Source organism: Pseudomonas taeanensis MS-3, assembly GCF_000498575.2.
In the GTDB taxonomy this organism is placed as follows: Bacteria; Pseudomonadota; Gammaproteobacteria; order Pseudomonadales; family Pseudomonadaceae; genus Aquipseudomonas; species Aquipseudomonas taeanensis.
The window spans coordinates 227,966-341,136 of the sequence record NZ_AWSQ01000009.1 but is presented as its reverse complement, the minus strand read 5'-3'; the positions used below and the strand labels follow the sequence as shown (position 1 = coordinate 341,136).

The 113,171-nt window shown below is 59.8% G+C and carries 108 protein-coding genes, 1 tRNA gene and 1 pseudogene (2 of these 110 running past the window's edge); 38 read left to right on the top strand and 72 right to left on the bottom strand.

Annotated elements, in window-relative coordinates:
* The 5 genes from fabG to TMS3_RS21790 form a co-directional block, all read right to left on the bottom strand.
* Positions 1-344, bottom strand: the 5' portion of a protein-coding gene (gene fabG / locus TMS3_RS21810; protein ID WP_025167423.1) for a 3-oxoacyl-ACP reductase FabG. Its footprint begins 400 nt before the window's first position; only the first 344 of its 744 coding nucleotides appear in the window; it begins with the start codon at positions 342-344; its stop codon lies off the left edge, out of view.
* A 15-nt stretch (positions 345-359) separates the two neighbouring features.
* A complete protein-coding gene (gene fabD / locus TMS3_RS21805) occupies positions 360-1,298 on the bottom strand; it encodes an ACP S-malonyltransferase (protein ID WP_025167422.1) in 939 nt (312 codons plus the stop codon).
* Between the two features lie 105 nt (positions 1,299-1,403).
* Complete coding sequence (gene plsX / locus TMS3_RS21800; protein WP_083491819.1) at positions 1,404-2,414, bottom strand: phosphate acyltransferase PlsX; 1,011 nt, start codon at positions 2,412-2,414, stop codon at positions 1,404-1,406.
* 3 nt (positions 2,415-2,417) lie between these two features.
* Positions 2,418-2,600 (bottom strand): 50S ribosomal protein L32, encoded by a 183-nt coding sequence (gene rpmF, locus TMS3_RS21795; RefSeq protein ID WP_025167420.1) that lies wholly within the window; start codon positions 2,598-2,600, stop codon positions 2,418-2,420.
* A gap of 13 nt (positions 2,601-2,613) precedes the next feature.
* A complete protein-coding gene (locus TMS3_RS21790; RefSeq protein WP_025167419.1) occupies positions 2,614-3,141 on the bottom strand; it encodes a YceD family protein in 528 nt (175 codons plus the stop codon).
* 105 nt (positions 3,142-3,246) lie between these two features.
* Here TMS3_RS21790 and TMS3_RS21785 point away from each other — a divergent pair, with 105 nt between their 5' ends.
* A complete protein-coding gene (locus TMS3_RS21785; RefSeq protein WP_025167418.1) occupies positions 3,247-3,825 on the top strand; it encodes a Maf family protein in 579 nt (192 codons plus the stop codon).
* Positions 3,826-3,897: 72 nt separating this feature from the next.
* Here the strand turns inward: TMS3_RS21785 and TMS3_RS21780 are convergent, their stop codons facing one another.
* The 3 genes from TMS3_RS21780 to rluC are packed head-to-tail and all read right to left on the bottom strand — an operon-like array spanning position 3,898 to position 6,509.
* Positions 3,898-4,878, bottom strand: coding sequence for a S49 family peptidase (locus tag TMS3_RS21780; RefSeq protein ID WP_025167417.1), 981 nt, complete (start codon positions 4,876-4,878; stop codon positions 3,898-3,900).
* Positions 4,868-5,563 carry an HAD-IA family hydrolase gene (locus TMS3_RS21775; RefSeq protein WP_025167416.1) on the bottom strand — a complete coding sequence of 232 codons (696 nt, stop codon included), beginning with the start codon at positions 5,561-5,563 and terminating at the stop codon, positions 4,868-4,870. Before TMS3_RS21775 ends, TMS3_RS21780 begins: the two co-directional genes overlap by 11 nt.
* Positions 5,556-6,509 carry a 23S rRNA pseudouridine(955/2504/2580) synthase RluC gene (gene rluC, locus TMS3_RS21770; protein WP_025167415.1) on the bottom strand — a complete coding sequence of 318 codons (954 nt, stop codon included), beginning with the start codon at positions 6,507-6,509 and terminating at the stop codon, positions 5,556-5,558. The genes TMS3_RS21775 and rluC overlap by 8 nt, the downstream gene beginning before the upstream one ends.
* A gap of 580 nt (positions 6,510-7,089) precedes the next feature.
* Between rluC and rne the strand changes: the two genes are divergently transcribed.
* Positions 7,090-10,176, top strand: coding sequence for a ribonuclease E (rne, locus tag TMS3_RS21765; RefSeq protein WP_025167414.1), 3,087 nt, complete (start codon positions 7,090-7,092; stop codon positions 10,174-10,176).
* A gap of 114 nt (positions 10,177-10,290) precedes the next feature.
* Positions 10,291-11,513, top strand: a protein-coding gene (locus TMS3_RS21755) for an IS3 family transposase (RefSeq protein WP_200929743.1) whose coding sequence is annotated in 2 segments (ribosomal slippage) — positions 10,291-10,642 and positions 10,642-11,513 — 1,224 coding nt in all. Because the reading frame shifts where the segments join, the coding sequence is not laid out codon by codon here.
* Positions 11,514-11,591: 78 nt separating this feature from the next.
* Here the strand turns inward: TMS3_RS21755 and murB are convergent.
* The 8 genes from murB to TMS3_RS21715 all read right to left on the bottom strand — a co-directional run bounded on the left by murB (position 11,592) and on the right by TMS3_RS21715 (position 18,461).
* Positions 11,592-12,611 (bottom strand): UDP-N-acetylmuramate dehydrogenase, encoded by a 1,020-nt coding sequence (murB, locus tag TMS3_RS21750; RefSeq protein ID WP_025167411.1) that lies wholly within the window; start codon positions 12,609-12,611, stop codon positions 11,592-11,594.
* Positions 12,608-13,072, bottom strand: a complete 465-nt coding sequence (locus TMS3_RS21745; RefSeq protein ID WP_025167410.1) for a low molecular weight protein-tyrosine-phosphatase — start codon at positions 13,070-13,072, stop codon at positions 12,608-12,610. The genes murB and TMS3_RS21745 overlap by 4 nt, the downstream gene beginning before the upstream one ends.
* Positions 13,072-13,836, bottom strand: coding sequence for a 3-deoxy-manno-octulosonate cytidylyltransferase (gene kdsB, locus TMS3_RS21740; RefSeq protein WP_025167409.1), 765 nt, complete (start codon positions 13,834-13,836; stop codon positions 13,072-13,074). The genes TMS3_RS21745 and kdsB overlap by 1 nt, the downstream gene beginning before the upstream one ends.
* Positions 13,837-14,022, bottom strand: coding sequence for a Trm112 family protein (locus TMS3_RS21735; protein ID WP_025167408.1), 186 nt, complete (start codon positions 14,020-14,022; stop codon positions 13,837-13,839).
* 62 nt (positions 14,023-14,084) lie between these two features.
* The gene (gene lpxK, locus TMS3_RS21730; protein WP_025167407.1) at positions 14,085-15,092 is read right to left on the bottom strand and encodes a tetraacyldisaccharide 4'-kinase; all 1,008 of its coding nucleotides are present in this window, start codon (positions 15,090-15,092) and stop codon (positions 14,085-14,087) included.
* A gap of 13 nt (positions 15,093-15,105) precedes the next feature.
* Positions 15,106-15,534: an ExbD/TolR family protein gene (locus tag TMS3_RS21725; RefSeq protein ID WP_025167406.1), complete on the bottom strand. Its 429-nt coding sequence runs from the start codon at positions 15,532-15,534 to the stop codon at positions 15,106-15,108.
* On the bottom strand, positions 15,531-16,163 hold the full coding sequence (locus TMS3_RS21720; RefSeq protein ID WP_025167405.1) for a MotA/TolQ/ExbB proton channel family protein: 633 nt from the start codon (positions 16,161-16,163) through the stop codon (positions 15,531-15,533). Before TMS3_RS21720 ends, TMS3_RS21725 begins: the two co-directional genes overlap by 4 nt.
* Before the next feature lie 72 nt (positions 16,164-16,235).
* On the bottom strand, positions 16,236-18,461 hold the full coding sequence (locus TMS3_RS21715) for a DNA internalization-related competence protein ComEC/Rec2 (RefSeq protein ID WP_029866556.1): 2,226 nt from the start codon (positions 18,459-18,461) through the stop codon (positions 16,236-16,238).
* Between the two features lie 137 nt (positions 18,462-18,598).
* On the opposite strand from TMS3_RS21715, the gene TMS3_RS21710 reads away from it, so the two are divergent.
* Entirely contained in the window at positions 18,599-19,132 is a 534-nt protein-coding gene (locus TMS3_RS21710; protein ID WP_025167403.1) for a DUF2062 domain-containing protein, read from the top strand.
* A 50-nt stretch (positions 19,133-19,182) separates the two neighbouring features.
* Here the strand turns inward: TMS3_RS21710 and TMS3_RS21705 are convergent, their stop codons facing one another.
* From TMS3_RS21705 to TMS3_RS21695, 3 genes are read right to left on the bottom strand one after another with little or no spacing between them, the layout of a single operon-like run.
* The gene (locus tag TMS3_RS21705) at positions 19,183-20,427 is read right to left on the bottom strand and encodes a lipoprotein-releasing ABC transporter permease subunit (protein ID WP_025167402.1); all 1,245 of its coding nucleotides are present in this window, start codon (positions 20,425-20,427) and stop codon (positions 19,183-19,185) included.
* The gene (gene lolD, locus TMS3_RS21700; RefSeq protein ID WP_025167401.1) at positions 20,427-21,125 is read right to left on the bottom strand and encodes a lipoprotein-releasing ABC transporter ATP-binding protein LolD; all 699 of its coding nucleotides are present in this window, start codon (positions 21,123-21,125) and stop codon (positions 20,427-20,429) included. The genes TMS3_RS21705 and lolD overlap by 1 nt, the downstream gene beginning before the upstream one ends.
* A gap of 7 nt (positions 21,126-21,132) precedes the next feature.
* Positions 21,133-22,383: a lipoprotein-releasing ABC transporter permease subunit gene (locus TMS3_RS21695; protein WP_025167400.1), complete on the bottom strand. Its 1,251-nt coding sequence runs from the start codon at positions 22,381-22,383 to the stop codon at positions 21,133-21,135.
* Between the two features lie 95 nt (positions 22,384-22,478).
* Between TMS3_RS21695 and TMS3_RS21690 the strand changes: the two genes are divergently transcribed.
* From TMS3_RS21690 to TMS3_RS21680, 3 genes are read left to right on the top strand one after another with little or no spacing between them, the layout of a single operon-like run.
* Positions 22,479-23,060 (top strand): PilZ domain-containing protein, encoded by a 582-nt coding sequence (locus TMS3_RS21690; RefSeq protein WP_025167399.1) that lies wholly within the window; start codon positions 22,479-22,481, stop codon positions 23,058-23,060.
* An 11-nt stretch (positions 23,061-23,071) separates the two neighbouring features.
* The gene (locus TMS3_RS21685) at positions 23,072-23,377 is read left to right on the top strand and encodes a hypothetical protein (protein ID WP_025167398.1); all 306 of its coding nucleotides are present in this window, start codon (positions 23,072-23,074) and stop codon (positions 23,375-23,377) included.
* On the top strand, positions 23,374-24,093 hold the full coding sequence (locus tag TMS3_RS21680; protein WP_025167397.1) for a glycerophosphodiester phosphodiesterase: 720 nt from the start codon (positions 23,374-23,376) through the stop codon (positions 24,091-24,093). Before TMS3_RS21685 ends, TMS3_RS21680 begins: the two co-directional genes overlap by 4 nt.
* Before the next feature lie 159 nt (positions 24,094-24,252).
* Here the strand turns inward: TMS3_RS21680 and sthA are convergent, their stop codons facing one another.
* From sthA to TMS3_RS21630, 10 genes are all read right to left on the bottom strand, one after another.
* A complete protein-coding gene (sthA, locus tag TMS3_RS21675; protein ID WP_025167396.1) occupies positions 24,253-25,647 on the bottom strand; it encodes a Si-specific NAD(P)(+) transhydrogenase in 1,395 nt (464 codons plus the stop codon).
* A 127-nt stretch (positions 25,648-25,774) separates the two neighbouring features.
* Complete coding sequence (nqrM, locus tag TMS3_RS21670) at positions 25,775-26,008, bottom strand: (Na+)-NQR maturation NqrM (RefSeq protein WP_025167395.1); 234 nt, start codon at positions 26,006-26,008, stop codon at positions 25,775-25,777.
* Positions 26,005-26,928, bottom strand: a complete 924-nt coding sequence (locus tag TMS3_RS21665) for an FAD:protein FMN transferase (protein ID WP_025167394.1) — start codon at positions 26,926-26,928, stop codon at positions 26,005-26,007. The genes nqrM and TMS3_RS21665 overlap by 4 nt, the downstream gene beginning before the upstream one ends.
* Positions 26,929-27,032: 104 nt before the next feature.
* Positions 27,033-28,259 (bottom strand): NADH:ubiquinone reductase (Na(+)-transporting) subunit F, encoded by a 1,227-nt coding sequence (gene nqrF / locus TMS3_RS21660; protein ID WP_025167393.1) that lies wholly within the window; start codon positions 28,257-28,259, stop codon positions 27,033-27,035.
* Between the two features lie 15 nt (positions 28,260-28,274).
* Positions 28,275-28,883 carry an NADH:ubiquinone reductase (Na(+)-transporting) subunit E gene (gene nqrE / locus TMS3_RS21655; protein ID WP_025167392.1) on the bottom strand — a complete coding sequence of 203 codons (609 nt, stop codon included), beginning with the start codon at positions 28,881-28,883 and terminating at the stop codon, positions 28,275-28,277.
* Positions 28,883-29,557 carry an NADH:ubiquinone reductase (Na(+)-transporting) subunit D gene (locus TMS3_RS21650; protein ID WP_200929739.1) on the bottom strand — a complete coding sequence of 225 codons (675 nt, stop codon included), beginning with the start codon at positions 29,555-29,557 and terminating at the stop codon, positions 28,883-28,885. The genes nqrE and TMS3_RS21650 overlap by 1 nt, the downstream gene beginning before the upstream one ends.
* Positions 29,554-30,342, bottom strand: a complete 789-nt coding sequence (locus tag TMS3_RS21645) for a Na(+)-translocating NADH-quinone reductase subunit C (RefSeq protein ID WP_025167390.1) — start codon at positions 30,340-30,342, stop codon at positions 29,554-29,556. Before TMS3_RS21645 ends, TMS3_RS21650 begins: the two co-directional genes overlap by 4 nt.
* The gene (locus tag TMS3_RS21640; protein ID WP_025167389.1) at positions 30,335-31,546 is read right to left on the bottom strand and encodes an NADH:ubiquinone reductase (Na(+)-transporting) subunit B; all 1,212 of its coding nucleotides are present in this window, start codon (positions 31,544-31,546) and stop codon (positions 30,335-30,337) included. The genes TMS3_RS21645 and TMS3_RS21640 overlap by 8 nt, the downstream gene beginning before the upstream one ends.
* A 2-nt stretch (positions 31,547-31,548) precedes the next feature.
* A complete protein-coding gene (locus tag TMS3_RS21635) occupies positions 31,549-32,886 on the bottom strand; it encodes a Na(+)-translocating NADH-quinone reductase subunit A (protein WP_025167388.1) in 1,338 nt (445 codons plus the stop codon).
* Positions 32,887-33,386: 500 nt separating this feature from the next.
* Positions 33,387-34,853, bottom strand: coding sequence for a glyceraldehyde-3-phosphate dehydrogenase (locus tag TMS3_RS21630; RefSeq protein WP_025167387.1), 1,467 nt, complete (start codon positions 34,851-34,853; stop codon positions 33,387-33,389).
* Between the two features lie 131 nt (positions 34,854-34,984).
* Between TMS3_RS21630 and mfd the strand changes: the two genes are divergently transcribed.
* Positions 34,985-38,422 carry a transcription-repair coupling factor gene (gene mfd / locus TMS3_RS21625; protein WP_025167386.1) on the top strand — a complete coding sequence of 1,146 codons (3,438 nt, stop codon included), beginning with the start codon at positions 34,985-34,987 and terminating at the stop codon, positions 38,420-38,422.
* An 11-nt stretch (positions 38,423-38,433) separates the two neighbouring features.
* Complete coding sequence (locus TMS3_RS21620; protein ID WP_025167385.1) at positions 38,434-38,973, top strand: CsiV family protein; 540 nt, start codon at positions 38,434-38,436, stop codon at positions 38,971-38,973.
* A gap of 59 nt (positions 38,974-39,032) precedes the next feature.
* Here the strand turns inward: TMS3_RS21620 and TMS3_RS21615 are convergent, their stop codons facing one another.
* The 4 genes from TMS3_RS21615 to TMS3_RS21600 form a co-directional block, all read right to left on the bottom strand.
* Positions 39,033-39,770 (bottom strand): S-methyl-5'-thioinosine phosphorylase, encoded by a 738-nt coding sequence (locus TMS3_RS21615; RefSeq protein WP_025167384.1) that lies wholly within the window; start codon positions 39,768-39,770, stop codon positions 39,033-39,035.
* A gap of 10 nt (positions 39,771-39,780) precedes the next feature.
* On the bottom strand, positions 39,781-40,779 hold the full coding sequence (gene nagZ, locus TMS3_RS21610) for a beta-N-acetylhexosaminidase (RefSeq protein WP_200929750.1): 999 nt from the start codon (positions 40,777-40,779) through the stop codon (positions 39,781-39,783).
* Positions 40,780-40,800: 21 nt separating this feature from the next.
* Entirely contained in the window at positions 40,801-41,325 is a 525-nt protein-coding gene (locus tag TMS3_RS21605) for a L,D-transpeptidase (protein WP_025167382.1), read from the bottom strand.
* Positions 41,326-41,453: 128 nt separating this feature from the next.
* Complete coding sequence (locus TMS3_RS21600; protein WP_025167381.1) at positions 41,454-42,161, bottom strand: TetR/AcrR family transcriptional regulator; 708 nt, start codon at positions 42,159-42,161, stop codon at positions 41,454-41,456.
* Between the two features lie 256 nt (positions 42,162-42,417).
* On the opposite strand from TMS3_RS21600, the gene lexA reads away from it, so the two are divergent.
* Together lexA and sulA are read left to right on the top strand one after the other, a co-directional pair.
* Positions 42,418-43,026: a transcriptional repressor LexA gene (gene lexA / locus TMS3_RS21595; protein WP_025167380.1), complete on the top strand. Its 609-nt coding sequence runs from the start codon at positions 42,418-42,420 to the stop codon at positions 43,024-43,026.
* A gap of 10 nt (positions 43,027-43,036) precedes the next feature.
* Entirely contained in the window at positions 43,037-43,510 is a 474-nt protein-coding gene (gene sulA / locus TMS3_RS21590; RefSeq protein WP_025167379.1) for an SOS-induced cell division inhibitor SulA, read from the top strand.
* Between the two features lie 119 nt (positions 43,511-43,629).
* On the opposite strand, the gene TMS3_RS21585 is transcribed toward sulA, so the two are convergent.
* From TMS3_RS21585 to fadB, 6 genes are all read right to left on the bottom strand, one after another.
* Entirely contained in the window at positions 43,630-43,863 is a 234-nt protein-coding gene (locus tag TMS3_RS21585) for a hypothetical protein (protein ID WP_025167378.1), read from the bottom strand.
* A 77-nt stretch (positions 43,864-43,940) separates the two neighbouring features.
* A complete protein-coding gene (locus TMS3_RS21580) occupies positions 43,941-44,459 on the bottom strand; it encodes a DUF6586 family protein (RefSeq protein ID WP_025167377.1) in 519 nt (172 codons plus the stop codon).
* Positions 44,460-44,530: 71 nt separating this feature from the next.
* Complete coding sequence (gene topA, locus TMS3_RS21575; RefSeq protein ID WP_025167376.1) at positions 44,531-47,140, bottom strand: type I DNA topoisomerase; 2,610 nt, start codon at positions 47,138-47,140, stop codon at positions 44,531-44,533.
* A 115-nt stretch (positions 47,141-47,255) separates the two neighbouring features.
* The gene (locus TMS3_RS21570) at positions 47,256-47,492 is read right to left on the bottom strand and encodes a DUF1653 domain-containing protein (protein WP_025167375.1); all 237 of its coding nucleotides are present in this window, start codon (positions 47,490-47,492) and stop codon (positions 47,256-47,258) included.
* 82 nt (positions 47,493-47,574) lie between these two features.
* Positions 47,575-48,750, bottom strand: a complete 1,176-nt coding sequence (fadA, locus tag TMS3_RS21565; RefSeq protein WP_025167374.1) for an acetyl-CoA C-acyltransferase FadA — start codon at positions 48,748-48,750, stop codon at positions 47,575-47,577.
* A 30-nt stretch (positions 48,751-48,780) separates the two neighbouring features.
* Entirely contained in the window at positions 48,781-50,928 is a 2,148-nt protein-coding gene (gene fadB, locus TMS3_RS21560) for a fatty acid oxidation complex subunit alpha FadB (RefSeq protein ID WP_025167373.1), read from the bottom strand.
* Positions 50,929-51,400: 472 nt separating this feature from the next.
* On the opposite strand from fadB, the gene TMS3_RS21555 reads away from it, so the two are divergent.
* Positions 51,401-52,219 carry a hypothetical protein gene (locus TMS3_RS21555; protein ID WP_025167372.1) on the top strand — a complete coding sequence of 273 codons (819 nt, stop codon included), beginning with the start codon at positions 51,401-51,403 and terminating at the stop codon, positions 52,217-52,219.
* A gap of 107 nt (positions 52,220-52,326) precedes the next feature.
* Here TMS3_RS21555 and TMS3_RS21550 read toward each other — a convergent pair whose 3' ends face one another.
* Entirely contained in the window at positions 52,327-52,764 is a 438-nt protein-coding gene (locus tag TMS3_RS21550) for a hypothetical protein (RefSeq protein WP_025167371.1), read from the bottom strand.
* Between the two features lie 86 nt (positions 52,765-52,850).
* Between TMS3_RS21550 and TMS3_RS21545 the strand changes: the two genes are divergently transcribed.
* Positions 52,851-53,291, top strand: a complete 441-nt coding sequence (locus tag TMS3_RS21545) for a universal stress protein (protein ID WP_025167370.1) — start codon at positions 52,851-52,853, stop codon at positions 53,289-53,291.
* A 47-nt stretch (positions 53,292-53,338) separates the two neighbouring features.
* On the opposite strand, the gene TMS3_RS21540 is transcribed toward TMS3_RS21545, so the two are convergent.
* On the bottom strand, positions 53,339-54,025 hold the full coding sequence (locus tag TMS3_RS21540; RefSeq protein WP_025167369.1) for a DUF6901 family protein: 687 nt from the start codon (positions 54,023-54,025) through the stop codon (positions 53,339-53,341).
* 63 nt (positions 54,026-54,088) lie between these two features.
* Entirely contained in the window at positions 54,089-56,008 is a 1,920-nt protein-coding gene (locus TMS3_RS21535) for an ATP-binding cassette domain-containing protein (protein ID WP_025167368.1), read from the bottom strand.
* A gap of 273 nt (positions 56,009-56,281) precedes the next feature.
* Between TMS3_RS21535 and TMS3_RS21530 the strand changes: the two genes are divergently transcribed.
* Positions 56,282-58,210, top strand: coding sequence for a transglycosylase SLT domain-containing protein (locus tag TMS3_RS21530; protein ID WP_025167367.1), 1,929 nt, complete (start codon positions 56,282-56,284; stop codon positions 58,208-58,210).
* Positions 58,211-58,253: 43 nt separating this feature from the next.
* Here TMS3_RS21530 and TMS3_RS21525 read toward each other — a convergent pair whose 3' ends face one another.
* Positions 58,254-59,060, bottom strand: coding sequence for an MOSC domain-containing protein (locus TMS3_RS21525; protein ID WP_025167366.1), 807 nt, complete (start codon positions 59,058-59,060; stop codon positions 58,254-58,256).
* Here TMS3_RS21525 and TMS3_RS21520 point away from each other — a divergent pair.
* Positions 59,059-59,541, top strand: a complete 483-nt coding sequence (locus TMS3_RS21520; protein ID WP_025167365.1) for a DUF1499 domain-containing protein — start codon at positions 59,059-59,061, stop codon at positions 59,539-59,541. The two genes, TMS3_RS21525 and TMS3_RS21520, sit on opposite strands and share 2 nt — an antisense overlap.
* Before the next feature lie 160 nt (positions 59,542-59,701).
* On the opposite strand, the gene TMS3_RS21515 is transcribed toward TMS3_RS21520, so the two are convergent.
* Positions 59,702-60,637 (bottom strand): chemotaxis protein CheV, encoded by a 936-nt coding sequence (locus TMS3_RS21515; protein ID WP_025167364.1) that lies wholly within the window; start codon positions 60,635-60,637, stop codon positions 59,702-59,704.
* A 159-nt stretch (positions 60,638-60,796) separates the two neighbouring features.
* Positions 60,797-61,693 carry a lipid kinase YegS gene (gene yegS / locus TMS3_RS21510; protein ID WP_025167363.1) on the bottom strand — a complete coding sequence of 299 codons (897 nt, stop codon included), beginning with the start codon at positions 61,691-61,693 and terminating at the stop codon, positions 60,797-60,799.
* Positions 61,694-61,960: 267 nt separating this feature from the next.
* Between yegS and TMS3_RS21505 the strand changes: the two genes are divergently transcribed.
* Positions 61,961-62,659: a pirin family protein gene (locus TMS3_RS21505; protein ID WP_025167362.1), complete on the top strand. Its 699-nt coding sequence runs from the start codon at positions 61,961-61,963 to the stop codon at positions 62,657-62,659.
* A gap of 19 nt (positions 62,660-62,678) precedes the next feature.
* Here TMS3_RS21505 and TMS3_RS21500 read toward each other — a convergent pair whose 3' ends face one another.
* From TMS3_RS21500 to TMS3_RS21490, 3 genes are read right to left on the bottom strand one after another with little or no spacing between them, the layout of a single operon-like run.
* The gene (locus tag TMS3_RS21500) at positions 62,679-64,238 is read right to left on the bottom strand and encodes an FGGY-family carbohydrate kinase (RefSeq protein WP_025167361.1); all 1,560 of its coding nucleotides are present in this window, start codon (positions 64,236-64,238) and stop codon (positions 62,679-62,681) included.
* A 36-nt stretch (positions 64,239-64,274) separates the two neighbouring features.
* Positions 64,275-65,855 (bottom strand): glycerol-3-phosphate dehydrogenase/oxidase, encoded by a 1,581-nt coding sequence (locus TMS3_RS21495; RefSeq protein ID WP_025167360.1) that lies wholly within the window; start codon positions 65,853-65,855, stop codon positions 64,275-64,277.
* A gap of 2 nt (positions 65,856-65,857) precedes the next feature.
* Positions 65,858-67,453 carry an FAD-binding oxidoreductase gene (locus tag TMS3_RS21490; RefSeq protein WP_025167359.1) on the bottom strand — a complete coding sequence of 532 codons (1,596 nt, stop codon included), beginning with the start codon at positions 67,451-67,453 and terminating at the stop codon, positions 65,858-65,860.
* Positions 67,454-67,579: 126 nt separating this feature from the next.
* On the opposite strand from TMS3_RS21490, the gene gliR reads away from it, so the two are divergent.
* Complete coding sequence (gene gliR, locus TMS3_RS21485) at positions 67,580-68,617, top strand: AraC family transcriptional regulator GliR (RefSeq protein ID WP_025167358.1); 1,038 nt, start codon at positions 67,580-67,582, stop codon at positions 68,615-68,617.
* Between the two features lie 36 nt (positions 68,618-68,653).
* On the opposite strand, the gene TMS3_RS21480 is transcribed toward gliR, so the two are convergent.
* Together TMS3_RS21480 and moaB are read right to left on the bottom strand one after the other, a co-directional pair.
* On the bottom strand, positions 68,654-69,868 hold the full coding sequence (locus TMS3_RS21480) for a molybdopterin molybdotransferase MoeA (RefSeq protein WP_025167357.1): 1,215 nt from the start codon (positions 69,866-69,868) through the stop codon (positions 68,654-68,656).
* Entirely contained in the window at positions 69,865-70,404 is a 540-nt protein-coding gene (moaB, locus tag TMS3_RS21475; RefSeq protein WP_025167356.1) for a molybdenum cofactor biosynthesis protein B, read from the bottom strand. Before moaB ends, TMS3_RS21480 begins: the two co-directional genes overlap by 4 nt.
* 68 nt (positions 70,405-70,472) lie before the next feature.
* On the opposite strand from moaB, the gene mobA reads away from it, so the two are divergent.
* The 4 genes and pseudogenes from mobA to TMS3_RS24810 form a co-directional block, all read left to right on the top strand.
* The gene (gene mobA, locus TMS3_RS21470) at positions 70,473-71,057 is read left to right on the top strand and encodes a molybdenum cofactor guanylyltransferase MobA (protein ID WP_025167355.1); all 585 of its coding nucleotides are present in this window, start codon (positions 70,473-70,475) and stop codon (positions 71,055-71,057) included.
* An 88-nt stretch (positions 71,058-71,145) separates the two neighbouring features.
* The gene (locus tag TMS3_RS21465; protein ID WP_025167354.1) at positions 71,146-71,367 is read left to right on the top strand and encodes a YgdI/YgdR family lipoprotein; all 222 of its coding nucleotides are present in this window, start codon (positions 71,146-71,148) and stop codon (positions 71,365-71,367) included.
* A 155-nt stretch (positions 71,368-71,522) separates the two neighbouring features.
* A tRNA-Pro gene (locus TMS3_RS21460) sits at positions 71,523-71,599 on the top strand.
* Between the two features lie 167 nt (positions 71,600-71,766).
* Positions 71,767-72,141: pseudogene (locus TMS3_RS24810) on the top strand (integrase arm-type DNA-binding domain-containing protein); the annotation flags it as partial.
* A 355-nt stretch (positions 72,142-72,496) separates the two neighbouring features.
* On the opposite strand, the gene TMS3_RS21450 reads toward TMS3_RS24810, so the two are convergent.
* The 3 genes from TMS3_RS21450 to TMS3_RS21440 form a co-directional block, all read right to left on the bottom strand.
* Positions 72,497-73,381 carry a chemotaxis protein CheV gene (locus tag TMS3_RS21450; protein ID WP_025167352.1) on the bottom strand — a complete coding sequence of 295 codons (885 nt, stop codon included), beginning with the start codon at positions 73,379-73,381 and terminating at the stop codon, positions 72,497-72,499.
* Positions 73,382-73,488: 107 nt separating this feature from the next.
* Entirely contained in the window at positions 73,489-73,725 is a 237-nt protein-coding gene (locus TMS3_RS21445; protein WP_025167351.1) for a glutaredoxin family protein, read from the bottom strand.
* A gap of 45 nt (positions 73,726-73,770) precedes the next feature.
* Positions 73,771-74,925 (bottom strand): DUF5610 domain-containing protein, encoded by a 1,155-nt coding sequence (locus TMS3_RS21440; RefSeq protein WP_025167350.1) that lies wholly within the window; start codon positions 74,923-74,925, stop codon positions 73,771-73,773.
* A gap of 314 nt (positions 74,926-75,239) precedes the next feature.
* Between TMS3_RS21440 and TMS3_RS21435 the strand changes: the two genes are divergently transcribed.
* The gene (locus tag TMS3_RS21435) at positions 75,240-76,508 is read left to right on the top strand and encodes an OprD family porin (protein WP_025167349.1); all 1,269 of its coding nucleotides are present in this window, start codon (positions 75,240-75,242) and stop codon (positions 76,506-76,508) included.
* A 302-nt stretch (positions 76,509-76,810) separates the two neighbouring features.
* On the opposite strand, the gene TMS3_RS21430 is transcribed toward TMS3_RS21435, so the two are convergent.
* Both TMS3_RS21430 and TMS3_RS21425 read right to left on the bottom strand, forming a co-directional pair.
* Positions 76,811-77,782: an IS110 family RNA-guided transposase gene (locus tag TMS3_RS21430; protein ID WP_025167348.1), complete on the bottom strand. Its 972-nt coding sequence runs from the start codon at positions 77,780-77,782 to the stop codon at positions 76,811-76,813.
* 106 nt (positions 77,783-77,888) lie between these two features.
* Positions 77,889-79,097, bottom strand: coding sequence for an ammonium transporter (locus TMS3_RS21425; protein ID WP_025167347.1), 1,209 nt, complete (start codon positions 79,095-79,097; stop codon positions 77,889-77,891).
* Positions 79,098-79,479: 382 nt separating this feature from the next.
* On the opposite strand from TMS3_RS21425, the gene TMS3_RS21420 reads away from it, so the two are divergent.
* The 4 genes from TMS3_RS21420 (at position 79,480) to TMS3_RS21405 (ending at position 81,987) form a co-directional block, all read left to right on the top strand.
* Complete coding sequence (locus TMS3_RS21420) at positions 79,480-79,797, top strand: DUF883 family protein (RefSeq protein WP_025167346.1); 318 nt, start codon at positions 79,480-79,482, stop codon at positions 79,795-79,797.
* Positions 79,798-79,808: 11 nt separating this feature from the next.
* Entirely contained in the window at positions 79,809-80,192 is a 384-nt protein-coding gene (locus TMS3_RS21415) for a phage holin family protein (protein ID WP_025167345.1), read from the top strand.
* Positions 80,189-80,527 (top strand): hypothetical protein, encoded by a 339-nt coding sequence (locus tag TMS3_RS21410; protein WP_025167344.1) that lies wholly within the window; start codon positions 80,189-80,191, stop codon positions 80,525-80,527. Before TMS3_RS21415 ends, TMS3_RS21410 begins: the two co-directional genes overlap by 4 nt.
* A 539-nt stretch (positions 80,528-81,066) precedes the next feature.
* The gene (locus TMS3_RS21405; RefSeq protein ID WP_083491818.1) at positions 81,067-81,987 is read left to right on the top strand and encodes a c-type cytochrome domain-containing protein; all 921 of its coding nucleotides are present in this window, start codon (positions 81,067-81,069) and stop codon (positions 81,985-81,987) included.
* A 313-nt stretch (positions 81,988-82,300) separates the two neighbouring features.
* On the opposite strand, the gene ihfB is transcribed toward TMS3_RS21405, so the two are convergent.
* The 9 genes from ihfB to mtnA form a co-directional block, all read right to left on the bottom strand.
* On the bottom strand, positions 82,301-82,585 hold the full coding sequence (gene ihfB / locus TMS3_RS21400; RefSeq protein ID WP_025167342.1) for an integration host factor subunit beta: 285 nt from the start codon (positions 82,583-82,585) through the stop codon (positions 82,301-82,303).
* A gap of 338 nt (positions 82,586-82,923) precedes the next feature.
* Positions 82,924-84,609 carry a 30S ribosomal protein S1 gene (gene rpsA / locus TMS3_RS21395; RefSeq protein ID WP_025167341.1) on the bottom strand — a complete coding sequence of 562 codons (1,686 nt, stop codon included), beginning with the start codon at positions 84,607-84,609 and terminating at the stop codon, positions 82,924-82,926.
* 147 nt (positions 84,610-84,756) lie between these two features.
* On the bottom strand, positions 84,757-85,446 hold the full coding sequence (gene cmk, locus TMS3_RS21390) for a (d)CMP kinase (RefSeq protein WP_025167340.1): 690 nt from the start codon (positions 85,444-85,446) through the stop codon (positions 84,757-84,759).
* Complete coding sequence (locus TMS3_RS21385) at positions 85,443-87,650, bottom strand: bifunctional prephenate dehydrogenase/3-phosphoshikimate 1-carboxyvinyltransferase (RefSeq protein ID WP_025167339.1); 2,208 nt, start codon at positions 87,648-87,650, stop codon at positions 85,443-85,445. The genes cmk and TMS3_RS21385 overlap by 4 nt, the downstream gene beginning before the upstream one ends.
* 47 nt (positions 87,651-87,697) lie before the next feature.
* Positions 87,698-88,807: a histidinol-phosphate transaminase gene (gene hisC / locus TMS3_RS21380; protein ID WP_025167338.1), complete on the bottom strand. Its 1,110-nt coding sequence runs from the start codon at positions 88,805-88,807 to the stop codon at positions 87,698-87,700.
* 91 nt (positions 88,808-88,898) lie between these two features.
* On the bottom strand, positions 88,899-90,005 hold the full coding sequence (gene pheA, locus TMS3_RS21375) for a prephenate dehydratase (protein WP_200929737.1): 1,107 nt from the start codon (positions 90,003-90,005) through the stop codon (positions 88,899-88,901).
* Positions 90,005-91,090, bottom strand: coding sequence for a 3-phosphoserine/phosphohydroxythreonine transaminase (gene serC, locus TMS3_RS21370; protein WP_025167336.1), 1,086 nt, complete (start codon positions 91,088-91,090; stop codon positions 90,005-90,007). The genes pheA and serC overlap by 1 nt, the downstream gene beginning before the upstream one ends.
* Before the next feature lie 101 nt (positions 91,091-91,191).
* The gene (gyrA, locus tag TMS3_RS21365) at positions 91,192-93,828 is read right to left on the bottom strand and encodes a DNA gyrase subunit A (protein ID WP_029866553.1); all 2,637 of its coding nucleotides are present in this window, start codon (positions 93,826-93,828) and stop codon (positions 91,192-91,194) included.
* A gap of 247 nt (positions 93,829-94,075) precedes the next feature.
* Complete coding sequence (gene mtnA, locus TMS3_RS21360; protein ID WP_025167335.1) at positions 94,076-95,152, bottom strand: S-methyl-5-thioribose-1-phosphate isomerase; 1,077 nt, start codon at positions 95,150-95,152, stop codon at positions 94,076-94,078.
* Positions 95,153-95,417: 265 nt separating this feature from the next.
* On the opposite strand from mtnA, the gene TMS3_RS21355 reads away from it, so the two are divergent.
* From TMS3_RS21355 to TMS3_RS21335, 5 genes are all read left to right on the top strand, one after another.
* Complete coding sequence (locus tag TMS3_RS21355) at positions 95,418-96,737, top strand: TRZ/ATZ family hydrolase (protein WP_025167334.1); 1,320 nt, start codon at positions 95,418-95,420, stop codon at positions 96,735-96,737.
* 203 nt (positions 96,738-96,940) lie between these two features.
* Positions 96,941-97,639, top strand: a complete 699-nt coding sequence (gene ubiG, locus TMS3_RS21350) for a bifunctional 2-polyprenyl-6-hydroxyphenol methylase/3-demethylubiquinol 3-O-methyltransferase UbiG (RefSeq protein ID WP_025167333.1) — start codon at positions 96,941-96,943, stop codon at positions 97,637-97,639.
* On the top strand, positions 97,639-98,310 hold the full coding sequence (mupP, locus tag TMS3_RS21345; RefSeq protein WP_025167332.1) for an N-acetylmuramic acid 6-phosphate phosphatase MupP: 672 nt from the start codon (positions 97,639-97,641) through the stop codon (positions 98,308-98,310). Before ubiG ends, mupP begins: the two co-directional genes overlap by 1 nt.
* Before the next feature lie 126 nt (positions 98,311-98,436).
* Positions 98,437-99,177: a YciK family oxidoreductase gene (locus TMS3_RS21340; protein WP_025167331.1), complete on the top strand. Its 741-nt coding sequence runs from the start codon at positions 98,437-98,439 to the stop codon at positions 99,175-99,177.
* Positions 99,178-99,416: 239 nt separating this feature from the next.
* Positions 99,417-100,343, top strand: a complete 927-nt coding sequence (locus TMS3_RS21335; RefSeq protein ID WP_025167330.1) for a GGDEF domain-containing protein — start codon at positions 99,417-99,419, stop codon at positions 100,341-100,343.
* Positions 100,344-100,433: 90 nt separating this feature from the next.
* Here the strand turns inward: TMS3_RS21335 and rluB are convergent, their stop codons facing one another.
* The 4 genes from rluB to TMS3_RS21315 all read right to left on the bottom strand — a co-directional run bounded on the left by rluB (position 100,434) and on the right by TMS3_RS21315 (position 104,724).
* Positions 100,434-101,630, bottom strand: a complete 1,197-nt coding sequence (gene rluB, locus TMS3_RS21330; RefSeq protein WP_025167329.1) for a 23S rRNA pseudouridine(2605) synthase RluB — start codon at positions 101,628-101,630, stop codon at positions 100,434-100,436.
* 244 nt (positions 101,631-101,874) lie between these two features.
* Positions 101,875-102,666, bottom strand: a complete 792-nt coding sequence (gene scpB / locus TMS3_RS21325) for an SMC-Scp complex subunit ScpB (protein ID WP_025167328.1) — start codon at positions 102,664-102,666, stop codon at positions 101,875-101,877.
* A gap of 2 nt (positions 102,667-102,668) precedes the next feature.
* Positions 102,669-103,367: a segregation and condensation protein A gene (locus tag TMS3_RS21320; RefSeq protein ID WP_200929749.1), complete on the bottom strand. Its 699-nt coding sequence runs from the start codon at positions 103,365-103,367 to the stop codon at positions 102,669-102,671.
* A 142-nt stretch (positions 103,368-103,509) separates the two neighbouring features.
* Positions 103,510-104,724: a tryptophan--tRNA ligase gene (locus TMS3_RS21315; protein ID WP_043301984.1), complete on the bottom strand. Its 1,215-nt coding sequence runs from the start codon at positions 104,722-104,724 to the stop codon at positions 103,510-103,512.
* A gap of 210 nt (positions 104,725-104,934) precedes the next feature.
* On the opposite strand from TMS3_RS21315, the gene TMS3_RS21310 reads away from it, so the two are divergent.
* Entirely contained in the window at positions 104,935-105,291 is a 357-nt protein-coding gene (locus TMS3_RS21310) for a PA2779 family protein (RefSeq protein ID WP_025167325.1), read from the top strand.
* A gap of 23 nt (positions 105,292-105,314) precedes the next feature.
* Here TMS3_RS21310 and TMS3_RS21305 read toward each other — a convergent pair whose 3' ends face one another.
* Positions 105,315-105,941, bottom strand: a complete 627-nt coding sequence (locus TMS3_RS21305) for an L-threonylcarbamoyladenylate synthase (RefSeq protein WP_025167324.1) — start codon at positions 105,939-105,941, stop codon at positions 105,315-105,317.
* 13 nt (positions 105,942-105,954) lie between these two features.
* On the bottom strand, positions 105,955-106,818 hold the full coding sequence (locus tag TMS3_RS21300; protein WP_025167323.1) for a PHP domain-containing protein: 864 nt from the start codon (positions 106,816-106,818) through the stop codon (positions 105,955-105,957).
* Positions 106,819-106,980: 162 nt separating this feature from the next.
* Here TMS3_RS21300 and TMS3_RS21295 point away from each other — a divergent pair, with 162 nt between their 5' ends.
* The 5 genes from TMS3_RS21295 to TMS3_RS21275 all read left to right on the top strand — a co-directional run bounded on the left by TMS3_RS21295 (position 106,981) and on the right by TMS3_RS21275 (position 110,532).
* Complete coding sequence (locus tag TMS3_RS21295; RefSeq protein ID WP_025167322.1) at positions 106,981-107,280, top strand: YciI family protein; 300 nt, start codon at positions 106,981-106,983, stop codon at positions 107,278-107,280.
* A 208-nt stretch (positions 107,281-107,488) separates the two neighbouring features.
* A complete protein-coding gene (locus TMS3_RS21290; RefSeq protein WP_025167321.1) occupies positions 107,489-107,893 on the top strand; it encodes a hypothetical protein in 405 nt (134 codons plus the stop codon).
* 7 nt (positions 107,894-107,900) lie between these two features.
* A complete protein-coding gene (locus tag TMS3_RS21285) occupies positions 107,901-108,578 on the top strand; it encodes a response regulator transcription factor (protein WP_025167320.1) in 678 nt (225 codons plus the stop codon).
* A 131-nt stretch (positions 108,579-108,709) separates the two neighbouring features.
* Entirely contained in the window at positions 108,710-109,132 is a 423-nt protein-coding gene (locus tag TMS3_RS21280) for a Spy/CpxP family protein refolding chaperone (protein WP_025167319.1), read from the top strand.
* Between the two features lie 74 nt (positions 109,133-109,206).
* Positions 109,207-110,532 carry a sensor histidine kinase gene (locus TMS3_RS21275; protein WP_025167318.1) on the top strand — a complete coding sequence of 442 codons (1,326 nt, stop codon included), beginning with the start codon at positions 109,207-109,209 and terminating at the stop codon, positions 110,530-110,532.
* Positions 110,533-110,579: 47 nt separating this feature from the next.
* Here TMS3_RS21275 and TMS3_RS21270 read toward each other — a convergent pair whose 3' ends face one another.
* Both TMS3_RS21270 and TMS3_RS21265 read right to left on the bottom strand, forming a co-directional pair.
* On the bottom strand, positions 110,580-111,140 hold the full coding sequence (locus TMS3_RS21270) for a nitroreductase family protein (RefSeq protein WP_025167317.1): 561 nt from the start codon (positions 111,138-111,140) through the stop codon (positions 110,580-110,582).
* A 109-nt stretch (positions 111,141-111,249) separates the two neighbouring features.
* Positions 111,250-111,621, bottom strand: coding sequence for a YkgJ family cysteine cluster protein (locus TMS3_RS21265; protein WP_025167316.1), 372 nt, complete (start codon positions 111,619-111,621; stop codon positions 111,250-111,252).
* A gap of 155 nt (positions 111,622-111,776) precedes the next feature.
* Between TMS3_RS21265 and TMS3_RS21260 the strand changes: the two genes are divergently transcribed.
* On the top strand, positions 111,777-113,171 hold the 5' portion of the coding sequence (locus TMS3_RS21260) for a TrkH family potassium uptake protein (RefSeq protein WP_025167315.1). Its footprint extends 60 nt past the window's final position; only the first 1,395 of its 1,455 coding nucleotides appear in the window; its start codon is at positions 111,777-111,779; its stop codon lies off the right edge, out of view.

The window sequence follows — 113,171 nt, the reverse complement described above, 5'->3', positions numbered from 1 at the left end:
TTCAAATTGGTATTGATGACATCAAACCACTCGTCATCTTTCATCCGCAACATCAGGTTATCGCGGGTGATCCCTGCATTATTGACCAAGATCAACGGCTGACCAAGATGCTGCTGAATGTGTTCCAAAGTGCTGGCCACCGACTCGTTACTGCTAACGTCCAGTACCAGACCAGCACCTTCGATGCCATTGGCTTTCAAGGTTTCGGCGATGCGTTCTGCACCCGAAGCCGAAGTAGCCGTACCGATGACTACAGCGCCTTGACGCCCCAACTCCAGGGCAATCGCCTGACCAATACCACGGCTCGCGCCGGTGACCAGAGCAACCTTACCTTGCAGACTCATAAACTTCTCCTTAAATCAGACCAAGGCCGCGCGCGTGGCGGCGAAAGCGCTCAGGGTATCCAGATTATGGGTATTAATACCTTTGACGCAGCGCTTATTCAGCCCCGACAACACCTTGCCTGGACCACACTCGACCAAATCGGTCACACCCTGCTCCGCCAAACAAACCATCGACTCGACCCAACGCACAGGACTGTACAGTTGCGCCAGCAAATTGCTCTTGAGGCTATCGAGATCGGCCACCACGACCGCACTGACGTTCTGCACCAGAGGAATCTGCGGCGCCTGCCAGGCAATGGCGGAAACGCTCTCAGTGAAACGCTCAGCGGCCGGACGCATCAACTCGCAATGCGATGGCACGCTAACCGGTAGCGGCATGGCACGCTTGGCACCACGCGCCTTACAGGCTTCGATAGCACGCATCACAGCGGCCGCGGCACCAGCGATCACTACCTGACCAGGCGCATTGAAATTAACTGCACTTACTACCTCACCCTGCGCAGCCTCGGCACAGGCCGCGAGCACATCCGCATCCTCCAGACCGAGAATTGCCGCCATGCCGCCCTGCCCGGAAGGCACTGCCTGCTGCATCAACCGACCGCGGTGCTCCACCAGCTTTATAGCTTCGGCAAACCCGAGACTGCCAGCAGCCACTAACGCGGAGTACTCACCTAGACTATGACCCGCAACATACGCTGGACGCGCACCGCCCTCGGCCAACCACAAACGCCACAAAGCGATGGAGGCAGCAAGGATTGCCGGCTGGGTTTTATCTGTTTGATTGAGCTGATCTTCCGGGCCTTGCTGGGTCAGGGCCCAAAGGTCATAACCAAGTGCCTCGGATGCTTCGGCAAAGGTATCGAGAACAGACTTCTGCTCTGCGCCGTGCTCGGCCAGCATCGCCAGAGACTGCGAACCTTGGCCAGGAAAGACGAATGCGAGGGATGCAGGCATGGAATCGGGCCTCTAATAATCTTAACGACGTAAAAAATGACGCCTGACACAGCCAAGCGCAACAAACTGACAGTTGGATGACAAGCTGGCAGTCGCGGTCACATCCTAGAGCAAGAGATCCTCGAGGCGACCATGCAGACGCTGCGGCAAATCCTCATGAATCTCCGTCAAAGTTCGGCGAATAGCGCTTTTAAAGCCCTCCTGCCCCGCTGCGCCATGGCTTTTCACAACGATACCTTGCAACCCAAGAAAACTCGCCCCGTTGTACTGTGCGGGCGCAAGATCAGCCCGCAGTCGGCGCAAGAATGGCAACGCCAAAGAGCCGACCACACGAGAAGCCAGGCTTTCCTTGAACAGCGACTCGGCTCGCGCGGAAATCATCGCAGCCAAGCCCTCACTGGACTTGAGCAAGACATTACCAACGAAACCATCGCACACCAGCACATCGGCCGCACCGCGATAAAGCCCATCACCTTCGACAAAGCCGATGTAATTCAAACCAACAGCCTGCTGCAACAAACTGGCAGCCAGCTTTACCTGCTGATTGCCCTTATTATCTTCACTACCCACATTGAGGAGCGCCACCCGTGGGCTGACAACCCCCAACACCTCAGCTGCCACCGACCCCATCAGCGCAAACTGATAGAGGTGCTCGGCACTACAATCGACATTGGCACCCAAATCGAGCAATTGACAACAACCACTCTGCGTCGGAATAGCCGCCATCATTGCCGGACGATCAACACCCGGCAGGGTTTTCAACACATAACGCGACAGGGCCATCAAGGCACCGGTATTGCCGGCACTGACACACGCCTGAACCCGCCCATCACGCAATAACTCCAGCGCGATACGCATCGACGAATCCGGCTTACCGCGCAACGCCTGCGCCGGTGGCTCGCCCATAGCGATCACCTCACCGGCATGCTCGACATGCAGACGCGCACGATCGACTCCAGGGCTCTGGGCAATCAAATCTTCAATTAGAGGAGCTTGGCCGACAAGGACCAGATGCAGCGAGGGGTATTCAGCCAGACAGGCAATACTGGCCGGAACAATGCAGTGGGGACCGAAGTCCCCACCCATTGCATCAATCGCGATGATCGGAGCGGACAAGGTTTACTCGTCAGCGCCCTTATCGATCACTTTGCGACCACGGTAAACACCTTCCGGCGATACGTGGTGACGCAGGTGAACTTCACCGGTGCTCTTCTCAACGGACAGAGCGTTACCCTCAAGGGCGTCGTGCGAACGACGCATGTCGCGGGCGGAACGGGATTTTTTGTTCTGCTGAACAGCCATAACTAATTAACTCCTAAACGTTTGGGTCACGCTTTAACTGTGCCAATACACTGAACGGGTTGGACCGCGTTACCTCGTCCTCACTCGACTCGGGCTCTTCGAGGCCGGCCGGTTGCTGGCAATCTTTTGGGTCATGGGCCGGAATAATGGGCAAGGCGAGCAACAGCTCCTCCTCAACCAACGCCAGCAGATCCAAGGGTTCCTCACCCAACTCCAGTACGTCATAGCCTTTCGGCACGGACTGGGTATTCGCACCCTCCTTCACCACAGCGTAATCACACGCGCTTTGGATCGGCAGAGCGACCAGCTCCAGACAACGCTGACAAACCATACTGACCTCAACCGCGAGCTCACTATGGAAAACCACAGCGTTACGCTCGTCGCGCTCGAAGAAAAACTTCGCACGCACCATACCGTGATTATCGGCAAGCGGATCGCAAAGTCGCTTTAAATCGGCAAGCGGCACCACACCCTCAAGGATGGTAGTGCGATCAGCCAATTTGCGCGGATCAACGTGAGGTGGAATCGGACCATTCGACATAGGCGCCGCATTCTAGGGATGAGACCACCCCCTGTCAAAGGAAATTCAGCCTGTCCAGCACCCAGACCAACCGCTAAAATCGCCACCCTATATAAGGAGAAGCCCATGCTACCCCTGGTGCTCGCATCCAGCTCACCCTACCGCCGCAAATTACTGTCGCGCCTGCGCATCCCTTTCACTTGGAGCGCACCCGCAATAGACGAAAGCCGCCAGCCCAATGAAGACGCTCACAACCTGGTTCGTCGACTAGCCGAAGCAAAGGCACAGGCACTCAGCGCAACACACCCGAAGCACCTGATCATCGGCTCAGATCAAGTCGCCGTGCTCGACCGACAGATCCTCGGCAAACCCCACACATTCGAGCGCGCCCTCGAACAACTACAGGCCGCCAGCGGCAACAGCGTCACCTTCCTGACGAGCCTCACCCTGCTCAACAGCGAGAGCGGGCTCCACCAGACTGACTGCATACCCTTTACCGTGCACTTCCGCGAACTGTCGGAAGCGCAAATCACTCGCTACCTGCAAGCCGAACAGCCTTACGACTGTGCAGGCAGCTTCAAAGCCGAAGGCCTGGGTGTCAGCCTGTTTCGCCACACCGAAGGCTCTGACGCCAACAGCCTGATCGGCCTACCCCTGATCCGCCTGGTGGACATGCTGCACGACGCCGGCATCGACATCCCATGACACCTTCCGATAACCCACCCTATAAATGAAGAAGCCCGACCAAGGCCGGGCTTCCACAGACTTTAGTCGAACCTAGCGCAATGCAGGCCCTTGAAAGCCCATCCAGATAGCCAGATGCTCGGCAACACTCGCACCGAGCTTTTTCGCAAACCGGTCAAAGGAAGATTCCTGCACCGTGAAATCAACCAGCTCTTTTTCGCCGATCACTTCTCGCGCTACGTAACTGGTGTTACCCAGCGCGTCAACCAAGCCGAGCTTTAATGCCTGCTCCCCCGACCACACCAACCCCGAAAACAGCTCAGGGTGCCCATCAACCTTCAACCGTTCACCACGCCCCTGCTTGACGCTGTCGATAAACTGGCGATGCGTGGTCTCCAGAACCCCCTGCCAGAAGCGCGCCTCTTCCTCCTTGGGCGGCTGGAACGGATCGAGAAAGGCCTTGTGCTCACCCGAGGTGTAAACCCGACGGTCGACACCCAACTTTTCCATCACCCCGACAAAACCAAAACCGGCAGCCGTCACCCCGATAGACCCGACCAAGCTGGCCTTGTCGGCATAAATCTGGTCTGCCGCACTGGCGATGTAATAAGCACCCGAGGCACCGAGGTCACTGATCACGGCATATAGCTTGATCGCCGGATATTCCACACGCAGCCGGCGAATTTCATCGTAGATATAGCCCGACTGCACCGGACTGCCACCCGGGCTGTTAATGCGCAGGATCACACCCTTGGTATTGGCATCTTCAAAAGCCGCACGCAGACTGCCGACAATATTGTCGGCACTGGCGGCCTCCTGATCAGCGATCATTCCGCGCACCTCAATCAGCGCAGTATGGCTGCCACTACCCGCAACACCTTTCTGCAGATTGAACAGCGGGGCAAGTAACGCAAGCCCAGCAAACAGGTACACAACGACCAGCAACTTGAAGAATATCCCCCAGCGTCGAGCTCGACGCTGCTCTTGCACACTAGCCAGCAGGGCTTTCTCCAGCAACTTCCAACTTCTATCGTCACCCTCTACCGCCGCCGATGCTTTCCATTCATCCGCCATAACCACCCACCTCAACTGGTTGCCCATCTGCGCACCGCTCAAGCCAAGCACGCAACTCCATAAAACTCTCTATCGCCAGCTTAGGCTCATGCTCACGCAAGGCCGCCAAAGACATTGCGCCGTAACCAACCGCCACTGAGTCAATCCCAGCACGCCGCGCCATAAGCAAATCGAAGGATGAATCACCCACCATCAAGGCCTGATTCGCCGCGACACCACAATGCGCCAGAATTTCTTCCAGCATAAGCGGGTCCGGCTTGCTCGCTGTCTCGTCCGCGCAGCGAGTGGTATCGAAATAATTCAACCACCCCTGCCCTGCCAGCACCCTCTGCAATCCATGCCGCCCCTTACCCGTCGCCACTGCCAAGCGGTAACCTGCAGAACGGAATGCCTCCAGCGCCTCGGCGACCCCTGGAAACAAGGCTGACGGCTCCTGCTCAAGAGCCAGATAATGCTCACTGTAGCTGTGGCGAAAGCGCTCGACGCATGCCGATTCGACAAGCTCCGGATACAGGCTATTAATCGCCTCAGGCACTCCGAGCCCGATAATGCCTTTGACTCGAGCATCGCTTCGTCGCTCAAGACCGCACGCATCGGCCGCGCAATGCATCGCCTCGACGATACGACCGATTGAATCGACCAAGGTGCCATCCCAATCGAAGATCAGCAGTCGATAATCAGACACTCAGACGCTCCAACGTGCGCGCCCACACCTCATCGACCGGCGCCTCCAACCGCAACTCACCACCATCCGGCAAGGGTACGACCAACTCATAAGCATGCAAAAACAGACGCTTGCCACCCAGCTCACGAATTTCGCGAGTAAAGCCGTCATCACCGTACTTGCTGTCACCCGCAATGCAGTGCCCAGCATGCTGAGCATGCACACGAATCTGGTGAGTACGACCGGTCACCGGCTTGGCCTCCACCAGAGTGGCGAACTCGCCAAAACGGCGCAGCACGCGAAACAGAGTCAGCGCCTCCTTACCCTCATCATTAACCTCAACCATGCGCTCCCCTGAGCGCAGATTGCTCTTCTGCAAGGGCGCATTGACTCGCTTCTTGGCGGTTGCCCAGTGGCCGCGCACCAACGCCATATAACGCTTGTCCACACCATCGCCGCGCAGGGCCTCATGCAAATGACGCAACATGCTGCGCCTTTTGGCAATCATCAGCAGTCCAGAGGTGTCGCGATCGAGACGATGCACCAACTCCAACTCCTTGGCATCTGGACGCAACTGGCGAAACGCCTCGATGACCCCATAATCCAAGCCACTGCCACCATGCACAGCAATACCGGCCGGCTTATTCAGCACAATCAGCGCCTTATCTTCATACACCACTGCCGCCTCAAGCCGCGCAAGCAGCCCGTGCGCCAACGGCGCCGGCTCGTCCCGCTCAGCCAGACGCAAAGGCGGCACGCGAACAATATCGCCGGCCTGCAACTTATACTCTGGCTTGATCCGACCTTTATTCACGCGCACTTCGCCTTTACGCAAAATGCGGTAAATCAATGTCTTGGGCACACCCTTGAGTCGAGTGCGAAGAAAGTTATCGATACGCTGGCCGGCGAGTTCCGGCGCAACCTCGAGCAGCTGAACGCCGGAGGTTGGAAGGGCAGGAGTTGTCATCCGGCGATAATAACAATTTTTATGGATTTGAAGCACTTAATCATTACTGCTATAGTCGCGAACGCCGCCAAAAGCGGCCTGGTTTGCGGATGATCGCCAAAACTGCCATCCCCAACCAACGCAACCCATTCAGGACGCGAGGCCGTCCGACGGGTTCTTCAGAGATTGAAAGGCCGCGAAGGCCCCTCGAAGAGTTCGGAAATAAAGCCTTAACACATAGATGCGCAGCCATCCCCATTGGACGGTTGCGATAAATGCCAACCCGCTACGGATTCTGCGAGCGGCACAAGATTTTCAGCGATACGTGTAGGGTGGAGATGTACAACTGCTGGTCTGCGTAGCAATTAGCTTTACCAAGACGCTTTATCTCGTCCGCTACCAGCAATTGATTCCTCCTCCTGACTTAGTGCTTTCTGTCACAACAGCGAGCAGGAGACGTCCGTCGCGGCCCAGCCCAATTGGCTGACCGTCGCTTGACACTGAAACGCTTTACGACCGTTTCTGACGCGCCTGACACCGACCCTGAGAGTCGTGTGTGCCGAACGCCGCTTCCGGAAGCACCGGAAACCGACGGTACTACATGAAAAGAATGCTGATTAACGCAACTCAACCCGAAGAGTTGCGCGTTGCTCTGGTCGACGGCCAACGCCTGTACGACCTGGACATCGAATCGGGCGCCCGCGAGCAGAAAAAGGCCAACATTTATAAAGGCCGCATCACTCGCGTCGAGCCTAGCCTCGAAGCCGCCTTCGTCGACTTCGGCTCAGAGCGCCACGGCTTCCTTCCCCTCAAAGAAATCTCCCGCGAGTACTTCAGCAAGGCTCCCGAAGGGCGCGTCAATATCAAGGACGTGCTTAAAGAGGGCCAGGAAGTCATCGTTCAGGTCGAAAAAGAAGAGCGTGGCAATAAGGGCGCAGCCCTGACCACCTTCATCAGCCTGGCCGGCCGTTACCTGGTACTGATGCCGAACAACCCGCGCGCCGGTGGCATCTCCCGCCGCATCGAAGGCGAAGAGCGTAATGAACTGCGCGAAGCGCTGAACGGCCTCAACGCCCCGGTGGACATGGGCCTGATCGTACGCACCGCCGGCCTCGGTCGCTCCAGCGAAGAGATGCAGTGGGACCTCGATTACCTGCTGCAACTATGGGGCGCCATTAAAGAGGCCTCGCTGGATCGTGCCGCGCCTTTCCTGATCTACCAGGAAAGCAATGTGATCATCCGCGCCATCCGCGACTACCTGCGTCAGGACATCGGCGAAGTGCTGGTCGACAGCGTCGAAGCACAACAGGAAGCCCTGAGTTTCATCAACCAGGTGATGCCGCAGTACGCCAGCAAGATCAAGCTGTATGAAGACAGCGTTCCGCTGTTCAACCGCTTCCAGATCGAAAGCCAGATCGAAACCGCCTTCCAGCGCGAAGTCAAACTGCCGTCCGGTGGTTCGATCTTTATCGACCCGACTGAAGCCCTGGTCTCGATCGACATCAACTCGGCCCGCGCCACCAAAGGCAGCGACATCGAGGAAACTGCCCTGCAGACCAACCTCGAAGCTGCTGAAGAGATCGCCCGCCAGTTGCGCCTGCGCGACATCGGCGGCCTGATCGTCATCGACTTCATCGACATGACCCCGGCGAAGAATCAGCGCGCCGTGGAAGAAAAAGTCCGCGAAAGCCTCGAAGCTGATCGCGCCCGTGTACAAGTTGGTCGGATCTCGCGTTTCGGCCTGCTGGAAATGTCGCGTCAGCGCCTGCGTCCCTCGCTGGGCGAAAGCAGTGGTATCGTCTGCCCTCGCTGCAACGGCCAAGGCATCATTCGCGATGTCGAGTCGCTGTCGCTGGCAATCCTGCGCCTGATCGAAGAAGAAGCCCTGAAGGATCGCACCGCCGAAGTTCGCGCCCAGGTGCCAATCCCGGTCGCCGCGTTCCTGCTCAACGAAAAGCGTAACTCGATTACTAAAATCGAACTGCGTACTCGTGCGCGCATCGTGATCCTGCCGAACGATCACCTGGAAACGCCCCACTTCGAAGTTCAACGCATCCGCGACGACAGCCCTGAAGCCCAGACCAATCAGTCCAGCTACGAAATTGCCACGACTGAAGTGGAAGAGGTCGTTGAGACCAGCGCTACCCGCACCCTGGTACGCCAGGAAGCGGCAATCAAAACCGCACCGCAGCGCACCGCTGCACCAACACCGGTCGAGCCAGCCTCCCCCGTAGCCGCTGAGCCGCAGAAAGCTGCGACCGAACCCAGCCTCTTCAAAGGCCTGGTCAAGTCACTGGTTAGCCTGTTTGCCGGCAAGGAAGAAGAAAAGCCCGCACCAGTTGTAGAGAAGAAAGCCAGCGAGCGCCCACAGCGCAATGATGAGCGCCGCAATGGTCGCCAGCAAAATCGCAGCCGCGGCGGTCGTCGCGACGAAGAGCGCAAGCCCCGTGAAGAGCGCGCGCCCCGCGAAGAGCGTCAGCCTCGTGAAGAGCGCGCGCCTCGCGCCCCGCGCGAAGAGCGTCAACCACGTGAAAACGTAGAGGTTCGTGAGCCACAGGAAGTCCGCCAGGCACGCCCACCACGTGAGCCGCGCGAAGGCCGCGATCGCAAACCACGCGAAGAGCGCCAACCACGTGAGCTGCGTGCCCCCCTCGACGCCCCTGAAACCGCTAGCGAAGAAGCTCGCGCAGAACGCCCTCAGCGTGAGCCGCGCCAGCCGCGCCCACCACGTGAAGAACGCCAGCCACGCACCGAACAGGCTCCTAAAGTAGAAGCCGAAGCAGAAGAAGCGCTGCCGAACGAGGAGCAACTACAGGACGAGGAGCAGGATAATACCGAAGGCGAACGCCCCCGCCGCCGTTCACGTGGCCAGCGTCGTCGCAGTAACCGCCGTGAGCGCCAGCGTGATGCCAATGGCAATCTGATTGAAAGCGCCGAAGAAGGCACTGAAAGCAACAGCGAAGCCTCGGTTCTGCCTGCCGCCGCGGCAACCGCTGCCGCCGTCACGCTCGCGAGCAGTGCAGACGCGACTGCTGAACCGACAGTGGCCGAGCAGACAACCGAGGAAGCAGCAGAGCCCGTACGTGAAGCAGCTGCAGCCGAGGCGGTCAGTAACGTCAGCAATGAAACCGCCGAAGTAACTGTGGACGTGAAAGAGGCCCAGGTTACCGAAGTCGAAACGCCGACTGCGACCGAAGCCCCTGCTAGTCAAGTAAACGAAACTGCAGCAGAGGTCGAGCAAGCGCCTGCAGAAATCGCCCATGAAGCGCAGGCCGAAGCGAGCGTTGACACCACCGCGGCTGAACCTGCCGAGGAGGCCGTAACTGCAGCCGAAGTGGCGCCGACCGTGGTCACCACCGGCGGACGCGCTCCAAACGACCCGCGCGAAGTGCGTCGGCGTAAGCGTGAAGCCGAGCGCCTGGCTCGCGAAGCAGCCGAAGCCCCGGTGCCGGTGCAAGCCGAAGCCAACGCTGAGGAAGCTAGCGAAGCCCAGGCTGAAGCAGTTGCCAATCCCGTAGCAGAAAGCCAGACCGCTGACGAAAACAGCGAGTCAGCCGAGCCTAAAGCTCAGGCTGCAACTGAGACGCCAGCCAACCAGGCTGCCGAATCAGACAGCACCGCTACCAGCGAAGCAGACGCTGAAACTGAACAGCAAGAGACTGAGCGCGCGGTTAAACCACACGCCTGAAGCTATTCAGCGACATGAAAAAAAGGGGATGCTTCGGCATCCCCTTTTTTATGTGTGTGTGTGTCCCGTCCTGAATAAGGTTTACACCTTCTGACCTATTTTCAGGAGGGCGCAATGGATTCGGGGAAAAGGCGCAGTCAGCGCGATTACACCTTGACTTTTAAATTGGCGGTTGTAGATCAAGTTGAAAAAGGCGAGTTGAGTTATAAAGACGCTCAAACCCGCTATGGCATCCAGGGTAGGTCGACAGTGCTGGTTTGGTTACGCAAACATGGTCGACAGGACTGGAGCCAAGGCGCATCCATTCGAGTTCAGAGAACCCGCGCCGTGCACAAGTCATCCACACCACTGACGCCTGAGCAGCGGATCAAGGAGCTTGAAGAACAGCTCACGATGAGCAACCAGAAGGCTCAATTTTTTGAAGCTGTCGTGAACGTTCTGAAAAACGACTACGGCGTTTCTATCGTAAAAAAGCGACCCAGCAAGTCCTCTCGCAAGGGCAAATCGAAGGCCTGAGCATCACTAGGGCTTGCCTGTTTATGGAAATTTCGCGCCAGGCTTATTACAAGCGAATCCGGGCATACGAGGCCCTCGCCCAACACGATCAAGGCGTGCTGGATTTTGTCTTGGAAAAGCGTCGCCGCCAGCCCCGGCTAGGAACGCGCAAGCTGCACCATTTACTGCATATTGAAGCTAGAACATCGCTGCAAGTCGGGCGAGATCGGTTGTTCACAATCCTGCGAGAGGCGCGTGAACTGGTGCCACGCAAACGTGCTTATCACAAAACCACCCACAGCCATCATCGCTTCCGACGCCATCCCAATCTGCTAAAAGACGGCCCAGCACAGGTTGTTGCTACGGGCCCTGAACAAGTTTGGGTCGCCGACATAACCTACCTGCCGACCCAGGAAAATGTAGCGTACCTAAGCCTGGTGACCGATGCCTTCTCACGCAAAATCGTAGGGCATCACGTGCATGAGACGTTGCACACGGAGTCGGTGCTCAAGGCTCTGAAGAGCGCTGTCAGCGAGAGAGAAACAGACCAACCTCTGATCCATCATTCTGACCGCGGCGCCCAGTACTGCTCAGACCTTTATCAGCAGTTGCACATCAAGCATGGCATTACCTGTTCAATGACCGACGGGTACGACTGTTACCAAAACGCGATGGCCGAGCGAGTGAACGGTATTTTGAAGATGGAATTCCTGCTGCGTCGGCCAAAAGACCTGGCAGAGGCTCGGAAGATGGTGGGCGAATCGGTGGCTATTTATAACGAAGAGCGGCCACATCTGGCCTTGAAATACAAAACGCCCGATGCGGTGCACCGGGCGTTTTGAGAGTGAAACAGGTGTAAACCTATTTCAGGACTAGACAGTGGCAAACCCTCAATGGGCCAACCATCAAGCCGATAGAGCTCAGAGCACGTTAGGCTCAATCTCCAACTCAAGCGAAAACCGCTGAACTATATCGGCCTGAATACGCTGCGCCAGCGCCAACAGCTGTAATCCCGTAGCCTGACCATAATTGACCAGCACCAAGGCTTGCAGCCGATGCACACCGGCATCACCCTCGCGAAACCCTTTCCAGCCAGCTCGCTCGATCAACCAGCCCGCAGCCAACTTCACCCGCCCATCCGCTTGCGGGTAGGCCACCAGGCCTGGGTATTCACGCCCCAGGCGCTGCGCCAGTTCGGCTGAAACCAGGGGGTTCTTGAAAAAGCTGCCGGCATTACCCAGCACGGCCGGATCTGGCAATTTCTCACTGCGAACCGCACAGATCGCCCGACTGACATCGACTGCAGTCGGCACATCGACGCCCTGCTCACTCAATCGCTGACGCACCGGACCGTAGTCCAGATGCAGAGGTGCCGTGCGACTCAAGGCAAAGCGCACCCGCAAAATCACCCAGCGCCCAGGCTCGCGCTTGAATAGGCTGTCACGATAGGCAAAGGCGCAGTCGCTCAGGGTAAACTCACGCAGCTCGCCAGTTTGGCGATCCAGCGCCGTCAGTCCGGCAAACACGTCCTTCAACTCGACGCCGTAGGCGCCGATATTCTGCATCGGCGCCGCACCAACCGTACCCGGGATCAGGCTGAGGTTTTCCAGCCCGACCAAGCCCCGTTGCAACGTCCACTGCACGAAAGGGTGCCAAGGCTCGCCGGCCTCCGACTCGACCAGCACCTGCTCGCCGTCGTCGTGCAATACACGAATACCGCGGCTGACCATGCGCAGCACCAACGCCTCGACATCAGCAGTCAACAGCAGGTTGCTGCCGCCGCCGAGCAGCAACAACGGCAACCCCTTCCCAGACGCATAGGCCAACGCCTCGCGCACCTGCTCATCGTTATGCGCCTCGGCAAATTCACGCGCCGATACCTCAACCGCGAAGCTGTTATGCGCCTTGAGCGAGACTCGCTCCTGCACAGACAAACTCATAGACGCCCCTTCAGCTCGACCAACAATGCATCACTGGCCTGCTCAATCAGATCCAATACCTGCTCGAAGCCCTGCTCGCCGCCGTAATAAGGATCGGGCACCTCGTCCAAGGCCAATTGATAACGGCGTAGGAATAGATCGAGCTCGGCAGAGCTGTTGTCGGGACGCAGGCTGTGCAGATGACTCAGATTGCTGTTGTCCATGGCCAGAATCAGATCGAACCGAGCGAAGTCGCTCGTCGAAACCTGGCGACCACGCAAGGTCGCGAGATCATAGCCGCGGTGCTGCGCTGCCAGCCGAGTGCGAACATCCGGCGCCTTGCCGACATGCCAGTCGCCCGTACCAGCAGAATCGACCTCAATACGATCGGCCAAGCCCGCCTCACGCAACTTGTGGCGCAACACGCCTTCGGCAGTGGGCGAGCGGCAGATATTGCCCAGACAGACAAACAAAACCCGCATCAAGCCCCCAGGAGTCGGCGCACGCGCTCGAGATCTTCCGCCGTATCGACACCAGCCGGCGGCGCTTGCAGCGCGTCAGCGACATGGATGCGCACGCCGTGCCACAAGGCACGCAGTTGTTCCAGGCACTCGGTATCCTCCAACCAGCAAGGCCCCCAGGCGACGAAATCATGCAAGAACTGTGTGCGATAGGCGTAGATACCGATGTGTCGGCGATAGGGCACATCCTGCGGTAGCTGATCGCGGCCGCTGGCAAACGCATCGCGGGCCCAGGGTAACGGAGCACGACTGAAGGTCAGCGCCAGGCCATTAAGGTCCGTCGCCACCTTGACCACATTCGGATTGAACAGAGCGGCGGCCTCCTCGATCGGCTCGGCCAGGGTGGCAATTGCCGCCTCTGGGTGAGCCGCCAGGTTGGCCGCCACCTGATCGATAATCGCAGGAGGGATCAGCGGCTCGTCCCCCTGCACGTTGACCACGATGGCGTCGGCGGCCAGCCTCAATGCAGTGGCCACTTCGGCGAGGCGATCGGTACCGGAATTATGCTCGGCGCGGGTTAACTGCACCTCGGCGCCAAAGGCCCGACACGCCTCGACAATCCGCGCATCGTCGGTCGCCACCACCACCCTTTGCGCACTGCTCTTGCAAGCCTGCTCCCAGACGCGCTGAATCATCGGTTTTCCGGCAATCTCCTGCAGAGGCTTGCCCGGCAGGCGACTGGAGGCGAAACGCGCAGGAATCACCACAGTAAAAGCTGTGCTCATTTACTTATCCAGGCGTTCGTCGACGTTGAGGGTACGCGCTTCACTTTCCAGCATCACCGGAATGCCGTCACGTACGGGAAAAGCTAGAGCATCGACCTTGCAGATCAGCTCGGTTTTATCGGCGGCAAGCTTCAACGGGCCCTTGCACAGTGGGCAGGCCAAGATATCGAGTAGTTTCGGGTCCATGGGAGGTCCTTGAAGGAAAGCGGCTGCATCGGCCGACACCAGGTGTCCAACGCCATGCAGAATTATTCGGTGCGCGACAGCAAACGGGCCAGTTGCGCATCGAACCAGGTGATAAAAGCCACAGAAGGCTCGGCATCCACCGCCAGGTACCACCAGTTCTCAGCAGCGAAAGCCCGGCACTTCACCGCGTCTTTTTCCGTCATCAGCACAGGATGCTCAGGACTGAAATCCAGCAGCTCAGGGCTGTACTGCGCATGGTCGGCAAAAGCATGGGGAATCGCCCGCCAGTTTAGCGCCTCCAGCGTATTGAAGAAACGCTGTGGATTGCCGATGCCGGCCACGGCATGCAGGTGTTGTTGCGGCGGAAAATGCGTCAGCGGGCGCTGCTCGCCACTGCGCAAATTGACCAGCACGCGGGGCCGCAAGCTGAAGGCATAGCCGTCTTCTGGATCGCTGACGGCGCCGTTGTAGAGCAATGCATCGACACTCTGCAGACGCTCGACCGGCTCCCGCAGCGGCCCGGCAGGCAGGCAGCGCCGATTGCCCAGACCCCGCGTCGCGTCGATCAACACCAATTCCAGGTCGCGAGCCAGACGGTAGTGCTGCAGGCCATCGTCACTGAGGATCAAGTCCAGGGATTCTGCTTCGAGCAACGCACGCACCGCGCGGCCACGATCCGGATCAATCATCAGCGGCACGCCACTGCGCTGCACGATCAGCAAAGGCTCATCACCTGCCACGCTGGCGGCCTGATCGGCCTGTACCCGCCATGGCAGCTGTGGCGGCGCAGCACCGTAACCACGACTGACCACCCCGACCTTCAGGCCATGCCTCTGGCAATGCTCGATCAACCAGAGAATCAGCGGAGTTTTCCCGGTGCCGCCGACGGTGATATTTCCCACCACCAGCAGCGGAACCGGAGCACGGTAAATATCCCCCTCTCCCGCCAGGAAGCGGGCGCGCTTGCGCCGTACAACTTGGCGGTAGAGCAGCTCCAGCGGGCGCAATAAGGTAAGCGCCGGATGACCGGCGTACCAGGCAGATAGCAGACGCTCGGACAACGAAGCCATCAACGAGAGGTCATCAAGGCGCAGCCTGCGCCTCGACCGTGGTAATACGCAGATGAGCAAAGCCCAGCTTGCCCGCCGCATCCATGGCCGTGATCACCGCCTGGTGTGGCGTCTTGGCGTCGGCACTGATGGTCAACGGCAGGCTGTTGTCGCCCTCTGATTCTTTTTGCAGCGCGGCGATCAAACTGTCCAGGCTACTTTTCAACAGCTGTCGACCGTTCAGCGAATAACTGCCATCGGCGGCGATCAGCACCTCCAACTGCTTCAGCTCGGTCTGTTCCGGCGGTGTGCCGCTAGCAGCTTCCGGCAGGTCAACCTTGAGCTGAGTCTCACGGGTGAAGGTGGTGGTGACCACGAAAAACAGCAACAGGATAAACACCACGTCGATCAGGGAAGCCAGGTTGATCTCGACATTTTCCCGCGGTTTGCGTCGAAACTTCACGCCTTGCCCTCTCCCAGGTCGACGTCACGATCACCCTGCACCACCTCCACCAGCTTGATCGCTTCCTGCTCCATGCCAACCACCAGCTCATCGACCCGACGCTGCAGGTAACGGTGGAAGAACAGCGCTGGAATCGCCACCATCAGACCGGCCGCCGTGGTAATCAAGGCCTTGGCGATGCCCGCGGCGAGTAGCGGCGCATTGGCCATTCCCGAACCCATGAAGGAACTGAAGATTTCGATCATGCCCAGCACGGTACCGAGCAAACCGAGCAGCGGTGCGATACCGGCGATAGTGCCGAGCGCATTCAGGTAGCGCTCCAGCTCGTGAATGACCCGCGCGGCGGCTTCCTCGATGCACTCCTTCATGATCTCGCGACCGTGTTTGGAGTTGGCCAGACCGGCGGCCAGAATCTGTCCGAGCGGGGAATCCGCACGTAACTCTTTAAGCTTTTGGTTATTCAGCTTTTTGTCTTTGATCCAACGCCAAACCTGACCGAGCAGGTGAGGCGGCGTGATGCGGCTCGGCCGCAGAGTCCACAAGCGCTCGGCAATGATGCCGACCGCAGCGATAGAGCACAGCATGATCGGCAGCATCATCCAGCCGCCAGCTTTGACCAGTTCCCACACGGTGGCACATCCCCTTTGGAAAAGTGGCGCCACTCTAGCATAGGGTCACCTCAGCGCCGACCGTCACCGTTCTCATTTTTCCCGCCAAAATCGCGCACGATGACGCAACCCCTGGCCCGCGGCAAAGGTGCCCAGCTGCACACGTAACGCACCCTGCTCAACCGTGTCATAGATCCGTGCGAAGACTGCATGGTAACGAGCGAGCACCGTGGGATGCGGATGACCGAAGCTGTTGTGCTGCCCACGCGATATCAGCACTGCGCGCGGAGCAACCGCCCGCACGAACGCCGGAGATGAAGAACTGCGACTGCCATGATGCGGCGCCAACAGCCAATCGGCGCGCACATCCAAGCCGCTGTCGAGCAACGCGCGCTCGGCACGGCTATCGATATCACCGGTCAGCAGCATGCGCTCGCCCGCGGCTTCAACCAACAATACACAGGAGGCCTGATTTGCATTACGCGCATCAGCCCAGCGCCAGGTGCTGAAACGCACACCATCCCACTGCCAGCTTCGACCTGCCTCGCAGGCTTGCGCCTGAAGCACAGCAGGTAGCGCCTCTGGCTCACCGCTGACCACTCGCTCGATCGCCACACCCCGCTGAATCGCGCGAGCACCGCCTGCATGGTCATTGTCGGCATGACTGATTAACAGCAGATCAAGCCGTCGCTCATCCAGGCCGCGCAAACTCGGCAATACCACTCGTTCGCCGAGATCAAAATCACCAAAACGCGGACCCGCGTCATATAACAGCGTGTGCCCATGGGTACGCAGCAACACCGACAGCCCCTGCCCGACATCCAGCACCCACACTTCGGCCTGGCCAAGTGCCGGGCGTGGTTGTGGGGTGTAAAACAGCGCAAGCAATAAAAGCCAACCCAGGCTGCGTAGTGGCACACCGGCCGGCAATAACAACAGCACAGTACCCAACGCACACAGCAACCAGGCCCACAGCGGCAACGCGCTCGGCTGCCAGGCCGGCAGCCAGTCGGCGATCTGCGACAACAGCATGAATAATAGATCGAGCAGCCCGCCAGCCACCCATAACAGCGCCTCACCCACACCAAACAACGGCAAAAGCAGGGTTCCCAGCAGCGCCAGGGGCACAACAGCCAAGCCAACCCAAGGCACCGCTAGCAAATTGGCCAGTGGTCCACTGGCACTTACGGGCAGTCCCAGAGCCATCAGCAGCGGCAACAACCCCACGGCCATCGCCCACTGTGCTCGCCCCAGTGTCTGCCACCAGGTCCAGGCACCCAGACGGCCATTAAAAATCAGAATGAGCAGCATGACCGCCCCAAAGGACAACCAGAACCCCGGCTGCAACCCCGCTAAAGGTTCCAGTAGCAAGACCACGAGTAACGCCATCAGCAGCGGCAAGCCGACGCCAAGATGACGAAAACGCCAGCGCCAAAGCAATGCCAGGCCTACCATCACGCATGCCCGTCGAACTGGAACCTCGAAGCCGGCCAGCATCCCATACCCCAGAGCGCCGGCAAAAGCTAAGGCACAAGCACACGGCAACCACGGCCAGGCGCGTGGCCACCACCCCAAGCGGGCCAGGCCTGCAATCAGGCCATACAGCAGCCCAGCCATGAGGGCGATGTGCTGACCAGAAATCACCATTAGGTGCACCGTACCGGTGTCTTGCAACACTCGCCAATCGGCCACCGAAAGCCCCGAGCCATCACCCAGCACCAAAGCCGCCAGTGCCCCCTCACGACCATGAGCCGGAACGCCTAGCAACCGTTGGCGCAAGACGTCGCGCCAGGCACCCACACCACTCGCCACGGACACCCGCTCAGCCGTTTTGACCGTGCCAGTAGCACCGATGCGCTGTGCCAGCAGCCAGGCCTCGTAATCGAAGGCATGCGGATTGACCAGCCCATGTGGACGCTTCAGCCGTACCGCCAGCCGCCAGGTTTCGCCGGCGCGCAACTCGGGCCCGCCATACCAGGCCAACCGCAACCGTTCTGGCAGTTTGGCGCGACGTGATTCAACCTGCTCCAACTGAAAACGCACAACGCCATCGCCCACTTCCGGCAAGCCAACTATCTGACCCTGCACCCACAAGGTACGGCCATCCAGCTGCGGATCCAGACGATCATCCAACGCCCATTGCGCGCAGATGCACGCCCAGCTGAAGCCAAATAGAAAAAAAGTCAGCGGATAACTGCGAAAGGGCAACAGCATCAGACCGAGCATCGGCAGCAGGCATAACAACCAGACAGGCGGCAACGTCGGTAAAAAACGCAGCAGTAAGATACCTGCTACCAGCGCCAACATCCCTATGCGCATCGCCACTCACTCCTTGTGATTACCCCCTGCAGAGTCACCAAGCACTGCATTCGCTTATCTGCTGTCACAAAGTGTGAAAGCAGACTGCCATGAATCTGTGCATAATATTGGCGCTGTTAGCCTGTCAGAGAGCCCCCATGCCGCGTCGCTTATTCAAGCGCTACATGCCCAACCCGGATCGCATCAAGGCCAACAAGTCCCTGCGGTTTCTGGGCGCTCTAATCCACGACCCCAATCTTTGGCATCTCAATCGCCACTCCGTCTCTCGCGCCATGGCCATCGGCCTGTTCTGGGCGATGATCCCCATGCCCCTGCAGATGCTCGCCGCCGCTGCCATGGCCATTCCCGCACGTGCGAATTTGCCAATTTCCATCGGCCTGGTCTGGTTGACCAACCCTATCACCATGCCGCCGGTGTTTTATTGCAGCTACAAGTTCGGCGCATGGATGACCAATACACCCACCCTGCAGATGCCCGAACACATCAGCCTGAGCTGGGTCGGCCAGGTAATGCAAAGCCATTGGCAACCGCTCTATCTGGGTTCCCTGGTGCTGGGTCTGATCTTCGCCCTGCTGGGTTACCTGGCCACCAACAGCTACTGGCACTGGTGGGTGCGGCATAACTGGCGCAAGCGCCAGGAAACACGCCGCAATCGCGCAAACAAGGGTTGAAACGAAAAAGCCGTTACTGAGTAACGGCTTTTTCTTGAAGAGAGACTAGCTCACTCGTAGCGCAAGGCCTCAGCTGGCTGGATGCGCGATGCACGCCAGGAAGGGTACAACGTGGCGAGAAAGCTCAAGACCAGGGCGGCCGTGCAGATCAGCAGTACATCCGGGGCCTGCAACTCCGACGGCAGGTTGTTGATGAAGTACACATCAGAGCTGAGCACCTGCTGACCGATCAAGCCCTCCACCCAACCGACCAGCTGACTGACATTCAATGCCGCTAGCACACCCAGCACGCCACCGATCAGCGTGCCGATTACGCCAATCACCGTGCCCTGCACCATGAAAACCCCCATGATCTGCCCTGGCGTTGCGCCCAGGGTGCGGAGGATGGCGATATCGGCGCCTTTATCGGCCACCACCATGATCAAGGTGGCAATGATGTTGAACGCCGCCACCGCCACGATCAACAACAGCAGCAAGCCGATCATGGTCTTTTCCATCTTCATCGCACTGAACAGGCTGCCCTGGGTCAGGGTCCAATCGCTGGCGTGGTAGCCCTCCCCCAGCCCAACGACCACTGCGGACGATACTTGCGGCGCCTGGTACAGGTCTTTCAGCTTCAAGCGCACGCCCTGCACCTGCCCCGGCTGCATGCGTTGAATCTGCGCGGCATCGGCGACATTAATCAGCGCCAGCGAGCTGTCCAGCTCGGCACCGACCTTGAAAATCCCGACCACATTGATCCGCTGCATGCGTGGAGTGATGCCACCGGGCACCGAGCTGACTTCCGGCACGATCAAGGCCAGCTTGTCGCCAACTTTCAACTGAAAGCGCCGCGCGGTGATCTCGCCGATCACTACACCGAACTCACCCGCCTGCAAATCGGCCAGGCGCCCCTGTACCATGTGATCGCCAATAATCGAGACCTTCGACTCCAGCTCGGGGTCGATGCCGTGCAGCTGAATCGGCTGCATCGAGCCGCGATAGGAAATCATCCCCTCCAACTCGGCAAAAGGCACTGCAGCCAGCACCTGCGGGTTTTTCCTGGCCGCAGCCGCCACCGCCGACCAGTCATCCAGCGGTTGCACCCCAGCAATAGTGGCATGCGGCACCATGCCGAGGATCCGCGCGCTCATTTCCTTCTGAAAGCCATTCATGACCGACAGCACCACGATCATCGCCAAGACACCCAAGGCGAGGCCGATCATCGAGGTCAGTGAAATAAAGGAGATGAAATGATTACGCCGCTTCGCTCGGGTATAGCGGGTACCGATAAAGATACTCAAAGGGCGGAACATCAGGCGGCCACCAACTTGCCGTCTTCCAGGCGCAGTACCCGATCCATCTGCTGTGCCAACTGCAGGTCATGGGTGACTACCAGAAAGGCGGTCTGCGACGAAATGCTCAGTTCCTTCATCAAGTCCTGAATGCCCTGTGCGGTGTGGTGATCGAGGTTGCCGGTTGGCTCATCCAACATTACCAAGCCGGGTCGATTGACCAACGCCCGGGCAATCGCCACACGCTGGCGCTCGCCGCCGGACAGTTCAGCCGGCTTGTGCGCCAGGCGATGACCAAGACCCACTCGTTCGAGCAACTGCGTGGCCCGCTGGCGCGCCTCGGCAATCGCCGTGCGGCCGATCAGCAAGGGCATGCAGACGTTCTCTAGGGCACTGAACTCTGGCAACAGGTGGTGAAACTGATAAACGAAGCCCAGGGCGCGATTGCGTAGCAACCCGCGTTGCTTTTCATTCAGCGCCGACAGTTCTTCACCGGCCAACCAAACGCTGCCCGTAGTGGGCGTATCCAGGCCGCCGAGCATGTTCAACAAGGTACTCTTGCCCGATCCCGAGCTACCAACAATCGCGATCCGCTCGCCTGGGTGCAGTTCAAGCGTCAAACCATCGAGCACCACCACCGATTGCGGGCCTTCTTCATAGCTCTTACCGAGGTTGCGACAACTCAGAACGGCCTGATCCTGTTTCACTGGGTCACCCATAACTTGATTATTCATAACGCAGTGCCTCCGCAGGCTGAGTGCGTGCTGCACGCCAAGCCGGATAAAGGGTCGCGAGAAAACTTAGAACCAATGCGGCGCCGCACACCAGCAGCACATCCTCCAGCATCAACTGGGAAGGCAGATAGTCGATGAAGTACACATCTGCATTGAGGAATTTCATGCCCAAGGCACTCTCCAGCGCGGCGATACCTGCACTGACATTCAGTGCAGCGCCAATCCCCAAGAGCGCGCCGAGCGCCGTGCCGAACACCCCAATCACGGTACCCTGCACCATAAAGATCGCCATGATCTGTCCCGGCGTCGCACCCAAGGTACGCAAAATGGCGATATCGCCTTTCTTGTCGGTAACCACCATGACCAGAGTCGAGATGATATTGAAGGCGGCAACCGCAACGATCAGCAGTAGAAGCAGGCCGATGATCGCCTTCTCCATGCGAATCGCCTGGTACAGGTTGCCATGGGTACGTGTCCAATCCCGCGCATAAAAATCGCCATCGCCGAGGCTTTTCGCCAACTCCCAGGCGGTTCTAGGTGCCTGGAACAGATCGGCGAATTTCAGCCGTACCCCCTGTACTTGCTCAGCCTGCCAGCGCTGCAGGCGAGCCAGGTCTTGTACATGGGTCAAGGCCAAATAACCGTCAATTTCGCCAGCGCCGACATGGAAGATGCCAACTACGGTGAAGCGCTTGAGCCTTGGGAACATCCCAGCGGGTGTCACCGTCACTTCCGGGGCGACGAAGGTGATCTTGTCGCCGAGCCCAACTCCCAGCTTGGCTGCGGCCTTATCACCGATCACCATGCCGAACTCACCCGGCTCGAGATCCTTCAGGCTCCCTTGCTGGAAAAAATCGCCGATGATCGAGACCTTCTCCTCTTCCTGCGGATCAATCGCATTGATCAGCACCTTCTGCACCTTGCCCTCATGCGTGAGCAGGCCCTGCATCTGGCTAAACGGTGCAACAGCCAATACCTGCGGATGCTGCAGGGCGTCATTGGCCAGACTGCGCCAGTCAGTGATCGGCGTGGCACTTTCTACCGTGGCATGCGGGACCATGCCGAGCACACGGGTACGCATCTCATGATCGAAACCATTCATCACCGACAGCACCACGATCATCACCAGCACACCAAGTGCCAGGCCGATCATCGAGGTCAGGGAAATGAAGGAGACGAAATGGTTGCGGCGTTTGGCGCGCGTGTAACGCGTACCAATAAATACGAACAAGGGTTTGAACATAGCGGAGGCTGATTCGCGGAAAAGAGGGACGTCCTTGTGGCGGGGCTAGGCAAGCAGCTTTACACTCAGACCACCACTGCTGCCATGGGTTCGCCATGCCGACTCAAGATGAAGATGATCGCCGCGAATACTATCGTATCGACGACACGATCGCACTGGAATTCACCCCCCTGTCCGGTGCCGACGCACTGGCCAGTGACGAGCTTCACGACAGTTCTCCGCTGTTTAACCTGCTCAGCGAGCTACACCTGATGGACTTCGAGTCGCAGCATTTGCTACGACATATCAGCGAACGCGACCGCACCCTGGCCAACTACCTGAAAGTCGTCAATAAACGTATCGATCTGCTCGGCCAAGCCGTGGCGCTGAGCCTGATGCGTGATATAGGCTCACCCAAGCAGGTCACTCTGTCCGAAGGCGGAGTCAGCTTCAACAGTCCACACAACATCGCCATCGACAGTCATCTGGCAATCAAGATCGTTCTGATGCCCCAGGCACTGGGACTGCTGTTGCGGGCCAAGGTGATCCATTGCCGCCCCCTCGCCGACGAACAATTCGAAATTGGTACAGAGTTCGAAGCGTTGACCGACGCACAGCGCCAATTACTGGCCCGACATATCCTACAAAAGCAGGCACTGGAACGCCGCCAGGCCCGCGAGCAACCCACCCCCTCTTGATGAGAGCCCGTATGCCACGCCTGCCCGCCCTGTTCATGCTCATATGGCTGCCGCTGACCGCAAGCGCAGAGTCGCTGCAAATCCCCCTCGGTGAACAAGGCGCCGCCACCATCCAGATGCCTCAACGTGGCGACTCACGCCGTGCAGTACTGGAGCGTTTCGGCCTGGCCGACGAAGAGCACCCAACTATCGGTCAACCGCCCATCACCCGCTGGGATTACCGCGAGTTCAGCGTGTACTTCGAGTACGACCATGTAATCAACAGCGTGCGCCATCATCAACCGCGTGCCGCCATGCCCAGGAAGGAACAACCATGACCCTGATCTATGGCCATCGCGGAGCCAAAGGCGAAGCACCAGAGAACACCCTGGTCAGCTTCCAGAAATGCCTGGAGCATGGTGTGCGTCGTTGCGAACTGGACCTGCACCTGTCGCGCGACAGCGAGCTGATGGTGATTCATGACCCGACGCTGAAACGTACTACCGGTCGCCGCGGCAAGGTGGTCGAACACGACGCTGCCGCACTGGTCACCTATGACGCGCGTAAAAGCGGTCCTGACTGGGTACAGCCCTGCCCCATCCCACGCCTGGCTGAACTCTTCGAAACCTGCGACTTCGAGCACTGGCAACTGGAAGTCAAAAGCGCCTCGAAAGTCCGCGCGGCACGTACCGTCACGGCGATTGCCACGCTGGCCGAACGCTATGGCTTGGCTGACAAGGTTACTGTCACCTCCAGCTCGCGAGCAGTGCTGACTGCACTCAACCAACTGACGCCTCAACTGTCTCGCGGACTGGTTGCGGAATATGCCTGGCTCGACCCACTGAAAGTGGCCCGCCATTATGAATGCCAATTGCTCGCACTGAACTGGACTTTGTGCACCCCGGAGCGCTTGCTCAAGGCGCAAAAATCCGGACTGCATGTCTCAGTCTGGACGGTCAACGAGCCAGCGCTGATGCAACGACTCGCGGACTTCGGCGTTGACAGCCTGATCACCGACTTCCCAGGCCTGGCGGCAGCAACCCTGACACGCTGAATTCGCTCATCAAGCCAAACCACCCACAAAAAAACCGGCCGCCAGGGCCGGTTTTTTTGATGCTGCCTGCTCAGAAACTCTCCCGATTAGGCCAGCGCCACGCCTGGGAATCGCTGAACGGATCCTCCCCGACCGGCTCAGGCCACCGGTCGGAGCCGCTCAAAAAAGCCGATTGAGACCGTCAAACGCCGCCACCCGATAGGCCTCCGCCATGGTCGGGTAGTTGAAGGTGGTGTTGACGAAATACTTGATGCTATTGGCCTCGCCCTTCTGGTTCATGATGGCCTGACCAATGTGCACGATCTCCGAGGCCTGATAGCCAAAGCAGTGCACCCCCAAAACCTCCAGGGTTTCGCGATGGAATAGGATTTTCAGCATGCCCACCGGCTCGTTGGAAATCTGCGCGCGCGCCATGCTCTTGAAGAATGCCTTGCCGACTTCATAGGGGATTTTCGCCTGGGTCAGCTCACGCTCGTTCTTGCCGATCGAGCTGATCTCCGGAATGGTGTAGATACCGGTCGGCACGTCATCGACAAAGCGCCAGCTATCATTCTCGACGATGTTACCCGCAGCAGAACGGCCTTGGTCATAGGCAGCACTGGCCAGGCTCGGCCAGCCGATCACATCGCCGGCGGCGAAGATGTTCGAAACCTCGGTGCGATAGTTCTGGTCGACTTCGACCTGACCCCGGCCATTGACCTTGATGCCGATGTTTTCCAGACACAGCTTGTCGGTGTTGCCCGTGCGACCGTTGCACCAGAGCAAGGCATCCGCCTTGATCTTCTTGCCGGACTTGAGGTGCAGAATCACCCCGTTATCCAGCCCCTCGATGCTCTCGTATTCCTCGTTATGACGAATCAATACGTTGTTATTGCGCAGGTGATAACTCAGCGCATCGGAGATTTCTGCATCGAGGAAGCTCAACAGCTGGTCACGATTGTCGATCAGATCGACCAACACCCCGAGACCGCTGAAAATCGACGCATATTCGCAACCGATAACCCCGGCGCCATAAATGATCAACCGGCGCGGCGTGTGACTAAGGGTCAGAATGGTGTCGCTTTCGTAGACCCGCGGGTGGCGAAAATCGACATCCGCAGGACGATACGGGCGTGAACCGGTGGCGATGACAATCTGCTTGGCAACCAGCTTTTCCACCACGCCGTTCGGACAGACCACTTCGATGGTTTGCTCATCGGCAAAACTGCCAGTGCCGAAAAACAGGTCAATCCGGTTACGCGCGTAATAGCCCGTGCGTGAAGATACTTGCTTGGCGATGACCCGCTCGGCGCTTTTCAATACGTCAGGAAAAGAGAACCAGCGCGGCTCGCCAATCTGGCGAAACATCGGGTTGGTGTTGAACTGCATGATCTGCCGCACCGAATGGCGCAGCGCCTTGGAAGGAATGGTACCCAAGTGGGTGCAGTTGCCGCCGACTTCGCGGCGGCTATCGACCACGGCCACCTTACGCCCGGCCTTGGCCGCATTCATTGCCGCCCCCTCACCCGCAGGGCCAGAACCCAGCACTACTACGTCGTAGTTGTAGACCGCCATGTTTACTCCTTCAGATCACGCCGGCGTGCTTATTGAGCACCCTCGGCAGGGCCAGAACTGCACTTGTGCAGTTCGGCTATCGATACCTCAGCTGTTGCAGCCTATCCCCAGACTAGCCAACGGGTGGCTATTGGCGCTTGGTGGCGTCGTAAGCCAGCGTCTCAGTGTTCGATGAGGCCGACTCACTATTGACCTCTTCACACTTCTCGCGACTACCACCACAGATCGAGCATTCCTTTTCAATGCCCAAATTGGCGATGCCACCACAGGAACCGGCAATCGGCTTACGCCCCATGATCACGCCAACTGCCATCAACGACACCACCAGCAACATGGTGAAAAATACGACTAGCCAAGTCATTGCTCTTCTCCTGCAGCGAATAGCTGCTCGAAAGCCGCGGTACTCTGTGTGACGAAGCCCTCGCCGTCACGGGTCACGAAAAATGCCGCGATGCCTGTCTGTTCAGCATACGCCAAGCCTCGCTCAGGCCCGAGTACCATCAGTAAGGTGGACAGTCCATCCGCCCTCAGGGTGGAGGGATCCAGCACGGTGACCGCCGCCAGTTTGTGTCGGATCGGCGCTCCGGTTTGTGGATCCAGAGTGTGCGAGTAGCGGATGCCGTTCTCTTCGAAATAATTGCGGTAGTCACCCGAGGTGGAGACGCCGTAACCATCCAACTGCACAATCCGTTGTGCCACGCGCTGATCGTCCCGTGGTGCCTCGATGGCGATGCGCCACGGTTGACCATCCGGCTTCTTGCCGGCGGCCTTCAACTCACCAGTCACATCGACCAGATAACTGCTGACTCCCAGCTCAAGCAGACGCGCAACGATCCTGTCGACGGTGTAGCCAGCCGCAATGCTGTTGAGATCGAGCTGCAAATCAACGTCTTTGCACAGTTGCTGTCCCTTGACATGCAGATGCGCGTGCCCGGTACGGCGTCGCGCCTCTGCCAACTGCTGCGCGCTCGGCACCCGCTCAACCCGAGCCTGGGGACCAAAGCCCCAGAGGTTGAGCAACGGCTCGAGGGTCAGGTCGAAAGCCCCATTACTTTCCTGAGCCAACGCCTGCCCCGCACGTACCAGCTGCAAAACCCCATCCGGCACGGCCATGCAGCTGCCTGCGGGCGCCCTGTTAAACGCTGAAAGGACCGAATCAGCGCGGTAGGTGGACATCTGCTGATCGACTTCGGCGAGGATCGCCTCAGTCTCGGCCTTGACCACCGCCACTTCAGGCAGATTTTTACTGTGTACGTATTTGACCGAATAGCTGCTGCCCATGGTCGGGCCGGCGAACTCTTCAACCCGCTCAGAAAACCAGCAGCCCGTTAGGGCTGCCGCCAAGGCGACAGCTATAACGGGCTGGAGTACCGCATACTTCACGCTTAGCCGCCGAAGTCGTCGAGTAGGATATTTTCCTGCTCCACACCCAGGTCGACCAACATCTTGATCACTGCGGCGTTCATCATCGGTGGGCCGCACATGTAGAACTCGCAATCTTCAGGAGCCGGGTGGTCCTTCAGGTAGTTCTCGTAAAGCACGTTATGAATGAAGCCCTTGAGGCCCGTCCAGTTGTCTTCCGGCTGCGGATCGGACAGCGCCAGATGCCACTTGAAATTCGGGTTTTCCGCCTGCAACTGATCATATTCTTCATTGTAGAAAGCTTCACGCATGGAGCGCGCGCCGTACCAGAAGCTGATCTTGCGGGTGGACTTCAAGCGCTTGAGCTGGTCGAAGATATGCGAACGCATCGGCGCCATGCCGGCACCACCGCCGATAAACACCATCTCGGCATCGGTGTCCTTGGCGAAGAACTCGCCGAATGGCCCGTACACCGTAACCTTGTCACCTGGCTTGAGGCTGAACACCCAGGAGGACATCTGCCCGGCCGGCAAGTGGTCCTTGCCCGGCGGCGGCGAAGCGATACGGATGTTGAACTTCACCAGACCGACTTCTTCCGGGTAGTTGGCCATGGAGTAGGCGCGAATTACCGTTTCTTCGACCTTGGAGCTGTACTTCCACTGGTTGAACTTGTCCCAGTCGCCGCGATACTCCTCCTGAATATCGAAGTCCTTGTAGTGAACCTCGTGCGGCGGGCACTCCAGCTGTACATAACCACCGGCGCGGAAGTCGACGCTCTCGCCTTCCGGCAGCTTCAGGGTCAGTTCCTTGATGAAGGTGGCCACGTTGGGGTTGGACTCCACCGTGCATTCCCACTTCTTCACGCCGAAGACCTCTTCCGGCACCTCGATCTTCATGTCCTGCTTGACCGCGGCCTGACAGGACAGGCGCCAGCCCTCGCGGGCCTCGCGCTTGGTGAAGTGCGACTCTTCGGTCGACAGCATCTCGCCGCCGCCCGATTCGATGATGCACTTGCACTGGGCGCAGGTACCACCGCCGCCGCAGGCAGACGACAGGAACACATTATTCGCCGCCAAGGTCTGCAGTAGCTTGCCGCCGGCCGGCACCACGATGGTTTTTTCGCCGTTGATCTCAATGCTCACGTCGCCACTGGAAACCAGCTTGGCGCGCGCCGCGAGGATGACCAGCACCAACACCAATACAATGGCGGTGAACATGCCAATCGCTAGGAATATCTCAAAATTGATCATCTGTTCATCCTTTCCTTACAGCTGCACGCCAGAGAAGGACATGAAGCCCAGGGACATCAGACCGATGGTGATGAAGGTGATCCCCAACCCCTGCAGGCCAGCCGGTACGTCGCTGTACTTGAGCTTCTCGCGAATACCCGCCAGCGCGGCGATCGCCAAGGCCCAGGACACGCCCGCGCCGATGCCATAGACAGTGCTCTCGGCCAGGTTGTAGTCGCGCTCGACCATGAACAGCGAGCCACCCATGATTGCGCAGTTAACCGTGATCAAGGGCAGGAACACGCCCAGCGCGTTGTACAGCGCCGGCACGTACTTATCCAGGGTCATCTCGAGGATCTGCACGATCGCCGCGATGACGCCGATGAAGGTCAACAGACCGAGAAAACTCAGATCCACCTCGGGCAGACCGGCCCAGGCCAGGGCGCCGTCCTTGAGGATATTGGTGTAGATCAGGTTGTTAACCGGCATGGTGATACCCAGTACCACCACCACGGCGATACCCAGGCCGATCGCCGTCTCAACTTTCTTCGAGATGGCGATAAAGGTGCACATGCCGAGGAAGAACGCCAGTGCCATGTTCTCTACGAACACCGCACGGACGAACAGGCTGATGTAATGCTCCATTAGTAAGCCTCCTTATTCGAGACCTGCGGTGCCATCTTGTAGGCGTTGCTTTCCACCTGGTCGGTCTTCCAGCTGCGGATGGCCCAGATAAACAGGCCGATCAGGAAGAACGCCGAAGGCGGCAGCAACAACATGCCGTTAGGCTGGTACCAGCCACCGTCGTTGATCACCGGAATGATCTCGTAGCCCATCAGCTTGCCCGCGCCGAACAGCTCGCGAATGATGCCCAGGGCAATCAGCATGGCGCTGTAACCCAGACCGTTGCCGATGCCGTCGAAGAACGACAAAACCGGTGGGTTCTGCATGGCGAAGGCCTCGGCACGGCCCATCACGATGCAGTTGGTGATGATCAGGCCGACGAACACCGACAATTGCTTGGACAGGCTGAAGGCATAGGCCTTGAGCACCTGATCCACCACGATTACCAGGGAGGCGATGATCACCATCTGCACGATCATGCGGATCGAGCTGGGGATCTGGCTGCGGATCATCGAAATGAACAGGTTGGAGAAACCGGTCACCAGGGTCAGCGCCGCAGACATCACCAGCGCTGTCTGCAGGTTCGAGGTTACCGCCAGGGCCGAGCAGATCCCGAGGATCTGCAGGCCGATGGGGTTGTTGTTAAAGATCGGATTGAGTAGGACTTCTTTAATAGTCGGCTGCGACATGATCAAGCCTCCCCTGCGCGCAGGTTAGCGATAAACGGACCGAAGCCGTTCTGGCCCAGCCAGAACTTCAACAGGTTGTCCACCCCCTTGCTGGTAAGGGTGGCGCCGGCCAAACCGTCGACCTGGTGTTCGGCCTGCGGACTTTTCGGGTCGACGCCGCCCTTGACGATGGCCACGGCTAAGTCGCCGTTTTCATCAAACAGCGTCTTGCCCGGCCACTGACCTTTCCACTTGGGATTGTCGACTTCCCCGCCCAGGCCCGGCGTTTCGGCGTGCTGATAGAAGCCCATGCCGACCACAGTATTGAGATCGCCCTTGAGCGCGATGAAGCCATGCAGGGTCGACCACAGCCCGTAGCCACGTACCGGCAGGATCAGGGTCTGCACCTGGCCATCCTGTTCCACCACATAGACAGTGGTGAAGCGCTCCTGGCGCTTGATCCCGGCGATATCCTCACTGGCCGGCAGCACGCTGGACAGCTTCGGGTCCTTGGATGCCTTGAGTGGATCGAAGACGATCGGGTTATAGGCATCGGAGAAAACTCCGGTTTCCAGATCGACCAGTTTTGCGCTGATGGTATTGGCAAACAGTTCCTTGATCTGCTTGCCGCTCATCGAGGCATCGCCGAGGCCGGCAATCGCCAAAATGCTGCGCTGCTTATCCAACAGACGATTGTCGACCTGAGTCGGCTTCAGAGCGATCGCCGCACCCGCGACGAATACCGAGCACACCAGGCAGACCAACAGGGCCACCGTCAGCGTGCGTGCGGTGGATTCTTTTTGACTAGACATTACGTGCCAGCCTCCGCTTGATATTGGCTTGAACGACGAAGTGGTCGATCAGCGGTGCGAACAGGTTGGCGAACAGAATCGCCAGCATCATGCCTTCCGGGAACGCCGGGTTGACCACACGAATCAACACCACCATCACCCCGATCAAGGCACCGAAAATCCACTTACCTGTGTTGGTCATGGAAGCCGACACCGGATCGGTGGCCATGAACAACATCCCGAAGGCGAAGCCGCCCACCACCAGATGCCAGTGCCAGGGCATGGCGAACAGCGGGTTGGTTTGCGAGCCGATGGTGTTGAACAGCAGGCTCAGACCGATCATGCCGAGCATCACCCCGGCGACGATGCGCCAGGAGGCGATCTTGGTCAGCAGCAGTACGCCGCCACCGATCAGAATGGCCAGAGTGCTGGTCTCACCCAGGGAACCGTGCATGGTGCCGACGAAGGCGTCCATCCAGGTGATGCCCTGGCCGACCACGTTGTCGATACCGCCGGCCGCAGCCAGGCTCAGGGAAGTCGCACCGGCAAAGCCATCGACTACCGTCCATACCGCATCACCGGACATCTGCGCCGGATAGGCGAAGAACAGGAAGGCACGACCCGCCAAGGCCGGGTTGAGGAAGTTCTTGCCGGTACCACCGAACACTTCCTTGCCGATCACCACGCCGAAGCTGATGCCCAGCGCCACTTGCCACAACGGAATGCTCGGCGGCAGGATCAGGGCGAACAGCACCGAGGTAACGAAGAAGCCTTCGTTGACTTCGTGCTTGCGGATCGAGGCGAACAACACCTCCCAGAAGCCACCGACGATAAAGGCTGTGGCATAAACCGGCAGGAACCACGCCGCACCCTGGATGAAGTTGTCCCACAAGCTGCTGGGGTCAAAGCCGGCCAGGGAGCCGATCAGGGCAAAGCGCCAGCCTTCCTGGGCCGCCAACAGCTCGGGGCTCTGGGCGAAGATCAGGTTGGCCTGATAGCCGGTGTTCCACATGCCGAAGAACATCATCGGGAAGGTACACAACCACACCGTGATCATCATGCGCTTGAGGTCGATACCGTCACGCACGTGGGCGGTGGTTTTGGTCACGCTGCCCGGGCGGTAGAAGAAGGTGTCGACGGCTTCGTACAGGGCGTACCACTTTTCGTATTTGCCGCCATGTTCGAAGTTGTGCTCGATTTTATCGAGGAATGCACGAATTCCCATGATCAACCCTCCTTCTCGATGCGGGCGAGGTTATCGCGCAGAATCGGGCCGTATTCATACTTGCCGGCACACACGTAAGTGCACAGCGCCAGATCTTCTTCGTCGAGTTCCAGGCAGCCCAATTTCTGAGCCATCTCGGTATCACCGACGATCAGGTAGCGCAGCAGTTGGGTCGGCAGGATATCCAGCGGCATCACGGCTTCGTAGTTACCCACCGGCACCATGGCGCGTGGGCTGCCATTGGTAGTGGTGGAAAAGGCGAAGGTCTTGGCCGCCATCAGCTTGGACACGAAGATATTCATCACCGAGTGCTTGTTAACCCCGGCACGCAGGTAATGCATCATCTCGCGATCGGTACCTTCGACCAGGCAAGACACCTGCAGGTGGTAACGCCCCAGATAAGCGTAAGCGCCCTGGGCGGTACGGCCGCCGAGCACCGAACCGGAAATCAGTCGGTTGTAGCCCGACTGCAATTGCCCTGCAGTCAGCTCGTCCAGGTTGGCACCCAGGCGGGTCAGCAGCAGGCGCGGCTGCTCGACCACAGGCCCAGCCAAGGAAACCACGCGCTCGACCCATAGCTGTCCAGTGCTGAACAACTTACCGACGGCAATCACATCCTGATAATTGATCGACCACACCGCCTTGCTGACGCTGACCGGATCGAGAAAATGGATATGCGTACCGACCAGACCGGCTGGATGCGGGCCCGCAAAAGCTTCAGCCTGGACCTTACTCAACTGCTCGCCGGGCAGATTTGCGCCCTCGGCCTTGCACAGGAAGACTTTGCCCAGGCAGCTGAGCACTTTGAGCCCACTCTCGAAGTCAGCGGCGTACTCGCCGATGACCAGTGCAGGATCGGCAGCCAACGGATGGGTGTCGATGGCAGTCACGAAAATAGAGCTGGGCACGGCATCCACGGCCGGAACCTTGCTGAACGGCCGCGAACGCAGGGCGGTCCATAGACCAGACTGCTGCAGGTTCTCGCGGACTTGCGCATCGCTCAGGCTGTCCAGCTGCGTGGCCGGATACTGAGCGAAGGTCACCTGTTCATCGCCGTCGAGGTCAATTACCACCGACTGCAGAACACGCTTTTCGCCCCGGTGAATCGCACTGACCACCCCAGCCCCCGGCGCGGTATAGGTCACCCCAGGCGTTTTCTTATCGGAAAACAGGACTTGGCCGAGCTTGACTCGATCACCAACCTGCACCTCCATCGTGGGCTTCATTCCGTGATAATCGGAGCCTATGACGGCGACGCTGCGTACCGGCCTTGCGGCCTCGATACGCTGCGCCGGCGCGCCTGTTATGGGCAAATCAAGCCCATCTTTAATTTTGATCATAGGTTTGCCTAACCACTGATTTATAAGCTTTTTTTAGAATACGAACGACATCTGGATGCTTAATAGCCAATTGCGCACCAATGCATTATTGGCGCGAATGATGCTGTCGGACGCGGGTAAAAAATCCGCTTGATTATAAAGACCCCCCCCTAGGACTGACTACCCAAGCGCTTGCTTATTTTGAACTTTCCGTTACAGAGCACGACACAAAACTCTTTACGCCATCAGAAAACTCGCGCTGCACGCCAGCTTTCTCGACATTCGCCCAGGTGACCGCTGCACCCTGCGCGTCAATGACCACAGCGGCCTGAGCCTGGAGCGCAATAACAGGAACGCCCTCACCCGCAGCCAGCCAAAACCTGCCAAGGTCTATTTGGACAGATGACTGGCGCCCGAGAGGCCGCCCGAGACGCTACCCCTGCCCTACTGGCCAATAATCTCAGTCCCAAATGGATAAAAAAACGGGAGCCGTAGCTCCCGTTGTTATTCGCATCTAATGCTTAGCTAGGAAAAGCCGGCGGATTGACCCCTACCATGTCTTCCATCACGCGAACCACCTGACAGCTGTAGCCGAACTCGTTGTCGTACCACACATACAGCACAACGCGATTGTCATTGGCGATAGTCGCCTCGGCATCCACTACACCAGCATGACGCGAACCGACGAAGTCAGTGGAAACCACTTCCTGCGAGTTAACGAAATCGATCTGCTTGTGCAGGTCCGAGTGCAAGGCCATATAGCGCAGGTACTCGTTGATTTCATCGCGCGTGGTGGCCTTCTCAAGGTTCAGATTGAGAATTGCCATGGACACGTTCGGCGTCGGCACACGAATCGCGTTACCGGTCAGCTTGCCAGCCAACTCGGGCAGCGCCTTGGCCGCCGCCGTGGCCGCACCAGTCTCGGTGATGACCATGTTCAGCGCAGCACTGCGGCCACGACGATCACCCTTGTGGAAGTTATCGATCAGGTTCTGGTCGTTGGTGTACGAATGAACCGTTTCAACGTGCCCATTGATGATGCCGTACTTGTCGTTTACCGCCTTGAGTACCGGCACGATGGCGTTAGTGGTGCAAGACGCCGCCGAAACGATGCGGTCATCGGCGGTAATTTCACCGTGATTGATACCGTGCACGATGTTCTTCAGCTTGCCTTTACCTGGAGCGGTCAGCACCACGCGATCGATACCCGGGCAGGCCAGATGCTGCCCCAGACCTTCGGCATCACGCCAGACACCGGTGTTGTCCACCAACAACGCGTCCTGGATGCCGTACTGGGTGTAATCCACCTCAGTAGGGTTCTTCGCGTAGATCACCTGGATCAGGTTGCCGTTAGCGGTCAGGGTATTATTGGCTTCATCGACCGTGATGGTGCCGTCGAACGGACCATGCACCGAATCACGACGCAGCAGACTGGCACGCTTGATCAGATCGTTTTCGGCACCCTTGCGCACGACAATGGCACGTAGACGCAAGCCATCACCACCGCCGGTTTTCTCGACCAGGATGCGTGCCAACAGGCGACCGATACGACCGAAGCCGTAGAGCACCACGTCGGTACCTTTACGTGCCAGCACGTTCTGCTGTCCGGCTACCGGCTCCAGTTCGTCGCGCACGAACTGCTCGATGCTACGGCCGTTACCGTCTTTGATGAACTTGGCCACCAAACGCCCAAGATCCACGGAGGCCGAACCCAGTTTGAGTTCGCTCATGGTCTTGAGAATCGGGAAGGTGTCATGCACCGACAGTTCGGCATCACCGTCCAGGCGGTGACGTGCATAACGGTGAGCCTTGAGGATTTGAATCACCGAACGGTTGATCAGACTACGACCGTAGATCGAGATGACCACGTTGTTGTTGCGGTAAAGCTGGCCAATCAGCGGAATCATCGCTTCAGCAAAGGCTTCGCGATCGATCCATTCACCGAGACACTGGTCGGGCTTCTGAGTCACGGGCAGTACCTTCCACATGTAGGGGCTGAAAAAAGGGGCTACATTATGACGGCGCACGCTGGCATGAGCAATGCGCGCCTGTCGCGACTGACATAAAGCGTCCTCGCCCGCTACAATCGCCGACCTTGTGCCATGACCGTGAGCCGCCTGTGTCCGTACTGCGCCTACCGTCCCTGCCGGCCACCGCCGGAAAACAACACTGGGGCAACCTGCCCGGTGCCGCGCTGAGCCTGGCGATCGCCGAAGCCGCCAGCGCCGCCAAACGCTTCACCCTGCTGCTGACCGCCGACAGTCAGAACGCCGAACGCCTGGAGCAGGAGCTGAGCTTCTTCGCCCCGGAACTGCCCGTGCTGCACTTTCCCGACTGGGAAACCCTGCCCTACGACCTGTTTTCGCCGCATCAGGACATCATTTCCCAGCGCATTGCCGCCCTCTATCGCCTGCCCGAGCTGAAACATGGCGTTTTGGTAGTCCCGATCACCACCGCCCTACATCGCCTGGCACCGACCCGCTTCCTGCTTGGCAGCAGCCTGGTGCTGGATGTCGGCCAGAAGCTCGATGTCGACGAAATGCGCACGCGCTTGGAGGCAGCCGGCTATCGCTGCGTGGACACTGTGTACGAGCACGGTGAATTCGCCGTGCGCGGCGCACTGATCGACCTGTTCCCGATGGGCAGCGATCAGCCCTATCGCATCGACCTGTTCGACGACGAGATCGAGACGCTACGCACCTTCGACCCGGAGACTCAGCGCTCGATCGACAAGGTCAGCTCGATCAAGCTCCTACCGGCGCGCGAATTCCCGCTGGAGAAGAAAGCCGTCAGCGACTTTCGTGGACGCTTCCGCGAGCGCTTCGATGTGGACTTCCGGCGCTGCCCGATCTACCAGGATCTATCCACCGGTATCACCCCGGCCGGCATCGAGTACTACCTGCCGCTGTTCTTCGAAGCCACGGCGACCCTGTTCGATTACCTGCCGCAGGACACCCAGGTGTTCTCCTTGCCGGGTGTGGAAAAAGCCGCCGAGCACTTCTGGACGGACGCCCGCAATCGCTACGAAGAACGCCGCGTCGACCCCGAGCGCCCGCTGCTACCGCCCGCCGACATCTTCCTGCCGGTGGAGGACTGCTTCGCCCGCCTGAAGGACTGGCCTCGCGTGGTCATCAGCCAGGACGATATCGAAACCGGCGTCGGCCGCCAACGCTTCACCGCGCAACCGCTGCCGGACCTGGCGATCCAGGCCAAAGCCAACGAGCCGCTGGCCGCCTTGCGCCGTTTTATCGAGGACTATCCCGGCCGGGTGCTGTTCTGCGCCGAATCCGCCGGCCGCCGCGAAGTGCTCCTGGAGCTGCTCGCACGCCTCAAACTGAAACCCAAGGAAGTTGACAGCTGGCCGGCGTTCACCGCGAGCAAGCAACGCCTGGGTATTTGCATTGCCCCGCTCGATGAAGGCCTGCTGCTGGAGGACTTGGCCCTCATAGCCGAGAGCCCACTGTTCGGCCAGCGCGTCATGCAGCGCCGTCGGCGCGAAAAGACCCGCGATGGTGGCGACAATGTCATCAAGAACCTCACCGAACTGCGTGAAGGCGCGCCGGTGGTGCATATCGATCATGGCGTCGGCCGCTATCTGGGTTTGATCACCCTGGAAATCGACGGCCAGGCCGCCGAATTCCTAGCCCTGATGTATGCCGAAGAAGCCAAGCTCTATGTGCCGGTAGCCAGCCTGCACCTGATCGCGCGCTACACCGGCAGCGACGACGCCCTCGCCCCGCTGCACCGCCTCGGCTCGGAAACCTGGCAGAAGGCCAAGCGCAAGGCCGCCGAACAAGTGCGCGACGTGGCCGCCGAACTGCTGGACATCTATGCCCGCCGCGCCGCCCGCGAAGGCTACGCGTTCGCCGACCCGCAGCTCGATTACGCCACTTTCAGCGCTGGCTTCCCCTTCGAGGAAACCCCGGACCAGCAAACTGCGATCGATGCGGTTCGCGACGACATGCTCGCGCCCAAGCCCATGGACCGACTGATATGCGGTGACGTTGGCTTCGGCAAAACCGAAGTGGCCATGCGCGCCGCCTTCATCGCCGTGCACAGCGGCCGCCAGGTCGCCGTACTGGTGCCCACCACCCTGCTCGCCCAGCAGCACTACAACAGCTTCCGCGACCGCTTCGCCGACTGGCCGATCAAGGTCGAGGTGATGAGCCGCTTCAAGAGCGCCAAGGAAATCGGCGAAGCCATGCAGCAACTGAGTGAGGGCAAGGCCGACATCGTTATCGGCACTCACAAGCTGCTACAGGACGACGTCAAATTCAACAACCTGGGCCTGGTGATCATCGACGAGGAACACCGCTTCGGCGTGCGCCAGAAGGAACAGCTCAAGGCCCTGCGCAGCGAAGTGGACATCCTCACCCTGACGGCCACACCGATCCCGCGCACCCTGAACATGGCCGTGGCCGGAATGCGTGACCTGTCGATCATCGCCACGCCGCCAGCGCGGCGCCTGTCGGTACGCACCTTCGTCATGGAGCAGCAGCACAGTGTGGTCAAGGAAGCGCTGCTACGCGAGCTGTTACGCGGCGGCCAGGTCTACTACCTGCACAACGACGTGAAGACCATCGAAAAGTGTGCCGCCGACCTGGCTGAGCTGGTGCCTGAAGCGCGCATCGCGATTGGGCATGGGCAGATGCGCGAGCGCGAGCTGGAACAGGTGATGAGCGACTTCTACCACAAGCGCTTCAACGTGCTGATCGCCTCGACCATCATCGAGACTGGCATCGACGTCCCCAGCGCCAACACCATCATCATCGAGCGCGCCGACAAGTTCGGCCTGGCCCAGTTGCACCAGCTGCGCGGCCGCGTCGGGCGCAGCCACCACCAGGCCTACGCCTACCTGCTGACCCCGCCGCGCAAGCAGGTCACCGATGACGCGCAGAAACGCCTGGAGGCCATCGCCAACGCCCAGGACCTGGGCGCCGGCTTCGTCCTGGCCACCCACGACCTGGAAATCCGCGGCGCTGGCGAACTACTCGGCGACGGCCAGAGCGGGCAGATCCAGGCAGTCGGTTTCACCCTCTACATGGAAATGCTCGAACGGGCCGTGAAAGCCATTCGCAAGGGCGAACAACCCAACCTCGACCAACCCCTTGGTGGCGGCCCCGAAATCAATTTGCGGGTTCCTGCACTGATCCCCGAAGACTACCTGCCGGACGTGCACGCACGACTGATCCTCTACAAACGCATCGCCTCGGCCGCCGACGAAGACGGCCTGAAAGAACTGCAAGTGGAGATGATCGACCGCTTCGGCCTGCTCCCGGAGCCGACCAAGAACCTAGTCCGGCTGACGCTGCTCAAACTGCAGGCCGACCAGCTCGGCATCAAGAAGGTCGACGCCGGCCCGCAAGGCGGCCGTGTTGAGTTCGCCGCCGACACCTGTGTCGATCCGCTGACCCTGATCAAGCTGATCCAGAGCGCGCCTTCACGCTATAAATTCGAAGGTGCCACCCTGTTCAAATTCCAAGTGCCAATGGAGCGCCCAGAGGAACGATTCAACACTCTGGAGGCGCTGTTCGAGCGCCTGACCCTCCCTGCTTAAAGGATTAACCCATGCGTGCACGTCGCAACCTGGCGCTGTTGCCACTTATCCTGCTCTCGCTGCTGAGCGGCGCCCCCGCCGTTGCCGCGAACGAGTATCAGGTTGAACTGATCGTCTTCCGCCAGGCTGGCGAAGCGCTTCCAGCCAGCCAGACCGCGCCGGATGACTGGGCCAAAGGTGCACAGCCGATAGACCCCACTCAGGAACGCGTCACAGCACTCGGCAGTCAAGCCGAGAAGCTGAACCCGGCCAATGGTTACCAGGTGCTCCTGCACCAGGCCTGGGCCCAGGAACTCGGTAGCGAAGCCAGCAGCGTGGCCCTGCACAGCGGTAATCCGCGATTCGGCCACTACCCGATCGAAGGCACGCTGTCGCTCGTACAAGCGCGCTATATCGATCTGACAGTCGATTTATGGATCAACAGATTCGACGAGAGCGGCCTACTGATCAGCAGCGAGCGACTCAAGCAAGGCAGCCGACTGCAGACCGGCAAGCTCACCTACCTCGATCACGGCAACCTGGGCGTACTGATTCGCATCAACAACCTGTAAATCCCAGACAATAAAAAGGGCTGCAGACTGCAGCCCCTTCATGCCTATCGGTCGACTATTCAGCCAGCCAACACCCGCGCCAGCACGGATTTGACCTTACCCATCCCCTCATCCAATGCACGCTCGATTTCCGCCATGGTGATCAGCGCCGTGGTTTTGCCTGCCGCAGGGTTCACCACCAATGCCAAGCAGGCATAGGGCAGCGCCAGCTCACGCGCCAGCACCGCCTCGGGCATCCCGGTCATGCCAACAATATCGCAACCGTCACGCTCCATCCGGGCAATCTCTGCCACCGTTTCCAGGCGCGGCCCCTGAGTGCAGCCGTAGATGCCGTGCGTGCTGTGAGCACAGCCCTCGGACGCCAATGCAGCGCACAGCATCTCGCGCAGCTTAGCGTCATAGGGATGACTGAAGTCGACATGGGTCACATGCTCCAGCTCACCCTCGTAAAAGGTATGCGCCCGGCCCGAGGTGTAATCGATGGCCTGATGGGGCACGCAGAAATGTCCGGTCCCCATGGCCTCATGGATACCGCCAACGGCATTGACCGCGACAATGGCCTGAGCGCCTGCCGCCTTCAACGCCCAAAGGTTGGCACGGTAATTGACCTGGTGCGGAGGAATCCGATGCGGGTGGCCGTGACGAGCAAGAAACAGCACTTCGCGCCCGGCGTATTCACCCCGCAATACCGGCGCCGAAGGCGCACCATAGGGCGTATCGAGATTCAGCGCAGCCGTGATGGTCAGGCCATCCAGCTGGGTCAGGCCAGTGCCGCCGATAATGGCGTAAACAGTCATCGAACTTCCCTCAATTGATTAATTGCGCCGCACGCAATGCCCCGATCGCCTCTAACCAGCGCGGGCTCTGCCGATATTCAACACCTGGAAAGGCTTGCCGACGCATCTGCGCCAAGCGGCTAGGCGCCACCACCTTGAGCCGCTGCAAGGCGCTCAGCGCCAACTCCGCAGCCGCCCGATCATTGCACACCAGCCCCATGTCGCATCCCGCCGTCAGTGCAGCCTCGATGCGGCATGCCGCATCGCCGACCACATGAGCACCCGCCATGGACAGGTCGTCGCTGAAAATTACGCCCTTGAATTGCAACTCACCGCGCAGAATCTCCTGCAACCAGCGCCGCGAGAAGCCTGCGGGCTGAGCATCGACCTTGGGATAGATGACATGTGCAGGCATGACCGCAGCCAGCTGCCGACTCAAGCGCGCGAAAGGTTGCAAGTCGCTGGCGCGAATCTGCTCCAGACTGCGCTCATCCAGCGGAATTGCCACATGGGAGTCCGCCTCGGCCCAACCATGCCCAGGAAAATGCTTACCGGTGGCCGCCATGCCCGCCGCGTTCATCCCGCGAATAAAGGCGCCCGCCAATAACGTTGCACGCTGTGCGTCGCCCTCGAAGGCACGACTGCCCACCACCGCACTGCGCTGGTAATCCAGGTCCAGCACCGGAGCAAAGCTCAGGTCCAAGCCCACCGCCAGCACTTCAGTGGCCATCAACCAGCCACAGTGCTCGGCCAGCGCCTCGGCATTGTGGTTATCGGCAATCGCGCGCATCGCCGGCAACCGCACGAAGCCCTGGCGCAAACGCTGTACCCGTCCGCCCTCCTGATCGACGGCGAGCAGCAGATCCGGGCGTATGGCGCGAATCGCGGCGCACAATTCACGCACTTGTCGCGGGTGCTCGATATTGCGCGCAAACAGAATCAGCCCACCCACCTCGGGCTGCCGCAGAATCTGCCGGTCCTCGGCGGTCAGCCACGTACCGGCGACGTCCAGCATCAATGAACCATGCAGGCTTGAACTCACGAAAAATCCTTAATTGAGTGGCGTTGCGGCCCATTCCGGGCATGCCGCTTCATCGATCTGAACGGCGCAATGAATGGGGACTAGCGGGAAGAGCAGCAGAAGATCGGCATTACGCAGCCGTACGCAACCATGCGAGCGGGGGACGCTCATGGGCTCACTGTCCGTGGTGCCATGCAGATAGATATAACGGCGAAAGGTATCGACAGCGCCCAAACGATTACGCCCGGGCTCGCAGCCACTGAGCCAGAGTATGCGCGTAAGGATCCAGTCGCGATCGGGAAATTGTGCGGCCAACGCCGACGACCAGATTTCGCCGGTCCAACGCCGGCCTCGCAGCACAGCCCCCGACGGCAGTCCACCGCCGATCTTCGCGCGCACCTGGTGCAAGCCACGCGGCGTGCAGCCAGAACCATTAAGTTCACCAGGCCCATTCAGGGCCGTAGACACCGGCAGGCGCAGCAACAGCTGCCCATCGGCAAAGCCGTACAGGCACTGATCGGCAAGGGAGATATGCAGTAGATCGAGAATGCGCATGGGCAGCAATCTTAGCGGATCGAACCCGCCAAGCCCACCCACTTGCACACTGTTAAGCCTCTGCTGTGACCGGCTTGTCGCTACAGCAAGGAAGGCAAATCAATAAGCCCAGACTCATCAGCCCAGCCTTAGACTTTGGCCGGAACAACCTGACTCTTGGGCCGCGACTTGAGTTGCGCCTTGGCCAAGGCTTCATCAGTGACACCACTGTCCGAACGCATCCCGGCAGCCAGGAAAGGCACCATCAAACGCATCACCTGCTCAATCGAAGTATTCACTCCGAAATCGTTCTCGGCCATGGCGCGCAAGGCTTTGATCCCAGACATGCTGAAAGCTGCGGCGCCGAGCATGAAATGCACCCGCCAGAACAACTCCAACGGTGGAATACGGGGAGCCGCCTCATGCACCAGAAGCATATAACGGCGAAAGACTTTACCGTACACCTCATCCAGGTATTTGCGCAGGTGCCCCTGGCTCTGGCTGAAGGCCAGCCCCAGCAAGCGCATGAAAATCGACAGATCGTTGCCACTTCGCGGCTTGACGATCAGCGCCTGCTCGACCAACAGTTCAAGCAACTCTTCAAGACTGATTTTGGCTTCAGGTTTAGCCTGGCGGCGATCGAGCTCACGCTCAAGACTGCTACAAAACGGCCCGAGAAAACGTGAAAACACCGCTTGAATCAGGGCCTTTTTCGAACCGAAGTGATAGTTCACCGCCGCCAGGTTGACCCCAGCCTTACTGGTGATCAAGCGCAGCGACGTTTCAGCGAAACCCTTCTCCGCGAACAACTGCTCTGCCGCATCGAGAATGCGTTCTACGGTTTCCGACTGGGCCATATCTCACTACCTGACAAACACTTGTTTGAAACATACGTTTCAGCCTACTGCCTTGTCAAGTCTGGTAATCCGTATTTTGGCTGAGCAGTCACACACCATAACAACATGTAGCAAGACGAACGCCAAGCCCATCGAGTAACAGGCAACAACTGCGAAACGACCAACAGCCAATCTGGCCGACACCGAAAAGGAGGATTGCCAAGCACAATGCACTGTATATAATCCCAGTCACTGTATAAAAAAACAGAGCGCCCTCATGATCAAACTGACTCCACGCCAAGCCGAGATTCTCGCCTTCATCAAGCATTGCCTTGAAGACAATGGCTATCCGCCAACCCGTGCGGAAATCGCTCAGGCACTGGGTTTCAAATCACCCAATGCCGCCGAGGAACACCTCAAGGCGCTGGCCCGTAAAGGCGCGATTGAAATGACTCCCGGCGCCTCTCGCGGCATCCGCATTCCAGGCTTCGAACCCGGCGACGAAGAAGAAGGCCTGCCCATCATCGGCCGAGTAGCCGCCGGCGCACCTATTCTGGCGCAACAGCACATTGAAGAATCATGCCGCATCAACCCGGAGTTCTTTCGCCCTAAAGCCGACTACCTGCTGCGCGTACGCGGCATGAGCATGAAAGACATCGGCATCTTCGATGGTGACCTACTTGCAGTCCACACCACCCAGGACGTGCGCAACGGCCAGGTGGTAGTCGCCAGGATTGATGACGAAGTAACAGTAAAACGCTTTAAACGCGAAGGCACTAAAGTCTGGCTGATCGCAGAGAACCCTGAGTTCGCACCGATTGAAGTGGACTTGGAAAAGCAGGATCTAGTCATAGAAGGCTTGAGTGTCGGCGTTATTCGCCGCTAGAGGAGGCGTTATGCAGTTCCCACAGTCGCTTAACCGTACACAGCTGCCACTCTTTGAAGCCTTTCTGGCTCCGACAGCAACCCCACTACTGAACGAAGGGCGGGAATCGCCGTGGCAGGATGAGTCGGAAGCCTTCAGTGAAATGTCGCTACGCGGCGCTGCGGGCCACTGCCTAACCCTGCTCGCGCCAATCCTTCGCGAGCTAAGCCAGAGCGACGATGAGCGCTGGATGACATTGATAGCCCCGCCTACCAGCCTGACTCAAGCCTGGTTACGCGACGCCGGACTCAACCGCGAGCGCATCCTGCTGCTGCACCCACGTGGCGAACAGAGCGCTCTGGAACTAGCCCAGGAAGCGCTTAAGCTGGGGCGCAGCCACACGGTCGTCAGCTGGCTACACCCTCTTGAGCGCAGTGCCCGGCAGCAGCTTGAACTGGCCGCGCGACAAGGCAAGGCGCAGAGCCTGAACATCAGTCTGGGTTAGAGCGCTGTGGCGACCATGACACAAGGACTGTGCACGGCACATGCCTCAGGTAGACATAAGACGACCAAAACACGAATCAAGCTTTTGAACATCCAACCAGCGGCCCCTTACCTGCTTACTCAGTGCAGGACTCTGGGCTCTTCTTCCTGCTGAAAATCATTGTCGGCCAGCTTGCCAGCCATTTGCACGCCAACATTGAGCATCGCCTTAGCCACCTCAACATGCTGCCCCTGCAGAAAGGCCTTGGCATCGGCAGAAAAATCCAGAACGACCAAGGACTCTTCATCCTCCGCACGACGCAGGGCAATGCGCCCGTCGGGTAGCTCGACGATTTCTAGGAAGGACGTTGGCATAAAGTAGGTTCTCCACGAAAGGTCGGCATTGTAACAGCCGACCAGGGCTCCCCCTAGTCCGCTGGTCCAAACTCAGCTCAGCACTCACTTAGCGACTCGCGAAAGCGCAGCGCCAGTCCTTTCAACTGCTGGCGCCACGCCTCCAGCGTCGCTCGCTCCAGCGGCAGCACTTCCTGATCGAGACTCACTGCTTCGATCAAAGGCTGACGCGGGTCGGCCTTCGCTTTTTTTGCCATCAATGGAGGTTGAAACAACTCGGCATAGGCCTTGAGCAACTGCGCCAGCCAGGTCTCCGACTGCTCCGCCAACTCGACCAACTCTGCCAGTTCGGGACTCGGCGCTACTTCCAGCACCGCGCGATTGAGCAGCAACTCCACCCGCGGCACCTGCCGCTCGGCCAAGTGGTAGTAACCGGCAATCTCATGGCACAGACCCAATAGCGCACCGTATAGGTGAAACAGCGCCACTTCACGCTCAGCCTGAATCAGCGCCTGGGCATTAACGGCGCGACCCTCCTCCGCCTTGCGCCAGGACTCCAGTGACAGCCCGGCAAAGTAGATCTTCTGATTGGTACGGGTATACAGCTCATTGGCCATAAGTGGGTCCTCAACAACAGATCAAGTCACTATACGCGCGCCTGCGATGAGCAGGCGCGCGCCCTGTCCGCTCAGCGCTTGTCTTCGACCTTCCACTTGCCACCGTCATAGAAGGCACGCCAGCCTGTCGGCTTGCCATCGACCTCGGTCTGCACGTACTGCTCTTTGGTCTTACGGCTATAGCGGATCACCGCTGGACGCCCATCCGGGTCCTTCTTCGGCGCGTCGAACAGAAAGGTGTACTTCGGATCGATTTCGTCTTTATGCGGAATGATCTCCAGCACCAGCGGAGCGCGGGTTTCGCGGTTCTTAGGAAACTGACTGGCCGCCAGGAACAGGCCGGAAGCGCCGTCACGTAGCACGTAAGTGTCGTTAACCTTCTCGCATTTGAGCTCGGGCATCTTCACCGCATCCATCTTCGGTGGTGCAGGCTCGCCACTCTTGAGCAGCTTACGGGTGTTCTTGCATTCGCTGTTGGTACAGCCGAAAAACTTGCCAAAACGCCCGGTCTTCAACTGCATCTGGTTGCCGCACTTGTCGCACTCAAGGCTCGGGCCTTCATAACCCTTGATGCGGTATTGGCCCTGTTCGATCTCGTAACCCGAGCAGTCCGGGTTATTGCCACAGACGTGCAGCTTGCGCGTCTCGTCGATCAGATAGGCGTCCATGGCGGTATCGCACTTCTGGCAACGATGCTTGCCCAGCAACACCCGCGACTCCGATTCGCCCTCATCATCCGCGGCAATTTCATCGCCGGGAATCAGGTTGATGGTCGACTTGCAGCGCTCTTTAGGCGGAAGGCTGTAGCCTGAACACCCGAGAAACACGCCAGTTGAGGCCGTGCGAATCATCATCGGGCGGCCGCACTCGCGGCAGGCGATATCGGTCAGCGTCGGCGTATTGGCACGCATGCCAGTGTCGCTGTCCGAGGCCACTTCGAGCTTCTTCTTGAAGTCGCCGTAGAACTCGTCGAGCACATGCTTCCACTGGCGCTCGCCCTGAGCCACATCGTCGAGATTCTCTTCCATGCCGGCGGTAAAGCCATAGTCCATCAGATTGGAGAAACTTTCGGACAAGCGCTCGGTAACGATATCGCCCATCTTTTCCGAATAGAAACGACGGTTGTGCAACGCAACGTAACCACGATCCTGAATGGTCGAGATGATCGCCGCATAGGTGGATGGACGACCGATCCCACGCTTTTCCATCTCCTTGACCAGGCTGGCTTCGGAATAACGTGCTGGCGGCTTGGTAAAATGCTGGCTCGGATCGAGTTTGATCAGCTTGAGCACTTCGCCTTTATCCATCTCCGGCAACACATCATCATCGCCCGGCTTGCTCAGCTGTGGCAGCGCTCGCGTGTAACCATCGAACTTGAGGATTCGACCCTTGGCACGCAGCTCGAACTGCGCCGCTGCGACGGTGACGGTCGTCGACAGGTACTCGGCCGGCGGCATCTGGCAGGCCACGAACTGGCGCCAGATCAACTCATAGAGGCGCTCGGCATCACGCTCCATGCCTGTCAGCTGGGTAGGTTTCATGCTGACATCAGAAGGACGAATCGCTTCGTGTGCCTCCTGGGCTCCTTCCTTGCTGCTGTAGATGTTGGGGTTGGCCGGCAGGTACTTCTTACCGAACTCGTCCTCGATGAAGTCACGCACCATGCTTACCGCATCCGCCGACAGGTTGGTCGAGTCGGTACGCATGTAGGTGATGTAGCCGGCCTCATAGAGACGCTGCGCCATCATCATGGTTTTCTTCACACCGAAGCCCAGTCGGTTGCTCGCCGCTTGCTGCAGAGTAGAAGTAATAAACGGAGCCGACGGCTTACTGCTGGTCGGCTTGTCCTCACGCTTGGCAATGCTGTAGCTGGACGCCTTGAGCGTCTCCAGCGCGGCCATGGCCTGGGCTTCATTCAGCGGCTTGAAGGCTGCACCGTTCTCCCGGGCAACCTCGAAACGCACATTGGCGCCCTTGGCAGTGCCGAGATCGGCATGGACCTCCCAATACTCTTCCGGGACGAACGCGCGGATTTCCTTCTCGCGCTCAACCACCAGCTTCAACGCGACCGACTGCACCCGGCCAGCGGAGAGGCCACGGGCAATCTTCGCCCACAACAATGGCGAGACCATGTAGCCAACTACGCGATCGAGAAAACGCCGCGCCTGCTGGGCATTGACCCGATTGATGTCCAGCTCACCCGGCTGGGCGAACGCTTCCTGAATCGCCTTCTTGGTGATTTCGTTGAACACCACACGCTTATAGCGGCTGTCATCGCCGCCAATGGATTCGCGCAGGTGCCAGGCAATGGCTTCCCCCTCGCGATCCAAGTCGGTTGCGAGATAGATGGTGTCGGCATCCTTGGCTAAACGCCTAAGCTCCTCAACGACTTTTTCCTTGCCAGGCAGGATCTCGTACTTGGCCTTCCACCCCTGCTCGGGATCGACCCCCATGCGAGCTATAAGCTGACGTTTGGCTTTTTCCTTGGGTGACAGGGCCGGCGCCTCACCAGCAGCTGCCTTGCCGCGCTTGACCGGCTCTTTAGCCGCGCTTGCCGAGCCACTGGTAGGCAGGTCACGGATGTGGCCGATGCTCGACTTCACCACGTACTGGTTACCCAGATACTTGTTGATGGTCTTGGCCTTAGCCGGGGATTCCACGATGACCAGCGATTTGCCCATGGATCAGAAGATTCCTGAATTCGAAGTAATGGAAGGCGCAAGGCGCCAAGCGCGGCACCGCTATATATAGTGGTGCTTAAGGTGAGGTCAAGCGCAGAGAACTCGCGCTTGCCGCTCAGGGCTGGGTAAAAACAGCAGTTTCGGCCTGAATCAAAGCAAAGCGAGGAACCGTCTTACCATCTACGACGACCTCTTCGCAGAACATCTCCAGCGGGCGCACCCACAGGCCGTAATCGCCGTATAGCGCCTGGTAGACCACAACCTGCTGCTGCTCTTCAGAATGCTGAGCCACACCGAACACGCGATATTCAGGCCCCTTGTAGTGACGATAAAGACCAGGCTGTAGCTGCATCACTCAATTTCCTTGAAAAATTTACTGCACACAAACAAAAACCGGGGCGCATGGCCCCGGTTTCGCATTCAACAACGCTTAATTACACGCGTTCGAATACGGTAGTGATGCCCTGACCGAGACCGACACACATAGTGGCGACACCCAAAGTGCCACCGTTCTGCTTCATCACGTTCAGCAGGGTACCGGAGATACGCGCACCGGAACAACCGAACGGGTGACCCAGAGCAATCGCGCCGCCGTGCAGATTGACCTTTTCTTCCATCTTGTCGAGGACTTTCAGGTCTTTCAGAACAGGCAAACCTTGTGCAGCAAAGGCTTCGTTGAGCTCGATGAAGTCGATGTCGGCCATGCTCAGCCCGGCACGCTTCAGGGCTTTGTGCGTGGAAGGAACCGGACCGTAACCCATGATCGCCGGATCGACACCAGCCACAGCCATGGCACGTACCACCGCCATTGGCTGAATGCCCAGATCCTGGGCACGCTGCGCAGACATCACGATCATGCAGGAAGCACCATCGGTAATCTGCGAAGAAGTCCCCGCCGTCACGGTGCCGCCCTTAGGATTGAATGCCGGCTTCAGAGCCGCCAGGCTTTCCAGGGTGGTTTCCGGGCGGATGGTTTCGTCGAAATCGAACATCTTCAGGAAGCCGTTCTCGTCGTAGCCTTGCATCGGGATGATTTCATCCTTGAACTTGCCTTCGACGGTGGCTTTGTGTGCCAGACGGTGCGAGCGCTCACCGAAGGCGTCCTGCTGCTCACGACTGATGCCATGCATCTTGCCGAGCATCTCTGCGGTCAAGCCCATCATGCCGGACGCCTTGGCGGCGTACAGCGACAAGTGCGGGTTCGGATCGACACCGTGCATCATGCCAACGTGGCCCATGTGCTCCACGCCGCCGATGACGAATACGTCACCGTTATTGGACTGGATCGCCTGCACGGCAGTGTGCAGGGCGCTCATGGAGGACCCGCAGAGCCGGCTGACGGTTTGCGCAGCACTGGTGTGCGGGATCTGAGTCATCAGCGACGCCATGCGCGCGATGTTCCAGCCCTGCTCCAGGGTCTGGTTCACACAGCCCCAGATCACGTCTTCCACTTCGGCCGGATCGACCTTGGTGTTGCGCTCCAGCAGCTTGCTGATCAGGTGTGCCGACATGCTCTCGGCACGGGTATTGCGGTGCATACCGCCCTTGGAGCGCCCCATCGGGGTGCGGCCGAAGTCGACGATGACTGCATCTCTTGGATTCAGGCTCATATTTCTACTCTCGCTCTAATCTGTCCGCGATTAACCGAAAAACTTCTGGCCGCTGGCGGCCATTTCGCGAAGCTTGGCGGTCGGCTGGTACAGCGCGCCCAGATCGGCGTACTTGTCGGCCAGGGCTACGAATTCGGCTACACCGATACTGTCGATGTAACGCAATGCACCACCACGGAATGGCGGGAAGCCGATGCCGTAGATCAGGCCCATATCGGCCTCGGCAGCGGTATCGACGATACCGTCTTCCAGGCACCGCACGGTTTCCATGCACAGCGGGATCATCATGAAGTTGATGATGTCTTCATCAGTCACTTCACGCTGCTCGCTAACGATGGACTTGAGCAACTCGTAAGCCACTGGGTCGATGACCTTCTTCGGCTTGCCGCGCTTGTCCATTTCGTAGGAGTAGAAACCCTTGCCGTTCTTCTGGCCCAGGCGATCAGCTTCGTACATCACGTCGACTGCGGTGCGGCCTTCCACAGCCATGCGGTCCGGGAAGCCTTCGGCCATCACGTCACGGCCATGGTGCCCCGTGTCGATGCCAACTACGTCGGACAAGTAAGCCGGACCCATCGGCCAGCCGAATTTCTCCATGACTTTGTCGATACGCACGAAATCGACGCCAAGCTCGAGCAGCTTGGAGAAACCGCCGAAATACGGGAACAGCACGCGATTGACCAGAAAGCCTGGGCAGTCGTTGACCACAACCGGGGTCTTACCCATCTTCTTGGCATAGGCCACGGTAGTCGCCACGGCTACTTCGCTGGACTTCTCACCACGGATCACTTCAACCAGCGGCATCATGTGCACCGGGTTGAAGAAGTGCATGCCAACGAAGTTTTCCGGACGTTTCAGCGCCTTAGCCAACAGGCTGATAGAAATGGTCGAGGTATTGGAGGCGAGGATCGCATCTTCCCTCACCGCACCTTCCACTTCGGCCAATACGGCTTGCTTGACCTTGGGGTTTTCGACCACGGCTTCAACAACGATATCGACATTGCCGAAATCACCGTAGGACATGGTAGGACGAATGGCATTGAGGGCTTCAGCCATCTTCGCCGGAGTCATACGGCCCTTGGCAACACGGTTACCGAGCAGCTTGCTCGCTTCGTTCAGCCCCATCTGGATACCCTCTTCACGGATATCCTTCATCAGGATCGGGGTGCCCTTGGAAGCGGACTGATAGGCGATGCCACCGCCCATGATGCCGGCGCCGAGCACGGCAGCCAGTTTCACGTCTTTGGCGATTTCGTCGTGATCCTTGGCCTTCTTCTTCAGCTCCTGGTCGTTCAGGAACAAACCGATCAGGCTCTCTGCGACAGAGGTCTTGGCCAGCTTGACGAAGCCTGCGGCTTCCACTTCCAGGGCCTTGTCGCGAGCGAAGTTGGCGGCTTTCTGGATAGTTTTGATCGCCTCAACCGGCGCCGGGTAGTTCGGACCGGCTTGACCGGCGACGAAGCCCTTGGCGGTCTCGAAGCACATCATTTGCTCGATGGCATTGAGCTTGAGCTTTTCCAGCTTCGGCTGACGCTTGGCCTTGTAGTCCAGCTCGCCGGAAATAGCGCGCTTGACCAGATCCAAGGCAGCAGCTTGCAGCTTATCGGCAGTCACCACAGCATCCACTGCGCCGACTTTGAGAGCGTCGGCAGCGCGGTTTTCTTTACCCGCGGCGATCCACTCTACGGCGTTATCGGTACCGATAACCCGCGGCAGACGAACAGTACCGCCAAAGCCCGGATAGATGCCCAGCTTGACTTCCGGCAGGCCAACTTTGGCGCTGTCGGCCATGACCCGGTAATCCGCAGCCAGGCACATCTCAAAACCACCGCCCAGGGCGATGCCATTGATAGCGACTACGGTCGGAACATTGAGGTCTTCAAAGTCACTGAAGATCTTGTTGGCTTCGAGGTTGCCCGCCACCAACTCTTCGGCAGGCAACTTGAAGCTGTCGACGAACTCGGTGATGTCGGCGCCGACGATGAATACGTCTTTGCCACTGGTGACAATCACGCCTTTGATCGAACCATCGGCCTTGATTGCATCAACAGACTGACGCAGCTCGTTCAGGGTTAGACGGTTGAATTTGTTGACGGACTCACCCTTGAGGTCGAATTTCAATTCGACGATGCCGCTCTCAAGAGCCTTAACCGTGATGGCTTTACCTTCGTAAATCATCAACTGATCTCCACGGTATGGAAGCTGAACAATACACATCGGAGCCAGCCAGAGGACTAACCCACGGCAGAGCCGTCGAGAATAGCCCCAATTAGCCTGGCACACCCGCCGACGCGATAATCGGGTTGTAAAGGCGTCGTCTCACTCAGACAAACGCTCAATTCATACGCCCGTTTGATTTGGGTGCGCCCACCTTCAGGGATAAAGCCCAAATTGTCAATTGGCCTTCTGCAGCGCAGCAACAGCCCACATACGCGCAAAACTGCACATGAGCAGAGAAATATTGAGCCGAACAGCTAACCATCTGCGCCGATCACCGGATATTCGCCAAGCCATGAGCCGACAAATGTGATCCAGCACTTAACTAGCCAAATCTTTTTGCTCCGGGTACAGTCGTCCCAACACGGCTGGTGCTAAGCAGGCGTGACCACAACAAAAATAATGAATGCCCTAAAAGGCCATGGAGCTGCTCATGTCGAGCCGACTGCTTGCGATGTCTTTGAGCGCCCTGCTCGCCGCTACTCTTCCCGGTTTCAGCCTCGCTGCCCAAGCGTCCGATGTGTCCACCAGCCTGCTGAAGCTGCATCAACTGCGCCTGGCCGCACAGAAAAGTCTGAGTGACTTCTATATGTATAACGGTATGGAAGGCGACCAGCGGTATGCACGGATGATCAATGAATCACTGAGCGAAGCCAGTGAGCACTTGAATGAGCTCAACGAGATGCCCGGCGAAGGCTCCAAGGCCCTGCGCGCACAGCTTGAGCAGCAATGGCAGGGTTATCAAACGGACCTGAACAACCTGACCAGCGCATTGAAAACTCAGGGTTATACCGACCTGCAACCAGTAGCCAAGCTGGCAGCTCGCAATCAGCAGTTGATGGCCCTGAGCCAGGAGTTGTACAGCAAAATCCAGCAGGAAGACGGTCATAATGTGGCCGCACTCACCCAGCAAAGCCGCGAACAAAGCCTGCTGATGCAAGCCATAGCTGTGGACTACGCTTCTCGTAGCGCCTCGGTGGGCGCAACTTTTATGGGCGGCGGCACAAGTCGCCCCATGGAGGAGCTGGTCGGTGAATTCGCCAGTAAACTGGCGAACATGGAGAAGTCTCCGCAGAACACCCCGCAGATCACCCAAACCCTGAGCGGGGTCAACAGCAAATGGCGCTATATAGAAAAGTCACTGATGAACTACAACGAAAACAGCGTGCCGTTTCTGGTGAATAAGTACTCCGACAGCATCATCGAAGGCTTGGAAAGCGTTTCCGCCCAGTATTCAGCCACTCAACACTGAGCTGGCGGCACTAAGGCGTGACTTACTCGAAGTTTCCGGCCTGCCTGGCCGCTCTTCCAGCCCGGTGCTTGCACCGGGCTTTTCTTTGCCTAGTCATGACCTGCTGCTCAGGCCCGCGCCAGCAAGAAATCCGCCACTTTCTGCAGCGCGCCGGGTTGTGCCCGCTCCCCCCAATACAGTGCAACCATTTGCGCCGTGGCTTCGACCTTGAACACGTCGCCGGGCAGATCAGCCAGCTGTTCGGCCAACGGCGAGTCGCCGCATGGCTCACGCCACTTATTCACCCATTTTCCTGGCTCAGCCTGCCAGTAACACCAACTGTCTTGATGACCGCTGCGGCGCACCCGGTGATACTGCGCACAGGTGTTCGGCGGCTCCTGAGCCAACCAATGCGGCCAGGTTTCGCGTGACAATTGCATTGCCAGACCCATGCGCCTTGCCTGTAAACGCACATCCATCTGTCCACGCTGGCGCCGCGAAGGCACCAACCAAGACAACGGACTAAGGACACAGGCCAGGAGCAGCAGTACGATCCACCAAGTCATAGCATCATCTCGCAGGCAAAGGCCTGTTGTAAGCGTTCAATACAGCCATACTTACCATTATTGGTCATCCTCATAAGGAGTCATCCATGCCCTACCTGCACATTCTGGTCGCTGTCGACCTAACCGAGGAATGCGACCCGGTCATGCACCGCGCGCAGAAACTGGCCACCAGCACGCAGGCCAAGCTCTCCGTAGTGCACATAGTCGAACCCATGGCCATGGCCTTTGGTGGCGACGTGCCGATGGACCTGTCGATGTTGCAGCAACAGCAATTCGAACAGGCTCGGGAGAAGCTGGACAGTTTTGCCGGAAAATACCCGGAACTCGGCACCGACCAACGTCATCTCGCCTACGGCCAACCCCGTCAGGAAATCCATCGTTTGGCCGAAGAGCAAGGTTGCGACCTGATCATCGTCGGTAGCCATGGTCGTCACGGCTTGGCGCTGCTACTCGGCTCTACCGCCAATGACGTACTGCACGGCGCACCTTGCGACGTACTGGCCGTACGCCTGAAGAAACCCGAGTAGTCACTTCCCCCGGCGAATGACGCCAACAGCGTCATTCGCCGCGCCCCTCACTCGAGATAATCGCCCGCACTCATTACCAACGGGCGGATCTTTTGCAGCTGGGTTTCCAGTGAATACGTCATGCTCGACGACATCGAGAAAAAGGTCAGAAAGGCCTTAAGGTTGGAGTCGCCCTTACAGGTGTCGTGAATACGCTGCCAAAACGCCTGGTTGACCAACTGCAACTGCTGGAAAATACGCACCAGCCCTTTCAGCTCCCAATCTGCATGACGCCCTTCACGGAAGTTGAAATACTGCCGCGCCAGGTACAGCGAGACTGCGCGCAGACTGAACTCCTGATTATTGGCGAACGGCAGATGATTTTGCGCCATCGGCCTGAGCTTACCCAACACCGGACAGGCACTGGTGGCCATTATCACCCCAAGCAGCGCCCGCAAGCCCTCCTCCAGGCCAACTTGCTTGGTGTATTCACGCTCCGGCGTGCGCACCCAGACCGTTGCCTTCTTGAAGGCCGGCAACCCTTGAAAATCTTCGATCACCCGGTGCAGGTCGACCGCTGCCGGGCAATGACTGAAATTGTCCTTACTCAGCGGACAATTGCTGCACTGCTGGTTTTCCAGCCGGGTCCAGCTTGGCGCAGCTTGCGCCACCGCGATGTCATATCCGCGATCCAATTCGATCAGGTAGCTGAATTCATGATTGTCGTCGAGGGTGATGCGATACTCGATGGCCATTGCTTGCTCCGCCAGACTTCTTGGAGTCCTGTTTAAGGATTATCAGCCGTGCTGTCGCTGTATTTAAGCGTCCAGCTCGGCCCAGCGCTCCAAGAGGTGATCCAGTTCATGTTGCAAGCGTTGCAGGCGCGCCAGAGCCTCTGCGGTCTTCTCCGCCGGCTGCTGGTAGAACGCCGGGTCGCCAACCTGCTCCTGCAAGGCAGCCATCTGCTGCTCGAGCGCATCGATTTGCCCAGGCAGCGCCTCCAGCTCACGCTGCAGCTTGTAACTCAGCTTCTTCTTCGCTACCGGTGCAGCAGGTTCGGCCTGAGCCGCTGCAGGTTGCGGCTCGACGACCGCCGAGGCCAGTTCAGCCTTGCCTGCCTTGCTTTCGCCGACACCGAGCAAGCGCGGCGAACCGCCCTGTCGCAGCCAGTCCTGATAACCACCGACATACTCGCGAACACGCCCTTCGCCTTCGAAAACCAGGGTACTGGTCACCACATTATCGAGAAAGGCACGGTCGTGACTAACCATCAATACGGTGCCTTTAAAGGTCAGCAAGACCTCCTCAAGCAGCTCGAGGGTTTCCACATCGAGGTCATTGGTCGGCTCATCCAGCACCAGCAGGTTGGCCGGCTTGCTGAACAGTTTGGCCAGCAGCAGACGAGCGCGTTCACCGCCCGACAAGGCTTTGACCGGCGTGCGTGCGCGTTGCGGGCTGAACAGGAAGTCGCCCAAGTAGCTCAACACGTGACGGCTCTGGCCGTCGATATCAATAAAGTCGCGACCTTCGGCGACGTTGTCGATTACGGTTTTCTCCAGATCGAGCTGATGGCGCAGCTGATCGAAATAGGCCACCTCGATCCGCGTGCCCTCAACCACAGAGCCGCTGCTCGGCTGCAAGCCACCCAGCATTAATTTCAACAAGGTAGTTTTTCCGGTGCCATTAGCCCCGAGCAGGCCAATACGATCCTGGCGTTGCAGGACCATGGAAAAATCCTTGATCAGGAACGGGCCATCCGGGTGCGCAAAGCTGACGTTCTCCAGCACCATCACCTGCTTGCCGGATTTGTCGGCAGTATCCAGCTGGATCGCGGCCTTGCCGGTTCGCTCACGTCGCTCGCTGCGCTCGACTCTCAGGGCTTTCAACGCACGCACCCGACCCTCGTTGCGGGTACGTCGCGCCTTGATGCCCTGGCGAATCCACACTTCCTCCTGGGCCAGGCGCTTGTCGAACAAAGCATTGGCTACTTCTTCGGCGGCTAGTGTGGCCTCCTTGTGCACCAGGAAGCTGGCGTAATCACCGTTCCAGTCGATCAGGCCGCCGCGATCCAGCTCGAGGATGCGCGTGGCCAGGTTCTGCAGGAATGAACGATCGTGGGTGATGAACAGCACTGCACCCTGGAAATCCATCAGGGCTTCTTCCAGCCAGGCAATCGCGCCGATATCCAGATGGTTGGTCGGCTCATCGAGCAGCAACAGATCCGGCTCGGAGACCAACGCCTGAGCCAGCAGCACGCGCCGGCGCCAGCCGCCGGACAGCTCGGCCAGGGTTTTATCGGCCGGAAGCTGCAAGCGACTCAGGGTGCTGTCAACCAGCTGCTGCAAGCGCCAGCCATCACGCGCCTCAAGGTCCTGCTGGACATGCATCAGCTTGTCCAGATCGGCATCGGTGTGGATGTTCTGGGCCAGGTGATGATATTCGGCGAGCAACGCACCTACGCCTTCCAGGCCTTCAGCCACCACGTCAAACACGGTGCGTCCGTCGGCCACCGGCAATTCCTGTGGCAACTCGCCGATCTTCAGCCCCGGGGCTCGCCAGACCGCACCGTCATCGGGTTTCTGCACACCCTTGACCAGCTTCAACATGCTGGATTTACCCGTGCCGTTACGACCAATGATGCACACCCGCTCGCCACGGGCGATCTGCCAGGACACCTTATCCAGCAGCGGCATGGCGCCGTACGCCAGGGAAACATCGGTGAACTTAAGCAGGGTCATGGCACGCCTCAACAATACGGCGAATGATAAACACGCGGACAAGAACAGCTTGCCGGTATCCATCACCGCAAAAATCTACTTGCCGGCACCTTCAGGCATCGACAAAAACTGGGCGCGCATTCTAACCGAGAAGCGCCCCGGCATTACCGGCATTTTTATTCGGCAGCCTGGAGCCGTCCGCCGACTTTCGCCACCCCCAGGCAAAAGGCTAAGCTAGTCTAATCCTGCGTCGGCCATGCCGACGCTCAGCCTCGTGTTTAATCCGGAAGTGTCATGTGCGGTCGTCTGCTTAGCCTGTTTTCCTGCTTATTTCTCTCTGCTGCCACGCTATCAGCGGCTCACGCCGCCAGCTTGGCTCAGCAACGCCAATACTACGACGAAGCCAAAAGCGCTCTGGCCAAGGGCAACAGTGCACCTTATCAGCGCTATGCCAACGCCTTGCGTGACTACCCGCTGGAGCCGTACCTGGCGTATGACGAGCTGACCGCGCGTCTGAAATATGCACGCAATGACGAAATCGAAAAATTCCTCGCCGAACATGGCGACCTGCCACAGGCCAGTTGGATGAAACTGCGCTGGTTGCGCTGGCTGGCCGAACGTGGCGAGTGGAAGACCTTTGCCAATTATTATGACCCGGCACTGAATTTCACCGAACTGGATTGCCTGTATGGGCAATACCAGCTGGGCCACGGCTTGGCCGCAGAAGGTTACGCCACCGCTGAAAAGCTCTGGTTAGTCGGCAAGTCCCAACCGGAAGCCTGCGATCGCTTGTTTGACCGCTGGGCGGCCGCTGGCCAGCTCACCGAAACCAAACGCTGGCAACGAACCAAGCTGGCCGCCGAGGCGCGCAACTATGGCTTGGCCACTTACTTGATCAAGGGCCTGCCGACGCTGGGCAACCACGGCAAGCTATTGATCGAGGTGGCGCAGAAGCCGCAGCTGCTCAGCCAGACTCAGCGTTTTAGCGGAACCGATCAGGCCATGGCCGATGTAGTGGGTCTAGGATTGCGCCGTTTGGCCCGACAAGACCCCGAAAAGGCCCTCAGCCTGCTGGACGGCTACGCACGACGCATGCAGTTTTCCAGCGAGGAAAAGGTGGCCATCGCCCGCGAAATCGGCCTGACCCTGGCCAAACGCTTCGATTCCCGTGCGCTGCAGGTCATGGCCCAATACGACCCCGAGTTGCGCGATAACACTGTCAGTGAATGGCGCGCGCGTCTGCTGCTACGCCTCGGTCGCTGGGACGAAGTCCACCAATTGACTCGGCAAATGCCTGCAGAGCTGGCCGATAGCAACCGTTGGCGTTACTGGCAGGCGCGCAGCCTGCAACTGGCACAACCCAACAACCAGGCCCCCCAGCAGCTCTACCAGAGTCTAGCCAAGGAACGTGATTTCTACGGTTTTATGGCTGCCGATCAGGTCAAGGCGCCCTACCAGCTAAATAACAAGCCGCTGGCACTGGACCCGAAGACCCTGCAGAAGGTGCGCAATACCGCCGGTATCCGCCGCGCCCTCGAGTTCAATGCGCGTGGGCAGATCGTCGACGGACGCCGCGAGTGGTATCACGTCAGCCGCCTGTTCAGCCGCGACGAGCTGGTCGCCCAAGCACGTTTGGCCTATGACATGGAGTGGTATTTCCCGGCGATCCGCACCATCAGTCAAGCCAAATACTGGGACGATCTGGACGTGCGTTTCCCCATGGCCCACCGCGACAACCTGGTACGCGAAGCGAAGAAGCGCGACCTGCATTCCAGCTGGGTGTTCGCCGTCACCCGCCAGGAAAGCGCCTTCATGGCCGATGCCAAGTCTCACGTCGGCGCCATGGGCCTGATGCAGTTGATGCCGGCGACCGCCAAGGAAACTGCGCGCAAGTTCGGTATTCCCCTGAGCAACCCCAATAACGCCTTGCTACCAAGTGTGAATATCCAGCTCGGCGCCGCCTACCTGAGCCAGATTTATGGTCAGTTCAATGGCAACCGCGTACTTGCCTCAGCTGCCTACAACGCTGGCCCCGGACGTGTGCGCCAATGGCTGCGCGGCGCCGACCACCTGGCCTACGACGTGTGGATCGAGAACATCCCGTTCGATGAGACCCGTCAATACGTGCAGAACGTGCTGTCCTACTCGGTGATCTACGGGCAGAAGCTCAATGCCCCCCAACCGCTGATCGGCTGGCACGAGCGCTACTTCGACGACCAGTGATTGTGCGCGCTTCGCAAGCCACGCGGGTCATGCCCGCGCAGGCTTACTCGAGGATCTCAACCGGCATGTTCAAGGCCAGCAAACCCACCCCGTCGGCAATCAGATTCTGCCCGAAATACACCTCGCCATCGTGCTGACGGTAGCGCTGCAAGGTCGCGAGTGGCTCCCGATCGGCACTACGCACGCCGCTCTGCGGGTCGAGCGTGGTCATGATGCAACGCGAGCAGCCCTTGGCCACCCGGAACTCCAGCGAACCGATGCGAATACGCTTCCAGCCGTCCTCGGCATAGGGCTCGGCCCCTTCGATCACCAGATTCGGGCGAAATCGCAACATCTCCAAGGGTCTACCGACCCGCGCCGAGAGGTCGTCCAGTGACGCCTGACCGATCAACAGCAAGGGAAAACCATCGGCAAAAGCCACCTTGTCGCCGACTTCTGCATAGGCGGTATCGACCTGACGCGCGCGCTCTGACGGTACCTGCACCAGGCGGCAGGCCCGCCCGAGAAACTTACTCAGCCACAGGGCGGCGGCGTCACCGGCATCCGGCACCCTCAGGCTGTCGCGCCAGATGATCACCCCGCGTAGTTCGGCCTGAAGCGTCGGTAGTGCAACCGACAAATCGCTCATCCCCGGCGCACTCAACAGCAGTTGCTCGGCACCCTGCCAGCGCGCCTTGAGCTGGGTCATCTGCGGCAGCAATCGCTGGGTCAGAAAGCGCCCGCTCTCGGCATCGACTACCATCCAGCGGCGGTCACCGAGCACACCCAAGGCGTCCAGCTGAGCCTCGTGCAATGGCTCGCCAACAGCAGATTTCAGTGGATAGCGGTACAACCCAGAGAGACGCAACATGAGCCAGTCTTCCATTCGGCAAAACGACCTTATACGAGCAACCCGCCGCGCTCACAAGCCTGCGCTGTGCTTGAGCCTGATCATCCTCAGTGCCTGCAGCGGCAGCCCGCCGGATAATCTGGGGGCTGATCAGGGCCGCCTGACGCCCTGCCCGGCTTCGCCCAACTGCGTCAGCAGTCAGGTCGATAGCGACGACCAGCAGATTGCGCCACTAGCGTTGCAAGGGAGCCCGAACCAGACCCGGGCGCGACTGATCGACATCTTGAGCGACGAGCCGCGAGCTCGCCTGGTGGCGCAGGACGCCCACTACCTGCGCGCGGAGTTCAGCAGCAAGGTGCTGCGATTCGTCGACGATGTCGAGTTCCTGATCGGCGAGGAGCACGTCGAGGTACGTTCTGCCTCACGCCTGGGCTACTCGGATTTCGGCGTCAACCGCAAGCGCATCGAGCGACTGCGCCAGCGCTTGGCCGAACAGCCCTAGGAGCCTGTCGGACTTGACCGTCCGTTAGCGAGGGACGTCCAGCTTGAGCCAGTTTTGCCGAACTTTCGAGGCTAATAGTGGGCTATTTAACGAGAAAGAGCGGCAAAAATGGGCAAATCCGGTTGTTCCGCAGTAGGGCAGCGTTAAGTCCGGCAGTCCCCTAGACGTTGGGCTGGTCGAGCTGCAAGCGCTCGCAGATCACGTCGACCAGTTTGTCCGGCTGGAACTTCGAGAGGAAGTTATCGCAGCCGACCTTCTTCACCATGGCTTCGTTGAAGCTGCCGGACAGCGAGGTGTGCAGCACCACGTACAGATCCTTGAGCCGGGGGTCGTTGCGGATCTCGGTGGTCAAGCGATAGCCATCCATTTCCGGCATTTCCGCATCGGTGATCACCATCAGCAACTTGTCCTGCATATCCAGCCCTTCATCGGCCCAGCTCTTCAGCTGTTTCAACGCACGCAGGCCATCACTGGCCGAATGGGAGTGGATATCCAATTGAGCCATGGTGCTCTTGAGTTGAGCCATCGCCACACTGGAATCATCCACCAGTAGCACTTCACGGCCCCGGGCATGCTCCAACAGTGGATCTGCCAGTTTCTCCGCAGACACCTTGGTGCTCATCGGGGTGATTTCCGCCAGCACTTTCTCCACATCGATAATTTCCACGATATGGTCCTCGACCTTGCTGATGGCCGTGAGGTAATGCTGGCGACCGGCGCCGCCAGGTGGTGGCAGGATCGCCTCCCAGTTCAGGTTGAGAATGCGCTCGACACCACCGACCAGGAAAGCCTGCACCGAGCGGTTGTACTCGGTGACGATGATGGTGCTGTGCTCATTCGGTACCTGCGGGCGCATACCGATAGCCTGCGACAGATCGATTACCGGCAAGGTTTGCCCCCGCAGGGTCACCACCCCACAGACGAAGCGATGGCGATGCGGCATCAAGGTCAACTTGGGCATTTGCAGGACTTCCTGCACCTTGAACACATTGATCGCGAACAGCTGCCGCCCGGTCAGGCGAAACATCAGGATTTCCAGGCGGTTCTCGCCCACCAGCTGGGTACGTTGATCTACTGAGTCGAGAATGCCCGCCATTGCGCGCTCCTGTTGCCTGTGGGGTCGAGTCTAGTCTTGCCAGCGTATCGGCCGAAAAACGCGCCGCTAAAGCCATTATGACGGGGCGTCATCATGCCCGAGCCCGTGCCACCACACCAGCAGCGCCACCAACCCGGCGCCAAGCATCAAACGCGCGCATCAATCAGTGAGTAACGGCGAACCGGTCGGCAAGTGCATGCGCAATGCGCCCGCGCGTGCAGCGAAGCGCAACTCGCGACTTTCCATCGGCTCACCGTCCAGATTCAAATCCAGGCCCGCTGGCGCCTCGATTTCCAGCCAGGGCAAACGCGCACTGAGCGACACGCTGTGCAAGCCGTTGATTCCCCCGGACAGCAAGGTGCCCAGGGTTCCGACCACATCCTGGGCAGCCGGCACGATGCAGATATCCAGCAGGCCGTCATCCACTTTGGCCTGCGGACAGAGCAGGTGCCCACCGCCTGCCTGGCGACCGTTACCGATGCCCAAGGCGAGAAACTCACCCTCCCAGAGAAAGTCAGGGCCGGTGAAGCGACCGAATGAGGAATGCACGTCGGCAAAACGACTCAAGCCCGTGAGGAAGTATGCGGCGGCGCCCAGCACTTGCTTCAGGTCATCCGGCGTATTGGCGGTGACGTTAGAGCCAAAACCACCCGTAGCCATATTTAGAAACAACTGGCCATCGACTTCTCCCAGGTCAACCGGCCGTGCCGGCACATCCAGTAATGCCAAGGCCTCGAGCGCTGTCAGTGGCACCCCGGCCGCGCGGGCGAAGTCATTTGCGGTACCCAGAGGCAGTAAAGCCAGGCTGGCTTCGGTTTGCGCCAGAGCCATGGCCTCGGCCACTTCGCGCAGGGTGCCGTCGCCACCGCCGGCTATCAGTGTCGGGTAACCCGCTTGCAGCGCCTCACCGACCAGACGCCGAGCATCGCCGCCTTCCCAGGTCAAGCGCACCGCCAGCTCCCAGCCTTCATTGCGGCGCGCCAGCACTGCGGCACGCACTTCTTCATTCAACGCTTGCTTGCCGTGCAGGATCAATAACGCTTTGCGCTTGTGCATTCCCTTTCCCCTGTAATCCCGTGATCGATGTTCCGCAGCCCTGAGCCGATGCATACATCGCGTCATCAGCGCTTGAACCGTTCAGCGGCGAACGGCCCTGGGCGATGCAGTGAGCCGCGACCTGCAGTCATATTTAATCTAATAAACCGATATTAACGCTCGAATATTAGCGATTTTTAAACGAATAAATTTGAGCGACCATCCTCTCATAGCAACCGATGACACTTGGCAAGCGAGCCGGGTCGCACCACCTATGAGGACATTTGCATGATCGAAGTTCGCCCCTTTGCCCAACTCGGCGGCGCCCAGCACGGCTGGCTGAATGCCCGCCATCACTTTTCCTTCGCCGAATACTACAACCCCGAACGCATGGAGTGGGGCCAGCTCCGGGTGTGGAACGATGACGAAATCGCACCACATTCCGGCTTCCCGCCCCATCCGCATCGCGACATGGAGATCATCACCTATGTGCGCCAGGGCGCGATCACCCATAAGGACAATTTGGGCAACCAGGGCCGCACCGAGGCCGGAGACGTGCAGGTGATGAGCGCAGGCAGCGGTATTGCCCACAGCGAATACAACCTGGAGGATGAAACCACCACGATCTTCCAGATCTGGATCACCCCGGATCAATTCGGCGCCCCACCCGCCTGGGGTGCCAAGCCCTTTCCCAAAGGCGAACGCGCCGGCGCCTTCGTCACCCTGGCCAGCGGCAACCCGGAAGATCAGGATGCCCTGCCCATCCGGGTCAACGCCCGCCTGGCGGCCGCGACGCTACAGGCCGGGCAGAGCGCCGAATACCGCTTGTCACACACGCGCAAAGCCTATCTGGTCGGTGCCACTGGCGTGTTCACGGTCAACGGCGTCACCGCCGCGGCCCGCGATGGCGTGGCGGTGCGCGATGAGGCCGTGATCACCGTTAGCGCGATTGAGGACAGCGAAATCATCCTGGTCGAAATCGCCTGAATGCAGCCCAGGCCAAAGTTCAGGCCGGATAACCGGTGATCTGGCGAATTTTCTGGTACAGAGGTCTGAGCTGCTGGTACATGCGCTGATAGACCTCGGTGTACAGCTGTTGATAGATGCGCTGAGCCTGCGGGTTGGGCTGGAACACCTCGCCGACACGGGTCATGGCCGCGATCGCGCTGGGGAAATCGGGGTGCAGGCCCAGGCCCACCGCGCAGTCGATGGCCGCGCCCAGGCCGGATGTCTCGTAGACGTGCGGACGCTCGGCCGGCAGACCGAAGATATCGGCGGTGAGTTGCATCGCCGCGTCGCTCTGCGAGCCGCCCCCGGACACCCGCAGACGCGTGATCCGCGTACCCGAGCGCTTCTCGATCTTCTCCTTGCCCTGGCGCAAGGCATAGGCCAGGCCTTCGAGGATCGCCCGGTAGAGATGAGCGCGGGTATGCACATCGCCGAACCCGATGATCGAGCCCTTGGCCTCCAGCCCCGGCTCGCGGATCCCCGGCGACCAGTAAGGCTGCAGCATCAAGCCCATGGAGCCGGGCGGCACGGCATTGACCAACTCATCGAATAGCGTCTCGGGCTCGACGCCCAGCTCCTCCGCCCGCTGCATCTCGCGCAGGCCAAATTGCTGCTTGAACCAGCTGACCATCCAGAAGCCGCGGTAGATCATCACCTCGGTGTTGTAGTGATCGGGAATCGCTGCCGGATAAGGCGGAATCAGCGGCACGGTTTCCAGGTACTGGCTGCGCGTGGTGTTGATGGTCGCGGTGGTGCCGTAGGACAAGCACGCCGTCTGCGGTTCCACCCCACCTGCACCAAGCACTTCACAGGCCTTGTCGGCACCGGCGGCGATCAGCGGCAAGCCTTCGGGAATCCCGGTGTGCTGGCTGGCGGCGGCGGAGATGCTGCCGAGCCGCTCACCCGGCTTGTACAGCTCCGGCAACTGCTCGCGGCGCACCGGCATCGACTGCCACTTCCAGTCACCCGGTTTGGCCCACTGCAGGCGCTTGTAGTCGAACGGCAGGTAGGCCACGCAACAGGCCACCGAGTCAACGAAACGGCCGCACAGACGATGGGTGAGAAAGCCCGAGAGCAGCAGCAGCTTGTCGGTCTTCGCCCAGATTTCCGGCTGCTGCTGGGCAATCCAGTTGGCCTCGGCCTGGGCGCGAAAGAAGTCCACCGTGGCTTCTTCACCGATCAGCTTGAACAACCAGCCCCAGGGCCCCTTGATCTTGCCCTGGACCTCGGCCTGACGCTGGTCCAGCCAGAGAATCGCCGGACGCAACGGCTCGCCCTGGGCATCGACGTTGATCAGGGTGCCGCGCTGGGTGGTCAGCGACACCCCCTTAATCAGGCTTCGGTCGATGTCCACCTGGGCCCACAGCCGCTTGCACGCCTCACCCAGACTGGCCCAGTAATACTCGGGGTCCTGCTCGGCCCAGCCCGGCTGCTTGGAGTAGTAGGCCTGCAGCTCGACCTTGCCCTTGCCGACCAGGTTGCCGTCCAGATCGAACAACAGTGCCCGCACGCTCTGGGTGCCGTTGTCGATGGCCAGCAGGTAGCTTTTCTCGCTCAAGTCGCAGTCCTTTCTGATTGATTTCGCACAGGGGCTTCAGTCCTGCGGCAGGCTGTAACAGCTGCGCCAGAGTGCCAGGTAGTCGCGTTCTTCCTGCTCCCAGCGCGCGTCGTTCCAACCCAGTAGTGGCTGGCACAGTGCACGAATGCGCGGCAGCTCGGCCTGCGCGCCAGCAGCCACGAGCAGACCGAGACGGGTACGCCGTAGCAGCAAGTCATCCAAGTGCAGCACCAGCTCGCTCTGCGCGGCCCAGGCCACCTCGACCCACAGGGTCTCGGTGGCCGCAACCCGCTGGTTTCCGACCTGTTCCATCAGTGCCAACAGGCCCGGCAGCTCGCGGCCATGACGACCGGCCAGGCGTTTCTGCTGGGCGGGGCTGAGGCTCGGCATCGCTGGCGCCTGACAGGGCCGGAAAGATGCCGCACCCCGGTCTTCCACTGGCTGACCGACGAATTCGGCGCAGGCCTGCAGCACTTCCAGGGCTAACAGGCGGAAGGTAGTCAGCTTGCCGCCGGCCAGGGTCACGCAACCCGGCTCGACCCACAGCGCGTGCTCGCGCTTCTCATCCGAGGGCTCGCGGCTGGTGGCGCCATCGCTGACCACCGGGCGCACCCCGGCCCAGGTCGATAGCACGTCACCGGCTCTAATCTGCGCACCCGGGAACTGTTGGGCACAGGCGGCCAGCAGATAGCCCACCTCTTCGGCGCTGATACGGGCATCCCGGTCCAGTGAATCGGAATGATCCAGGTCGGTGGTGCCTACCACCGTGGCACCTTCCCAGGGGAAGACGAACACCGGGCGCCGATCCGCGCCGTGCATAAAGCTGAAGGCATGCGCCACTGGCAGGCGCCAGGCCGGCAGCAGCAGGTGGCTGCCACGCAGCGGACGGATACGCTCAAAGCTGCTCTTGGGCCGCAATCGATCGGCCCAGGCCCCGGTGGCTTGCGCCACGGCCCGACTGCGCAAGCTGAAGCGCTGACCGCTTTCACTGTCCTCGACCCACAGGCCCACCACCCGCCCCTCCTCACGCAGCAACTCGATCACCTTCAGGCCATTCAGCGCCTCGCCGCCGTCGCCGCGCGCCTCACCGAGCACGCGCATGACCAGCCGGGCGTCGTCGGTGACCGCATCGAAGAAGCGCGTGCCGCCGAGTAGCCCCTCCTCCTTCAATCCCGGCGCCAGGTAGCGCAACTGCTGCAGTGGGTAATAGAGGTGATTGCGCTTGCCGGCCAGGGCGTCGTAAACCGCCAACAGCCCGCCGAACACCTTGGGTCCGGGAAAAACGCCGCGGTAATGCGCCATCAGGAAGCTCAGCGGGTCGACCAGCCCTGGCGCCTCCTGCAGCAGGCGCTGGCGCTCACGCACCGAGTCGCGGGTCAGTTTGAGCTGGCCCTTGGCGATATAGCGCAGGCCGCCATGGACCATCTTCGACGAGCGACTGGAGGTGCCCCAGGCGAAGTCGCGCTGTTCCAGCAGCAGACACTTCCAGCCGCGCCGCGCGGCCTCGCGGAGGATTCCGGCGCCACTGATGCCGCCGCCCACCACGATCAGGTCCCAGTCGCGCGCCGCCAGTTCGGGCAGCGCCTGTTCGCGCCAGGCGGCATTCCAGGGCGGCATTCTCATTGTTCGAGCAACACGCCAGGGGCCAGGCGCTGATCGGGGTCGAAGTGCGCGGACAAGGCCTTGAGCGTCGCCATGCCGAGCGCGCCCTTCTCCACCGGCAGGTAAGGGGCGTGGTCGCGACCGACGCCGTGCTGGTGGCTGATGGTCCCGCGATTCTCGGCGATGGTCCGGCACGCCACATGCTTGAGCTGCTGCCAGCGCGCCAGGGTTTCATCGTAGGTGTTGCCTGGACGGAACACGTAAGTGGTGTAGATGCTCGAGCCCTCGCCGTACACGTGGGACAGGTGGGTGAACACATGCACCCGCTCGCCCTCGGCGGCCAGGCCATCGCGCAGGCTGGCTTCGAGCTTGTTCAGCAGGCTGTCGACGTTGCACCAGTCGGTGGCGGTCTCCAGGGTGTCCACCGCGTAGCCGGCACTCCACAGACCGTGGCGCAGGTAAGGGAAGCGGAAACGGTTCTCCGCCCACTTCTTGCCCAGCAGGGTGCCGCTGAACACCCCGCCAAAGCCTTTCAAGAGCTTCTTCGCCTGTTTCAACGACGCGGCGTTCTGCACCCGACTGCCGGTGACGCCGAAGGTCAGCATGCACTTGCCGTCGCCCGCGCCACGCAGGGCCAGGTATTTTTCCAGCCAGGCGATCTGCTGCGGATGACCGGCCAGGGCCAGCTGGGTCTCGGTTTCGATGGCATTGGACAGGCGCAGCATGGACAGCGGCACCCGCGCCTGCACCAGCTGGCGAATGCCCAGCAGCGCCTGCTGCCAGTTGGGCAGGAACACCGAGTAGAAACGCTCCTGCTCGGCCAGGCGGGTGATGCGCACCTTGACCTCGGAGATGATGCCGAAGCGCCCCTCCGAGCCGAGCATCACTTCGCGCAAGTCCGGGCCGGCGGCGGAAGCCGGGAAGGTCGGAAGCTCCAGGGTACCGGCGAAGGTCTCCACCGAGCCGCCGGCGAACAGCTGCTCGATACGCCCGTAACGCAGCGACTGCTGACCACTGGAGCGGCTGGCCACCCAGCCGCCCAGGGTCGACAGCTCCCAGGACTGGGGGAAGTGGCCAAGGGTGTAACCACGCGCGCGCAGCTGGCTCTCCACCTGCGGGCCATTGGCTCCGGGACCGAAGGTGGCGATCAGGCTGTCCTCGTCGATCTCGACCAGCTTGTTCATGCGTTCCAGCGACAAGGTCAGCACCGGTCGACTGCTGAGCTGCGGGTTGATGTGGCCGGCCACCGAGGTGCCGCCGCCGTAGGGAATCAGGATCACGTCGTGCGCACTGGCCCAGGCCAGCAGCTCGCGAATCTGTTCGGCGGTCTGCGGGTAGGCGACACCATCGGGAAACACCCCGAACTCGCCGGAGCGCATGGCCAACCAATCCGGCAGGCTCTGGCCACGGGCGTGGCGCACGCGATCCTCGGCGTCGAGCGTGAACAAAGCGTGGGTCGGCAGCCGCGAAGCCGGCACCTGGGCCAGCACCTGCTCGAGGCTGGCATCGGCGAGCACCTGGCCCGGCCCCACCCGCTCGGCAAGAAAGGCCGCACCATGCGCCGGCAGTTCTACCACGGTCGCTTCATCGCCCCAGCCGTTCCAACGTCGCATCTGCCTCTCCCGAGATATTCCGATCACACTAATTGACTGCCTATACTAGCCAGCCCCTTGCGGGCGTCACTGTCGAAACGGGACAGGCCTTATCGCCAATCAAGCCACTCAGAATAAGAACCCGCCATGGATAACCTCGGCTACACCTCAGTTCCCGCCCTGCTCAAGTACCTGCGCCACGCCGAACACCTCGGCCTGGATGTCGAGCAGGCACTGGCGGCCGCAGGCATCCAGAGCGAGGACCTCAGCGACAACGGCAAACGCATCCCCAGCGAAACCCACGAACGCTTGCTCGAGCATTTGCTGGGGATCTCCGGCGACCCGCTGTTCGGCCTGCATAGCGCCCGCTTCGTGCAGCCGGGTTCCTGGAGCGTGCTCGGTTATATCACCATGAACTGCGCCACCCTGGGCGAAGCCATGAGTCGCATCGTGCCCTACGAAAAGCTGGTAGGCGACATGGGCGTGAGCCGGATCGAGGCGCAGGCCGATCAGGTGCACTTGATCTGGACGTGCCGCCATCAAGCCGCGGAAATCCGCCGCCACATGGTCGAAAACGTGCTGGCCTCCTGGCTGCTCTATGCGCGTTGGATCGCCGACATGGACCGCTCGCCGCGCGAAGTGTGGTTCGAGCATGCGCAACCGAGCAGAGTGGACGAGGCCGAGTACGAAGCGGTGTTCGGCTGCCCGATCCGCTTCGAGCAGCCCTGCAACGCGCTGATCGTGCCACAGGAGTATCTCGGCGTGGCGCTGCGTCAGGCCGATGCCAATCTGCTGCGCACCCTGGAAGAACACGCCCTGACGCTGATGGCTGGGTTGGACGACGATGAACCGCTGCCGCTGCGGGTGAAGAACGCCCTGCGCCTGTTGCTCAAGGATGGCCTGCCGCGCAAGGAACGCGTGGCGGAGAAATTCAACATGACGGTGCGCACCCTGCAGCGGCATCTGCAGCAGGCCGGCACCAGCTACCAACAGATACTCGACGAACTGCGCCAGGAGCTCGCCGAACACTATCTGCTGCGCAGCGACCTGGCGATTCAGGACATCGCCAGCTACCTCGGCTTCACCGAGTCGCGCTCCTTCCACCGCGGCTTCAAGGCCTGGACCGGTCAGACCCCGGGCGAGTTCCGCGAGAGTCGGCGCCAGGCCGCGCCGCTCCATCCTTAGATTCGACCCAGCCTGCGCTGCCCACCCTGTGCGGCTCTAGCCGAGAATTTCGCTCAGCGGGATAAAGCGCAGGCTGTCACCTTCCTCCAGCGTCTGCCCTTCCAGCAATTCGGCCAATCCTTCGGCCCAGGCCGCGCTGCGCAGCACCCCCGAACTCTGGTTCGGATAAGGCACCACACGACCACCTTCCAGACGCGCGCGTAGGTATTCGCGACGCTTGCCCGGTTTGCTCCAGGCGAAGCCGGCCGGCACTTGAAAACCCAGTGGCTCGACCCGCTGTACGCCGAGCCGGCGCAACAGGTAGGGCCGCGCCAGCAAACCGAAAGTCACCAGACTTGACGCCGGATTACCCGGCAAGCCGATCACCGGCACGCCGCGGAAATGCCCGCAGGTCAGCGGTTTGCCCGGCTTGATCGCCAGCTTCCAGAAGGTCAGCTCACCCTCTTCGCGCAGCGCCTCGCCGAGAAAGTCCGCCTCGCCGACCGACACGCCGCCGGTGGAGAGAATCAGGTCGACATCGCTCAGCGCGGCCAAGGCCGTGCGGGTCAGCTCGAGATCATCGGCGAGGATGCCGCCATCCACCACCGCGCAACCGAGACGCCGCAGCCAGGCGATCAACAGGCTGCGATTGCTGTTGTAGATCTGCCCCGGTCCCAGCGACTGACCCGGCTCGATCAGCTCATCGCCGGTGGACAGCACTGCCACCCGAGGACGCCGGCGCACCAGCAGCTCGGCTGCTCCGAGCGAAGCCGCCAGGCCCATCTCGATCGGCCCCAGGCGCGTGCCAGCCGGCAGCACGCTATCGCCGACTCGGGTTTCCTGGCCCTGCGGCCGGACGTTCTGGCCGAGCCGCAAGGGCTCGCTGAAGCGCACCCGACCATCTTCGCCGACCTCGACGTGTTCCTGCATTTCCACCGTATCGGCGCCCGCCGGCAGCGGTGCGCCGGTGAAAATTCGCGCGCAAGTACCTGACTGCAAAGCCTCGGGTGCAGTGCCGGCGAGAATGCGCTGACTGACTACCAGCGGCTCGCCGCTCCAGTCCGCCAGGCACAGGACATAGCCGTCCATGGCACTGTTGGCCCAGGGCGGCAGATCGAGGCCAGCGATCAAGGGTTCGGCCAGCACGCGGCCATCGGCATCGGCCAGGGCGACCCGTTCGGCTTCGACTATGGGTGCCGACTCGGCCAGGGCCAGCAGGTGCGCCAAAGCCGTCTCGAGCGGCATCAAGCCGGAGTAGTCGATACCGCTCATCCGCGGCTCTCGCAGGCGGCCGCCTGTTTAAGATGAGGGACAAAGTTGCAGGGGCGGTGCCGCGCATCCAGCTGTTCGCTGAGGATGCCGTCCCAGGCGGTGCGGCAGGCATTGGTCGAGCCCGGCAGGCAACACACCAGGGTGCCGTTGGCCAACCCGGCCAGAGCGCGCGACTGAACCGTCGAGGTGCCGATATCGGCCACGGAAATCTGCCGGAACAGCTCGCCGAAGCCATCGACCTGCTTGTCCAGCAGGCAAGCCACGGCTTCCGGCGTGCTGTCGCGAGCGGTGAAGCCGGTGCCGCCGGTGATCAACACCACCTGCACGCTGTCGTCGGCGATCCAGTTGGCGACCTGGGCGCGGATCTTGTACAGGTCGTCCTTCAGCAGCACGCGAGCGCCCAGGCTATGCCCCGCGCCTTGCAAGCGGTCGACGAACAGCTGGCCAGAGGTATCGGTTTCCAGGGTACGGGTATCGCTAACGGTCAGAACGGCGATATTCAGCGGCACGAATTGCGCCTCGGCCTTGTGGTTCATGACAGGCTTCCAGTTGTCCAAAAGAATGCCCGATGTTATATCACAGGCCCACCCTCGGAGGCTCTGCCATGCCCACTGCCACTGTTCTACCGCCCTGCTCCGTACTGCTGTTGGCCGGCGGACGAGGACAACGCATGGGCGGTCGCGACAAAGGACTGATCGACTGGCATGGCCGCCCGCTGATTGCCCACCTGCATGACCTGGTGCGCCCACTCACCGATGATCTGATCATCTCCTGCAACCGAAATGCCGAGCGCTACGCACTATTCGCCGACCGCCTGGTGCAGGACGATGACACCGACTTCCAAGGCCCGCTGGCCGGTATTCGCGCAGGCCTACACACCGCTCGTCACGACTATCTGCTGGTGCTGCCCTGCGATGCCCCGCTACTCGACACGTCGCTACTGGCCAGTCTGCTCGCCAAAGCCGGCGCGCAACCGGTCGTGGTGCGCCAAGGCGAGTTCTGGGAACCGCTATTCTGCGTGCTCCCAAAATCCCTCGGCGATTCTCTGGAGAATGCCTGGCAAGCTGGCGAACGCAGCCCCCAGCGCTGGTTACGTCGCCTCGACCCCAGGGCGGTCGACTGTCCAGCCAACGACCCACGCCTGGCCAACCTGAACACTCCCGAGTTGCTGGCACAGGGTGACGAGTAACAACGGATAGGCCAACATGAGGGAACCCGGACGGGTAATTCCCGTCTGAGGCTGAGTAGACACTCTCGATCAACCAAGGAGACAAACCATGATTCAACGGACCCTGCCCGCACTCCTACTCACTCTGGGCCTGGCCACACTGGCGGGTTGCGCATCGCCATCGGTGATTACCCTGAATGATGGCCGTGAACTCCAGACTCTCGACCAGCCGAAGTACGACGAAGAAACGGGCTTCTACGAATTCGAACAACTCGATGGCAAGCGCGCCAAGGTCAACAAGGATCAGGTGCAGACCGTCAAAGAGTTGTAAGCCGCTCCTGCACTCAGACGCCAAGCTCGCCTGTGGCGCTGTGGCTGAGTGCAGCCGCCGCACAAAGAACGCCCTCAAATGAACGCCCGCAGCTCGAAAAATTCAAACCTAACCCCTTGTACAGCAAAACTTTTTCAGTACAATCTGAACCTATTCGGAGTGTAGCGCAGCTCGGTAGCGCGTCTCGTTCGGGACGAGAAGGTCGCAGGTTCGAATCCTGTCTCTCCGACCAAATCCCAGTTTCTAGATGTCTCAACCTGTCTACGAAACACCCCAAGAAAGCTCGCCTAGTGCGGGCTTTCTTGTTTCTAGTAGCACCATGTTGTCTCAGGTCAGTTCACCCCGTCGTGTATGCCAGTGTGTATGCCCGGGGAAAATTCGAACCAGAGGCATACGCGGATGAAACGACAGGCCATAAAACGCCGCCCGCTGGCTGATACAACCCTCTCCTCCCTCGAACCCGAGCAGGCCCTCTACAGCGAGCATGACGGCAATGGCTTGTACTTTCGCGTAAAGCCCAACTGGTAAAATGCCTGGGAGCTGCGCTACAAGAAACCAGACGGCAAGTGGTCATGGCTGGGCCTGGGTAGCTACCCAGATGTCAGCGATGATTTGGCTCGCCAGAAGGCTGCCGAATTGAAGGCCAACGCCTCCACTGGCAAGAACCCCATCATCACGCAGCAGGCACGCAAAGCCGCCGCGGTCGCTGCCGCCACCAACACCTTTGAGAAGCTGGCCCGAGAGTGGTTTAACGTCAGGCGCGTCAACTGGGAAAATCACGGTGAAGCCGCTAATCACAACCAGCTAAAACGACCCCAGCCACCAGCATAGTTTTGTAAGCCTGCACGCCTGAAAAACATCAAAAATATTTGTATATCAGGCATATCGAAATCAGGCCTGAACGGTGTATCTCGCCCAAAACCCAAGCTCATCGCTTGCTAACTTTTTGTGACATTGCGCACAAAAAATCAACCTAGAAGATCGAGTGAAACTATTTGAGCGCCCAGCGCCGATCAATTAATGATTAAGCTTGGCGCTCTCTCGCTCTTTCTGAGCTGGAGTATTCAAAAAGCCAGTTAGCACAGTTTTTTGTGTGCTCTTTTTTGTACCTGCTGGAGCGATTGTGCGTTTAAGCCAAACTCTGAAAAGCGCGCAGCATTGCCTTGCTCAAATCCACCGTAGAGAATTTGGTGAGCATGTCGTTGGCACCTACCGCACGGGCTTTTTCGGTATTCATGGTGCTGTCTAGCGAGGTGTGCAGCAACACATAGGTTTGTCCGATGTTGGCGTGCTGACGGATGGCCCGGACCAGGTTATATCCATCCATTTCCGGCATTTCGATGTCCGAAACCAATACCTCGATGGGCTGGCCGGATTCGGCTTGCGACTGCAGCAGTTCCAGCGCACTGGCAGCGCTTCTCACCGCCTGACAATCCAGGTCAAATTTACGCAGCGCCGCCAGCGTCAGCTGCAGGGCCACGTGTGAATCATCCACTACCAGTACACGACGCCCATTCAACAGGCCCCGCTCGGCGCTGGTGAGCAATTGTTCATCGATCTCTTCGGGCAGTACCGGGGCTATTTCATGCAGTACCTTCTCGATATCGAGAATCTGCACAATGACACCATCGATCTGGGTAACTCCTGTAATGAACGCTTTAGCCCCAGCCCCCGCCGGTGGCGGACGCACGTCACGAGTCGAGCACTGGACGATGCGTTCCACGCTTTGCACGTGCAAGCCCTGACGTGAACGACTGAGCTCGGTGACGATCAGGCAGCCATCCTGGCTATCACTACGACCCACCTCGCCAATCGCCCGAGCCAGGTCGATCACAGTCAAGGCCGCACCGCGCAGCGTCGCCACTCCGCGCACATGTGGGTGGCGGCTGGGCAATTTGGTCAATGTAGGACACGGAATGATTTCATTAACCTTCAACAGATTAATGCCCAGTAATCTGCCGCTGTGCAGACGAAATAACAGCAGCGATAACGCATCCCCCAGCACCATACTCATGGCAACTCCCCTTCCTAGCTAGCCATACAACTTCAGTAAGAACCTAACAGCTGGACTTTGCCCATCCGGCAAGCAACCTATCATCAATACAGCGCAACGCTAACTGCTCAGCGCAGAAATGTTACGACCTGCTCGGCGTCGAACGGCCAATCCAGCTCGGCACCGGTGTCGCAACGACGCAGCACCGGAATACGCAAACCATAGTGTTCGACCCACTCTTCTTGGTCAGCGATGTCGACCAGTTCGACCAATAAGCCATGTTCGACAAAGGGCATCAGCAGCGCCTCGGCCACTTCACAGAGGTGGCAGCCAAGGGTGCCGAATAGTTGGCATTCAGGGAGCATCCCCACGCCTCCACAAACAACGAAGCGTTAAGTCTAGCACTTGCCTCAGGCGGCAGCAGTCGGCGCTTTACCCCCCAGCATTACAGGATCGAGCAGACTCTGCAGGCCGTCGAGCAAGCGACCATTGAGTTGCTCGGCCTTCTCCAGACGAGCAGTGTCGAAGCGCTCATCCAGGGCAAAACCACCCTTGAGCAGTTCCAACAAACTGTCCTGGTCCTGGTCAATGACTTGATTGGCACTGCGCAGCGCATCCAGCAGCCCCCGAACATAATCAGTCAGCGAGCCATTGGTTGCACTGGCCCCCTGGCCACCCTCATCGGCCACCGCGCTATAGGCGTCGGAGGCTTGGCGTACATCGACCTGGGTCAGACGCAGGGACATCGAGACCAACTGCTCGCCGTCCATCTCAAGTGCCATGGCACGATCGAAAGCGCCGGCCAGATCACCCGAATAGAACTTGTTGGACAACTCCTGCACCTGGCCGAGCAGCGCCTCCAGCGCCGCGCGTTCCTCTTCGTCCAGCTCTCCTTCGACACTGACCTGCCAAGCGCCGATTTGCAGACTAGCTGATTGGCTGCTGGCAACTAATGCGCCGCCGCTACCATTGCTGGCCAGCGCGACACTGCTCTGCGACCAGCTGGCCGAGCCCTGGGCGATGGAGATGCGCAAGCGATCACCATCGCGCGTAGTTACTGCGAGGTCGAAGCTTTGCGCCTGGGCGGCAAAACGTTCACTGCGGGCGGCAATCGTCGTATTTTCTGGAGCCTGCAGCGCAGTAAGACCGAAGCGCTCGCTCAGGTTGCCCAAGCCATCCTTGATACGCTGGTAAGTGTCGTCGATATCCGTCACCACCTTGCCTTGCAATACACCTATGCCATCAAGAATTTTGCGCGCCTCGGCAAACCCTTTCTCCACACCTTCGCGAGCCTGATTCAGCAAGCCCTGTAGCTTCGTCGGATCGGCACCCGCAGCCGCTTCGCTGTGCAGGCGCTGCTCGATGAAACCCAGCACCCGACTGGCAACTTTTTCCGGGGTGAAATCATCCCGCTGACCATTCAACGCCCCCTGTTCCAAACCAAGACGCTCAGCCAGACGATTAGCCAGGGTATTTTGCGCGTCGGCAGCACGAGCAGACGTGGCTGAGCTGTTGAAAGATGATGGACGCGAAACGAAAGGAGGCAATGCAGCCAGAGGGTTCATGACAAGGCTCCGAGGCAAGGTATCTGATCCGTTGACGGCCGCACTCCACATATCTTTAGACGGCAGGCAGTAGCAACCGACCAAAGGCCACAGTTCTGCTCCGACAGAGCGTCCATCGGTTTTGCCAGCAAAATCAACCCTGCCGGCATAAGCAGTTAAGCCCCCGCTCGGCCTCGAGTATCGCCTCTAGGCCGCTGAAATCAAGACCTGCCGACTAAAGTCTAAAAGCCAGTCAATCGTCCTCATGCTTTATTTCACAGCGCCGTAATGACCGCTAGTACGCCGATCGGCCTATCAATGAGGACACAATAATAATGAGCAAGCATCCCCTCACCCGCTCAGTGGCGTTTGCCACGCTGGGCGCCAGCCTCACCCTCCCCTCACTCGCCAATGCTGAATTCATCAAGGACAGCAAGGCCAGCCTGGATCTGCGCAACTTCTACTTCAACCGCGACCTGCGCGACACCACCGCGGCGCAGCAGTCCAAACGTGAAGAATGGGCCCAGGGCTTTATCTTCAAGGCCGAATCCGGCTTCACCGAGGGCACCGTCGGTTTCGGTCTGGACGCCTATGCCGGCCTGGGTCTGAAGCTCGACTCTTCCGACGAGCGCGCCGGTACCAATCTGCTGCCCAACCGTTTCGGCGACGAAGGCCCGGGCGAATATTCGGAAGCCACCGCGACCCTCAAGGTCAAGGCCTCCAAAACCGTGACCAAGGTCGGTGGCTTGATGCCCAAGCTGCCCACAGTCGCCGCCAACGATTCGCGCCTGCTGCCGCAGACTTTTCTCGGCGCTCACCTGAACAGCCAGGAAATCGACGGCCTGACCATCGATGCCGGCCAGTTGCGCGAGCTGAACCAGCGCGACTCCACCGACTTCCAGGATCTCAGCCTGAACTCCGGTGCCAAGCGCAACTTCAAGTTCACCGGCAAGGGCAACCAGGGCGATGACTTCAACTTCGCCGGCCTCAGCTACAAGCTGACCGACAGCCTGACTGGCGGTTACCACTACGGCGAGCTGGAGCAGCTGTACAAGCAGCACATCTTCAATCTGGTGCACGTGCTGCCGATTGCCGACAAGCAGACTTTCAAGAGCGACCTTCGCTTCGCCCGCTCCACCGACGACGGTTCGAGCAACGTCGACAACAAGGCCTTTGGCGCCATGTTCACCTATGGCCTGGGCTTCCACAGCTTCGGCCTGGGCTTCCAGAAAATGAGCGGCGACACCGGCTACGCCTATATCAACGGCACCGACCCGTTCCTGGTCAACTACGTGCAGATCGGCGACTTCGCCAACAAGGACGAGAAGTCCTACCAGCTGCGTTACGACTACAACTTCGCCGGCCTGGGCATCCCCGGCCTGACCTTCATGACCCGCTACCTCAACGGCGACAATATCGATCGTCTGAACGCGGCTGGCGAAGGCAAGGAGTGGGAGCGCAACAGCGAACTGATGTACGTGGTCCAGGACGGCGCGCTGAAAAACCTCGGCATTCGCCTGCGTAACGCCACCGTACGCTCGAACGTGGGCAACGACCTCGACGAGAACCGCTTGATCATCAGCTACAGCCTGCCGCTGTTTTAAAGGCTGCAACGTTGGCCGTAGCGCATCCCGTCAACCGAAGCACAAAAATCTATGGTTACCTCCATTTTTGCAATACTGATCAGCGATGGGTGTTTGGCTTGCCTAAATCTATCCGGCGTCTGGTTGGGGCATGCCCCGCGCCACGATGAGAGTCGCACCTGACGATCCTGAAACGCCCGGCGGCCTCTTGGGCCGATTTTTGTGTCAGGTTCTTCGTCAGGTCGGTGGGCCGTTCACGTCATCAGTTGTTCAGCTATCGCAAAACCTAAAGGGTGGTTCGTGGTACTGCAACAACAGGGGGGTCAGGCGGCGCAGCCGTCTGGCCCCGTTTCAAATCGGCCCTGTCCTTGCGCCAGCGCCCAGGCTATACGCGCCAGCTTGTTAGCCAGAGCACAGGCCACCACATTGCTATGGCGCCGGCAGAGCAAGGCGCGCACCCAGTCCGCCAGCAGGCGACGCAGGTTCTTGTCGCCGCGCTTGCTGGTCCCCAGCAGGTTCTGTCGACCACCGGTACTGTGTTGCCGCGGCACCAGCCCGACTGAAGCGGCAAAGTCGCGACTGCTACGGTACTGCCGGGCGTCCCCCAGCTCTGTCAGCAGTACGCTGCTGGTGATCGGCCCGACACCCGGGATGCTCAGCAGACGACTGCCCAGATCATCCGCCTCGACGTGCTCAACCAGCTCGCGATCGAGCACTTTGATCTGCTCGTCGAGATAGCCAAAATGCGCGTGCAGGCGCTGCAGTAAGACCACCAGCCTGGGCGGCAGGCGGTGCTCGGCCAGCACCGTCGCAAGACGACGCATGACCACCATGCCCCTGGGCAGACTGATGCCGAACTCCAACAGAAAACCATGCAGCTGATTGATACTCTTGGTGCAGTCGCGGATCAGCGATTCGCGCAGACGGTGCAGCACCGACAGGGTCTGCTGCACCTCGGTCTTGGGCGTCACGAAGCGCATGTTGGGCCGCGAGGCGGCTTCGCAGATCGCCTGAGCGTCGAGAAAGTCGTTCTTGTTGCCCTGCACGAAGGGGCGTACGAACTGGGGCGAAATCAGCAGCGGCTGATGGCCCTGAGCCTGGATCTCGCGGGCCAGGCAGTGAGCGCCGGCGCAGGCCTCCATGGCCGCACGACAGACGGGTTGCTGAGCCAGCAGGCGCAGTAACTGAGGGCGACTGAGCTGCTTGCGGAACAGCGGGCGGCCGTTGTGATCCTGCGCTTGCAGGTGAAAACTGTGCTTGCCCAGGTCAATGCCAATCAAGGCGACGGTATTCATGGTGATGGCCTCCGAAAGAAAACACCCTGTGAAGGTGTAGCCTCACAGGGTGTCGGGGGTGACCATCTCATTAGCCCGCCAATCGGCGGGCTTTTGTTCAGCTCCGTCAGTCCTGACTGACGGCGCCGATCTTATGCACCGAGAGGTCGGCCCCGTAATACTCTTCCTCCTGGCTCAGGCGAATGCCCAACAGCGCTTTCAGTACGCCATAGACCAGGAAACCACCGAGCAGCGCTACCAGCACACCCAGCGCCGTACCGATCAACTGACTGGTCAGACTGACGCCACCCAAGCCGCCCAAGGCCTCCTGACCGAAGATGCCGCAGGCAATCCCGCCCCACACACCACACAACCCATGCAGAGGCCATACACCGAGGACGTCGTCGATTTTCCATTTAACCTGGGTCGCTGTGAATGCCCAGACGAACAACGCACCGGCGATCGCACCAGTCACCAAGGCACCGACCGGATGCATCAGATCGGAGCCCGCGCACACCGCCACCAAACCTGCCAGCGGACCGTTGTGCAAAAAGCCCGGGTCGTTACGGCCGACCAGTAAGGCCGCCACAGTGCCGCCAACCATAGCCATCAGCGTATTCACTGCCACCAGGCCACTGACGCTCCCCAGAGTTTGGGCACTCATCACGTTGAAGCCGAACCAGCCGATGATCAGAATCCAGGAACCGAGCGCCAGGAATGGAATGTTCGACGGCGCGAATGCCACCAGACGCCCATCGCGATAACGCCCGTCGCGACGACCCAGCAAGATCACCGCACCGAAGGCCAGCCAGCCGCCCATCGCATGCACCACCACCGAACCGGCGAAGTCATGGAAGCTGGCACCAAAGCTGGCCTCAAGCCATTCCTGCACGCCATAGTTGCCGTTCCAGATCATGCCCTCGAAGAATGGATAGACGAAGGCCACAATCAACACCGTGGCACAGAGTTGCGGTCCGAACTTGGCGCGCTCGGCGATGCCGCCAGAAATAATTGCCGGAATCGCTGCGGCGAAGGTCAACAAGAAGAAGAACTTCACCAACGCATAGCCATTCTCCTCAGTCAGCACGCTCGCCGGTTCGAGAAAAGTCACGCCGTAAGCGACCCAGTAGCCTATAAAGAAATAGGCCAGTGCAGACACGGCGAAGTCAGAAATGATCTTCGACAAGGCATTGACTTGATTCTTCTGGCGCACCGTGCCCACCTCGAGAAAGGCAAAACCGGCGTGCATAGCCAGCACCATGACGGCGCCCAGCAGGATAAACAGGGTGTTGGAGCCATGAATCAGGCTTTCCACAGCACTGTTGATGTTTTCCATCAGCGAAGAAAACTCCGTCGTCGGGGGAAAAAGCACCAAAGCGGATCACTTATAGCCAGCCGCGCACCATATAGCGGCGCACTCACCAACCGACACCACTTTAAACACTCTCAGCCGGCCCCAAAATGATGCCAACTGAAATTGCATCCCAGGTACTTAATCCAGGTTTATTAATGACTTATTGATGCACTACGGCGTCCGGGCCGACCCTTTCATAGCCCCATAAAGGAGCGCCTAACTAAAGGTGCGCACCAGCATAATGCAAGGGCTGTACCAGCAGCTGGAACAGCAGTGCCAAACATCCTAAGCACACTAAGAGGAGGAACCCACGCCCCTTACTGCACTCGAACCCCTTACACTCACATGTCAAAGGAGAGACCCCATGGCCCGCAACAGCACCAAACCAAGCAGCCAAGATGAGTTACTTAACGAGTTCCAAGCCTTGGTTCAAGACACAGAAAAGCTGCTGCAACATTCAGCCAGCCTGGCCGGCGAGCAAGCTGAAGAGCTTCGCGAACAGATCCGCACCAGTCTTGGCCGCGCTCGCTCCACCCTGAACAATGCCGAAGAGTCCCTGCGCGAGCGTGGCAAGGCTGCGGTACAGGCAACCGAAGGCTATGTGCAGACGCACCCCTGGCAAACACTTGGCATTGCTGCCGGCATCGGTTTATTGCTTGGCATGCTGATCACGCGGCGCTGATGAGGGACGACATGGACGCCACGCCACCTTCCACACCTGGCCGCGGTCCTTCGCCGCGGCGCTTTGCCGCCGCGTTCATGGGCCTACTACAGGGTCATGTCGCACTGTTCGGCGAAGAGCTGAAAGAACAGCAAAGTAATGCTCTGCGCTTGTTCGTACTGTCCAGCTTGAGCTTAATGTTTGGCTTACTGCTCCTGATTGGCCTGTCTGCCGCAGTGCTAATCAGCTTCTGGGACAGTCACCGAGTGGCCGTGATTACCGCTCTATGTGGGTTCTACGGACTAGGCTTTCTAGTTTCTCTGGGGTTCCTGCTGCTGCGCCTACGCACTGCCCCGGCACCATTCAGCGCTAGCCTCGAAGAGTTGGCGCGTGACCGCGAGCAACTACTGCCATGAACCCGTCAGAACTACCCGCCAAGGCCTCACGGAGTGAGCTGCGCAAAGCCATGCTACGGCTGCGCCTTGAGATGCATCGTCAGGAACTGCGCCATGAAACTCTGGTGCTGCTGCAACCGCTACGACAGGCACAATACTTCAGCAGCCATTGGCGCACGGAACTAGGGAAAAGCAATGCACCACTATGGGTCGCTGGCGGCGCCTTATTGCTGACCACTTTCGGCGTGCGCCGTGGCAACTGGCGTCGTTGGCTACGCATTGCGCTGATCGCCTTCCCACTGCTCCGACGACACCCTCCACGACACCCCACTGACGAATCAGCAAGGCCACAGTAACTAGCTGGCTGCAAACTTGCTTAGCTGAATCGTTCGTCGCACCGTGCAGCGCTCTACTGCCTATAACTAAGGGTGTGCCCGGTGCTCGAGGGTCAACCTCTCGCCATAATCCAACTCTTCGTCAACGCAGCTACCGACAAGATTACCGGAGTTGGAGCACTCGTCAGCTTACGCACGTCCAAGGGGCGACTGCACTCAGCCCGACCACCGTTGAGTAACCCGAAGACTCACCCGCAGCACTGCGCCAAGTCCGCGAGCAGGCTTTCAAGCGTTTTCATGCAGCGCCTGCAGACTGGTTTCTGGGCTTGAACATTCACCGCGCTGGATCAGCGACTGCGCCCCGAGCAGCCTTTACACAGCCTTAATCAACAGGAGCGTACTGGCGCAGTCGCACACTATAGAGAAGCAGGTGTGCGCATCGCCATTTACTACTTTGCCGCTGGCCATTCGCAACTCGACCGCGTGCTGGCCGTCGTCAACAGGTTGAACACCGACTAGGCTGAGAAGACAGGGACTCCAATCCAGAGGCCGAGCCGATCATGCCCACTCACCCCACCCGAGACCTGACGGCTTGCCTGTTACTGGTTCTACTCCCTGCCATACAAGCCTATGCTGAAGAACCGACGTTTCAGGATATCAAACCTATTCTGCAAGCCCGCTGCGTGCTTTGTCACCGCGCTCCAGAGCCTCCACTCGGGCTGAGCCTCGACAGCCTCGAGGACCTGCTCAAAGGAAGCCAGAATGGGCCCATCGTTAGCTCAGGCGCCCCCTCTAGCAGCAAATTGATCAAACGCCTAAAAGGCCTCAGCCAACCGCGCATGCCTATGACCGGCCCTCCTTTTCTTAGCAAAGAAGAGATCGCCCTGTTCGAACGCTGGATTGCCGGCGGCCTTAAACCCGGCACAACCGAGCACTCAACCGGAATCGACAACACTCTATCGATCAACCCAACTGCCGCTGTGAATTACGGTCATGTTGAAAAAATTCTCGTCCGGCGCTGTGTAAAGTGTCACTCACCCGCCGGGCTTATGGGTGGACCGCCAGAAAGCTACTTGTTGACCTCTTATACGGCGACCTTGAGCCATGAGGACCGCGCTCGAGTCGTGCCCGGCTCGGCCGATAGCAGCGAGCTGGTGCGCCGCATCCGCGGCCAGGCAATACCTCGCATGCCGTATGACGGCCCACCTTTTCTCGATGAAGCGGAAATTACCCTGATCATCAACTGGATCAATCAGGGCGCGCGCGATGCGCGGGGCAAGCCGGCAAAGTTCCCAGCAGGAGCCAAGGTGCGCCTGCACGGCAGGCTGGGATCGAACTGGCAGCTGGATTCACTACCACTCAAGGTCAACGCAGCGACTCGTCTCGAGCATTCGCCGCGGACCGGTGATTATGTGCAAGTGCGCGGGCGCCTGATGAGTGACGGCGCATTGACTATAGAGCGAATCAGACCACGCGAATGACAGCACGTACGAGCTCAAGAGAGTGCATCAGGGCGGTCGATGGGGTAACAGAGACCTCAGATGCGGCCCAGAGCGCACGCAACCACCGAACCACCACTCAGGGGGCGGAGCAATCTCTTTGTGACGCCAGGCGACGGCGCTCATTCAAAGCAGGCCAATCAGAACCGCAGGAGCTGAGTACCAGCTTAGATTCCAACGTGTTGTGGGGTGGCACTAAAGACGCCGCATACCTTCAGAGCTATAACACCGACGGACTTCGGCCCTCGCCGCATATAGCCCCCGATACTACTCAACAATTAAAAAACCGACATCCCTACTCGTCCTCATTCACCCGGTCACGCAACTCTTTCCCGGGTTTGAAGTGTGGTACGAACTTGCCATCCAAACACACCGACTGACCCGTTTTCGGGTTACGACCAACTCGTGGCGCGCGGTAATGCAGAGAGAAGCTACCGAAACCGCGAATTTCAATGCGGTCACCAGTGGCCAATGCCTGGGACATTTGTTCCAGCATGGTCTTGATAGCCAGCTCGACATCCTTGGATGACAGCTGCCCCTGGTGGGTGACAATTCTCTCGATCAACTCCGACTTGGTCATGGTTTTCCCTTCTTTTTCAAGCGGCTAGATCATTTGACCTACCCCAGTTTTTAGCACGTTGCGCAGAGCTTGAACAGCCCGCAGGCTTTACAGAGGAGCCAAACCGCAAAAGTAAAGGGGGAAAATCCAAATAGCATGGGCTTCGCCTGAACTACCAGGTATCACCCAGTAATAGAGTCGCGGCCTGCCTGACCAGAAGACTCCTTGCCCATACGGACTCAGATACCCTCGCGCCAGGGTACGAACCCACTATGCTGAAGACGCTTAGGCGCCCCGATACTTTCTTACAGGCACAAAAAAGGGCGACCGAAGTCGCCCTTTTTCTGGATTACCCGAACTTAGTTCTGGTTTTCCATTTGTGCACGAATCAGATCACCAATGGTGGTCGGACCGGCAGTCTCAACGTCCTGCTTACGCAGTTCCTTGATTGCATCCTTGTCGTCAGCGACGTCTTTCGATTTGATCGACAGGCTGATGACACGGCTCTTACGGTCGACGCTGATGATCTTAGCTTCGACTTCTTCGCCTTCTTTCAACACGTTACGTGCGTCTTCAACGCGGTCACGGCTGATTTCGGAGGCTTTCAGCGTGGCTTCGATGCCTTCAGCCAGGGTGATTACAGCGCCCTTAGCGTCAACTTCTTTAACGGTACCGCGCACGATGGCGCCCTTATCGTTAATGGCAACGTAGTCGGAGAACGGATCTTCTTCCAGTTGCTTGATGCCCAGGGAGATGCGCTCACGCTCTGGATCAACGGAGAGGATAACGGTATCCAGCTCGTCGCCCTTCTTGAAACGACGTACAGCTTCTTCGCCTACTTCGTTCCAGGAGATGTCGGACAGGTGAACCAGGCCGTCGATGCCGCCATCCAGACCAATGAAGATACCGAAATCGGTGATCGACTTGATGGTGCCGGAGATCTTGTCGCCCTTGTTGAACTGACCCGAGAAATCTTCCCACGGGTTAGTTTTGCACTGCTTGATACCCAGGGAGATACGACGACGCTCTTCGTCGATATCCAGAACCATGACTTCCACTTCGTCGCCAACCTGAACGACTTTCGACGGGTGGATGTTCTTGTTGGTCCAATCCATTTCGGATACGTGCACCAGGCCTTCCACGCCTTCTTCCAGCTCTGCGAAGCAGCCGTAGTCGGTCAGGTTGGTTACGCGTGCAGTAACGCGAGTGTCCTGCGGGTAGCGCGCCTTGATAGCAACCCATGGGTCTTCGCCCAGCTGCTTGAGGCCCAGGGAAACGCGGTTGCGCTCACGATCGTACTTGAGGATCTTGACATCGATCTCATCGCCAACGTTGACGATTTCAGACGGATGCTTGATACGCTTCCAAGCCATGTCGGTGATGTGCAGCAGGCCGTCGACGCCGCCCAGATCGACGAATGCGCCGTAATCCGTGAGGTTCTTGACAATACCTTTGACTTGCTGGCCTTCCTGCAGGGACTCGAGCAGAGCTTCGCGCTCGGCGCTGTTTTCGGCTTCCAGTACGCTGCGACGGGAAACGACAACGTTGTTGCGCTTCTGGTCCAGCTTGATGACCTTGAATTCGAGCTCTTTGCCTTCCAGGTGAGTGGTATCACGCACCGGACGCACATCGACCAAGGAACCTGGCAGGAACGCACGGATGCCGTTAACGTCGACAGTGAAGCCGCCCTTAACCTTACCGTTGATAACGCCCTTAACCACTTCCTCAGCGGCGAAAGCTGCTTCCAGAACAATCCAGCACTCGGCACGCTTGGCTTTTTCGCGGGACAGCTTGGTTTCACCAAAGCCATCTTCAACCGCGTCCAGCGCAACGTGAACTTCATCACCGATCTTGATGGTCAGTTCGCCAGCGTCATTGTGGAACTGCTCCAGCGGAATGAGGCCTTCAGACTTCAAACCAGCGTGAACGGTTACCCAACCAGCTTGGTAATCGATATCGACGATGATGGCGGTGATGATCGAGCCAGCCTGAAGGTTCAGGGTTTTTAGGCTTTCTTCAAAGAGTTCAGCAAAGCTTTCGCTCATTTTAATTCCTGTTGATTCAGGGCAGGGAATCCGCCCAAACCACATTCCAGACAATGTGGGTACGTTCATATAAAAAGAGGCCAACGGGAATGGACTGGTTTCCCGTATGCCTCCTTGCGAACCATTCAGCTTGCGCTGCGGTTCTTCTCACTCAGCGAGATCGCGGTTGGCGACCTCGCTTAGAATTCGTTGCAGCACCTGCTCGATCGAAAGCTCAGTGGAATCCAGTTGTATCGCATCGGCCGCCGGTTTGAGTGGAGCCACTGCGCGCTGGATATCGCGTTCATCACGCGCCCGGATCTCGTCGAGGAGACTCGCAAGATTAACATCATCACCCTTGGCCTTCAACTGCAAGTAACGCCGCCGAGCACGCTCTTCCGCGCTGGCGGTCAAGAACACTTTCAGCGGCGCCTCTGGAAACACCACGGTACCCATGTCTCGACCATCGGCCACCAAGCCCGGCATTTCCAAAAAGGCCCGCTGGCGCTGCAACAACGCCTCGCGCACTGCCGGAAGCGCAGCGACCTGGGAGGCGCCCGCACCAATCTGTTCATTGCGGATGGCGTCGGTCACTTCCTCGCCTTCCAGAATGATTCGCTGAGCCTGCCCATCGGCGACAGCAACGAACTGCACATCCAGATGAGCGGCAAGCACTTTCATTGCCTCCTCATTGGTCAGGTCGACACCATGATTACGCGCGGCGAACGCCAGCAAACGATAAAGCGCTCCTGAGTCGAGCAGACTCCAACCCAACTTCTGAGCCAGCAGCCCAGCAATGGTGCCCTTGCCCGACCCGCTCGGCCCATCGATGGTGATTACCGGCGCCTGAACAGTCATGACTTAGCCTCCTCACTGACCCGAATACCGACCTGGGCCGCCAAGGAGAGAAAATTCGGGAAGGAGGTCGCGACGTTGGCGCAATCATGGATACGGATCGGCGCGGTAGCACGCAACGAAGCCACACTAAAGGCCATGGCGATACGGTGATCACCGTGGCTGTGCACCTCGCCGCCACCGATGCTGCTGCCCTCAATGATGATGCCATCTGGTGTCGGCTCGGCCTTGACACCCAACGCCAACAAACCATCAGCCATGACCTGAATACGGTCCGACTCCTTGACCCGCAGCTCTTCGGCGCCGCGCAGCACGGTGCGTCCCTCGGCGCAGGCCGCAGCGACGAACAACACTGGAAACTCGTCAATCGCCAATGGAACCAGGTCTTCTGGAATATCGATACCCTTGAGTTTGGCCGAGCGCACCCGGATGTCCGCCACCGGCTCGCCACCGACCTCACGCTGGTTTTCCAGACTGATATCGCCGCCCATCAACTTGAGGATGTCGATCACCCCAGTACGGGTCGGATTGATACCGACATGCTCAAGCAGCAGTTCCGAACCCTCGGCAATGCTTGCCGCCACCAGGAAGAACGCCGCGGAGGAGATATCCGCTGGCACCTCGATATGGGTCGCCGTCAGCTTGTGTCCGGATTCCACGGTCGCGGCCTTGCCCTCGACCGCCACCGGATAACCGAAGCCGCGCAGCATTCGCTCGGTATGATCACGGGTCGGCGCCGGCTCAATCACCGTGGTGGTACCGGCCGCATAGAGCCCGGCGAGCAACAGGCTGGATTTCACCTGGGCGCTGGCCATCGGCATTTCATACGTCATGCCGCCGAGGCGGCGCCCGCCACGAATAGTCAGCGGCGGACGGCCCTCGGCGGCCGTCTCGATCAACGCTCCCATGGCGCGCAACGGCTTGGCCACGCGATTCATCGGACGCTTGGTCAACGAGGCGTCGCCGGTCAGGGTAGTGTCGAACGACTGCGCCGCAAGCAAACCAGAGAGCAGGCGCATGGAGGTGCCCGAATTACCTAGGTAGATCGGCCCAGGCGGCGGCTGCAAGCCATGCAGGCCTACCCCGTGAATGGTCACGCGACCATGGTGTGGGCCTTCGATGACCACCCCCATGTCGCGGAATGCCTGCAGGGTCGCCAGGGCATCTTCGCCCTCGAGAAAGCCCTCGACCTCGGTCGTGCCTTCGGCCAGCGAGCCGAGCATGATCGAGCGGTGAGAAATGGATTTGTCGCCCGGAACGCGAATTCGTCCAGAAAGCGTGCCGCCGGGGTTTGCCAGAAAAATCAGATCATTCGAGTGCATAGCGTCCACATAGGCCCTACGGGCTAAAATTTTACTGAAATGCTCGCGAGCCACGCGGGCGCGAGTAAATACGCCCAACAGTTGATGCCCGTCCCCTGCGTCGACCGCCTCACGCAATGCGTCGAGGTCGGCGCGAAATACATCCAGGTTACGCAGCACCGCCTCGCGATTAGCGAGAAAGATGTCGTGCCACATCACCGGATCGCTACCGGCAATCCGCGTAAAATCGCGAAATCCACCGGCTGCGTAGCGAAAAATTTCCAGGTTCTCGCCGCGCTTGGCCAACGAGTCGACAAGGCCAAATGCCAACAGATGAGGCAGATGGCTGGTCGCGGCGAGCACATGATCATGATGCTCGACCTGCATGTGCTCGACATCCGCCCCCAGCTCGCACCAAAGACGATCGACCAGCTGCACGGCCTGCGCATCGGTTTGCTGCAGCGGCGTCAGAATCACTTTATGCCGGCGGAACAACTCGACATTGGCCGCCTCGACCCCACTCTGTTCGGATCCGGCAATCGGGTGGCCCGGCACGAAACGCGCCGGCATCTCACCGAAGGCCAAACGGGCAGCACGCACCACATTGCCTTTGGCGCTGCCGACATCGGTAAGCACGGCAGCACCCAAGTCGAGCTTGGCCAGCTCACCCAGCAGCTTTTCCATCGCCAGTATAGGCACCGCCAGCTGGATCACCTCGGCACCCTGACAGGCGACGGCCAGATGCTCCTCACAGCGATCGACAACACCCAGCTCGACAGCCAGCTGCCGCGATTGCGGATCAAGGTCGACGCCCACCACCTCACGACAGACTCCACGCTCACGCAGCCCCTTGGCGAAAGAGCCGCCAATCAGGCCGAGACCGACCACCACCAGGCGACCGATTATCGGAGCATTGGATTGCACCTTATTGACGGCTGCAGCCTTCAACTCACTCACGCGTCGAGCACCTTGGCCAACGCCTCGAGGAAACGGGCATTCTCTTCAGGCAAGCCAATGGACACTCGCAAGTGATGCGGCATACCGTAATTGGCAACCGGACGCACAATTACGCCCTCGCGCAGCAGAGCCTGATAAAGCGGCATGGACTCGCGGCCAAGGTCTACGGCGATGAAATTACCCCTGGATGGAATCCAGCTCAAATCCATCGCCCGTAAACCGTCCTGCAGTTGCGCCATACCAGCATCGTTGACGCGACGACTGTCGGCTAGATACTCGCTATCACTCAACGCCGCACAGGCTGCAGCCAAGGCCAGGCTGTTGACGTTGAACGGCTGACGCACACGATTCAGCACATCGGCTACCGGCGCCGAACTGATTCCGTAGCCCACACGCAGCGCAGCCAGCCCGTAAGCCTTGGAGAAGGTGCGCGATACCAGCAGATTCGGATATCGGCTCAGGTACTCGAGGCCGTCCGGCAGTTCGTCGCCTTCGGCGTACTCGATGTAGGCCTCATCCAGCACCACCAGCACACGCTCCGGCACACGCGCGAGAAAATCGCTCAGTGCCTGCGGACCAAACCAGGTCCCGGTAGGGTTATTGGGGTTGGCAACGAAGATCACGCGGGTATTCTCATCGATCGCCGCGAGCATGCCATCCAGGTCATGGCCGTAGTCTTTGGCCGGTACCGCCCTGCCTTGCGCACCGACCGCCTGAGTGGCGATCGGATAGACGGCAAAGGCGTGCTCACTGAACACCGCATTCAAGCCCGGCGCCAGGTAGGCGCGAGCGACCAGCTCGAGGATATCATTGGAGCCGTTGCCAAGGGTGACCTGATTGAGCGCTACGCCGCAGTGCGCCGCCAACTGGCGCTTCAGGGCGAAACCATTACCGTCAGGGTAACGCGTGAGCTCGGCCAGTTCGGCGCTAATCGCCTCCAGCACCTTGGGACTCGGTCCCAGCGGGTTCTCGTTACTGGCCAGTTTGACGATGCTCGCCGGATCGAGATCCAGTTCGCGAGCCAACTCGTCCACCGGCTTGCCCGGCACATAGGGCGACAGCTTTTGCACGCCTGGTTGGGCCAGGCCGAGGAAATCACAGCTCATTACTTGCCTCTTGTTGATCCGTCCCACTCGCGCGGCGCGCCCGCCATCCCACACCCGCAGCCTGATTGTCCCAGGCTAGCGGACAGGCAATCTACAGAACCGCCTTGGGATAGGAACCCAGCACCTTGAGAGCCACGGCTTCCTGGTTGATCTTCTCGAGCACGTCCTTGATCAGCGGATCGCGATGGTGCCCAACGAAGTCGATGAAGAACACGTAGGTCCACTTGCCACTGCGCGACGGACGGGTTTCGATGCGGGTCAGGTCAATACCGTTGTGATGGAACGGCACCAGCAACTCATGCAAGGCGCCGGGCTTGTTGCTCATCGAAACGATGATCGAGGTCTTGTCGTCACCGGTCGGCGGCACTTCCTGGCTGCCGATGATCAAGAAGCGCGTGGAGTTATCCGGACGGTCCTCAATTTTCTCGGCCAGCTTGCTCAGACCATAGAGATTTGCCGCCATATCACCGGCAATCGCCGCCGAATTCCACTCACCCTTCACCCGCTTGGCCGCATCCGCATTGCTCGAAACCGCGACCCGCTCAACGTTCGGGTAATGCGCATCCAGCCACTTGCGGCACTGGGCCAACGACTGGGCGTGCGAGTAGATCCGCGTGATCCTGTCGGTCTTGGTGGTTTCGCCGACCAGCAAATGGTGGTGAATACGTAATTCGACCTCACCACAGATCACCATGTCGTGCTCGAGGAAGCTGTCCAGGGTGTGGTTGATCGCGCCTTCGGTAGAGTTTTCCACCGGCACCACGCCGAAGTTGACCGCACCGGCGGCCACCTCGCGGAACACTTCGTCGATCGCCGCCATCGGCACACTGATCACCGCGTGACCGAAGTGCTTCATTGCCGCGGCCTGAGAGAAGGTTCCCTCCGGACCGAGGTAGGCGACCTTGAGCGGGTTTTCCAGGGCCAGGCACGAGGACATGATCTCGCGGAACAAGCGCGCCATTTCCTCGTTACCCAGCGGGCCCTGGTTGCGCTGCATGATGCGCTTGAGCACCTCGGCCTCGCGCTCCGGGCGATAGAACACCGGTTTCTCGCCTTCCGGCAACGCTTTCATCTTGACCCGCGCCACTTCTTCGGCACAGCGCGCACGATCACTGATCAGCTCGAGGATTTTCTCGTCGAGATTGTCGATGCGCAGACGCAGGGCTTGCAGCTCTTGCTCGGAGATTACATCCGTCATCAGCCGTGCTCCTTCTCGAACTCAGCCATATAGGCTACCAGAGCCTGCACCGCGTCGAGACCTACCGCGTTATAGATGGATGCGCGCATGCCACCGACCGAGCGATGGCCCTTGAGATTGAGCAGACCACGTGCATCGGCGCCGGCGAGGAACGTCTTGTCGAGGCGCTCATCGGCCAAACGGAACGGCACATTCATCCAGGAGCGCGCATTCACCGCGATCGGATTACTGTACAACTCACTGCTGTCGATGGCGCCATAGAGAAGCTCCTTCTTGGCACGGTTGCGCTGCTCCATGACCTCGACGCCGCCCAACTCCTTCAGCCACTCGAACACCAGGCCGGAGAGATACCAGGAGAACGTCGCCGGCGTGTTGTACATCGAGCCGTTGTCGGCGGCGATCTTGTAGTTGAGCATGGTCGGGCAGGCGCTACGGGCACGCCCGAGCAGGTCTTCACGGACAATCACCACCACCAGACCGCTGGGGCCGATGTTCTTCTGCGCACCGGCGTAGATCAGGCCGAATTTCGACACATCGATAGGCCGCGAGAGGATGTCCGAGGACATGTCCACCACCAAAGGCACATCGCCTACTTCTGGAACCCAGTCAAACTCCAGGCCGCCAATGGTTTCATTGCTGGCGTAATGCAGGTAAGCGGCATCTTTCGACAACTGCCACTCGTTCTGCCCGGGAATAGCAAAATAGTCGTAAGGCTCGGCGCTAGCAGCGACGTTGATGTTGCCGTAGCGACGAGCCTCGTCGATGCTTTTCTTCGACCAGATGCCGGTGTCGATGTAATCGGCGACGCCGTCTTCCGGCAACAGGTTCAGAGGGATTTCGGCGAATTGCTGGCTGGCACCGCCCTGCAGGAACAGCACTTTATAGTCGGAGGGAATGGCGAGCAGGTCGCGAAGATCCTGCTCAGCCTTGCTGGCGATGGCCATGTAATCGTCACTGCGGTGACTCATCTCCATCACCGACAGGCCTTTACCCTGCCAGTCGAGGAGCTCCGCCTGGGCGCGTTGCAGAACAGCTTCAGGAAGCGCGGCAGGGCCGGCGCAGAAGTTAAAGGCTCGCTTGCTCACATCCACTCTCGCTCAAATGTTGGACGGACCACCGCTTCGCGGCATGCCCGCCGAATCCTACAGGGCAGCGAGCGAGGCCTAAGCGGCCTCGCTCAGTCGCGTCACTCCTGGTCGACCGGACTTTCGTCAGCCATGCCGTCCAGCGCCTCGCCTGCAATCTCTTCGCCAGCAGCCTCTTCGCCTTCCAGTTCATCGCCCTCGACTTCAGACGGTTCCTGCACACGCTCAAGACCCACCAGCTTCTCATCCTTGGCCAGCTTGATCAGGGTCACGCCCTGGGTATTGCGACCCAGGCTGGAGACCTCGCCAACGCGGGTACGCACCAAGGTACCCTGATCGGAAATCAGCATGATTTCCTCGCCATCAAGCACCTGAACGGCGCCGACCAGCTTGCCATTGCGCTCGTTGCTGACCATGGCAATCACACCCTGGCCGCCACGCTTGTACTCCGGGAACTCCGAAATCGACGTGCGCTTGCCATAGCCACGCTCAGAGGCGGTGAGGATCTCGCTACCCTCCTCCGGAATCAGCATGGAAATCAGTTTCTGACCTTCCGGCAGACGCATGCCGCGCACACCGCGAGCCGTGCGGCCCATGGCACGCACGTCGCTTTCCTTGAAACGGGTGACCTTGCCGCCATCGGAGAACAGCATGACTTCACGGCTGCCATCGGTGATGGAGGCGGAAATCAGCGTGTCGCCTTCATCCAGCTCCAGGGCAATCAGGCCAACGCTACGCTGACGACTGAACTGCTCCAACGGAGTTTTCTTCACGGTACCGCCAGCGGTCGCCATGAAGATGAAGTGACCTTCGGTGTATTCCTCAACCGGCAGCATGGTGGTGATGAACTCACCCTCACTCAGCGGCAGCAGGTTGACCAGCGGACGCCCGCGCGCAGCGCGCGAAGCTTCCGGAATCTCGTAGGTCTTCATCCAGTACACCTTGCCCTTGCTGGAGAACAGCAACAGCGTGGTATGGCTATTGGCGACCAACAGGTGAGCGATGTAGTCCTCATCCTTGATCCCGGTCGCCGACTTGCCTTTACCGCCACGGCGTTGCGCCTGATAGGCAGCCAACGGCTGGGACTTGGCGTAACCGGTGTGGGAAATGGTCACCACACGTTCTTCTTCGGTGATCAAGTCGCCCAGGGTCAGGTCCAGGCGGGCATCGAGAATCTCGGTGCGACGAACGTCGCCGAACTCCGCTTTGATGCCTTCCAGTTCCTCGCGAATGACTTCCATCAAACGTACGGCGCTGGTGAGGATGCGAATCAGCTCACCAATCTGATTGAGAATTTCCTGGTATTCGCCCAGCAGCTTCTCATGCTCCAGACCGGTCAAGCGGTGCAGACGCAGATCGAGAATGGCCTGAGCCTGCTCCGGCGAGAGGAAGTATTTGCCATCGCGCAGGCCAAATTCCGGCGCGAGACCTTCCGGCCGACAGGCATCGGCACCCGCGCGCTCAACCATGGCTTCCACGGCACTGGACTCCCACGGCGTGGCGATCAGCGACGCTTTGGCTTCCGCCGGGCTTGGCGAGGCTTTGATCACGGCGATCACCGGATCGATATTGGACAGCGCGACTGCCTGGCCTTCGAGGATATGCCCGCGCTCACGCGCCTTGCGCAACTCGAATACGGTGCGTCGGGTGACCACTTCGCGGCGATGCAGAATAAAGGCCTCAAGCATGTCCTTGAGGTTGAGAATCTTCGGCTGACCGTCGATCAGGGCGACCACGTTGATGCCGAACACACTCTGCATCTGGGTCTGGGCGTAGAGGTTGTTGAGGATCACCTCCGGTACTTCGCCGCGGCGCAACTCGATGACGATACGCATACCGTCTTTGTCGGACTCATCGCGCAGCTCGGTGATGCCCTCGAGCTTCTTCTCTTTCACCAGCTCGGCGATCTTCTCGATCAACCGCGCCTTGTTCAGCTGATACGGCAGCTCGGTGACGACGATCTGCTGACGACCGCCGACCTTATCGATATCTTCGAACGCGGCGCGAGCGCGGATATGGATGCGCCCACGGCCAGTACGGTAGGCCTCAATGATGCCGGCGCGACCGTTGATGATCGCAGCAGTCGGGAAATCCGGGCCCGGGATGTACTGCATCAGCTCATCGACTGTCAGTTCCGGACTATCGATCAGTGCCAGACAACCATCGATCACTTCGCCCAGGTTGTGCGGCGGAATATTGGTGGCCATGCCCACGGCGATGCCGCTGGAGCCGTTGACCAGCAGGTTGGGCACCTTGGTCGGCATTACCGCGGGAATCATCTCGGTGCCGTCGTAGTTTGGCACCCAGTCCACTGTTTCCTTGTGCAGGTCGGCCAGCAGCTCATGGGCCAGCTTGGTCATGCGCACTTCGGTGTATCGCATGGCAGCAGCGTTATCGCCATCCACCGAACCGAAGTTGCCCTGACCATCGACCAACAGGTATCGCAGGGAGAACGGCTGCGCCATCCGCACGATGGTGTCGTACACCGCAGTATCACCATGCGGGTGGTACTTACCGATCACGTCACCGACCACACGGGCGGACTTCTTGTACGGCTTGTTCCAGTCGTTGCCCAGCTCGCTCATTGCGAAGAGCACGCGGCGGTGCACCGGCTTCAAGCCATCACGCGCGTCCGGCAGAGCACGCCCGACGATTACGCTCATCGCGTAGTCGAGATAGGACTGCTTCAGTTCGTCTTCGATATTGACCGGGAGGATTTCTTTGGCCAGTTCGCCCATGAGTAGCCTGCTTCCTTTTTTCTAGTGAGGCTCCGCGCCGTCCGTCCTGAACGAGGCGAAGCTCGCCGCTGCGGCCCAAGGCCAGCAGCGACGCACGACAAATCAATGAGTTATGCCACGTATCTGCGTAGATAAGGCGGACGTATTTGGCGCCCTTGAAAACCGCCGGAGCTTACCACAATCGACGCCCTACACCTATCCCCGAGCGCAGACCCAGCGACCGCCAGCAAGCAGTCGCGCACGGCAGTCAATGCAGGCGCTTGCGGCACATCAACTGCGCCATTTTCGCCGCATCGGGACGTTCGACCACGCCTTTCTCGGTCACGATAAAGTCGATCAGATCGGCCGGCGTCACATCGAACACTGGATTAATCACCTCTACTCCCACCGCCACCCGCTGACCATTGACCTCCAACAGCTCGCGACCGTCACGCTCTTCAATGGGGATGTCATCGCCACTTTCCAGCGCCATGTCGATGGTCGAACTCGGCGCCACCACCATAAAGCGCACCCCATGGTGCATGGCGCTGACGGCCAGTTGATAAGTGCCTATCTTGTTCGCCACATCGCCATTGGCGGCAATGCGGTCAGCACCCACGATCACCCAGGTAATGCCCTTGGTTTTCATCAGGTGCGCAGCGGCCGAATCTGCATTTAGGCTCACCGGAATGCCTTCGTTCGCCAACTCCCAGGCAGTCAGACGCGAACCCTGCAACCAGGGACGTGTTTCATCGGCATAGACGCGCTCGACCAGACCTTCCAGATAAGCGCCACGGATCACGCCCAGCGCCGTACCAAAGCCACCAGTGGCCAATGCACCGGTATTGCAGTGAGTCAGCAGGTTTTGCAGGTTGCCCTGGTGCTTGCGAATCAGCTCGACCCCGAGCTGAGCCATGGTCAGGTTGGCTTCGCGGTCGCTTTCGTGGATGCCCAGCGCCTCCGACTCCAGCGCTTGCACTGGGCTTTCACCGTCCTTGAGACGGTCCAGACGCTCACGCATGCGATTAAGCGCCCAGAACAGATTGACCGCCGTCGGACGAGACTCAGCCAGCACCTGGAAATCCGCCTCCAACGCCGCACGCCAATCGCCACCGGCGGCCACTCGGGCCCGCACACCAAGCAGCACACCGTAGGCTGCGCTAATGCCGATGGCTGGCGCTCCACGCACCACCATCGTACGAATGGCCTCGGCCACGGCGGCGGCACTGTCATAGCTCTGCCAAATTTCCTGCAGAGGCAGCAGGCGTTGATCCAACAGATGCAAAACGCCTTCACGCCATTCGATGGCCTGAACCTTCTCCGCCGCCAGCAATCGCTCGCGCATGACCTACCTCGCAGTCCCAAACAAACAGCCGGCAATTATACGCACAAGACCAACAAACAGGCTGAACCACTGCCCGCGAAACTCGCGCGCAAGGCGACCCTTCCACTGTGCCAGGCAGCGCCTAACTCAGCGCTAACCCGCGAGCCGATCAAGTCTGCCCCTCAGACTCGAGCACCCGCTACGCAGGCGCAAACGCCGTTTCAGCTTCAAGCGCTCGACGTTCCCCTATAAACTCGCCCCTTTCAGACAGCCGGATGCCCCCACCATGCTCGAAGCCCCACTCGACCTCCTCCTGCTCCCCACCTGGCTGGTGCCGGTCGAGCCCGCCGGAGTGGTGCTGCATGAACACGGCCTGGGCATTCGCGATGGTCACATCGTCCTGATCGCACCGCGCATCGAAGCGCTTAAACACCAGGCTCTGGAGATACGCGAACTGCCAGACCACGTGCTGACTCCGGGACTGATCAACGCCCACGGCCACGCCGCGATGACGCTATTTCGCGGCCTGGCCGACGACCTACCCCTGATGACTTGGCTGCAACAGCATATTTGGCCGGCCGAGGCCAAGTGGGTGGATGAAGCCTTTGTTCAGGATGGCACCGAGCTGGCCATCGCCGAACAACTCAAAGGGGGCATCACCTGCTTCTCGGACATGTACTTCTTCCCGGAGCTGGCCAGCGAGCAGGTGCACAAGAGCGGTATCCGTGCGCAGATCACCATTCCGGTACTGGATTTTCCCATCCCAGGTGCCCGCGATGCCGACGAGGCACTACGCAAAGGCCTGACACTGTTCGATGACCTTAAACACCACCCTCGCCTGAAGGTTGCCTTCGGTCCGCACGCGCCTTATACGGTAAGCGACGACAAACTGGAAAACATCCGCATGCTCGCCGAAGAGCTGGATGCCGGCATTCATATGCACGTGCAGGAAACGGCTTTTGAAGTTCAGCAGAGCCTCGAGCATCGCGGCGAACGGCCACTGGCGCGGCTCGCCCGCCTCGGCCTGCTCGGCCCACGCTTCCAGGCCGTACACATGACCCAGATCGACGAAGACGACCTGGCGCTGCTAGTCGCCAGCAACACCAGCGTCATCCACTGCCCTGAATCCAACCTCAAGCTGGCCAGCGGCTTCTGCCCAGTGGAAAAACTTTGGCAAGCCGGAGTCAACGTTGCCATTGGCACCGATGGCGCGGCCAGCAACAACGATCTGGATTTGCTCGGCGAAACCCGCACCGCGGCACTTCTGGCCAAGGCCGTCGCGGGCTCGGCCACCGCCCTGGATGCTCACCGTGCGCTGCGCATGGCTACCCTGAACGGCGCCCGCGCCTTGGGGCTGGATGAGCAGATCGGCTCCTTGGAACCGGGCAAGAGTGCCGACCTGGTCGCCTTCGACCTCTCCGGCCTTGCTCAACAGCCGATCTACGATCCTGTTTCGCAGCTGATCTACGCCAGCAGCCGCGCCTGTGTGGCGCATGTATGGGTGAGCGGCAAACAGTTGCTCGACGCCGGCAAACTGACCCGCCTGGACGAACAACGCATTATTGCCAATGCTCGCGCCTGGGGAGCGAAGATCGCGACCAAATAGCTGGCAGCCCGCGTGCGACTCGGTATAACCAGAGACAAGCTGCACACGCCCGATTTCATCCGGGCTGCAACTGTCGCCTAATTAGCTGCGACAAACTGACATACATTGGGCGGACAAGAGTCGCCCTATCCACACCGCAAAACTGGCAACATGAGCGCTACAAACCCAAGACTTCGCGCCTGCAGTTTTATCCAGGAAACCCTATGAGCAACGTCGATCACGCCGAAATCGCCAAATTCGAAGCCCTCGCCCATCGCTGGTGGGACCGTGAAAGCGAGTTCAAGCCCCTGCATGACATCAACCCGCTACGGGTCAACTGGATTGACCAACGCGTCAGCCTGGCCGGTAAAAAGGTGCTCGATGTCGGCTGCGGTGGCGGCATCCTCAGCGAGGCCATGGCGCAACGAGGCGCCACGGTTACCGGCATCGACATGGGCGAAGCGCCACTGGCCGTGGCTCAACTGCATCAACTGGAATCCGGGGTCACGGTCGAGTACCGAAAAATCACGGCCGAAGCCCTGGCGGAGGAAATGCCCGAGCAGTTTGATGTAGTCACCTGCCTGGAAATGCTCGAACACGTACCAGACCCCGCCTCGGTGATCCGCGCCTGTTACGCCATGGTCAAGCCAGGCGGCCAAGTGTTTTTTTCCACCATCAACCGCAACCCCAAGGCCTACCTGTTTGCCGTGATCGGCGCGGAGTACCTGCTGAATTTGCTGCCGCGCGGCACCCACGACTTCAAGAAATTCATCCGCCCCTCCGAACTGGGCGCCTGGAGTCGCGCCGCCGGCCTGCAAGTCCAAGATATCATCGGCCTGACCTACAACCCGCTGACCAAGCACTACAAGCTGGAAGCGGATGTAGGCGTCAACTACATGATCCAGACACTCAAGGAGGCCTAATGCGCTTACGCGCGGTTCTTTTCGACATGGACGGCACCCTGCTCGACAGCGCGCCAGACTTTATCGCCATCTGCCAGGCCATGCGCACCGAGCGCGGCCTGCCAGCAATCGATGACAGGTTGATCCGCGAACAAATTTCCGGTGGCGCCCGGGCCATGGTTGCCTGCACTTTTTCCATGGACCCGCAAGCCGAGCAATTCGAGGCGTTACGCCTTGAATTCCTGGAGCGCTACCAGACTCATTGCGCCGTCCTGACTCGTCCGTTCGACGGTATTGACCAACTGCTCGCCGATATCGAGCAGGCCAAACTGATCTGGGGCGTAGTGACCAATAAACCCTTGCGCTATGCCGAGCCGATCATGCAACAGTTGGGTCTGGCGGAACGCTCGGCCATACTGATATGCCCGGATCACGTGACCCACAGCAAACCCGACCCAGAACCGATGATCCTGGCCTGCGCGCAACTGGACCTCGACCCGGCCAGCGTGCTGTTCGTTGGCGACGACCTGCGCGACATCGAATCCGGTCGCGCTGCCGGCACACGGACTGCGGCAGTCACCTACGGCTACATCCACCCGAACGACAACCCGAGAAACTGGGGCGCCGACGTAGTGGTCGATCACCCGCTGGAGCTGCGTGCAATACTCGACCGAGCACTGTGCAGCTGCTGAACGACGGCGTCCTGAAGAATGCAACGGGCCACCCACCCACAGCATTACCTGCGTTAGTTGTCGCATCCGACGGCGAGTCACGCCGGCGCACGGCAAGACCGCCCTACACATCAGAGAGATCGTGCAATGTTTGACTACTCCGCTCGCCCTGACCTGCTCAAGGGTCGCGTGATCCTGATCACCGGCGCCGGCCGTGGAATTGGCGCCGCCGCCGCGCAAACCTTTGCCGCCCATGGCGCGACCGTGCTCCTGCTGGGCAAGACCGAGGAACATCTGAGCAAGGTCTACGACGCCATCGAGGCCGCCGGCCACCCACAGCCCGCGGTGATTCCATTCAATCTGGAAACCGCGCTGCCGCACCAGTACGACGAACTCGCCGCCATGATCGAGAACGAATTCGGCAAGCTCGACGGCCTGCTGCACAACGCCTCGATCATCGGCCCGCGCACGCCACTGGAGCAGCTCTCCGGCGACAATTTCATGCGCGTGATGCAGGTCAACGTGAATGCCATGTTCATGCTCACCAGCACCCTGCTGCCACTGCTGAAGCTCTCGACGGACGCCTCGGTGGTATTCACCTCCAGCAGCGTGGGCCGCAAAGGCCGCGCCTATTGGGGCGCCTACGCGGTCTCCAAGTTCGCCACCGAGGGCCTTATGCAGGTGCTGGCCGACGAAGTCGACGGTATCACCACGGTTCGCGCCAACAGCGTCAACCCGGGAGCAACCCGAACCGACATGCGCGCCCAGGCTTATCCAGGGGAAAACCCGGCGAGCAACCCGACTCCCGACGCGATCATGCCGGTTTACCTGTACCTGATGGGACCCGACAGCAACGGTGTCAACGGCCAAGCCTTCGACGCCCAGTGAGCACAACAAGCAGCACAGCAATCGTCAATCAAAAAATTGACACACTTCCTCAGTTCGGCAACGGATTGCCGGGCTGAGCGCCAAGCAAACGGCAAGCAACGGCAAATACTGGCCACTAGCCGCCACACACCCCTCGCAAGTGACTGACTTCACATAAATTTTCAGAAACCTGAACCCTTTGGCACGAAACTCGCTCTAAGCCCCAGTAGTCGTGTTAATGCGCCAGAGGTTCAGCGTTTATGGTCCCCCCCAGCCAGAACAACACCATTGATTTCGATGCAGCCAAGCTGCAGCGCCTGGGCTTTCCCAGTAACCGCGCGCACTCCATGCGACCGGTCAGCCTGGCCCAGCTGCGCCAGCAGCTCAGCATGCAGCTACAAACCAGCCTGGATGTCGAGCGCATCCTCAACCTGTTCTTCTGCGAAGTGCAGCGCCTGGTGCCACTGGACGCCCTGGCCTATCAACACCAGACCAGTGATCTGCGCCTGGAACTGGGAGAGCGTGCCAATCACTCGGCCACGTATCGCCTCAGCCACGAGGGCGAGTATCTCGGCGAGCTGATTTTCCGCCGTAAACGGCGCTTTGACGACCCAGAACTGGGTCAGTTGGAATCCTTGCTCGCCAGCCTACTGTTCCCCCTGCGCAACGCATTGCTCTATCGCACCGCGGTGCAAAGCGCCCTGCGCGATCCGCTGACCAACACCGGCAACCGCATCGCCATGGATCAAGCCCTGGAGCGCGAAGTCGAACTGGCCCGGCGCAACCTCATGCCCCTGTCGCTGCTGATGCTCGATCTCGACCACTTCAAGCAAGTCAACGACAACCACGGCCACAGCGTTGGCGACGAGGTATTAAAAGCCGTCGCCACCACCCTGAAGAGCCAGCTGCGCAATGTCGACATGGTATTTCGCTATGGCGGGGAAGAGTTCCTCGTACTCCTCTCGGGTACCTGCCGCGAAGCGGCGAGCATGGTCGGCGAGCGCCTGCGCCAGGCCGTGCTGGAGTTGCAGTGCGTGGCCCAAGGGCAGCCGATAAAACTGTCAATCAGCTTAGGCTGCGCCCCATTACTGCCTGGCGAGTCGCCAGAAAGCCTGCTGCAGCGCGCCGACACCGCCCTCTATGCAGCCAAGCGCGACGGGCGCAACCGCCTGAGCATGGCCAGTTAGCCGCCGGACAAAAAAAGGGGGCTCAATTGAGCCCCCTTTTTTTTGCGTCTCGGTGCCTATTAAGCCACCAAGCAGCCCGCCTTCCTGCGCTTACTGCGGCTTACGGTCACCACGGCCAGAGCCTGGACGCTGGCCTTCCGCAGAACTGCGACGCTTGACCGGCGTCGAAGCGGGCTTGCGCGCAGGGCGCTCAGACAGTTCGATACCCGGGCGCTGCTGCTTCGGCTTGGCAGGACGCTTCTTATTCATATCCTGCGGTCGCTCGGCAACTGCCGTTCCTTTGCCCTCACCGGCACGCCCCTGACCTGCGCGAGGCGGACGCGGCGTGCGCACTGGGCGCTCAGCACTTTCATCACGACTCGCTCGCCCCGAGCGGGCCTGTTCGCCATCCTGCGGACCGCCATGCGCCGGGCGCAAGGTCCGCTGCGGACGCTCACCACGCCCAACCGGCTTGGCCGACTTACGCTGCAGACGGTCGAGTTTGTCGCGGGTCTTTTCCTTCATAGCCGGCATCGCGACTGGTTTGAGGCCGACTTCCTCACTGAGGATATCCACCTCACGCTGGCTCATTTCACGCCAGCGGCCCATGGTCAGGTCCGAGGTGATGAATACCGGGCCAAAACGTACGCGCTTCAGACGGCTGACCACCAAGCCCTGGGATTCCCACAAACGACGCACTTCACGGTTACGACCTTCCATCACCACGCAGTGGTACCAATGGTTGAAGCCTTCGCCGCCGGGCGCTTCCTTGATATCGGTAAACTTGGCCGGGCCGTCTTCGAGCATCACGCCGGCTTTCAGGCGCTCGATCATCTCCTCATCGACTTCACCGCGCACCCGCACCGCGTACTCACGGTCCATCTGGTAAGACGGGTGCATCAGCCGATTGGCCAGTTCGCCGTCGGTGGTGAACATCAACAGACCGGTGGTATTGATGTCGAGGCGACCAATATTGATCCATCGCCCCTCTTTCGGCCGCGGCAGGCGGTCGAACACGGTAGGACGACCTTCTGGATCATCGCGGGTGCAGATTTCACCGTCTGGCTTGTTGTAGATCAGCACGCGGCGCACATTTTCCGCTGCCTCTTCGCGCTTGATCAGGCGACCATCGATGGCGATGGCATCATGCAGATCCACACGCACGCCAAGGGTGGCGACTGCGCCATTGACCTTGACCCGGCCTGAGCCGATCCAGGCTTCGACTTCGCGGCGCGAGGCCAGGCCCATCCGGGCCAGAACCTTCTGCAATTTTTCGCCGGCTGGACTGTATTCTTCGGACTCACTCATCTGGGCACCTCCCGGTGTTGCTCTAGTGATGGACGATCACTGATCGTCAAAGGGGCGCGCATCATACGCGGATCGCCGATTCCCTGCACGGACTGAGATTAGTTGCACGGCAGCCACCCGTCAGTTTTTACGCCGAATGGTGGCGAGCCCTGCAGATGGGCGCCGCCTCGCGCCGAGCGGGTCGACTTTAATTGAAGGGAGCCCTAATACCACGAACTCATACCGCTCAAAAAAGCGACCTTCGTCAGTCCCGGGTCACTTCTTCGTCCACTTCCGGCATGGCCTGTCCAGGGGATTCAACATCAGCGCCTGACTCAGCCAGATCATCGAAATCGATCTTCAAACCCTGCTCCATCGAGTCCAGCTCGGCCAACAAGCTGCTGAAACTGGTTTCCTCGGGCACTTCAGTGGCCGGCTCATCGGCAACCGCCAGATCGGCGCGTGCCTGCAGGCTGGCAGGTACTTGCGCATCCTCATCAAAGGCCAGTACGGGCTCGGGCTCCAGCTCACGCAAAGCAGCCAAGGGCGGAAGCTCATCAAGGCTTTTCAGATTGAAATGATCGAGGAAGGCTTTGGTGGTGGCAAACATCGCCGGCTTGCCTGGTACATCGCGGTAACCGACCACTCGAATCCACTCACGCTCTTGCATGGTTTTGACGATATGGCTGTTAACCGCCACACCGCGAATATCCTCGATCTCGCCGCGGGTAATCGGCTGACGGTAGGCAATCAACGCCAGGGTTTCCAGCATCGCCCGCGAATAGCGCTGCGGACGCTCCTCCCACAACCGCCCGACCCAAGGCGAAAAACGCTCGCGCACCTGCAGGCGATAACCGGAAGCCACCTCTTTCAGTTCGAAGGCGCGCCCTTCACAGGACTTGCGCAGCAACTCCAAGGCTTTTTTGAAGACCGCAGACTCGGGGCGCTCTGCCTCTTCAAACAACTCGAACAAACGCTCCAGCGATTGCGGCTTGCCGGAAGCCAGCAAAAAGGCTTCGAGCAGAGTCGCCAGCTCACGGGGATCAGTCAGGTTCATGCTCACTCGACTCGTGCACGTACGTGGATAGGCGCAAAGGCCTCATTCTGCACCAGCTCGACCAGGGATTCCTTGATCAATTCGAGCACCGCCATAAAGGTCACCACTACCCCCAAACGCCCCTCATCGACACTAAAAAGCTCGGCGAAGGGCACGAAGGCACCGCCTTTAAGACGCTCCAACACCTCACTCATGCGCTCGCGGGTGGACAGCGTCTCGCGGGTTATCTGATGGCTTTCAAACATGTCGGCACGACGCAACACTTCCGCCATGGACACCAGCAGCTCTTCCAGGCTGACAGCGGGCAACAGCTTGCGCGCCCGTGCTTCTGGCGCGTCCAGACGCGGGACGACGTGCTCACGACCGAGACGAGGCAGCAGGTCGATCCCTTCAGCAGCCGCCTTGTAGCGCTCGTATTCCTGCAAGCGGCGGATCAGCTCGGCACGCGGGTCTTCCTCGTCCTCAATAACCTCACTGGAACGCGGCAGCAGCATGCGCGACTTGATCTCCGCAAGCATGGCCGCCATCACCAGGTACTCTGCTGCCAGCTCCAGACGTACAGACTGCATCAATTCGACATAGCCCATGTACTGCCGGGTGATCTCCGCTACCGGGATGTCCAGCACGTCGATATTCTGCTTACGGATCAAATAGAGCAGCAGGTCCAGCGGTCCTTCGAAAGCTTCGAGAAACACCTCCAGCGCATCCGGCGGGATATACAAGTCGAGCGGCATCTCGGTAACCGCCTGACCATAGACCAAGGCAAACGGCAGCTCTTGCTGAGCACCTGCCTGATTGTCAACGGCCTCGCTGGGCGGCAAATCGTGCATGCTAAGCCTCTCGTCAGCGGTAATTCAAACCCAAGGCCAGACGCACCTCGGTCAGGGTTTCTCGTGCTTCGGTACGCGCGCGCTCGGCGCCCTCGGCAAAGATGCGACGCACCAGGTCCGGGCTATCCTGGTAATCGGCGGCACGCACCTGCAAAGGTTTCAGCTCTAGCTGCACAGCCTCGATCAAAGGCCCCTTACACTCCAGGCAACCAATGCCTGCACTTTTACAGCCCTGCAGCACCCAATCGCAGGTCTCAGCACTGGAGTACAGCTGATGCATGCGCCATACCGAGCAATGCAGCGGATCGCCGGGATCACTGCGGTGAATCCGAGTGGGGTCGGTCGGCATACGTCTGATCTTTTCTTCGACTTCGTCGGCACTGTCACGCAGAAAAATCGTATTACTGCTGGACCTGGACGGTTTGCCGCCATCCTGCGCAAATAGCTTGGGCGACTCGCAGAGCAGCGCTTGCGGTTCGGCCAGCAGCACTTTGCCACCACCGTCCAGATAGCCGATCAAGCGCTCTTTGTCGCCCAAAGTGATGTTTTGTCGATCCTTGAGCAAGGCGCGAGCGGTTTCCAGGGCCTCGACGTCGCCCTGCTGCTGGAATGCCGTGCGCAAGCTGTTGTAGAGCGTGGCGGTTTTCTTACCCAGCTTGAGGATTGCCGCCTCGGCCTTAGCTTCGAAATCTGGCTCACGACCGTAAAGATGGTTAAAGCGTCGCGCTACTTCGCGAGCAAACTCGATATGCGGCAGCTGATCCGCCCCCACCGGCACAACTCCAGCGCGATAGAGCAGGATATCCGCCGCCTGTAACAGGGGATAACCGAGAAGACCGTAGGTCGCAAGGTCTTTACCGTGCAACTGAGCTTGCTGCTCTTTATACGACGGCACCCGCTCCAGCCAACTCAGCGGACAAATCATCGACAACAGCACGTGCAACTCTGCATGCTCCGGCACTTGTGACTGGATGAACAAGGTTGCCGAGCTCGGGCTGACCCCGGCAGCCAGCCAATCCACCGCCATATCCATGACATGCTGGGAAATCCGCCCGACCTCATCGTATTCGGCGGTCAGCGCATGCCAGTCGACGATGCAGAAAAAGCATTCGTAGCTGTGCTGCAGCTTGACCCAGTCCTTTAACGCGCCGTGGTAGTGGCCCAGGTGTAAAGGGCCACTGGGACGCATGCCGGAGAGCACGCGGCGTTCAGAATCTACAAGACTCAAACCAGGTTACCTAAACGAATCGACAGGCCGGCAAGTATAACGATGCGCAAAGCCTCAGGGGGAAAACCACGACGGAACCGCACGCGCACGCTATCAGTCAAAATACTGATGCAGCCAGACGCGGCACTTCAGCATAAGACTCACGCCCGCGCTGCGCTGGGCACTGCACATAATGTCGCGGTTTATTCGACAACTCTCTGGGAGCACCTCATGAAATTTCCTAGCAGAAACTTCGCTGCCGCCCTGCTGGCAGTTTGTCTGATCACCACTCTGAGCGCCCCGACTTATGCGGGTATCATCGGCACGCAAGAAACACTCGCCGAGCAGAGCACTCAGGCCAACCGCGACAAAGTCCGCGATTTTCTCAATCGCGCCGACGTAGAGAAAAAACTGCAGGCGATGGATGTTCCAGCAGCCGAGGCGCGCATCCGGGTCGACGCACTGACACCTGCCGAAGCCGCCACACTCGCCCAGCGAATCGACTCCCAACCGGCAGGCGGTGCGCTCAGTGGCACCGACTTCGTCATCATTCTGCTGGTTGCCATCCTGGTAGCACTAATCCTCTAGCGGGCACACAGCGCTCGGCGCCCTCAATCTTCGACGAAGGGCTCCGGGTCGCCACAACCGACGCGGACTACCTGCGGCTCATCCGCAGTCAGGTCAACCACGGTGGAGGCCTCCAGGCCACCGACACCACCATCGACGATCAGGTCGACCTGATGCTCGAGTACTTGCCGCATATCATAGGGATCGCTCATCGGCAGCGCTTCACCCGGCAGGATCATGGTGACGCTCATCAGCGGCTCGCCCAATTCCTCCAGCAACGCCAGGGCAATCGGGTGACTGGGAACGCGCAAACCAATAGTGCGGCGCTTGGGGTGCAATAACATCCGCGGCACTTCGCGAGTGGCGTTGAGAATGAAGGTATAAGGCCCAGGTGTATGGGCCTTCAATAAGCGGAAGGCGCCGGTGTCGACCTTGGCAAATAGACTCAGCTGCGACAAATCGCGGCAAACCAGGGTGAAATTGTGCTTATCCTCCAACTGACGTAAACGGCGGATACGTTCCAGCGCAGTCTTATTACCTATCTGGCAACCCAGTGCATAGGACGAATCGGTCGGGTAAATCACCACGCCACCGGCCCTGATAATTTCCACGGCCTGCTTGATCAGGCGCAGCTGTGGGTTGTCCGGGTGGACCTGGAAAAATTGACTCACGCTAACTCCCTGTTCAGATAGCAGTAGACTGTCGGACATGTTGAAAGCGCGTCCAAAGGGGTGACAGATCGTCCGGCAACGGACGGTACATGCCCAGCTCAGACCAGTCACCCGGTGCATGAAAGTCACTGCCGACACTCGCCAGCAGACCAAATTCGCGCGCCAGAATCGCTAACCCACCAACCTGCTCAGCCGGCTGCATGCCGTTGACGACCTCCAACGCATGCCCGCCGGCCTGGGCGAACCCCGCGATCAATTTGCGCCGCTTACTACGAGTAAAGCTGTACTGCCACGGGTGCGCCAGACTGATCCAGGCACCGGCTTGCTGCAAAGTATCTATAGCGCTTTCCAGCGTCGGCCAATGCTGCTTTACGTCGCCCAGCTTGCCCGAACCGAGCCACTTGCGAAACGCTTCGGCGCGGTCTTTGACGTGCCCTGCGCGCACCAGAAACTCGGCAAAATGCGGGCGGGCCGGGGCATTGCCACTGTCCCCCAGCTCCTGCTGAATAGCCCGAGCGCCATCCAAAGCACCCGGCATGCCCTTAGCTTCAAGACGCTTGCCGATTTCTGCGGCACGTAGCCAGCGCCCTTCATGCAGTTCGGCAATCGCCTGGCACAAGGCCGGCGCGTCCCGGGCGAAGGCATAACCGAGCACATGGATAGTCGCTCCACCCCAGGTGCAAGACAGTTCGATGCCGCTGACCAACTGCATATCCAGCGCATTGGCCGCTGCTTGAGCTTCATCAAGGCCTTCCAGAGTGTCGTGGTCGGTCAGTGCCAATAACCGCACGCCCCGCTCATGCGCCCGCGCAACCACCACGGCTGGGGCGAGGGCACCGTCTGAAGCGGTACTGTGGCAGTGCAGATCAACAGTCATAGGAGCGCTTTCTCGGTCATTTATGTTTGTTATTATGCCGCCACATGCGGTTTCTCGCTGCGGTTACGAGACATTTCCTCGACCTGGCGCGACTTTACTGCTTTTCTGCACAGCAACTTCACTTGCTCTAGCTGTCGCACCGACGCCTATATAAGGACTGAGATGCTTTACGCCATTATTGCCACCGATGTCGAAAACTCCCTGGAAAGCCGCTTGGCTGCTCGTCCTGCCCACCTCGCCCGACTGGAACAACTGAAAGCTGAGGGCCGTTTGGTGCTCGCCGGCCCACACCCAGCAGTGGACAGTAGCGACCCAGGCCCGGCGGGCTTCTCCGGCAGCCTGATTGTCGCCGAGTTCGACTCGCTCAACGCCGCCCAAAGCTGGGCTGATGCCGACCCGTACCGTGCCGCAGGGGTCTACGCTTCGGTTCAGGTCAAACCGTTCAAGCTGGTGCTGCCTTAACAGGCCGTTGAAAAATGTAGCGAGCGAAGGCTAGGCAAGGCGAAATCCGCCGAAAAAAGCGCAGCGTGCGAGCTGTACATGAGCATTTTTAGGCTGATTTCAACGCCGCATAGCCGAGCGCAGTAGTTTTTCAACAGCCTGTTAACTGCGGCCCATGCAAGCCACACGTTGCCCTAATAACAACAACTGGTAGGAAATAGGAGTTCCGATGCGTTCAGGTCCGCTGTCATGGGTACTTACCCTGTTGCTGCTTCCCCTTTACCTGCAAGCCGAAGAAAGCTCGCTGCAACCCTTAGCAGCAACCACCGAAGCGCAGGCGCAAATTGATGCTCTGGAGCAGCGCCTGGCGGCCAGCGAGCAGCAGCGCCAGGCCTTGAGCACTGAACTGCAAAGCAACAATGGCGAGCGCGAGAATGCCCAGCTGCAGCGTCTTCGTCAGGAAAACCAGCGTCTCAAGCTGCAACTGAAAAAAAATCAGGCTACCGCGCCCGCCCGCCTGCTCAATGACCAGCAGACCTGGTTCGCCGTTGGCGCAGGGGCCGGGCTGCTGGGCGTGTGTATCGGCGCCATGCTTCGAGGACGCCGCCGCTCACGGCGTGAATGGATCAACTGAAAACAGCATGAGCTCCTTATTAATAATCGACGACGACGTCGAACTGTGCGAATTGCTGGCTAACTGGCTGACCCAGGAAGGCTTTCAGGTCAGCGCCTGCCATGATGGCGAAAGCGCCCACCGCACCCTCGCCCAACAGTCACCCGATGCTGTGGTGCTCGATGTGATGCTGCCTGACGGCAGTGGTCTCGAGCTGCTCAAACGACTGCGCAACGATCATCCAGATCTGCCGGTATTGATGTTGTCTGCCCGTGGCGAGCCGCTCGATCGGATTCTGGGCCTGGAACTCGGCGCTGACGACTACCTGGCCAAACCCTGCGACCCCCGTGAGCTGACCGCTCGCCTGCGCGCCGTATTACGCCGTAGCGTAGCGCCAGCAAGCGTCAGCCAACTGCAACTCGGCGATCTGTGCTTCAGTCAGGCCCGCGGTGTAGTCACGCTTGGCGATCACGAGGTCATCCTCACCCTTTCCGAAAGTCGCCTGCTCGAAGCACTGCTACGCCAGCCTGGTGAACCGGTGGATAAACAGGAGCTGGCGCAACTGGCACTGGGCCGTAAATTGACCCTCTATGATCGCAGCCTGGACATGCATGTCAGCAACCTGCGCAAGAAGCTCGGCCCACACCCGGACGGCCGGCCGCGTATCCTGGCTTTGCGTAGCCGGGGTTACTACTACAGCGCCTGACCGGTCATGGGTAAAGTCCGCCGCACGCAGGCTTTACTCAAGCTTTACCCTTGCCTGACGGCCCTTGACCTTGACCGCCCTAGACTGGGCACATCCGGCAACTGGCCGGCCTCGAGACAAGGAGACACCTCATGCGTAAGATTCTCACCGCAGCGCTGCTGACATTGACCCTGCCAACCCTGGCCATGGCCATGCCCGAAAACGGCATGCGTCACGGCGGCGAGCACGCAGGCGGCCACCACTCGCGCATGCTCGAACACCTCGACTTGAGCAAAGAGCAACACCGCGAAATCCGTAAACTGATGGGCGAGCAGATGAAAAGCCGCCATGAAATTACCCAGCGCTACTTGGAAAAACTGCCGGCCGCCGAACGCAAGGCCATGCAGGACGAGCTGAAAGCCGCCAGAGACAAGCAACACAGCGCCATACGCGCTCTGCTCAAACCCGAACAGCAAAAGGCCTTCGACGAGCAGCTGAAGAAGATGCAAGAGCGTCACGCCGAGCGTAAAGCGTTCAAGGCCTGGCAGGCCGAACAGGCGAGCAAAGCCGAATAAAGCGCAGCCTGTCGCCATTACCCGACCCATCAGGCCTTTAAGCCTGATGGGTATTGCCGTTGAGAGGAGTCACCGTGCGTTCACTGTTCTGGCGCATCTTCGCCAGTTTCTGGCTGGCTATCGCCCTAGTTGCCGGGCTGTCCATGTTACTGGGGCGCGCGCTGAATCAAGACGCCTGGATTCTCAGCCAACATCCTGCCGTAATGGGCTTGGCAGAAGCCTGGACGCAGCACTACGAAACCCAGGGGCCAAGCGCTGCCCAGGACTTCCTCGAACAACGCAGAAAAGACTTTCGCATCCACGTACAGGTGCTCGGCGACAACAGCCAGCCCCTGGTCAAAGGCACCTTTCCACGGCGCGCGGCAGCCTTCGAGGCACGCCATGAAAATGATCGACGGCTTCCCTGGCGCCGCCTGACCGAGGACTACAGCAGTCCACTCAGTGGCGAAACCTACCTGTTCATCTACCGCATTCAGCATCAGGAGCTGATGACCTGGCAGCGCGGCAGCTTGCTCTTGCCGCTCAGTGCACTGGGTATCGCCCTAGTCGTATTGACCCTGCTCAGCCTGCTGCTGACCCTGTCCATCACCCGCCCACTGAGCCGTCTACGCGGCGCCGTGCACGACCTCGGTCAAACCGCCTACCAGCAGAGCAGCCTGGCACGCCTGGCCGGTCGTCGCGATGAGTTCGGCGTGCTGGCCAGCGATTTCAACCGTATGGGTTCGCGCTTGCAAGGGTTGATCGGCAGCCAGCGTCAGCTGTTGCGCGATGTCTCCCACGAGCTGCGCTCACCGCTGGCGCGTCTTCGCGTTGCTCTGGCGTTGGCCGAACGTGCCGGGTCTGGCGAGCGGGAAAAATTCTGGCCGCGGCTGACGCAGGAATGTGATCGCCTGGAAGCCTTGATCAGCGAGATTCTCGCCCTCGCCCGCCTCGATGCCGACCCTGGCGCGGCGCAACCGGTCGATTTCCCGGCTCTCCTGCGTAAGCTGCAAGAAGACGCGCAGCTCGGCGCGCCACAGCAAAAAATCACCTTAGATATTGAGCCTGGGGTAAGCCTTTACGGTTGGCCAGACATGCTCGAGCGGGCGCTGGACAACCTGCTGCGCAACGCACTGCGCTTCAACCCGCCGGGCCAACCGATCGAACTCAGCGTAAACCGTCAGGCGAACGAACTGCACTTGACCGTGCATGATCACGGCCCTGGAGTTGCCAACGAACACCTGACACGGCTGGGTGAGCCGTTTTTCCGTGCGCCTGGACAGAGCACTGCCGGACACGGGCTGGGCCTGGCCATCGCTCGGCGCGCCGCCGAACGCCACGGCGGGCATCTCGCGTTAAGCAACCACCCTGATGGCGGCTTTAGCGCCTGCTTAGTGCTGCCGCTAAAGCCCCAAACCTAAGAGGGCACGCCCAGCGATTGCTGTGCGGCCCAGGCTTCATCAGCCTGTCAGTTAGGCCAGGCACTGACATAATCGGCCACCGCCAACTGTTGCGGCGTACGCAACTCGCGCTCTGGCGTCCCCAGGTAGAGCATGGCGACGACTTGCTCATCGCTGGCCAAGCCAAGGCCGGCTGCCACTCGGCGGTTGTAGGCCAGATCCCCAGTGCGCCAAACCGCGCCGATGCCTTGGGCATGGGCGGCAAGCAGAATGGCATGGGCGGCGCAGCCCGCGGCGATCACCTGCTCCTGTGGCGGGACTTTCGGATGAGCCTGTACCCGCGCGATCACTATGACCAGCAGCGGCGCTCGCAACGGCATGGCCCGCGCTTTAGCCAAGGCTTCCTCACTCACTTCGGCAGAGTCTGCCGTCAGCGCTTCGGCCAACAGCTCGCCCAACTGTTCCCGGGCCGCCCCCTCGATGGTGAGAAAACGCCAGGGTTTTAACAGGGCATGATCCGGCGCGCGAAACGCCGCGCGAAACAGTAATTCACGCTGTGCAGCATCCGGTGCAGGCTCACACAAACGCGGCGCTGAAACACGGTTGAGCAGGGCATCGAGAGCGTCCATGGGCCACCTCCTGAAGAAAAGAAGCGGGAATTCTAGGGCGTGACGCCCTGAAATTGGGGAAAAATTATCCGCACGCCCTTCCCTGCCCGCCACCGCACTCTGAACGGCGTTATGCGACTCGCTCAGGCGAGACACTCGGTTGCACCGGCGGCATCAGGGGCGGTAGGCCATGGGCGCGGCGCGCGTCATCACAACGCGGGTTATGTTCACCATTGGCCCAGGACGCCTCGAAGTCACGGCAGGGGCTGGAGCGCTGCTCATACATGGTGCAGCGTGTACCCTGCCCCACGTCGCCGAGCAAGGCGACGCAGCGCGCCGGTTTAGCCTCGGTGCCGCGCATGGCGACCCGATGCGGGGTAATCAACACCACTTGATCGTCCGGCACCAGCCCGCCGACCGACTGGCACTCACCCCAGTAGAAAGACACACGAAAATGCGCACAGCAGGCACCGCACGTAAGGCAAGGATTAGCATTCGACATGATTTAGAGGACTCAGAAACCGGCAAGGGCCGGCACCTGGCGGCGTATTCTATGCAGCGCCAGGCGCTTGTAAAGGGTTGTTTGATGGCTGGTTAAGCACCGGGCGCCGCGAGTAGAATGCCCCCCTTTGCCGCCATCAACCCGAGCCCCACTTCATGGCCCTGCCGACGCTGCGGATCATCGGCTTCATTCTCGGCATTTTCCTGATCACCTTGGCTGTCAGCATGACGCTACCCATGCTGACCCTGCTGATCTTCGATCATAGCGAAGACCTCGACGCCTTTCTCTGGTCATGCCTGGCCAGCTCAGCCGTCGGCCTCGCCCTGATCGCTCCCGGCCGACCGGCCAATGCCCAGCTACGTCCGCGCGATATGTACCTGCTGACCACCGCCAGTTGGCTGGTAGTGTGTATCTTCGCCGCCCTGCCGATGGTGCTGATCCAGCACATCAGCTATACCGACGCCTTCTTCGAGACCATGTCCGGCATCACCACCACCGGCTCCACGGTACTGACCGGGCTGGATAGTGTCACACCGGGGCTGCTGATCTGGCGTTCGATGCTGCAGTGGCTCGGCGGCATCGGTTTTATCGGCATGGCGGTGGCAATTCTGCCGCTGCTACGTGTCGGTGGCATGCGTCTGTTCCAGACCGAATCCTCCGACTGGGGCGAGAAGATCATGCCGCGCTCGCATATGGTCGCCCAATACATCCTCTTCATCTACCTGGGCTTTACCCTGCTCGGCGCCCTGGGCTTCTGGCTGGCCGGGATGAGCGCGTTCGATGCCATCAACCACTCCATGGTGTCGATCTCGACCGGTGGTTTCTCCACCTCGGACGCCTCCCTCGCCCACTGGTCACAACCCGCCGTGCACTGGGTCGCGGTGCTGATGATGATTCTCGGCAGCCTGCCCTTCGCGCTGTATGTAACGAGTTTGCGCGGCCATCGCCAGGCGCTGTTCAAGGACCAACAGGTGCGCGGCTTCATCGGCTTTCTGCTGTTGACCTGGTTGGTCTTCGCCACCTGGTTGTGGTTCAACTCCGAGTACCCCTGGCTGGATGCCTTGCGCATTGTCGCAGTCAATGTCACATCGGTGGTGACCACCACCGGCTTCGCCCTGGGCGACTACAGCCAGTGGGGCAGTTTCGCGGTGCTGCTGTTTTTCTACCTGACCTTTATCGGTGGCTGTTCCGGCTCAACGGCTGGCGGCTTGAAAATCTTCCGTTTTCAGGTCGCCTATGTATTGCTCAAAGCCAGCCTGCAGCAACTGATGCACCCCCGCGCGGTGATCAAACAGCAGTACAACAACCACATCCTCGATGAAGAAATTGTCCGCTCACTGACTACCTTCTCGTTCTTTTTCACTATCACCATCGGCATGATCGCCCTCGGCCTGGCCTTGATCGGTCTGGACTGGGTCACTGCCCTGACCGCGGCCGCGACCGCCGTATGCAACGTCGGCCCTGGCCTGGGACCGGTTGTCGGTCCGGCTGGTAATTTCTCCAGCCTGGCTGACTCCGCCAAATGGCTGCTGACCATTGGGATGCTGCTC

What these genes read in the sequence shown, in the direction of transcription:
- fabD (WP_025167422.1), bottom strand. Translation starts at nt 1,298, where the DNA reads ATGCCTGCATCCCTCGCATTCGTCTTTCCTGGCCAAGGTTCGCAGTCT.
- rpmF (WP_025167420.1), bottom strand. Translation starts at nt 2,600, where the DNA reads ATGGCTGTTCAGCAGAACAAAAAATCCCGTTCCGCCCGCGACATGCGT.
- TMS3_RS21790 (WP_025167419.1), bottom strand. Translation starts at nt 3,141, where the DNA reads ATGTCGAATGGTCCGATTCCACCTCACGTTGATCCGCGCAAATTGGCT.
- TMS3_RS21785 (WP_025167418.1), top strand. Translation starts at nt 3,247, where the DNA reads ATGCTACCCCTGGTGCTCGCATCCAGCTCACCCTACCGCCGCAAATTA.
- TMS3_RS21780 (WP_025167417.1), bottom strand. Translation starts at nt 4,878, where the DNA reads ATGGCGGATGAATGGAAAGCATCGGCGGCGGTAGAGGGTGACGATAGA.
- rluC (WP_025167415.1), bottom strand. Translation starts at nt 6,509, where the DNA reads ATGACAACTCCTGCCCTTCCAACCTCCGGCGTTCAGCTGCTCGAGGTT.
- rne (WP_025167414.1), top strand. Translation starts at nt 7,090, where the DNA reads ATGAAAAGAATGCTGATTAACGCAACTCAACCCGAAGAGTTGCGCGTT.
- murB (WP_025167411.1), bottom strand. Translation starts at nt 12,611, where the DNA reads ATGAGTTTGTCTGTGCAGGAGCGAGTCTCGCTCAAGGCGCATAACAGC.
- TMS3_RS21745 (WP_025167410.1), bottom strand. Translation starts at nt 13,072, where the DNA reads ATGCGGGTTTTGTTTGTCTGTCTGGGCAATATCTGCCGCTCGCCCACT.
- kdsB (WP_025167409.1), bottom strand. Translation starts at nt 13,836, where the DNA reads ATGAGCACAGCTTTTACTGTGGTGATTCCTGCGCGTTTCGCCTCCAGT.
- TMS3_RS21735 (WP_025167408.1), bottom strand. Translation starts at nt 14,022, where the DNA reads ATGGACCCGAAACTACTCGATATCTTGGCCTGCCCACTGTGCAAGGGC.
- lpxK (WP_025167407.1), bottom strand. Translation starts at nt 15,092, where the DNA reads ATGGCTTCGTTGTCCGAGCGTCTGCTATCTGCCTGGTACGCCGGTCAT.
- TMS3_RS21715 (WP_029866556.1), bottom strand. Translation starts at nt 18,461, where the DNA reads ATGCGCATAGGGATGTTGGCGCTGGTAGCAGGTATCTTACTGCTGCGT.
- TMS3_RS21710 (WP_025167403.1), top strand. Translation starts at nt 18,599, where the DNA reads ATGCCGCGTCGCTTATTCAAGCGCTACATGCCCAACCCGGATCGCATC.
- TMS3_RS21705 (WP_025167402.1), bottom strand. Translation starts at nt 20,427, where the DNA reads ATGTTCCGCCCTTTGAGTATCTTTATCGGTACCCGCTATACCCGAGCG.
- lolD (WP_025167401.1), bottom strand. Translation starts at nt 21,125, where the DNA reads ATGGGTGACCCAGTGAAACAGGATCAGGCCGTTCTGAGTTGTCGCAAC.
- TMS3_RS21695 (WP_025167400.1), bottom strand. Translation starts at nt 22,383, where the DNA reads ATGTTCAAACCCTTGTTCGTATTTATTGGTACGCGTTACACGCGCGCC.
- TMS3_RS21690 (WP_025167399.1), top strand. Translation starts at nt 22,479, where the DNA reads ATGCCGACTCAAGATGAAGATGATCGCCGCGAATACTATCGTATCGAC.
- TMS3_RS21685 (WP_025167398.1), top strand. Translation starts at nt 23,072, where the DNA reads ATGCCACGCCTGCCCGCCCTGTTCATGCTCATATGGCTGCCGCTGACC.
- TMS3_RS21680 (WP_025167397.1), top strand. Translation starts at nt 23,374, where the DNA reads ATGACCCTGATCTATGGCCATCGCGGAGCCAAAGGCGAAGCACCAGAG.
- sthA (WP_025167396.1), bottom strand. Translation starts at nt 25,647, where the DNA reads ATGGCGGTCTACAACTACGACGTAGTAGTGCTGGGTTCTGGCCCTGCG.
- nqrM (WP_025167395.1), bottom strand. Translation starts at nt 26,008, where the DNA reads ATGACTTGGCTAGTCGTATTTTTCACCATGTTGCTGGTGGTGTCGTTG.
- TMS3_RS21665 (WP_025167394.1), bottom strand. Translation starts at nt 26,928, where the DNA reads ATGGGCAGCAGCTATTCGGTCAAATACGTACACAGTAAAAATCTGCCT.
- nqrF (WP_025167393.1), bottom strand. Translation starts at nt 28,259, where the DNA reads ATGATCAATTTTGAGATATTCCTAGCGATTGGCATGTTCACCGCCATT.
- nqrE (WP_025167392.1), bottom strand. Translation starts at nt 28,883, where the DNA reads ATGGAGCATTACATCAGCCTGTTCGTCCGTGCGGTGTTCGTAGAGAAC.
- TMS3_RS21645 (WP_025167390.1), bottom strand. Translation starts at nt 30,342, where the DNA reads ATGTCTAGTCAAAAAGAATCCACCGCACGCACGCTGACGGTGGCCCTG.
- TMS3_RS21640 (WP_025167389.1), bottom strand. Translation starts at nt 31,546, where the DNA reads ATGGGAATTCGTGCATTCCTCGATAAAATCGAGCACAACTTCGAACAT.
- TMS3_RS21635 (WP_025167388.1), bottom strand. Translation starts at nt 32,886, where the DNA reads ATGATCAAAATTAAAGATGGGCTTGATTTGCCCATAACAGGCGCGCCG.
- TMS3_RS21630 (WP_025167387.1), bottom strand. Translation starts at nt 34,853, where the DNA reads ATGTGGAAGGTACTGCCCGTGACTCAGAAGCCCGACCAGTGTCTCGGT.
- TMS3_RS21620 (WP_025167385.1), top strand. Translation starts at nt 38,434, where the DNA reads ATGCGTGCACGTCGCAACCTGGCGCTGTTGCCACTTATCCTGCTCTCG.
- TMS3_RS21615 (WP_025167384.1), bottom strand. Translation starts at nt 39,770, where the DNA reads ATGACTGTTTACGCCATTATCGGCGGCACTGGCCTGACCCAGCTGGAT.
- TMS3_RS21605 (WP_025167382.1), bottom strand. Translation starts at nt 41,325, where the DNA reads ATGCGCATTCTCGATCTACTGCATATCTCCCTTGCCGATCAGTGCCTG.
- TMS3_RS21600 (WP_025167381.1), bottom strand. Translation starts at nt 42,161, where the DNA reads ATGGCCCAGTCGGAAACCGTAGAACGCATTCTCGATGCGGCAGAGCAG.
- lexA (WP_025167380.1), top strand. Translation starts at nt 42,418, where the DNA reads ATGATCAAACTGACTCCACGCCAAGCCGAGATTCTCGCCTTCATCAAG.
- sulA (WP_025167379.1), top strand. Translation starts at nt 43,037, where the DNA reads ATGCAGTTCCCACAGTCGCTTAACCGTACACAGCTGCCACTCTTTGAA.
- TMS3_RS21585 (WP_025167378.1), bottom strand. Translation starts at nt 43,863, where the DNA reads ATGCCAACGTCCTTCCTAGAAATCGTCGAGCTACCCGACGGGCGCATT.
- TMS3_RS21580 (WP_025167377.1), bottom strand. Translation starts at nt 44,459, where the DNA reads ATGGCCAATGAGCTGTATACCCGTACCAATCAGAAGATCTACTTTGCC.
- topA (WP_025167376.1), bottom strand. Translation starts at nt 47,140, where the DNA reads ATGGGCAAATCGCTGGTCATCGTGGAATCCCCGGCTAAGGCCAAGACC.
- TMS3_RS21570 (WP_025167375.1), bottom strand. Translation starts at nt 47,492, where the DNA reads ATGCAGCTACAGCCTGGTCTTTATCGTCACTACAAGGGGCCTGAATAT.
- fadA (WP_025167374.1), bottom strand. Translation starts at nt 48,750, where the DNA reads ATGAGCCTGAATCCAAGAGATGCAGTCATCGTCGACTTCGGCCGCACC.
- fadB (WP_025167373.1), bottom strand. Translation starts at nt 50,928, where the DNA reads ATGATTTACGAAGGTAAAGCCATCACGGTTAAGGCTCTTGAGAGCGGC.
- TMS3_RS21555 (WP_025167372.1), top strand. Translation starts at nt 51,401, where the DNA reads ATGTCGAGCCGACTGCTTGCGATGTCTTTGAGCGCCCTGCTCGCCGCT.
- TMS3_RS21550 (WP_025167371.1), bottom strand. Translation starts at nt 52,764, where the DNA reads ATGACTTGGTGGATCGTACTGCTGCTCCTGGCCTGTGTCCTTAGTCCG.
- TMS3_RS21545 (WP_025167370.1), top strand. Translation starts at nt 52,851, where the DNA reads ATGCCCTACCTGCACATTCTGGTCGCTGTCGACCTAACCGAGGAATGC.
- TMS3_RS21540 (WP_025167369.1), bottom strand. Translation starts at nt 54,025, where the DNA reads ATGGCCATCGAGTATCGCATCACCCTCGACGACAATCATGAATTCAGC.
- TMS3_RS21535 (WP_025167368.1), bottom strand. Translation starts at nt 56,008, where the DNA reads ATGACCCTGCTTAAGTTCACCGATGTTTCCCTGGCGTACGGCGCCATG.
- TMS3_RS21530 (WP_025167367.1), top strand. Translation starts at nt 56,282, where the DNA reads ATGTGCGGTCGTCTGCTTAGCCTGTTTTCCTGCTTATTTCTCTCTGCT.
- TMS3_RS21520 (WP_025167365.1), top strand. Translation starts at nt 59,059, where the DNA reads ATGAGCCAGTCTTCCATTCGGCAAAACGACCTTATACGAGCAACCCGC.
- TMS3_RS21525 (WP_025167366.1), bottom strand. Translation starts at nt 59,060, where the DNA reads ATGTTGCGTCTCTCTGGGTTGTACCGCTATCCACTGAAATCTGCTGTT.
- TMS3_RS21515 (WP_025167364.1), bottom strand. Translation starts at nt 60,637, where the DNA reads ATGGCGGGCATTCTCGACTCAGTAGATCAACGTACCCAGCTGGTGGGC.
- yegS (WP_025167363.1), bottom strand. Translation starts at nt 61,693, where the DNA reads ATGCACAAGCGCAAAGCGTTATTGATCCTGCACGGCAAGCAAGCGTTG.
- TMS3_RS21505 (WP_025167362.1), top strand. Translation starts at nt 61,961, where the DNA reads ATGATCGAAGTTCGCCCCTTTGCCCAACTCGGCGGCGCCCAGCACGGC.
- TMS3_RS21495 (WP_025167360.1), bottom strand. Translation starts at nt 65,855, where the DNA reads ATGCCGCCCTGGAATGCCGCCTGGCGCGAACAGGCGCTGCCCGAACTG.
- TMS3_RS21490 (WP_025167359.1), bottom strand. Translation starts at nt 67,453, where the DNA reads ATGCGACGTTGGAACGGCTGGGGCGATGAAGCGACCGTGGTAGAACTG.
- gliR (WP_025167358.1), top strand. Translation starts at nt 67,580, where the DNA reads ATGGATAACCTCGGCTACACCTCAGTTCCCGCCCTGCTCAAGTACCTG.
- TMS3_RS21480 (WP_025167357.1), bottom strand. Translation starts at nt 69,868, where the DNA reads ATGAGCGGTATCGACTACTCCGGCTTGATGCCGCTCGAGACGGCTTTG.
- moaB (WP_025167356.1), bottom strand. Translation starts at nt 70,404, where the DNA reads ATGAACCACAAGGCCGAGGCGCAATTCGTGCCGCTGAATATCGCCGTT.
- mobA (WP_025167355.1), top strand. Translation starts at nt 70,473, where the DNA reads ATGCCCACTGCCACTGTTCTACCGCCCTGCTCCGTACTGCTGTTGGCC.
- TMS3_RS21465 (WP_025167354.1), top strand. Translation starts at nt 71,146, where the DNA reads ATGATTCAACGGACCCTGCCCGCACTCCTACTCACTCTGGGCCTGGCC.
- TMS3_RS21450 (WP_025167352.1), bottom strand. Translation starts at nt 73,381, where the DNA reads ATGAGTATGGTGCTGGGGGATGCGTTATCGCTGCTGTTATTTCGTCTG.
- TMS3_RS21445 (WP_025167351.1), bottom strand. Translation starts at nt 73,725, where the DNA reads ATGCTCCCTGAATGCCAACTATTCGGCACCCTTGGCTGCCACCTCTGT.
- TMS3_RS21440 (WP_025167350.1), bottom strand. Translation starts at nt 74,925, where the DNA reads ATGAACCCTCTGGCTGCATTGCCTCCTTTCGTTTCGCGTCCATCATCT.
- TMS3_RS21435 (WP_025167349.1), top strand. Translation starts at nt 75,240, where the DNA reads ATGAGCAAGCATCCCCTCACCCGCTCAGTGGCGTTTGCCACGCTGGGC.
- TMS3_RS21430 (WP_025167348.1), bottom strand. Translation starts at nt 77,782, where the DNA reads ATGAATACCGTCGCCTTGATTGGCATTGACCTGGGCAAGCACAGTTTT.
- TMS3_RS21425 (WP_025167347.1), bottom strand. Translation starts at nt 79,097, where the DNA reads ATGGAAAACATCAACAGTGCTGTGGAAAGCCTGATTCATGGCTCCAAC.
- TMS3_RS21420 (WP_025167346.1), top strand. Translation starts at nt 79,480, where the DNA reads ATGGCCCGCAACAGCACCAAACCAAGCAGCCAAGATGAGTTACTTAAC.
- TMS3_RS21415 (WP_025167345.1), top strand. Translation starts at nt 79,809, where the DNA reads ATGGACGCCACGCCACCTTCCACACCTGGCCGCGGTCCTTCGCCGCGG.
- TMS3_RS21410 (WP_025167344.1), top strand. Translation starts at nt 80,189, where the DNA reads ATGAACCCGTCAGAACTACCCGCCAAGGCCTCACGGAGTGAGCTGCGC.
- TMS3_RS21405 (WP_083491818.1), top strand. Translation starts at nt 81,067, where the DNA reads ATGCCCACTCACCCCACCCGAGACCTGACGGCTTGCCTGTTACTGGTT.
- ihfB (WP_025167342.1), bottom strand. Translation starts at nt 82,585, where the DNA reads ATGACCAAGTCGGAGTTGATCGAGAGAATTGTCACCCACCAGGGGCAG.
- rpsA (WP_025167341.1), bottom strand. Translation starts at nt 84,609, where the DNA reads ATGAGCGAAAGCTTTGCTGAACTCTTTGAAGAAAGCCTAAAAACCCTG.
- cmk (WP_025167340.1), bottom strand. Translation starts at nt 85,446, where the DNA reads ATGACTGTTCAGGCGCCGGTAATCACCATCGATGGGCCGAGCGGGTCG.
- hisC (WP_025167338.1), bottom strand. Translation starts at nt 88,807, where the DNA reads ATGAGCTGTGATTTCCTCGGCCTGGCCCAACCAGGCGTGCAAAAGCTG.
- pheA (WP_200929737.1), bottom strand. Translation starts at nt 90,005, where the DNA reads ATGACGGATGTAATCTCCGAGCAAGAGCTGCAAGCCCTGCGTCTGCGC.
- gyrA (WP_029866553.1), bottom strand. Translation starts at nt 93,828, where the DNA reads ATGGGCGAACTGGCCAAAGAAATCCTCCCGGTCAATATCGAAGACGAA.
- mtnA (WP_025167335.1), bottom strand. Translation starts at nt 95,152, where the DNA reads ATGCGCGAGCGATTGCTGGCGGCGGAGAAGGTTCAGGCCATCGAATGG.
- TMS3_RS21355 (WP_025167334.1), top strand. Translation starts at nt 95,418, where the DNA reads ATGCTCGAAGCCCCACTCGACCTCCTCCTGCTCCCCACCTGGCTGGTG.
- ubiG (WP_025167333.1), top strand. Translation starts at nt 96,941, where the DNA reads ATGAGCAACGTCGATCACGCCGAAATCGCCAAATTCGAAGCCCTCGCC.
- mupP (WP_025167332.1), top strand. Translation starts at nt 97,639, where the DNA reads ATGCGCTTACGCGCGGTTCTTTTCGACATGGACGGCACCCTGCTCGAC.
- TMS3_RS21340 (WP_025167331.1), top strand. Translation starts at nt 98,437, where the DNA reads ATGTTTGACTACTCCGCTCGCCCTGACCTGCTCAAGGGTCGCGTGATC.
- TMS3_RS21335 (WP_025167330.1), top strand. Translation starts at nt 99,417, where the DNA reads ATGGTCCCCCCCAGCCAGAACAACACCATTGATTTCGATGCAGCCAAG.
- rluB (WP_025167329.1), bottom strand. Translation starts at nt 101,630, where the DNA reads ATGAGTGAGTCCGAAGAATACAGTCCAGCCGGCGAAAAATTGCAGAAG.
- scpB (WP_025167328.1), bottom strand. Translation starts at nt 102,666, where the DNA reads ATGAACCTGACTGATCCCCGTGAGCTGGCGACTCTGCTCGAAGCCTTT.
- TMS3_RS21310 (WP_025167325.1), top strand. Translation starts at nt 104,935, where the DNA reads ATGAAATTTCCTAGCAGAAACTTCGCTGCCGCCCTGCTGGCAGTTTGT.
- TMS3_RS21300 (WP_025167323.1), bottom strand. Translation starts at nt 106,818, where the DNA reads ATGACTGTTGATCTGCACTGCCACAGTACCGCTTCAGACGGTGCCCTC.
- TMS3_RS21295 (WP_025167322.1), top strand. Translation starts at nt 106,981, where the DNA reads ATGCTTTACGCCATTATTGCCACCGATGTCGAAAACTCCCTGGAAAGC.
- TMS3_RS21290 (WP_025167321.1), top strand. Translation starts at nt 107,489, where the DNA reads ATGCGTTCAGGTCCGCTGTCATGGGTACTTACCCTGTTGCTGCTTCCC.
- TMS3_RS21285 (WP_025167320.1), top strand. Translation starts at nt 107,901, where the DNA reads ATGAGCTCCTTATTAATAATCGACGACGACGTCGAACTGTGCGAATTG.
- TMS3_RS21280 (WP_025167319.1), top strand. Translation starts at nt 108,710, where the DNA reads ATGCGTAAGATTCTCACCGCAGCGCTGCTGACATTGACCCTGCCAACC.
- TMS3_RS21270 (WP_025167317.1), bottom strand. Translation starts at nt 111,140, where the DNA reads ATGGACGCTCTCGATGCCCTGCTCAACCGTGTTTCAGCGCCGCGTTTG.
- TMS3_RS21265 (WP_025167316.1), bottom strand. Translation starts at nt 111,621, where the DNA reads ATGTCGAATGCTAATCCTTGCCTTACGTGCGGTGCCTGCTGTGCGCAT.